Below are 115,343 nucleotides of genomic sequence, written 5' to 3'. Positions count from 1 at the left end.
TAATGGGTACGGATGGATAATCACGATTGGGATCTAAAGGATTTGGTGTATTAGAGAAAATAAATAAAGTGTCCATTTCTGTTCTAAGGGTAACGGTCGCACCTTTTCGGCAATGATTTTCCGTATAGTGCATATTACCTTTTTCATCACAGTAAACTTTAGAAAACAAGTTAAGGACTGGGCCCAAGTCTCGAGATCCTAATCCGTTTCTCACTAATTCCACCAAGAGGTTTTCTTCACCGCTTCTTAGCCAATCATTACGTAGTTTTTGATAGTTCGTTGCCCCATATTTTCCATCTGTCTGCATGCGTGTTGTGTAACCCGAGATGCTATCATGCCAGCCTAAGCTATCCTCAACAATACTTGCTAACACTCTTCCATTGTCACTCATTAGCACATGTCCTTTTGTCAAGTGAGCAGTATGCTGTGCTTTAAGCGTATCAGGCATATTGTAGCGTTCCGATAAGTTTGCTGCATGGTACATTAATGTTGAAAGATTTGCGTTTTCTCCTAAAGCTGTAAATCGAATTAGTTTCCTCTTTCCAATTACTCCCGACCATTTGCCACCTGCTGGAATGGTTTTGTTCCATATGCTATTCATAAAACGATTCCTCCCTATTCTTAGAAATTCGTATGACTCCGCTTCGTAGTTTGAGGCTTAAATGAAATAAATTAAGTTATTCGTCCTGCTTTACAGAAAATAAAAAAGGATAAAAGCCTGGGATTAATCTCCCAGGCTTTTATCCTTCCGTGTATATAGGTAAGAGGGGTCCATTACCTATACGCTCTCTCTCGGACCAGACTTCTTGTATGTGGAAGGAGGGAATTCTCCAACATAAAGAACGGAACCCTAGACAGCTTTTTGTCCTCACATTATGAGAACCTTTATTTAATTTTAAGTCATTCAGTAAATTCATTGTAAGATAATCTCAATTCTGCTGCATCATTCATGTTACATTTTCTAACATTGTTTTTTATGTCATCTATTCTCTATAGCCACTTTTCCATCTTTTAAACCAGAAGCAGACTTTTTAACTAAGGCTGATCGAACCCCTATGTAGATAAACCCCAGAAGAAGCCAGATTGTTCCAATCAAAAGTGTTTGCTTTTCTAACAGGGTTAACAACCAGCCAATAAATCCAGCACCAACCAATGGGAAGACAAGATAAAGCAATGAATATTTTAAAGTCCGCTGCTTATTTCTTATATAGTAATGAGCAATAACAGATAAATTGACAAAGGTAAAAGCCGTAAGAGCTCCGAAACTGACAAACGTTACTGCTGTATCAAGATCAATGACAATTGAACCAAAAGAAATAATCGTAACGAACACGATGTTTAGTACTGGTGTTTTAAATTTCGGATGAACATAACTAAACACTTTTTTCGGAAGAATTGATTCTTTTCCTAATGCATAGATGAACCGAGAAACACTAGTCACTGAGGAAACACCTTGAGTGAAAATGGCAACGATCAACACAGTTGTAAATACTGCACTCAACAAGTTCCCACCAACGATTTGAACAAGTTCGAATGCAGCAGTATCAGAGTTTTCAAAAGCAAAGTCAGGATAAGCAATTTGAGTTAAATAAGAGACGGATATATAGAGAACGGCTGCAATGCAGACGATTAAGAAAATCGCTTTTGGAATGACTTTCTTTGGCTGAACTGTTTCCTCAGCCATCGTTGTCACGGCATCAAAGCCTAAAAAGCAAAAACAGATTAAAGCTGCACCTGAGAAAATCGTCGATATTTCAAACTCAGATGAGAAAAAGGGCTGTATTGAGAATAATGAAGTCCCTCCCCCGCCGTTGACAATATCTTTTATAACGAATAGACAAAAAAAGAAAATAAAAACCACTTGAAGGATAACCGATAATCCGCTAACTCGAGCAGCGGACTTAATTCCAATAATATTAACGAAAGCAAGGACAAGATTTAATACGATAATCCAAATATAAAACGGGATACTTGGGAATTGAGCATTCATAAAAAGTCCAAAGGTTAAACAGGCAATAATGGGCGAAACAATATAATCAAGTAAAAGCGCCCATCCAACTAGAAAGCCCATTTGCGGATTAATCGCCTTTTTGGTATAGGTATAAGCTGACCCTGAGATCGGATATGCTTTAACCATTTGGCTATAGCTGTAGGCAGTAAAGAAAATGGCCAAAAACGCCACTACATATGCTGCTGCTAGCATACCTCCTGCTGCTTCAAAGGCAACACCATAAACCGTAAAAAAGATCATTGGCGTCATCCATGCCAGACCAAGAAAAACAACACTGAAGAGCTTAAGGGATTTCTTTAATTCCGTAGTTTTCGTCATCTCCATTACCTCTTTTCATATAATTTTAAATTTTCAGAAATTATGAAATAAATGAAACTGTCCAATCGTTTTTACGCAATAGGGAAAATACTTTTTGAGGAAAAAAATAAAAGCCTAAGGAGATGTGATCTCCCAGGCTTTTATCCTTCCGTGTATATAGAAGATACAAAAAGTAAATTCTATACGCTCTCTCTTGGACCAGTCTTGACCGATTATTTTACATCTATCAACGGAACCCTAGACAGCTTTTTTATTCTCAATCAAAATGAAGAGAATCTTTATACCATTTTAAGTAGTGTGGATTAATTAAAGTATAGTGTTGGTAAAAAGCAGTAGCAATCAACATGTTAGATTACATGACATTCTTTTTAAAATTTGGCTATTTTGTTACTTTCTAACATCCGTTTTTTACGGCTTAATGCTCATCATTCTATCCTCGAACTTCCAGCAAAACACGAATTTTAAATCACTGCTTGCCCTAATAACAACGATGCTTGAAAACAGCCCTTAGTTTTTTTAAAAAAGAGATGACTCAATTTTTGTAACGGGCTTTCTTGTGGGAGGGAACCCCATATTTTAAGGTCAAATCCCATTAAAATTAACATGTATACTAACAATTTAAACCACAAAAAAGAGCAGAAAATTCCAGCTCTTTTATTTATTGATTAGGCTGAGTTAAATGATAATATTGAAATTTTGAGCATAAAAATAGACCATCTTTTCGATGGTCTTCTTCACATAAAGCAACCCGATAGTTACAGAATAAAATGAAAGTCTTTCCCCAGGAAAACTGTACACAAATTCAATTTAGCTGCGCTGCTAAATTTTAGACCCTTAGCGAGCCCCGGAACCCTCTGGCACCATAATAAGAATCCGCACCGTTGTGATACACGAAGACGTGCCCGAAGCGATAATCGCAAAAAAGGGCACCGCCGAGTTTTCTAATATCAGAGGATGTTTGCACCCAGCTCGACGTTTTCATATCGAAATTTCCAAGCTTCTGCAACTCTCGATATTGTTCTTCTGATAATAGTTCAATGCCCATGGCAGTTGCCATATCAATAGCGTTATTTTCTGGTTTATGTTTTTTTCTTTGCTCCAGGGCTTCGCGATCGTAACAAACACTTCTGCGACCTTTTGGACTTTCCGCTGAACAATCATAAAAAATGTATTCGTCCTTCTTTTTATCATGACCAACAACATCTGGTTCGCCGCCGGTTCTTTCCATTTCATTGAGCGACCACAGTTTTTCAGGATAAGCTTCCAGCTTTGCTTGGACTTTATCCCATTCAAGACTTTTATGGCGGTTCATGTTTTTCTCAAAACGGACTTTCAATGTTTCGAGTAAATCTTCGCGTTGTTCTTGTAACAATTCCTTTTCATTGCCGATTTTATTTCCATTTGTCATATCCGTTTCCCCTTTATTGTTTTTACTCATATTATTTTAAGTATAAATAAATATTGTTTTATATTATATCTTTTTCTGAAACTAATTAGAGAAATTTACCATCCTCATATATATAATGATGCGGGATGAAGTAATTGTTTGCGGTACTTATCAGCAAACTGATTAGGGTTAAGAAGTGGAAAATCCTTCATACTTTAAGATGATTCTGTTGAAAGAATAGGAGATTTAACAGCCAATTTTGATATTCGTTAAAGGGCACTTAATTAGCTCTTCCTGTGTTTCATTATCCAGCACCTTTAACAAACGCATGTTATTGCTTTTCTTTAATGCCCATTCCCATCTTTCTTCAAATTCACTTAGAACATATCAATACTTTCTCCTTCACTGTAATCGCAGTATTCTGAGTAAGCCTTGACTAAAGAAATCGTACTTTCAGAGACTTGCCAATTGTTTTTTTCAGGTTCTTCACCTTCGGTTTGATAAATACCATTGCCAAGTCACTCCTATAATAAACACTTAAGTATTTAACATTTATTATCGCTATAAGAATAGCGCCTTAATCAGCAAGCTCAATAGTTATTGTCCAATGTCATTTTATATGCTATATTCACTCCATTTTTACTGCGATTACAAATAAAAAGCTTGTTTTATCAATAAAAAATGACAGACCATTTCATTGTTAATTGGTCTGCCATTTTTATATTCATTATTATTTTTCACTCCCAAAGAGAGCCTGTTACGATTGTTAAGCCATCCTCTTTTTGTTAGTTACTATTAGATCTCCAAACATCATTTGCAATCGCAACAACATGACGGATCTTAGCCCACTGCTGTTCTTCCGTTAATAGATTCCCTTCCTCTGTAGAAGCAAATCCGCATTGCGGGCTTAAGCAAAGCTGTTCTTTGCTTACATATTTACTTGCTTCTTCAATTCTTGCTTTAATTGATTCTTGGTTCTCCAATTCTCCAAATTTTGAGGTAATTAACCCTAACACAATGTGAAGATCGCTGCGGTTTACATGACGCAGCGGTTCAAATCCGCCTGATCGCTCATCATCAAACTCTAAGAAAAGGCCATCTATCTGCAAGCCGCCAAAAATAACTTCTGATACAGGATCATATCCCCCAGTTGAAGTATACGTCGATTTAAAGTTTCCTCTGCAAATATGCATGGTTATAACCATATCTTTTGGTTTGTTCTTAATCGATTCATTAATAACCCTCGCATAGTTTTCAGCTGCTTTTTTGGGATCTTGGCCATTTTTCTTAAGCTTTTCTCTGTTTTCCTCAGAAAATAAAGATGCCCATGAAGTGTCATCCAATTGCAAGTATCTGCAGCCTGCATCATAGAATGCTTGAATCGCTTTTTGATATGCATTAATTAAATCATTAATTAACTCTTCTTGATCCGGATATACCAGCTCATCAACCTGAGCTCTCGCTAGCAACATATTCGGGCTTGGAATGGTAAATTTCGCGACGTGTTCACCCGCTACCGAATGCAGGAACTTATAATCCTTAATAAATGGATGATCGCCAAAATCAACTTTTCCAGTTACTTTCACACCATGTGCTCTGGTCTCTACTCCATGAAATTGCAGGCCTCGCTCAGTTTCATAGAAATCTACCCCTTGTAATCCGCCAAGGAAATCAAAATGCCACCAAGCTCGTCTAAGTTCACCATCTGTTACGGCCTGTATTCCTGCTTCTTTCTGCTTCTTAACAAGGCGGATGATCTCTTCATCTTCAATTGCCCGCAGCTGTTCAGCTGTTATGTCTCCGTTTTGTTTTTGCAATCTCGCCTGCTTTAAACGCTCAGGTCTTAAAAAACTGCCTACATGATCTGCTCTAAACGGTGCCTTACATTGTGTTTCAATCAATCGTTTCGTCTCCTCTTCTAGATGTAAATATATTAATCCTTTTATCATCAAAATTATCCCATTATTTAGCAGACTAATGCAAATAATGGGATCATAGTTTACGATAGTACTGGAATAATCACGCTATGTAAAATAGAAAGGGTCAGACCCCACTCACACAATAAATAGGAAGTCAAATGCTAGAAATCCCTTTTTATTAGTGTTTGCTTACGGGTCAGACCCTTTTATCAACCTGTATTACGTAAACCAGCAGCAATTCCGCTGATTGTTAATAATACCTCAGTTAACAGCTCTTCATTTGGCTCCTCTTGTTCACGGAGCTCCTTGATCAATTCAACTTGCAGGAAGTTTAATGGATCCACATACGGATTTCTGCGGTGAACCGATTCTTTAATATTTGGTGTATGATCTAATAATTCATCATCACCTGTTATTTTAAGGAGCACTGCTTTTGTAGCTTCATACTCTTCAACTATGTTTCCGAAGATTCGGTCTGCAATTTGCTTGTCTTTTACAAGATCAGTGTATTCCTTAGCGGTTGTAATGTCAGCCTTCATCAATGCCATTTGCAGATTATCAATGGTTGAACGGAAGAACGGCCATTCTTCATACATACGCTGTAATAGTTTTAAGCTTTCCTCTCCTTTTGAGGCAAAGCTTTCTAGTCCGGTACCTGCTGCATACCATCCTGGTAAAAGCTGACGGCTTTGCGTCCATGCGAAAACCCAAGGAATCGCACGTAAGTCTTCAAAGCGATTGCGATTTTTTCGCTTCATAGGACGTGAACCAATGTTTAATTCTGCAAGTTCATTCAACGGGGTTGCTTCTGTAAAATATGTTAAGAAATCAGGATCTTCGAACACAAGTGATTGATACTTTTTAAGCGAAACTGCTGAGATCTCTTCCATTGCTTTTTCCCAAACTGTTTCACGGATATGCTGCTGCTCTGATTCCTTCGAAAGGTTAACAGAAGCCTCTAGCAATGTTGAAGTAGCCTGCTCTAAACTGCGGTAAGCAATATCCTCTAACAAGTAGCGTGAAGATAACACTTCGCCCTGTTCCGTAATTTTCACTCCATCACCAAGTGTTTCTGCTGGCTGGGATAAAATGCTTCTGTTTAATGGGCCGCCTCCGCGTCCTAGTGAACCCCCGCGTCCATGGAAGAATTTCAAACCAATTCCATAGCGCTTCGCCATATCATGGATTTCAAGCTGGGCCTTATAAAGCTTCCAGTTTGCTGTTAACGTACCTCCATCTTTACTTCCGTCAGAATAACCAAGCATGATTTCTTGAGAGTCGCCATGTATGGTTAGATGGTTGCGGTAAACATCCATATTAAACAATTTTTCCATAATTTTTGGACCTGCTGTTAAATCATCAATTGTTTCAAGAAGCGGTGCTACATTTAAGTGACTTTCAACTGTACCGTCTGCATGAAGTCTATAAATGCCTGCCTCTTTAGCAAGGACCAATACCTCAAGCAAGTCACTCGCAGATTGAGTCATACTGATCAGGTAAACAAGAATTGATTTTTTGCCGAACGTATCATGGGCCTTCTTAATCATCGTAAAGACCTTAATCATTTCTTGTGTTTCTTTTGAATAATCTTCATTTAATAAAAGTACAGGACGCGGATCTTTTAGAATCGTCTCCAATGTCGTCATTTTTTCTTCTTCAGAGAGTGCTGCATAATTGTCTGCTACCTTTACTTTACGTAAAATTTCAGTGATAGCTGCTTCATGCTCTCCGCTATGGTTACGAATATCAAGTGTAGCTAAGTGGAATCCAAATAGCTGTACTTGACGAATTAATTTTTTTAGCATTTTCAACTGGCGATTTGCCGGCTGATGCTTGCTGATGCTCCGCTGAATGATATAAAGATCTTCCAATAATTCCTCAGAAGACTGATAACCAATGTCCGATTTTCCCACTTCTTTTAGACGTGTCAAAATAACCGCAATTTTACGGCGATAAACCTCATTTTCTACAGGCCACTGTTTATTGCTGCCCATGTATGCTGCTTCATCCTTTTCAACATTGGCAATGAGCTCTTCGCTTACCTCGGTACGTGTTGAGGAATGACTAAAGCGTTTCATGACTTCAATTAGCGCTTCTTGATATTTTTTCAGCGCTAATTCACGTTGCTTCTCTAATGTTTCCCACGTAACCTCTGGTGTCACATTTGGGTTGCCGTCACGGTCTCCGCCTATCCAAGAACCGAAGCGAAGAAAATTAGGCACTTCCCACTTATGTCCTGGGAATTGTTCGCTAAGACCTTCTTCAAGATCCTGATGAATTTCTGGAAGCACATCAAAAAATGTTTGATCAAAATAATAAAGACCATTACGCACTTCATCCATTACGGTAGGCTTGCGGTGACGCAATTCATCTGTTTGCCAAAGAATGGTTACGTCATTTAACAAGCTTTCCTCTAGTTTCTTACGCTCTTTTTTCGTCAGCATTTTATTATCTAAGCTTTTTAAAATGGTTGCAATTCGCTTTTGAATCTCAATCACTGAACGTTTTGTTGCTTCTGTCGGATGCGCAGTAATAATCAATTCCAGAGATAACGTATTTAATACATTTTGTATAGTATCCACATCAATTTTATTTTCTTTTAATGATAATAGTGCACTTTCAATTGATGCTGGTTGTACTACTTGGTTATCTTGGAGCTGATATTCGCGACGGCGGCGAATGCGGTGATTGGACTCTGCGGCATTGATAAGGTGGAAATAAATCGAAAAGGCGCGAATGACTTGTTTCCGCATTGGAGAGTCCAAATTCACGATTTCTTCTTTTAGTTCTTTATATGTTTCCTCATCAAAGCTAGTTCGAAGAGACTTTGCCATCATCCTTAATTTTTCTACTTTATCAAGTAGCTCCGTTCCCCCATGATGAACAAGAATTTCCCCAAGAATATGACCTAGAGATTTTACATCACGACGTAAAGGGATACTGCTATCATTTGTCTCCATTCTAGTTGTCATAGTGTCACCTTCCCCTAACATTTTGCTATTCTATTAAATAGTAAGATAATTCTATCATATCATTATTCGGGAAGAATTTCATCTCAAATTACTAAAATTGATATCTATTTAAGATCAATCTATCAAATTCAATCTAAAAATTGAATTATTCTACATAATGAACAACTAAAAAATTCCAAAAAATCCACTATTTTAATATAATTCAATTCATCTTTATCAGATTTTGGTTCCCTTTTTAGTTCTAAGTTGATTCTACTTTAGAAGCAGAATATAAAAACTCATCATACATATTGATAAAGCAGCTGGGTCTGAACATATTTGCAGCATGGCCGGCATGTTTAATTTCCCTATAAATGACATGCGGAATCAAGACTTCTAAATCAGTTAATGCCGATTTGTATATCTTATCTTGATCTCCCATTACCCAAAGAATCGGAACACTTATATTTTGTATATCACTACGCAAATCATGGGTAAGACGATGATAAATTGCATTTTTTAATATATTTTCATCAAGTTCAAGACCATATTTATAATAAATTTTTCGGGAAATAATTGAATAAGGATCGATTGCACTATCTTTTGGATATATATCGTGGGAATATTTCTTTAACCATAATGGGTAGTCTTCACTGCGAATCTCCCAATAATGTTTAAATACGTCAAATAGAGAGGAGGACGAATTATAATGACCACCGATAAAACATAGACTTTTTACATTGCTTTTCCACTTATTGGCGAACAGTGTACTAGGATAACAGCCATAGCTAAGTGCGCATAAATGCGCTTCATCGAGTCCTTCCCGTTCAAATAGGTACTCTAATTGTGCTACCAAGTTATCTAATGTAAAATCAACAGCCTTCCCTCGGTCCTCGCCATGACCAAGTAAATCATAAGAGTACGTATTAAACCTACGATCAAAATATGCCTTTTGTTTATTAAAAGCATTTTTTGTTCCTGTTAATCCGTGAATAAAAATAATGTTTTCTTTCATTTTTCCTCCGATTGTTAAGAGTAGATAACCTTTATTTAAATACTAATCTCATAATGTAAAGGTTATAGGATGGATTTAGTTAATTTCTTGTAAAGACAAAAGCACAAGCCCCTGACCAGCCTAGGGCAAATAAGAAGCTCATGAATGCCTAACTAGCCCTAGAGGGGTTAGATTACTTAGGAAATCAACACGATAAGATTTTATCATTTCTTAAGAAAAACAAAAGCCGCCTCAAAGAGATCAAAATCCTTTCTTTTGAGACAGCTTTTATTTTCTACTCCTGCAGTAAAACTAATTCAATCGTAACTTTAAACAGATCACCGTCCACATCGATATCTAGAGAGCCCTCATGCAAATCAATGATCGATTTTGCAATCGCCAACCCTAAGCCTGAACCCTCTGTATGGCGTGATTTATCTCCGCGTTTGAATCGTTCAAATAATTCATTTACATCATCGCTAAGCTCGTATTTTGAAATATTTTTGAAGGTAATGACGGCTTCACCATTTATCGCTTTAATTGTCACATAAGCTCTTGTATGTTCAAGTGAGTATTTAAGGATATTGCCAATTAAGTTTTCAAATACGCGCCAGAGCTTTTGCCCATCAACATAGGCATAAACAGGCTGTTCTGGATTTGCCAAACGAAATTGGATTCCGGAATCTTGTATCGCTTCATTTGATTCAGCTAATGCTTGCTGCAGCAGCTGAACAAGATCAATTCTTTCTTTTACAAGTTCAATATTTCCGCTTGCCATTTTAGAAGCTTCAAACAAATCATCAATTAATACTTTTAAGCGCTTAGATTTACGGTCGATGATTTCGATATATGCTTTGCGTTCGTCCTCAGTTATCTTTTGATTTTTCAAGAGCTCCGAATACGTAATAATCGATGTTAATGGTGTGCGTAAATCATGACTGACATTTGTAATCAACTCGGTTTTTAGCCGTTCGCTTTTCGCTTGTGCCTTTTGTGATGTTTTTACTCCGCGCTTCATTGTATTGATATCTTCTGCAAGCTTGGCAAAGACGGACTTTCCAGCCACTTTTAAATCTGGTTGAAAATCACCCTTTGCTAATGCATGTGCATGGTTAAGAATTTCATTAAAATAACCTGTTCTTTTTACAATGAAGATAAATAATGGGATTCCTATGACAAAAAATGCCGGGATGTAAAAAAGTAAAAATAACTCTTCTACAAAAATCATGATTGTCCCAGCGCCAAAGGAGAATACAAAGAGCAAGATAAGGAATACTTTAGTACCCACTTTTCGATTTAAAAAAGCGTATCGGACTATATTTATTGATCTCATTGTGAGTGATTGATTCCAATCTTCCCGATTAGAAGACAGCGCTTTGACCCTTGGCACTAAGTAAAACCATTGCACAATTGTAAGCCAAAGTAATCCGGTCATGGCGATCAGCTGATAGAAAACATTCTCCAATATTTCGAGTATATCGTTACTATAATATAGATAATTATTTTCTAGAAAAACGAGAAACGTGAAAATCGCTGTTAGACCAAAAATCATGAACGCTACATCGATTGGAAGCTTATCATAAAGCTCCTTCCATTTAGCTGGTGCAAGCTTTCGAAGCATCATTTTATTTTTGCCAATAAAAAGACATAATCCCAGAGATAACAATGCGAAAATCGAATAAATCCAAAATACTATTTTCTGGTTTTCATAGGCATGATAATCGATGATTAAAAAGTTCGAGCTCGGCGTCTTTTTTGAAACGGCGATATATCCTTCGAAAAGAGCATTCGAGCTTTCATTTGCATAAGGAACCACTTCTTCGTAACCAACTACTAAAGACTCTGGATACAGTTCAAGGTATTGATTATTTTTTGTTGGATAATGCTTAATAAAGCGCATTTGTCCTACTTTGAAATAATCATCAACCGATTCGCCTTCTTTAATCGGCATGTTGGTATAGACCTCACCAGTTGCCGTATTTTTCAAGTAATAGTCAAAAGCTTCAAGATAGCGATTATAATCTTCTCGGAATAATTCCAGTTCTTTATAATAGTCATCTAGGCTTTGCTCTTTCTCGGCGATGATTTTATTTTTGATGTACTCATCACTTTCAAAATTCTTTGTGATATCGTCGATTTTTTTATCTCTTTCCTTTTTATAAACATCAGCTATCTTTTGATTGTCATTATCTAAAGCCTCGTTAATTCTGTCTTCATATTGCTGTTCAATGCTTGATATTTGCTCAGTTAAGTCACCATACTGATACCGATGATTTTCAATTTCTTCTTGCGAAACAGTGAGGCTTTCTTTTATTTCATCCTTTTTCTGATAAGAAATTTCAAAAGCATTTATAAAATTTAATAATTGATCGATTTCACTTTCAAATTGTGAAGACTTAAAATAGTTTTGTTTAAAAAAATCTCGATCATCATCGATCGCTGTTAACACTCCGCTTAATCCAAACGTAAATAAAATCAGCCAGCCAATAATGGCCAATTTATTTTTCCATTTTATATCCAATACCCCATACCACCTTTAAATACCTCGGATTTTTAGGGTCGATTTCTATTTTCTCCCGAATTTTACGAATATGTACTGCAACGGTGTTTTCTGCATTATAGCAGGGCTCCTTCCATACCCGTTCGTAAATCTCAGAGATAGAAAAAACTCGACCGGCGTTTACCATCAAAAGTTCCACAATTTTAAATTCAATTGGTGTTAACTTTACCGGCTCGCCATTTACGGCTACTTCCTTTGCTGATTGGTCAATGGTAAGTCCATTTAAATCAATTGTTTTCTTTATCCCTTCAAATGGTCCTAATTTTACATATCTTCTTAGCTGCGACTTAACTCTGGCAATCAGTTCTAACGGATTAAAAGGCTTTGTCACATAATCATCAGCACCGACCTGCAGGCCTAAGATCTTGTCCGTATCTTCACTTTTTGCACTCAAAATAATGATCGGGATGTTTTTGTCCTCACGAATTTTAAACGTTGCGGCAATTCCATCCATTCTAGGCATCATAATATCTAATAAAATCAAGTGGATTTCATGTTCATTTATATATTCGATCGCTTCAATTCCGTCCTTTGCTTTTAGCACGGTCATTCCTTCATTTTTCAAATATATTTCAATCGCATCACGGATTTCTTTATCATCATCAACAACTAATACAACATAATTATTCATCTGCACATTCCTCCTTTCCAAATTATAACATGAGTTTATTTTGAATTAGATGACCTTAGTATAAACAGGAGATCTTAAAATAAAGATAGGGGAAAAATGAAGAATTTCTTAAGTTTTATTAATTAAATTGGAACGAAACAGGAAAAAACCTCCATAACAACTATGGAGGCTTCTCAAGTTTTTCGTTTTTCATATAGGTAAGTATCAGGGGGGATACTGTTATCTATTACATACCCCCTGCCTGAGCAACATAAACCTAAAAATCATACTTTTTTTATTTTTTTAGGGATTGAGCTAAACGCAGCAAAACTTCGGCTTGATCCTTATTAAAATCCTTGCTGCCTTTTGTGCTTACTAGTTTGATATACGCATTAATTTGACTATCCCTTGCCTTAATATTCCCTTTTTCTTCGGATTTCTTTGCTGCTTTTAACTTATTGATATATGAGGTTGCCTTGTCTTCTTTATCAGCTAAAAATTGTTTTGTTAAAATCACTAAGCTTTCATAGTCTACTGTTACGATAAAACGGATTGATTTACTTGCATTATTTCCAGCAAGATCAGTTGCAGCAGCAGTCATAGTATGAGTACTTAAACCAAGCTGATAAGCTGGTGTTGATAGGTCTTTGCAAATAGACGAGGCTATAGTTGAAAGTTCATCCAAAGCTTTACAAGAGATGTTTACTACTTGATCAGCACTATATTCAATGTCATCCTCAGCAGAAAACGTGATCGTTGGTGCTGTTTGATCAAGTTGGATTTCGACAGCTTTCTTTTCTTCTTGGTTACCCGCCTTATCTAGACTCCAGTAATGAATAACATGGCTGCCATCTTTCGAAATGGTGACAGAATTTCCTGTTTGCTCAGAGCCTTCATTTACCATATAATGCGTGGATGCTATTCCTGTTTCAGAATCCTCGGCTAAAAAGTTTACCGTAACAGGCTTGCTGTACCCTTTTCCACACTCTAAATGTCCTATTTCCCCGTGTAATAAGAACGAAAAAAAGCCCCCAATATGGGTGACTTTTTCATCATTCGATCGTTACATATGCTGATAATGGAATGTGCATCTCCTTTAATGCATGAGCCATCAAGTACGCTATTTGATTAGCCCCATACTCCTGGAAATGAGTATCATCTTTAGCTCCATCAGGATAGGCTTTATACACTCCTGGTTCGATATGTAAAAATACAGAAAGTGTACCTTTTGGACCTATCCTGTTATAGTAAGCAATGCTTAAAAGATTTAAATCCACCAGAGGGACATCAAGTTCAGCAGCGACCTCTTTCATTCCTTTGACATACTCAGGAAAACTGCTTTTAAATTTTCCCGTTTCTTTGTGAAAATCTCTCTTGCCTACAGGTGTAACTAAAATAGGTATTGCGCCGCGGGCTCGCGCTCCATTGACATATAGCTTTAAATAATTTTTATAGTCATGTACAGATGTGTATAGATCATCGCGGTTTTTTTTGGCATCATTATGACCAAATTGAATAAGCAAATAATCATTTGGTTTAATTTTCCTTAAAATTTTATCTAATCTGCCTTCATTAATAAAGGACTTTGAGCTTCTCCCCCTGATTGCATAATTATTAAAATGTATCTCTGGACTAAAAAAGTGTGGCAGCATTTGCCCCCAGCCAGCCCTGGGACTCCACTTTTCAGAATATGACTGCACTGTTGAATCCCCAGCTATAAAAACAGTTGGATATTCTCCTGATTTACGGACGGGAAGCTTCTTTGATACAACAGGCATGGAAACCAGTAATAAAAGCAAACTCAAGAATATTGCAATATACCTCTTGTTCTTCCCTTTTTTTAACAAAACACTTCAAATCCTTCCCCTTTTATATCTTTTGCTCGTTTAATCTGTCAGTTAATTTGAACCTCAAGCACTCCAATCAAGCTTGAGCTTTACCATCATTTAATCTTTAAGAACATAAGATCTCTCTCTTTTTATCATAACCTATAACAGGTTGGACATGTAATTCTTTTCTTACAGTTTTGGATTTATTCTAGTCATTCATCGCACATCATTCAATCATTCTAAAAAAAATTAAGGAATTTTTTAGAAACCAATTGACAAATCATAGAATAATAGAGAAAATGTACGCGTGTACATAAATTTGTCTGGAGGTGAATATCTTAGCTAACAGAAAAGAAGTGGCGAAGCTAGCAGGTGTATCTGAAGCCACTGTTTCACGTGTTTTCAATAATATCGGTCCTTTGCGGGAGGAAACAAAACGCAAAGTACTGCAAGCAGCCAAAGAGCTGAACTACCACCCAAATGCCATCGCACAAAGCTTTGCCAGAGGAAAAAGCAATAATATTGGCGTAATTGTTCCTTATTTGCCAAAGGTTAACTTAATGTCAACCCACTACTTTTCTGAACTGCTAAGCGGTATTGGTGCAAGGCTCGGGGAATTAGGCTACGGCCTGCTGCTTTTATTTCAATCACCTGATGAACAAAAAGACTATGTACAGCTGTTTCGCTCTCAAAGGGTCGATGGATGCATTATCCTTGGCTCTAAAAATATTCCCGGTGAAGTTGAAGCGCTTGAAGTGCTTCATAATTTACATCTTCCCTACTGCCTTGTGAACCAAACATTTTCTGGCCATTCCTTTCATTCTATTGATGCTGACCATGAGGACGGCAGCCTCCAAGCAGTGTCCTCATTGCTTAGGAAAGGCTTTGAACAAGTCATCTTTTTAAATGGCCCAATGGAATATTCAAATAGTGCCGAGCGATTACAAGGATATGTTAAAGCGATCAGCCAGGCTGAAGCAGTTTTCAATGAGAAAATCATTTTTGAAGGGAACTACAGCAGAAAAAGCGGTTTTCAAGCTGCTGCTGAAATTGCACCATTGCTGCCTGACTATAAAGCAATCTTTGCAGCAAATGACCGCATGGCAATTGGTCTTATGCAAGGATTAAGTGAACACGGATATACAGCTGGCCGTGATTACGCATTAATTGGATATGATGACTCAGAAATAGCCAAAATGACATCCCCTCCACTTAGCACAGTAAAAGTTCCGCTATTTGAAATGGGGCAAATGGCAGCAGAAAAGGTTTTTAAACTTATTTCCAATGAAAACTTAGAAACGATCGATCATCGGCTGCCAGTTACATTGATCGAACGAGCATCATCGCTCTAGCGCCGCTAGAAAAAGAATGACTTCGCATCGGCGCTGGACTTTCACTATATAAAATACCAAAGAAAAGGGGATTTCCATGGAGAAGATTAGAGTTGGCATGATCGGCTATAAATTTATGGGTAAGGCACATAGTCACGCATATCGTGACCTTCCATTATTTTTCCCAAAAACTCTTCATCCTGAGATGAAGGTGATTTGCGGCCGGAATGCAATAGGAGTAGCCGAAGCTGCTGCACAATTCGGCTGGGAGGAATATACGACTGATTGGCAAAGCCTTTTAGAAAGAGATGATATTGATTTAATTGATATCAATGCACCTAGTGATGTACATAAAGAAATAACGATTGCCGCTGCCCAAGCTGGAAAGCATGTATTTTGCGAAAAACCGTTAGCGCTTACATTGAAAGATTCAAGAGAAATGCTAGAAGTTGTTGAAGCTGCCGGGGTAAAACATATGGTTGGTTTCAATTATCGGTTTGCTCCAGCTGTCATGTTAGCGAAAAAACTGATTGATGAAGGGAAATTAGGAGATATCTATCATTTCCGCGCATGGTTTTTACAGGATTGGTTGGTAGACCCAAACTTTCCGTTAGCATGGAGACTACAAAAAGAGGTTGCAGGCTCAGGTTCTCATGGTGATTTAGGAGCTCACCTCATTGATATGGCCCATTATTTAATCGGTGATATCGATGAAGTTATTGGTATGAGCGATACATTTATAAAAGAACGTCCAATTCCAACAAACATGACTGGCTTAACTGCTACCGGAAATGAAAACGCAGAAAAGGGCGAGGTAACCGTTGATGATGCTACATTGTTCTTAGCTCGATTTGCGAATGGTGCTTTAGGAAGCTTTGAAGCAACCCGTTATGCTGCAGGTCATCGCTGTACAAATTCATTTGAAATTAACGGCAGCAAAGGCAGTGTGATTTTCGACTTCGAACGAATGAATGAGCTTCAGGTTTATTTCACTGATGATAGAGATGATGTTCAAGGCTTCCGTCGCGTACTGGCTACAGACCCTGCTCATGCTTTTGCAGAAAACTGGTGGCCGCCAGGGCATACAATCGGTTATGAACATACCTTTATTCACGAAGTCGTTGAGCTTATGGAAGCATTCCGCGAAAACCGCCAGCCGGTCCCTAACTTCAAAGATGGCGTAAAATGCCAGCAAGTTTTGGAAGCGGTTGATTTATCGATCGAAAAACGTCAATGGATCAGGATTTCAGACGTATAAAACCAAAAGCGGAAGCGCCTTGATCAGCCCCGACAAGCATAAGACGAATTGGAATAGAAGGCGTTTTTTGCCTTCAATTCCAATTCGCCTTATGACCTAGAGGGGCTAGGCGCTGGAGCTGGATGTCGAAGCACTTAGCCACAGTACAAAGAACTTTTTAAAGGAGAATACTAGAATAATCCAAAAAGTTGCAAGATTCCTTTCAAAAGTTGCAAAAAAACATCTAAAAGTTGCAAAATTGCTACCTGAAATCTTATTAATTTTAGAAAAAAGGAGTGTTTTCAAATGAAGAAAAGCGCATTAATCGTTTGGGGCGGCTGGGATGGCCATCAACCAGAGGAAGTTGCAGAGATTTTCAAAGGAATTCTAGAAGAGGAAAACTTCCAAGTAGAGGTTTCAAATTCACTTGATTCTTATGCAGATCCTGAGAAGCTAAAATCACTAGATTTAATTGTTCCCCATTGGACTATGGGGGAAATTGAAAAGAAATATGTATTAAATATTTCTGAAGCTGTAATGAATGGTGTCGGCTTAGCTGGATGTCATGGGGGAATGTGTGATTCCTTCCGTAACAATGTTGACTGGCAATTTATGACTGGCGGAAATTGGGTAGCACATCCAGGTAATGATGGTGTGGAATATATGGTCAATATTAAGCATTCGACTAGTCCGTTATTAGAAGGTTTATCAGATTTTAAAGTGGTAAGTGAACAATACTACCTTCATGTTGACCCTGCTGTAGAAGTTCTTGCCACAACCCGCTTTCCTGTCGTCGATGGACCGCATGCAACAAACAAAGCTGTTGATATGCCTGTCGTATGGACAAAGCACTGGGGAAAAGGAAATGTTTTCTATAATTCATTAGGCCATCAAGCAAATATCGTTGCCATGCCAGAGGTATCCCTCATTATGCGCCGCGGCTTCTTATGGGCTGCCGAAGGAAAGAAACGAGTTCAAGAATTGGCAGCTTCTGGTGCATCCAACATCGAAAACGGAAGAGTTTACACTGGAATGGGCGATAGTCAATAACAAAAACGGAAGTGCTCTGCTCATTAATAGCATATAAGATGCCCAGGAATGAAAATGGCTTTTGTCTTTATTTCTCATAAGCTTGACTGTACAGATCCAACATAACATCTAGATATAAAAAGTTATCCTTTTTTAGCCATGTTAAGGATCGTTGTTGCACATTGTTGATTGGAACGGATACGCGTGTATCCTGGGGGAGCAACGGGACTGGGATACCCCGAAGGCGCTGCTGAGGAGGCACCCCCGTCCCCCCGCTTAGGAGGAGCGCCTGTAGCGGAAATCAACACCAAACTTAACAAATCCTTTATTTTAAAAACGCAAGCCCTTATTCTTCTTTCTATAACAACGATTATAAAGAATTAAAAACATTGGAGGGTTCCACTATGAAAAAGCTAAAAGTCGGTATTATCGGATGCGGAGTTATTAGTTCCATTTATATGGAAAATGCACAAAAGTTCGATCATCTTGAGCTTAATGCCTGTGCTGACTTAGACCTGCAGCGAGCACAAGCCCAAGCAGAAAAATACGGGGTTCCTAAGGCTTGTACTGTTGAAGAACTTCTTTCTGATCCAGACATTCAATTAGTTATTAATTTAACAATACCGAAAGCACACGCAGCTGTTTGTATTCAGGCCCTTGAAGCAGGCAAGCATGTTTATACAGAAAAACCGCTTGCTGTTACACGCGAGGAAGGTCAGCAAATTTTAGAAACCGCTAAAAAGCGTCAGCTTTTAGTTGGCAGTGCACCTGACACCTTTTTAGGAGCTGGAATTCAAACAGCTATTCATCTTATTGAAAAAGGTGAAATTGGGGAGCCAATCGGCGCATCTGCATTTATGATTGGCCGAGGACATGAGCATTGGCATCCAGACCCAGCCTTCTATTATGATATTGGCGGCGGTCCAATGTTTGATATGGGTCCTTATTATTTAACAGCCTTAGTATCATTATTAGGACCTATTAAAAGAATCTCTGGATCTGCCAGAATTAGTTACCCTGAACGTACCATCATCAGCCAACCGAAAGCAGGCACTAAAATTAATGTGGCGACTCCAACACATATATCTGGTGTCATTGATTTTGCTTCCGGTGCAATTGGAACGATTACAACAAGCTTTGATGCCTTTGGCGGCTCATCGTTACCGCCGATTGAAATATACGGTAGCGAAGGCACCCTCCTCGTTCCAGACCCGAATACTTTTGGCGGACCAGTCAAAATAAGAAAACGTGATGAAAAGGAATTTGTCGAGGTTCCTTTATCCTATGGCTATTCCCAAAACAGCCGCGGATTAGGAGTGGCTGATATGGCTAAGGCGATCCTTGATGGAGGCAAATTCCGTGCAAACGGAGATATGGCCTACCATGTATTAGAAGCCATGCATGGTTTCCATGATGCTTCAGATAATGGAACACATTATCATATGGAAAGTACGTGTGAAAGACCTGAATCTTTAGCTGTTGAACAACAGGCTTCAAAATAAGGAAAATGAAGCGTCCAGAGCAGTTGCTTTGGACGTTTCATTTACACTCAGCTGCTTCTTAGTGATTTCCCCACATCTAACCTATCTTTTACATGTTGTAAAAAGCCATAAGCTAGATAAGACAAACTAAACACAATAACTGTATCAACTAGCTTCCAGGCAAAATGCTCGGATAAGGAATTGAGGTGTAAAAAAAGTAACGTCTTATCGACCAAATCAATAAAAAAAACATGAATAGCATAGATTCCCAATGCATTTGCTCCAATTTTTGTTATAAACATATCTTTCCCGAGGTGTTTATTCGTTAAGATATAGGAAAAAAGAAAACATGTTAAAAAAATGGTTGAGATAAAATATTCTCCATATTTTGCCCCAATTAGCTTTTCTAGAATAAATCCTTCGATTACTTGGAGAATACAGAAAAGCGAAATATATGTCAGGGATGTTTTTCTGCTGAAATGATTTACATTCTGTTCAAGTTTTAACGCAAAGAAAAAGCCTAATGTTGTATAAAATAAGCCGATAAATAAAGCATCGCGGGTGTTTAGCGGAAATTCATAAATGATGGAATAGGATTGTCCAAAAAGTCCTATTATGTTCAATACAAGAGCAACTAAGATTAGGATATCTATTTTTTTTATCTTAAAAAATAGGTAATTGATGGTGATACTCCAAATTAGGGCTGTCAAAAACCATAATTGGTATCCGCTTGTCCCTTTTCCATAATACAATACATTGAGCAATGTAAAATTTTTAACATAGTCCATTACCTCACGCTGTAAATCATGACTGCTAAAGACCAGCAGCAGAATATCATATATTGCATAGAAAATTACCCAGCAGACATAAAGTTTTAAGATTTTAAAAACATACCTTTTAAAATACCCAAATGTTTTTTCAGCTCGCTTCATTTTTTTCCCGAATAAGTAGCCTGACGTTACAAAGAAGAAAGGAACAGCAAATCTTGAAAGGTTATCAAGAACAAATAATCCCATGATGCTATCCTTTGGGACAGTATGAATAGCAACTACGGCTAATATCGCGAAAAATTTTATAAAATCAATGGCATAATTTCTGTCCATTTTTCCTCCCACAAACTTTTTGTAAGATGATCATGCCATTTTATTATTTGCCTTTATATAGGAATCATTCGCTTTTTGGGTTCGAATCACGATAAAGAATACTTGTTGACTGGCGAGCTTGAAAGGCGAAGACAAAAAGCGCAGTCGCCAATACCTTTAAATGGTCACTGCTCCGAATTTCCTTCCTCCCTGATAATTTATACTTTTTTAAAGTATAAAAAGACTGAGCGTTGTACAGAAGAAATGATCTTCTATACAAACTCAGACTCTTTATCATCCTGTATGACTATAATCTCTTTTCGCCCGGAGCATAAATTCCTGTTGAAGAAGATTAACCTCAAATAATTTCAATGGATCGTAGAAGATTTCAGGATTTGCTTTCATGTCGCTTAGCCCTTCTTTGCCCTCTTGAATCGTTGTTTCTGTCTCTTGGATGGTGTCTTTCACTTCTTGAATTGGACCAGTAAAGAATGAAGAAACGTCTTGGCTTAATCCCTTTTCAAATAGCTCAAACGGCAAGAAAATTTTTGTGACGATGGATTTTGTAACATCCTCATATGTTTCACTTTCAACATATTTCTTGTATTGGTTCACAAGCATCATTTTATTTTGATTAATAGCTCCAAATAACTTGCCAGCGCTTTTTAAAATCAGCTGAGCCGGTTTGTTCTTGAGCATAATATTTTCTTTTTCATAATGCATTCTACCAGTGATGCGATTAATGTCCCGGCGCCAATCGTCAATAATCGTAAACTCACATTGTAAGAACATCTTTTCTTGCTGATAGATGTCATTAAAGGTTTCGCTCATTTCCGCTAAATAGGATTGACTATCAAGCAACTCCTCATGAGAAGTAATGATCCAATCTTCAAGTCTTTCACATATTGCAGGAAGCATCTGCTGTTCAAAATAGTCCTGAATTTTGGCATTCATGCTTTCGTTGAGGACAAGATGAATTTGTTTTAGATCACTATCTTCTTTAATCAGCTCGCTGCATTCTCTTAACATTTTCGGAATTTTCACCTTTGCTTCTGCTCTGCTTTCATTCAAAAAGTCCTTATACGCTTTTAAAATGGACGCAACTTTTTCTTGCTGAAGGTCAGTAAGTTTATTTGTAAAGCCTTTTAAACGTCCTAAAATATCTTCATTCCACTGGATAGAATCAACTAATCCCTTTTCCATATCAACGCGTTTTTGTAAAAGACTAGCTAAAATTCTCCGGATGAGTGTTAATACTTTTGCTGTCCGTTTCTCTTGCTTTTCTTTTACATCATATGGGAAATGCATATTGATAAATGTTGAAAGCTGGCTTAATTGCTGATGGAAAGGATGCAAGGACGAATATGGTAAAACGTCAGCTTCAGGATAGAGTGAAGCTATTTTTGCCTTAACTTCTTCAGCAATGGCTCTAGCATCTGCATCACTTGCTATTAAATCAACTTTATTTAACAAAAAGTGTACTTTTAAACTTGGTGCAAACTTTTTCATTTGCGATAAAACATCATATTCTCTATCAGTTAATGGAGAAGTTCCATCAAGAACATAGAGCATTCCGTCAGCTAAAAGCAAGGAATCAAAAAGCTCATTTCTCATCTCTGCACTTCCATTAACAGGCGGTGTGTCAATGATTGCACACTGGTTCTCATGTAAGAAAATACACGGACGCTTCACAAGAAAGAGCTCAGGATCATCACTCTGCATAAGTTCAACTAACTCACGTTGATTGTGAACAGGCAGCTTTTCGGCAGCTGAAATATGCTCCATTGAGATTTCATCATCATCATGCAGAACCACGATAGAAGATGTAGACCCCTTAAATGGCTGATCGCCTAATAAAGAATGCACAAACGTCGTTTTTCCGCTGCCAGCTTTTCCAGCTAACAGAAAATGATGTTTTATTTTCGGATTGATCATTTCTTTCATCCACCAGTTGATTTTATGATCTACCCCGACAGCATGAGATTCCGCCCATGCGCTAATCGTATTGTAAAGCTGCAGCGCATTTTCTATGCCGCTTTGCCCATTGTCAGCTTCAAAAATAATGGTTTCTGCTTTATAGACAGCATCTGGAAGTACAGTCCCAGGAAAGATTTCATTCCAAGCCAACACCGTTGCAGAAGGGAACAAACCATTCGCACGGGTTGAAAGCATCAGCCAATTTGCCAATAAATTCGGAACTACATCGTGCAGCTCTCTTAAATAATAAGAACCCTCTGTTAACTCAAGAAATGTCTCTTCAAATAACTCTGTGGTTTGACCCCACGAATAGTCATTTCCTTCAAGGTCAACTGAGAAAAAGAGATCGTTGATTGTTTTTAACCATGTTAAATAAGATCCTCCATTTCTATAGCTCTCCCACAATGCTCCAATAAATTGGGCAAAGGAATTCTTGCTTGCTTCAAATAAGGTTAACATTGCCTCGGCAAAAAAGTCAGGTTCAAACTGTTTCGTATATCCGGCTTTCACATACGAAATTAAAATTTGGAACCATTCTTCCCGTTCCGTCCGGATGGATTCAGTAACCGCAAGCTTTACCGCATGTTCTGTATCATTTTTTTCTTCATAAAAATCTCTGGCGATTCTTGTAACCTGTGGATAATCAGGGTTAATATGTAAGGCCTTTTTAATAATGTCATAAGCATTTTCCACCTTATTTCTTTCTTGATAAAGTGAAAAAAGCTTAAGCGCAACTTCACTGCTTAATGTTTTGTCTTCTGTTTCGATCGACGTGTATTTATCTTCTGCAGCAGAGAGCAGTCCTAGCCGATAATAAGCATCACCAATATTCATTACGGCCCATGGCTCTAGCTCATTTTTTATATTCTCCCACTTAAAAATGGCAGATTCATAATCCTGATCATGATAATAAATTTCTCCTTGGGCATATCGAATATAGGACAAATCAAAGCTTTCATCATGATTTTGTTCCTCAAAATATGCTTCTCCAAGCACTTGAGAAGGCCGTCTTTGGTCATGATCAGTCAAAAACGTCTCATAAAAAGTCTTATGAATTAATTGTTGTTCCGATGTCATGGTATCCTCCTGCAAAAAATGAAAGATTTATCTAAAAACTTGAAAAAATATATGGTTTGGGTCTACCTAAAGCTTCTTGATCCGATAGTCTCACTTTTCCACATCTAAACGGGCAGTAATCCCCAATATCAATGGTAAAAAATAAGATATGTGTGGGAAACTGCCCGTTTAGATGCTACGAGCGTGATAATTTTCGCTTTCCATCAGTAGGAAAAATGGAAGCCTCACTTTATTTTAGCAGAAATATGCCTTTTTAAAATGTCAATTTGATTTCAATTACGATCATTTATACTTTATTACCCTTTAAAAAAGAACAAAAAACCAAAACCTTCATAAAAAGTTCGAAAAAGGCATTGGTTTTATTGGGGTATTAAGAAAAAAAGCGCTCGAGCAAATCAAGTCGCTTTTTTCTATATAGGTATTTTATCATTTTCTAACCAGGAACTAAAATAAAAAGTAATTGAAGTTTTCAGGCAGTTGGTAAAAAAGTTGTCTACATGATCAGGTAGAAAGACAGGTAAAAACCATCATTTTTTCTTCTTCTTAACCAAGTAAATAATCATCCAAATGATGTACCCAACTAGTAAGCCTGGTATAAGCGAAAGGATTGGCAGCCAGATAGGTCCTAATAGGACGCCATTTATTTTAAAAACAGGTGAATACATCAGGCCGACAGTAACGAAATAAGCACCAAAAACAAAGGGAAAAAATGAATAGGCTGACCTTTCTCCTTCAGCATCTTTAAATGCATCCCACATCGCAAACATGTAGACACAGGGATAAAACATGAGCCACTGATAATTAACAATGTGTACGGCTCTGTCGATTTCTCCTAAAAAGCTAGCCATAATGGCTGTGTTAAAATTACTGTTTACATTAATAAGGAATTCTAGAAAGATAAAGACAAAGCCTTTTAACAGTTTTCTATTAAGTATTTGGGCAAAACCCGGTAATGCAATGCTCCAAAATATTGCTTCTGTTTTTGACGTCATATTAAAGCTTCCTATTCTTCATTTTTAAAAAATTTCGTTCTAAGTTAATTGAGGTGGATTTAGCTGTAAAAAATCATTTAAAAAGACACTTGCTAACGTCTAAAACATCTTACTTTCATAAAGAGGAAAGTGGTAATCTCACACAGTCTTTGCTAATTACTATTTACAAAGGCTTCCAATTCTATTCTTAATTTTGTAACGAAATAGTAAAAACTTGACAAATATATGACAAACTCATGGGGCTTCCGTAAAACAAACGCATTTAAAAATTCATCAAGGCTCTTTTCTAAGAGATTGTGTTTTAAATAGTTTTTTTTAAATTGTTTAGGTTACGCGCAAGAAATTCACAGCACTTTCCACGGAAAGCTAACATTTCTCGCTGAAATAAAGCACTTAGTAATAGCTACATAATTTGCGGAACCAGCTTTAATCAAACACCAATCTTTAACAAATTTTATATGCTATCGTAAATTGATTTTTAAAAAGGACAGTGTAAAATGGCTGAAAATGTAAATAAAAAACATGTAGATCTGCTGCCGTCGATTTGGCATGCGCTAAGAAAAATTAAACAAATGCAGGATAAAGCTGAGTATTTTCGATCAACTCATAAATTAATTGAGGCTCCAGCCTATAAAACCATCCCCTTCATCCTGCAAACGCAAAAAGGTGATCCCTTTTTCACATGGGGGAAAGCTGGAACAACCAGCTGTTTTGCAACAATTTTCTTTAAGATCGTAAAATTAGAACATGAAACAGGATGTGCCACATTAGGGTTACTTCGTCCGAATTTGTCTGTATGGGATGACAAATTAGATGGTTTAAGAATAGGTAAAATATACGAGATTGCCTTTATAACGGAAACAGATGAAGTTGTGACAATTGATCCAACCGGATATAGTGCGATTAAGTGCTTTGACCCAGGGTTAGTTGTGGAGGAAAAGAGTGAAGAGAAAGACAAAAATAGCGGATGACTTATACGATGGTCACCCGCTTTCATTCTTGCTGCTTAATAAGTAAGTGATGCAGCAATGATCAAGCCGATGGAAACAGATAAAAATAATAAAAACAGTCCTACTGCTTGATTGTCGTCGTCAATGGCTTTTGTAATATTAAATTTAGGTGTCAGCAGCTCGGCTGCATAAAAAATGATGATCTGAATTACAATGGCGATGCTTCCCCAAACGACCATGTCTAAGATGTTTACAGAGTTCGAAATGGATGAGTACAATACGATTGCTAAGCCTAGGATCCTGCCACCAAATGCATATACCGCTGCCTTATTCCCGTTTTTAATTAATTCAAATTCCTTATTCTTTGTTGTGATCTCAAATAGGGCAATCCCAATGACCAAAAGCACAACAGCTACTCCAATATAGGATAATGTTGATAAAAACAAATCTAAAAATGACATCTTCTCATGTCCCCCTCTTTATCGTTTTAGTCCAACAGGCAAGAAATAGGCATTATTATCGGTAATTTGCTTACCTGCCCTTAACCCGATGCCAGATGGTTTTCCATTGATTAAAAAGCTTCCAATTAACACTTTTCCTTCTCTAATTCCTTCGCTTGTTTTTATTTCTTTTGCGGGCAGATCTATATACTTTTGAAAAACAGGCAATGATTTATCATAGGTTTTTTGAGCATCCTCAAGAATCTTTTCTTTCCCTTTGTAAATAGATACCGTGTCTCCCTCTCGACCGAAACTTGGTTTTTTAACATACTTCACGCCGCTCTTTAAGAATATGTCCTCTTCAAGATATGTAGGTAGAAAATAAGCTGAAATCCATTGCTTTTCCTCTGCTGTAAAATAAGGGTTATCGCGTTCCATCATTCCCCAAATAACTGCTTGAACAGCCTTTGATTGCAAAAGAAATGCTGATATGGGGTTCACCATATGCAGCTTGTTTAACGAGACAAGTTCAATTAGCTGTAACCCGATTTCTTCATTTGTTTTTACATCCGCATCCTCAATCAAATGCTCTAACGGATAGGTTTGCCGATATAGGAGGTCAATTCTATTTCCTTCATCATCAAACAACCCCTCCTGCTTTTTGATTGTCAATTTATGCAATGGTACATATTTAGACGGAACATTTACTGTTTCCTTTAAAAACAAGGTCGTGAATTTGTCTTCCTCATGGTCTTCATGTGAAGTGAACACTATATTTGGTTCATGGTCAATCTCAGAGCGGTGCAGCATTTCAGCCAGCGCTTTCCGCATTTCTTTTCCGAGCTTTTCTGCCAATCCTTTATTCGGATCTTCCACACCAAATTCTTTACACATGACACCATTTACATAAAAAACTTCCTTTTCAAATGTAGGTGTATCGCTATTAAGCTCAAGTACCTTCAGCCCATTTTTTGTCTGAACTAAATCAACTCTGGAAATGACAGAATCAACAGGTAATGCACGATGCCGGATAAAGGGAAGGATACTGCGCGGAAGGTCCAATTGTAATAATGTTTCGTCAGACGAGCTTCTCAGCAAGTTGCCTGTTTTAAAGAAAATGTGGCCGATGCGTTTCGTCGCTAGGCGAATGTCTGCCACTTCCTTCTCCGCCATAAGTGCGATATCATATAGCGCATATTCACTATCATATAAATCATGCCAAAACTGATTGACTTTGCTATATGCATAACGTCGCTTACTCAGATGCTCTTCTAAATAAAAGGAGTGTGACATTACCCGCCAAAACCTCCGCTAGAACCTTTACCAAATCCAGAGGCTCCTCCTTTAAAGGAACTGCTGGATTTATAGGTTTTATAAGCTGAACTTTTTGTTAACCCGCTTTTGGAAGGATAAAATTTTCCGCCATAATAGTAATGGCCATAATGAGATGAACCATCATCATCACATTCCCAAACCCCTTCATCAGCTTCCCATTCCCAGTCATCACAATCTGTACCCTCTGGAACAGGCGGCAATGATTCATCATTACTGCAACCAGCAATCGTCATCATGGTCGCTGAAATGATTCCAGTTAATAATTTATTTGTCTTCTTCAATTGTCTTCCCCCCACTGTAAAATAACAAACTAGTGATCTAAATGAATAAATCCCTTCAAACTACGAACTAAATTTTAATAATTCACAAAGTCCTTACATCATTTTCCACCCTCATATAGTATAGTAGAAATAGCCTAGACTTTGGAGGTAAATATGAAAAAAAACTATAAATTAGAGTATCGTTTAAATGATGAGCAAAAAAATTACCCTGCACTGTATCATTATGAATTTTCTGAGCCAACAGAGATTTTTTGCCGAAGACTATGTGATTATTTTATTAAAGATAAGAAAGTGTATCATATGACATCAGCAAGTCTTGAAAAGGAATATTACGTGATTTATGTAGAAATAGATGAGGAAGAAGCGATTATTGAACATGCCAAAAGCTATACCCATGTTACGCTGGAGGTGCGTGACTTTAAGGAGTATAGTGTGTCGCCGCTAATCTATACATATGATTTATATTCACACGAAGAGGCATTATCCCTTATAGGAAATGATTTTTTATGGTTAGACGAACAAGAATACAGAAAAATATCCGCTGAAATTGATGAGGACCGATCGACCTATGTTCTTTACATGACGAAGGCATAGTAACCTATAAAGGCCTTTTGGAGGATTTTCATGGTTCATATTGAAAAAAGCATGAATCTGTTGCTAGGAATGTTATTTTTAGCGGGGATTTTACTAATTTCCTATTCTTTCTTTTATGGTGTAGCAATTATATTTTTGTTTCTTATGGTTCTTTATTTTTATAATAGAAATAAACATCTCATTATTACAATTTCAGCATGTTTAATTGGGTTTGCTTTTTATCGGTATTTTGCCCTTATGCTCGAAACTGTCAGTGTAAATAAAGAGGTTCAAATCATATTAAATCGATTTAGCCTTCTATTTGTCATAGGAAGTCTGCTTGTTGTTTCACATTTCTATAAGCATCCATTCCGTTACCATCACAAACCGGAATGGAACAATAAGATTTTTTTTCCTTTTATTTGGAGAGGATTCCACTCACTAAAAGTATCTACTTTTCTTCCTGTAGCCATTTTGATTAATACACTCGTTTTCTTGCCGTTTATCATTAGGCAAGGTGGCGCATATATCCTAGAGGTAGCCGCTTTAGCCTTTTTCTTTTCCTTTATTAATGCAAGTTTAGAAGAGCTATTGTGGCGCGGTTATCTATTATCTCATTTTAAAGAACCTGCTGGTGATACATATGCCCTTATATTTACAAGTATTGGTTTTGGCCTACAGCATATTTCGATTGGAATCCCACTGATTCCGTCCATTTTATTTTCCTTTGGCGGAGTTTTTCTTGCAGGTGTTGTTATGCGTTCTAATAGCATTTATCCGGCAATGATCTGGCATATTGTGTTAAATTTAGGCATGGTCTTTAGCGGGTTTATATTAAAATAGGGAATGTTATCACATCACTATATGGATTGCCGGTTCTCACTATTTAAAGTATGCTGGAAGGAGCCTAAACGCTTTCTAACCCTGCAGTGTCTCCCTTGCAGCAATTAACCATAAATTAAACTGGATACATAGAGTACAACCGAATGTAACCAAGCTTAAAACGTTGTTGAATAAAATGGCAGTAATAGTCAAAATGTATTTTGTAAAGACGATGGTCTTCCGATGAATGTCATTATGTATTTTCTCGCCAAAATTCACGGTAACCCCCTTATCGCATTGTGGTTAAAAGTGTAATTGTCCATCTCCCCACCAAGCAGAATTGCTCGCTTTCTTTCATCTAGAACCTAATCTGCCATTAAACTTGGAGTACTTCTATTTGACCGTTTGAAAAACAAAAGGAGCTTACCCCTAATGAGGTACAGCCCCTTTCCGTTTTATTGACGAATTTGTCCGGTTCCATAAACATAAAATTTACTAGAAGTTAGCGCATTTAATCCCATTGGACCCCGAGCATGAAGTTTTTGTGTGCTGATGCCGATTTCAGCACCATAGCCAAATTCAGAGCCATCTGTAAACCGTGTTGAGGCATTATGATAAACCGCTGCTGCATCCACTTTATTTAAGAATTTACTAGCATGTTTTTCATTAGCCGTAATAATCGCCTCAGAATGATTTGTTCCATATTTATTAATGTGAGTGATTGCCTCATCAACACTTTGAATAACCTTCACACTGATTGAAAGGGCTAAATATTCCGTGTACCAATCCTCTTCTGATGCTGGTTTTGCAGGACCAAACACACTTCTTGCAGATTCATCTCCGTAAATTTCTACGCCATGCTCATGAAGCGTAACCAGGAGATCCTTTCCATATTTTTCAAACCATTTTTCGTCGATTAATATCGTTTCAATTGAATTACATACAGATGGTCGCTGTGTTTTTCCATTTATCACGATCGATTCAGCCATTTTATAGTCTGCAGATTCATCAATGAACACATGGCAGTTTCCCGCGCCTGTCTCAAGTACAGGGACTGTTGACTCTCGAATAACAGTATCAATCAAGTTTTTTCCGCCACGAGGAATTAATACATCTAAATATTCTTTTAAGTGGAATAACTCTTTTGCTGTTTCCCTGCTTGTATCCTCAATTAACTGGACAGCATTAACTGGCACATTGCTTTTTTCAAGTGCTGTATGAATTGTTTTTACAAGGGCTTTATTTGAAAAGCTCGCAGATGAGCTTCCTCTTAAAATTACCGCATTTCCAGTTTTTAATGTTAGTGTTGCTGCGTCAACTGTTACATTAGGTCTTGCCTCGTAAATCATCCCGATCACGCCAAGTGGAACACGATTCTTTTTGATCAGAAGACCGTTTTCTTTATGAATCGTCTCTAAAGTCTCACCTACTGGATCCTTTAATTCGATTAATAAGCGAATGGCTTCTGCCATATCCTTGATTCGTTTTTCATTTAGCATGATTCGATCAAGGATGCTATCTGATAAGCCATTTTCTTTTCCTGCCTCAAGATCCTTTTGGTTTTCTTCTAAAATATAAGCCTGATCGACTAATAATTGATCGGCTATTTTGGCCAGTGCCTCATTTTTCTCCTCAGTAGACATATCTACCGTTACAAAACTAGCTTTCTTTGCTGCTATTCCCTTTTCTACGACCTCACTCATGGTTTATTCCCCTCCCTATGCTTTTACCCATTTATTTCGATGGATGACAACTATTGAAGAAAGAACCTTGTCCTCTCTCAATTCTTCACTTCGTTTACCCATGATGTTTTTTAGCTCATCTGAGGAAAAAAGAACCTCTCCCTTGCCCAGCAAGCCATTTGGGCCAACTACCTCAACAACATCACATTTCTCAAACGATCCTTTAATATCGTAGACGCCGGCAGGAAGGAGGCTTTTCCCATTATAAACTAGGGCATCCTCAGCACCTTGATCCACATAGATTGTACCGGATACCTCAGAATGAAATGCGATCCACTGCCTGCTATTATTAATCGAGGCTAAGCCTTCCTTACCGATATAAGTCCCGTTTCCCTCACCTTTAATGATCTCAATCAGCTTTTGATTTCCTTTTCCTAAGCCAATAAACACTTGAACTCCAAGCGATATGGCTGTTTTAGCTGCCATTAATTTTGACTTCATTCCACCTGTGCCTACCTTCGATCCTGCTCCCTCCGCTGCTTTCAGCATGTCATCTGTTACTTCAGGAAGGTAGTCGATTTTCTGCGCAAGAGGGTTAGTCCGTGGATTTGAATCATAAAGCCCATTTATATCAGTCAAAATGATCAGCTGATCGGCATGGACTAGACCGCTAACAAGTGCAGACAGCATATCATTATCCCCAAAGGTAAGCTCCTCCACTGAAACGGTGTCATTTTCATTAATAATCGGCAAAATCCCCCGCTCTAAAAGCTCTGAAATCGTTGCATAGGCATTTTTATAACGCTCCTGCTTCGAAAAGTCATTGCGTGTTAGCAGAATTTGTGCAGGTACGATATCAAATTGACTAAATTGCTCAATATATGATTGTACAAGAAGACTCTGTCCAACTGCAGCCGCTGCCTGCTTTCCCTTTAAGGTAATCGGCCTTGTCGGATACCCAAGCCTCGCAAAGCCAGCTGCCACGGCCCCTGATGATACAAGCAGCACCTCGTGACCTGCTTTGCGAAGAGCAGCCACAGCTTGAACATGATCCAAAAATTTCTCCTGATCAATCTGCCCCTTCACATTTGTTAACGAACTACTACCGATCTTGACAACAATCCGTTTCTTTTCCATGATTATGCTCCTCCACTTGCTTTGTACTCCTGTTAGGTTTTGGTGAATTTGATTAATAGGTTGCTGGTTTATGGGTAAGTGCTGGATTTAAGTTAGTAGCATGCGGTATTTCGCGAGTTTTCTTTTTGTTAGCGTTTTGGCGCACTTTATCGGCGAATTTTAATGGCGAGTTCCCCTGCTTTTTCAGCGAATTCACACTCTTCATCATTGACTTTTACCTACTTTTCAGCGACTTCCCCATTTTATCAGTGGCTTTCAACACTTTTTTAGCGTTCATGCCCATTTTATCAGCGACTTTCTCCACTTTTTCAGCGTCCATGGCTCATTTATCAGCGACACTTCCACTTTTCAGAGCCTTTCCTCCATCAACACTCCTAACCGTCAATGATACTAAAAAAAGCCCTCTTCACCCCTATAAATAAGGACGAAAAGAGCTTGCTTCCGTGGTACCACCTTGATTGAATGTGAGAATTCACATCCCGCTTTACCTCGTAACGTGAGGGGGACGCCTATGTTTGCATAGGACTCGGGAGGTAGGTTCGGCGGCTTTTGCGTTATGAAGTCTCCCAGCTTATAAACTTCACTCTCTGATACGAAAAGTCCCGCTTACTGATCCTCCGTAAACGTTCTCCGATTTTTTTATTATTATGCCGAGTATTTGCCAGACTGTCAAGAGGATCCTTATAATTTTTAGAAAAATTGCAATTAGACTTCATACTTTCTCTAACTGTAGCTTATCCCATTTTCCAAGTTTATAATAACCAAAAGCGATGACACTGCTTATCACGAAGCTTAGCCCCATGCCAACGGCAATTCCATTTTCCCCCAACCATAGCGAGCATAGGTAGGATAACGGGTAGCGAAGAACCCAAAATGAAATCAGATTTAATACCAATACTTGGAACATGGCCCCTGCAGCTCGGACAATCCCATTTAAAATAAAGTTAATTCCTAAAAATGGGTAAAAGAATCCGATAATCTGCATATACCTCATTCCAAAGTGTACAGCATCGTTTTCTTTAATAAATAGTTTAATGGCCATTTCTGCAAAGATCACAACAAAGATGCTGATCAAAATCATAATTACTAAATTAAGCAAGACGCCATGTTTAGCAATTTGATGGACGCGGACCCATTTATTAGCCCCGATATTTTGTCCAGCCATGCTATTTACTGCTGTTCCCAGTGCCATTGCCGGAAGCATGATGATACTATCAAGACGCTGAGCAGCGCCAAAGCCTGCTACAACATCGTCTCCAAACGAGTTAACAACACTCATAATCGCCATTACACCTGCTGAAATTACAGTCATTTGCAGGCCTGATGGAATGCCGAGCTTTAAAATTGTGATAACCTCATTCCTGCTTGGCAGCTTAGGAAAAATAAATGGAATAAGGGAACGCTTCAAGATATCAATCATTCCATATAAAAAAGCAATTCCTTGCGAAACAATCGTAGCATAGGCTGCCCCTGCGATTCCTAATTTAAAGACATAAAGAAAAAGCGGGTCCAATATAGCGTTAAGCACAACCGCAATGGCGACGTATCGGATCGGTGTTTTACTGTCACCTAAAGCTCTTAGAACGGTACTGATGAAATTGTAGCCAAATAGAAATAAGATTCCTATAAAATTGATTTTAAGATAAATGGCAGCATCAGAGATCATCGAAACAGGTGTGCGTAGCAAAATAAGGATTTCCTCAGAAAAAATATATCCGATAATCCCCAACAAGATCGATAATATTGTTAATATCACAACAAACGCATTAATATAATTTTTAAGACCTGACTCATTCCCTTGTCCTTTTTGCTGTGAAAGGATTGTTAAGGTTGCGTTATTTATTCCGATGATGAACGATAGGATCGTGAAAATGACGGTACTAGATACCGCTACCGCCCCTAATGCATTTGCTCCTAGAAGATTTCCAACCCATAAGCTGTCGATAAATTGATAGGAAACTTGTAAAAGATTTGTCAGCATAATCGGCAGTGAAAAAAGCCACATTTGTTTTAAAATCCTGCCTTGGGTAAAATCATGTTGGTTCATATGATTACTTCCTCTCATATCAATCCTTTTTATCTTATCACAGCCTAGGATTGACATGTACCAATTTACATTTTTGGTTGGAGCCATGTAGTCATGAAAATATTTTCTGCAAACAAACATTCATAATAACCTTATTACAAATATCAATAATAATAAAAGACAAAAGCTATTGCTGATTTTCCAGAAGCATATAAGGCAAGTGCAGCAGCTCCATTTATGATCACTTTATACTAGTTGTAAAGTAACTCCTGCTTTAAATGGTGTGCCTGTGAACAGAACATTTCCCAAACGATAGCTGCAGCTAACGATGCACCAATCCCTAATCCTATTTTTAACCAAATTCCTTGCCCTGTTTTTAATCCAAATACCCAAGCGCTGCTAACGCATAAATCTCTAAAAAGAAACGAAGAGCTGAATTAGCTGCTTTTAATATGAACATTTTATCCCCTTATTTTTATCATATATCTTTTGATATAAAACTATCATTAAGATCAGGGAGCCCGGAGCTTTCCTTTTGTTTGAGAGATTAGAATATATTTCAGATTCATTTAATACTTAGATGACGGCATCAACCATTTTTTCTGGCTGCTTGAATCGAAGTATTATTAGAATCAGGTGAATAAGTAAATATACTTTATCTGAGACATCAGAGATCTTATCTCCCTTTTTTAGGTCATTTTTGCCAAGTTCTTTTCAGCTTGTTGTATTGCTTTTTGGATACTGATTTCTGGATATTTGAGCATATCTCCATGCCCTACAGCTAAAAGACTCGGTTTCAATTCCAATATTTTTTTCACACTCTCATTCGATAATTCCTTGCTCCATGTTCCAAACGCCGGAAATGGAAATAAGAGCCGGATTTGTCCGCTTACGGCCATACCTCCTATCGTTTGGATTGCATCGCCAACAATGATGGCTTGATTGCGAGTGTCTAGGAATGATATGGACCCTGGTGTATGGCCAGGTGTTGAAATCACTTCTAAGGAACCAATCCGATCGCCTTCATGAAGCTCGCGGTCTGCTCTTGTCACCAGGGTTTTGGGGACTCCTCCTTTAATTGGAATTTGCGGTTCATGTTGATCAAGTGATAAATCACCGTTTAATATGCGGATTTCCCGAGCTGAGAGCGATACAGGAACATTGGGATTGTTTCGTTTCAATTCGTCCAAGGCACCGATATGATCAACATGTGCATGTGTAAGTAAGATATTTGTAAGCGGCTTTCCAATCGATTCAATTGTTTTTACTATTCCTTTATAACTGCCTGATATCCCTGTATCAATTAGGGTTAGCTCCGTTTCTTCTTCAACAATAAAACAATTCAGCGGAAAAATATTCGGTAAAAATGTTAGTTGATAAATCATGCCTTCTTTTAAAACCTTCATGATTAACATCCCCTTTATATGCCATTTGTTGGAATAGCGGTTACTAGTTTCATAGTAATGAATCCTAATTTTTTCCACAAGGAACTTTTGGGATATTTTACAATAAAATAATAAACTGAATGTACTAGAAAAAACAGGAAGTCTAAAACAAAAAGGGTCAGTCCCCTCGAACACAATATTTTGGTCTAAAAATCCTTAATATTGTTTGTTGGAGGGGTCAGACCCTTGTTTTCTAACTATTATTTAGTGATGAACCCAATAAACACGGGTTTCAAACGGCTTTAGCTCAAGCTCTTTTAAAGATCCATGTTCCTCTGCCGTAACATTCGCTAGCAATAAATCGTCTGACCGAACGCCAAAGTTCAATGGTTCTTCCCATGCGGCAGGAGCGTCAGATAGATTGGCAAAAACAACAACCTTGTCTTTGTCCAGTGTACGGGTATAGGCATAGATTTGAGGATGATCATCAAGAATCAGGTCATATGTCCCGTAAGTAAATACCTCATGATGCTTCTTTAATTGAATCATTTTTTTATAGAAGTGAAGAACAGAAGATTCATCTGCCAATTGGTTTTCAACATTGATCTCCTTGTAGTTTTCGTTCACACCTAACCACGGCTTTCCTGTCGTAAAACCAGCATTTGATTCAGAAGACCATTGCATAGGCGTTCTTGAATTATCACGGCTTGATGCCCAAATGACTTCCATGATGTCTTCATGTGCTGCGCCTTCTTCACGATTGAAATGATAAAGATTTTTTGTCGCCACATCATTATATTGCTCTATATTCGCGAATTTGACATTCGTCATTCCGATTTCTTGACCTTGGTAAATAAATGGTGTACCTTGCATAAAGAAATACATAGCCCCAAGTGCCGTTGCACTTTCATACCAATATTCCTTATCATTCCCCCATGTAGACACTCTTCGCGGCTGATCATGGTTTTCAATAAATAAAGCATTCCAGCCTTTATTTTCAAGGCCTTTTTGCCATTTTGTTAATATTTTTTTCAAATCAATAATATTCAGCTTTTTCTTTTCACTTGCATCCCATAAAGATAAGTGTTCGAATTGAAAAACCATATTGAACTTGCCGTTTTCTTCTCCTACCCATTCATCAAGGTCTGCCTGGTTGTCAGCCTTCACGCCGTTTGCTTCACCAACGGTCATAATGTCATATTTCGAAAATGTTTCTTCTTTAAGTTCCTTCAGGTAATTATGAATTCCCTCTACATTCATATGCTTATCAAAGGAAGGAACATATTTCAAACCTACATCATTCGGCATATCCATTAAGCCAGCTTCTTTATTGATATGACTTATAGCATCAACTCGGAAGCCGTCAATTCCCTTATCAAGCCACCAATTGATCATTTCGTACAGGGAATTGCGCACATCTGGATTTTCCCAGTTTAAGTCAGGCTGTTTTGTTGAAAAAATATGAAGAAAATATTGATTTGTGTTTTCATCATATTTCCATGCAGAACCGCCAAAAATACTTTCCCAGTTATTTGGTTCCTGGCCATTCTTTCCATCACGCCAGATATACCAATCACGCTTAGGGCTATTTTTAGAGGAACGAGATTCAATAAACCATGGATGCTCATCACTCGTATGATTGATGACGAGATCAATAATCAGCTTCATCCCCCGTTTATGTACTTCCTCTAATAATTGATCAAAGTCTGCCATTGTTCCAAAATCATCAAGAATATCTTGATAGTCACTAATATCATAGCCATTATCATCATTTGGCGATTTGTACATTGGACAGATCCAGATAATGTCAATTCCAAGCTCCTTAATATAATCTAATTTTGAAATCATACCTTGAAGATCGCCGATACCGTCACCATTGGAATCCATAAAACTCCTTGGGTAAACTTGATAAGCGACCGCCTCTTTCCACCAATGTTTCATCATGCTGTTACCTCACTTTAATGTATTCATCTTCCTATTTCTCGATTAGCCCTGCTTATGTGCCTTTGCACGACTTCCGTTCAATAAACTTTGTCGGAATCGTGATGCGTTTTGGCAATGTTTCCGGCATTTTTATTTTTTCAAGCAAGCAATTTGTTGCTTCGAAGCCAAGTTGATAAATGCTTATATCAATAGATGTTAATGGAGGTTTTGAATGCTCAGATAACATTAAATTATTAAAGCTGACAATTGACATATCATCAGGGACTTTAATATTCATATCCTCAAGATGACTAATCATTTCATACGCAATCAAATCATCTTGCGTGACAAGCGCAGTTGGAGGATTTTTTAATGACATAAGCGATTCTATCGCTTTTCTCCCGTTTTCCTTAATAAACTCCTCATGGACAAGATAGTCCTTATTAAATGGAATGCCTGCTTCATTCAGTGCCTGCTTATAACCATTTAAGCGATCGATGGTTACGACAAAATCAAGGCTTCCACCAACAAAAGCAATCGATCGGTGACCAAGCTCGATTAAATAATTCGTGATTTGTTTTGTAATAAAAATATTATCATTGTCTACATATGTGATACGTTCTTCATTTTCATAAGGTCTGCCAACTACAGAAAATGGGAAATTTGTTTCCTGTAAAAACTTCATTGCCTTATCATTAATACGTGAGTAAAGGAGAATAACCCCATCAACACGTCTACCTTGTACCATTGACGTTACGTCAGCATAAATTTCATCCTCTGTTGAGCCAGTCGATAAGTAGATCCCATACTTATTGGCATGGGCATTTTTACTGATCCCTCTCAACACTTCAGGGAAAAATGGATTTTGGAAGGCATGATCAGCAGAATTAGGCATAATGACACCAATTGCTTGTGTGCTTTTAGCAGCTAAGCTCCGTGCTTGAAAATTTGGATAATACCCTAATTCCTCCATTACCTCCCGAACACGTTTCTTTGTTTGTTCACTAATACGAGGACTATTAGCAATAACCCTTGATACCGTTGAAGGTGCGACATTTGCTCTTTTTGCTACATCTTTTATTGTTACGATCATAGCTGCCTCCTTAAAAGTGTATACTCTTTTGAGATATATGTTTCCTTCCCTTTTTTCAACACTTTTTCCTGCTTCCATTAGATGATTCTTTTTTATATGATAGAACATATAGAGCGATTCAAGTTGAAAACAACTCAAAGGAAAACGTTTGCACTTGTTCACAAAAAAATTTAGCTTTCACTCTTCTAAATTTATAGTCTATCCTGCTTATTCTTCTTTAAATTCCACTGCGAAATCGTTTGCGCAACTTTATATAAAAATATATCATAGATCCTTCATTTATACAATATTGAATTTTTTATCTCACTCATATTGGCATTAAAAGCCATAGATAGTAGTATTCCCTTTATTTCTCTATATTAAAATAAATTGTCCAAGTAAAAAATAAATCTTTCTATACTAATAAAAACCCGAATAAAGACCGTTTTGATCTTTACTCGGGTTTTTCAAATTAGTGCATAGAGGTCATAACCCAAACAGTACCTACAACAATGACTAAAGCGATAAACGCCGCAGAAATCATTTTACCGACTTGCCAACCGCCAGTTGCTCCTTCAGTTACATGCATAAACATAAATAACTGAATAGCTGCTTGCAGAAATGCAAGAGAGAAAACAATGATAATCACTGTATTTAACGATAAGTCTGTATAAAGCCCCAACCAAACTGCGAGAAACGTTAAAGCAATCGAAAAGAGGAAACCAATGACATGTGACCATGGAAAATGATGTTGTTGATTACTTGTTTTATTTGCCATTATCCCACCAACCCTAATAGGTAAACACCTGTAAAGACGAAGATCCATACAAAGTCTAAAAAGTGCCAGTATAAGCTGGAGATAAATACCTTTTTAGCAGTATCTGGTGTTAACCCTCTTTTAATTACTTGAAGAACAATTAATATAATCCAAAAAGTACCTATAGTTACGTGAAGTCCATGTGTTCCAGTCAACAAATAAAAGCTAGACCAGAATGCATTTGTACCAAGGGTAGCTCCCTCATGTACTAAATGAATGAACTCATTGATTTCCATAAATAAAAAGCCTAATCCGAACAATAACGTAATGACGATCCAAACGATCATTGATTTAACGTTGTTTCTTCTCATTTCATGAATCGCTAATCCACAAGTGAAACTACTTGTTAATAATAGCATTGTCATGATCATCGTGTTTTTTAAATCAAAAAGCTCACTAGGCAGAGGACCTCCGCCTGTGTGGCCATCGAGTGTAAAAAACGTTGCAAAAATTGTTGCAAACAAGGCCATTTCAGCGCCCAAGAAAATCCAAAAGCCAAATATATTCAATCTTCCAATGCTAGACTGATATTCTAAGGGCGTGTCAGGACTAAGTTTAGTATTAACGTCTGCCATTAATCACGCCTCCTTTTTCTGTTCCGTTTGTATGATTTCTTCTACGCTAACATAATAGCCTTCATCTTCTTTATGTGAGCGAAGTGAACGGAATGCCATACATGCTAGAACACCGATACCGCCTAAAATGGCCATCCACCATAATTTAAAGACTAAGCCAAAACCAGCGACAAAGAATAATGCTGACATGACAAATGGTGTACCTGCGTTACTAGGCATATGAATTGGCTTAAATTCCACTTTTTCCTTTTTCTTTTCTTGCTTCATGAGCCAGAATGCATCAAGACCCTTTACTTCAGGAACAACTGCAAAGTTATAGAATGGCGCAACCGATGATGATGTAGCCCATTCTAATGTACGGCCATTGCCCCATGCATCGCCTGTAGTTTCTCTTTTTGAATAACGGAAGCTGTAATATACGTTATATACAAGCAGCATAAAGGCAATACCCATACCTACTCCGCCAATTGTAGATATTACGTTTAATCCAGTCCAGCCGTCTTCAGGTCCGTAAGTGTAGATACGTCTTGGCATACCATCGAACCCTAGTAGGAACTGCGGCAAGAAGCAGACATTGAATCCAATTGTAAAGAGCCAGAATGTCCATTTTCCAAGGCGTTCATTTAATTTATGACCAAACATTTTTGGATACCAGAAAACAAAACCAGCAAAGCAAGCAAATACTGTACCAGCAATTAACGTATAGTGGAAGTGAGCAACAAGGAAATAACTGTTATGGTATTGGAAATCTGCCGCTGCCATACCAAGCATAACACCTGTTACTCCTCCAATTAAGAACGTAGGAATAAATCCAACAGACCAAAGCATTGGTACGGTAAATTCGATTCGTCCTTTATGAAGAGTTAATAACCAGTTAAAGATTTTTATTCCTGTTGGAACGGCAATAGCCATCGTCGTAATTGAGAATACTGAGTTAACGGCCGCACTTCCTCCCATTGTAAAGAAGTGGTGAACCCAAACTAAGAAACTCAATAAAGAAATCGTAACGATCGAGATAACCATTGATTTATAACCAAACAATGTTTTCTTTGCAAACGTTGAGATAATTTCAGAGAAAATACCAAACGCTGGCAAAATAACAATATATACTTCAGGATGTCCCCAAATCCAGAACAAGTTAGCCCATAACATTGGCATACCGCCGTCAGCCATCGTAAAGAAATGTGTACCGAATAAACGGTCAAATGTCATTAAAGCTAATGTTACTGTTAAAACCGGGAAAGCAAAAACAATAATAAAGTTTGTAATCAATGCTGTCCAAGTAAACATAGGCATACGCATTAATGTCATACCTGGTGCACGCATTTTGATGATTGTTACAATAAAGTTAATACCTGTTAATAAAGTACCAATCCCTGAAATCTGTAAACCTAATAAATAATAGTTGATCCCTGGTCCAGGGCTTCCTTCAATTGCTAATGGAGCATAGTTCGTCCAACCTGCATCTGGTGAACCACCAAAGACAAAGGAAATATTAAATAAGACCGCTCCAAAGAAAAATGACCAGAAGCTCAACGCATTTATATATGGATAAGCTACGTCTCTCGCTCCGATTTGCAGTGGAACAACAACGTTCATTAAACCTATGACGAACGGCATCGCCATGAATATGATCATGATTGTACCGTGTGTTGTGAAAATTTCATTATAATGCTGAGATGTTAAAAAATCATTATTAGGCACGGTCAATTGCGCCCTCATTAATAATGCATCAACACCACCGCGGAAAAGCATAACAACAGCTGCAATAATGTACATGATACCAATTTTCTTATGGTCGACAGTTGTTAGCCATTCAGTCCAAAGCCATTTCCACTTTTTAAAGTAGGTTAAAATAAAGACGATCCCAATGGCTGTTAACAAGATGGAAATGTTTGCCGCAATAAGCATTGGATCATTTAAAATTAAATTATCCTTAATAAAATCGAACATATGGTGTTCCTCCTTCCTTAGTGGTGATGGTGTGAGTTTGATTCATTGCTTGTAGAATCAGTCTCTTCTTGAGTTTCTTCTTTTTGTTCGTGAGATTCTTCGTTACCGTGTTTATTGATAACAACTCCATATTTTTCACGAACCTGCATTGCATATTCACCAGAATCCATCCCATGATCAACAATATCCAAATGGGTATTTGAGAAAGTCAACTCATTCACCGTTTCTGGCAACATTAATTTTTCATATGTTTCTTCCGTTAATTCAGGTGCGTTATCTTGTGTATCTTTTACCCAAGTTTGATATTCCTCTTCTGTCAGAGCAACAAAGTTAAACTTTTGATGTGACATTCCCTGACCTGTAAAGTTTGAGTTCATTCCTTCATATTCACCAGGTTCATCGGCCTGAAGATATAAGTCATTCACCATTCCAGGCATACCATATTCCTGGCCGCCTATTTGCGGAACCCAGAAGGAACTCATAGAATCAGCAGAGGTGATTTTAAATAGAACTGGGTGATCCTCTGGAACATTTACGTAATTGACTGTTTCGATATCTTCCTCTGGATAACTAAAAATCCATTTCCAATCCACTGATGTTGCATGGATAACAATCGGCTCTTTATGAGCAGTCTCTTTTGGCGGTTCTTCCAATTGATAAAGAACCTTAACAGTTGGAATTGATAGTGCAATAATGATAACAATCGGAATAAGTGTCCAAATAATTTCCAACTTTGTGCTGCCATGGATGTTAGGCTCGTGATCCTTTGGATTAAAATTCTTGCGATCACGATATTTTACGATAACAAAGGTAAATAAGATGTAAACGACAATCATAATAAAGATCATAAAGTAAATGGAATACATAATAAGATCACGTAGTACTACAGCATTCGGTCCTTTCGGATCAAAAATTGCTAATTCACTACAGCCGCTTAAGATGGTTACGAAAAACAAACCCATCATAACACTTAATAATGGTTTTACCTTTTTGAACATCTATGTTCACCTTCCTTTCTAAAAAGTAAGAGATTCATAATTAATTGGATACTTCACAATAACAAATTGTTTACAATTACACATACTATCAAATTTTCAAAAAAACGAAATAGCTGAATCCGCTTTATTGAACAACATTCGAAATTTAGACTAACATTTTTCACAGATTGTTAACAAAATTGGTAAAGTATTTAAAGATTGGTATATTAAAAGTACCCTTCATGCTCTAGATCATAAACCATTGCATGCGCATTTTTAAAACTTTCAAAAAACTGTTACGAAATTGCAATAGCTTTATGACAATAGTGTGTATTTTTAATTTTTGGGAAGAAATTTCGGTACTTTTAGATCATAATGAAGAAGAAAAGCGCAGGAGTCTTGCATTTGTTCCGGGAAAATCAGAAGCTTTGCCTTCACCTTGAGCAGCTGGACTTGCGGAGCCAAGTGCCATGGCTATAGATAAAAGCGGTACAAAATTTTTACTTTATATAAAGAGGAGAATGGTTGTGAAAAACCCCGAATTGGTAGTAAAGGAATCATTTTCTTTGAAACAGTATTTTTCATGGAAAGTGTTAAAATTAATCATAAAGACTGGAATCATTAAGTCCAATCTGATGGGAATGTTTGCAGGACTTTGTTTCGCTCTTTATGTGTACGACATAAGCTTTGCTGAAAGGATTCCTGACATCATTCTATCCTTAATTGGTTCAGCATTCGTTGTCGGAGGTTCCGGTGCGATAAACAATTATTACGACCGCGATATTGATGCAATCATGAAGAGAACACAAGACCGACCTACTGTTGATGGATCAATCAATCCGAAATTTGCACTTTGGCTGGGCATCTTCCTTGTAGCAATCGGTATTGCTTTGTTATTAGCTGTCTCCTATATAGCCGCGTTTATTGGCTTTTTAGGCTTTGCTTTTTATGTGTTTGCTTACACAATGCTCACAAAGCGGACAACGATCTATAACACGGAAGTAGGATGTCTTTCCGGAGCCATGCCTCCGCTTATCGGTTGGGCAGTCATTTCAACAGATATTCTACACCCTGTTGCATTAGGCCTATTTGCCTTTATGTTCTTATGGCAGCCGCCGCACTTCTATGCAATTGCCATTCGTCGCTTAAATGAATACAAGGCAGCTGGTGTCCCAATGCTCCCTGTAGTTAAAGGCATTTACCGGACAAAAGTCCAATCGATTCTATACTTAGTTTTATTACTGGCAGTTTCTTTTATCTTTTGGCCTTATAGCAAAATCATTGCCATTAGCATGTTTATTCTTACTCTAGCTTGGATGGTGCTAGGTATTTGGGGCTTCAAAAAGCTAAAGAATGAAAAATGGGCTACGCTCATGTTTGTGTTTTCTTTAAATCATTTAACGATTCTTTTTGGCTTAATGATGATTATTTCGTTTATAGGGTAAGGAATATATAAAAAGGTCAGTCCCCACAAATGGGGAGCTGACCTTTTTTGAAATGTAAGAATAACAATTTGTACTTCGCTTTGGTGTCTAACTGAACGCTTCTCTTAATGGGAGTTGTCCATTAGAAGCTTTCTATCATACTTTCCTTCGGTTCTCTAACCGGAGTTTGTCCTTTAGAAGCCTTCTACGGGACTTTTCTGCGCTTCTTTATCCCAAGTTTGTCCTTTAAAAGCCTTCTATGGGACTTTTCTGCGCTTCTTTATCCCAAGTTTGTCCTTTAAAAGCCTTCTACGGGACTTTTCTGCGCTTCTTTATCCCAAGTTTGTCCTTTAAAAGCCTTCTATGGGACTTTTCTGCGCTTCTTTATCCCAAGTTTGTCCTTTAAAAATCTTCTATGGGACTTTTCTGCACTTCTCTAACAGAAGTTAGAAGTGTGTCCTTTAGGCATTTACATTTTCTTCAGGACTTTTCTGTACTTCAGTAGGAAAACCACCTGCTTTTGGAAGTCTCCCTATCTCTCATCCTTTAAAAGGTGAGGCCACTGTACAGCCTCAGGAGATTAAGACGAAATAGAAAGTGTTTTCCACCTGCAATTCCTGATTGGCTAGATTTGCGTGGCTAGGAGCCGAAACCAGAGTGGAAGTACTCCAATTCCTATAGTCGCTTAGAAAGGCGCTTGAGCTTTTCTACTAACAGCACCATACTACTTTTCTTCCTTTTCATCATCGATAAGGTCTTCAAACCATTTAATTTTCTCTCGCAATTCAGCTACCTGGCCCACTAAAACAATGGCAGGGTGTGTAATTTGATTTTTCTTTACTTCTTCAACGATTGTCGCTAACGTTCCAGTAATTGCGACTTGTGAGGGAGTTGTTCCCCATTGGATAACTGACACAAGTGCTTCAGGACTTTTGCCGTGTTCAATGAGCTTTTCGCAAATATAGGGTAAATTTTTAATTCCCATATAAAAGGCGATCGTATCAATTCCTTTTGCTAATGCTTCCCAATTAATCGTATCAGTCTTCTTATCTTCACGGCCATGTCCTGTCACTATTGCAAATGATGAAGCAAAATCCCGATGTGTAACTGGTATTCCTGCATAGGCAGGTGCTGCAATACCAGAGGTAATCCCTGGAACCACTTCATATGGAATGCCGTTATTTCTTAACACCTCTGCCTCTTCAGCACCTCGGCCAAACACAAAAGGATCTCCGCCTTTTAATCGGACTACCTCTTTACCCGCAAATGCCTTTTCTACTAATACCTCATGAATCTGTTCCTGAATAAGCTCATGCTTCCCAGGCAGTTTGCCACAATAAATAAGTTCTGCATCCTTTTTGGCATGCCCTAATAAATCTTTGCTAATCAGACGGTCGTATACTATAACATCCGCCTTTTGGATACATTCTAATCCGTACACAGTAATAAGCTTTGGGTCACCAGGACCAGCTCCCACTAAATAAACTTTCCCAATACTCACAGCTTCAACCTTCTTCCATAACCTTGATGATCAATTTGAATGTAGTTCATTTCTTTACAAGCTATTATAAGTGAAAAAGAATCCAAAGTGGAAAAAATAAAAACAATCAGGCGTTTTTTTTACAATTATCATTATTAAGAAGTTTTATTAAAAGCAAGAAAGGGCATATTACAACTAATCGCTTTATGTTTGGAGGATACAAATGAATACAATACCAAAATACATAAAAACCTCTTGTTTTAGTGAATATGATACCTTAAAAAAAGTTGTTTTATGTTCACCGGAATTTATGACAATTAGAGAACCAATTAATGAAACGCAAAAACAATATGTAAAAGAAAACATTGATACAAAGCTTGCGATAAAACAGCATCAACAATTTGTTGAAACCCTTCAACAAAACGGGATTGAAGTGATGCAGCTGCCCCCTATAGAAAAATTTCCTGAACAGGTATTTACCCGTGATATTGGTTTTACCCTTGGAAATCAAGTTTTTGTTGCAGAAATGGCACATGATGTCCGAAAAGGTGAGGAAAGACCATTTTTAGATTTGCTGGAAAAGGAAGAAATGACTTATACCAATCTAATTGGAGACAAAATCGAAGGCGGAGACGTGATCATTGATCGTAACACCGTATATATCGGCATAAGCAATCGCACCAATGAAACATCTATTAAACATTTGCAAAGCCTGCTGCCTACATTCGAAGTAATCGCAGTCCCTTTTACCGATACCTATTTACACTTAGATTGTGTCTTTAATATTTTATCTCCAAATGAGGCCTTAATTTTCCCAGGAGAAATTGAGCCTGAAAAACAGAAAATCCTGTCAAGCCGTTATGATTTAATTGAAGTTTCTAAAGAGGAACAAGCAACATTAGGCACAAATGTCCTCTCAATTGGTGAGAAACGGGTAATAAGCCTGCCAATAAATAAGCAAGTTAATCAAAAACTTAGAGAGCGCGGATATCAAGTGATCGAGGTCGATATTACTGAAATCATTAAATCAGGCGGAGCCTTCCGCTGCTGTACCCTTCCTTTAATTCGAGAAAACGCATCTTCTTAAGTACTATCAACTTTTCCCCCAAAAAATTCTGCCTAATAAGGGTAAGACGTTTTCTTTTGGAATACAGAACCAATAATAAGCCATATAAAAATAGCAGATTAATTCGCATATGAATTAGCTCTGCTTTTTTATTGAATTGACTAAGCAAAAGAATAATGAAAATAATGTTACTTCATTTACTTTGCGATTTAGTTTTAGTTTATAAGTGTTTTGGTCATGATGAAGTCCATTTGTTCAACATCACCCATATAAAAAGAGTGGGTTCCCGTTTGAACAAACCCCATTTTCTTATAAAAAGCAAGAGCATTTTCATTTTTTTCCCATACGCCTAGCCAGATTTTCTTTTTATTACTTTTTATCGCAGTTTCCATCGCTTTATTTAGCAGATATTTACCAAGCCCCTGTTTTTGAAACTTATTCTTTATATAAATCCTTTCGATTTCAAGTGATTCATCACCCATTTCTTCAGACTGAGCATCATTGGTATTGACCTTTAAATATCCAGCGACTTCATTATTAAAATAAACTAAAAAGAATTGTGAAGAATTATTGGATAACTCTTTTTCTAATTGCTTGATGTTAAATGCCCTTTCCAAATAGGAATTAATATTTTCAGGTGAATTCTGATGCTTAAATGTCTCATTAAAAGTTTCATAACTAATTTCTTGAAGTTTGCGTGAATCTTCAAGGGTACACTTTTTTATATTTATAGTCATTTAAATATGTCTCTCCTTTTGAAAATCAATAAATTCTCTTGTTTCCTTTTTTATTCTCTTCTATATTTTTTCGTACTCTTTGAAGAAGATTGAAAATAGTCTCTACTTCTCTTTCGGAAAATCACTCTATTGAATCAATCTTAGAATTACCTTTTTCTCTTTTTATAAAAGGATAAAGAATTTCCCTTTCTCTGTTGGAAATAGTTTTTTTTCTTTACAATAGAACCATTAATTTCAAGTTTTTTATAGTATAAGCTGCTTTTGTTCGCCAATATTATTATTTCATCTAACTTTTCTTGAATAATTTTTGGTTTTTACATATTTTCCTAATATACAAATACTACCTTTTGTAAGGCCATATTCTTTAAATTCTTTATTACTTTTAGAATCCAATGCCCTTGCTATCATTCCAATTTTACGGAGAATTACTTCATCATTAACTCCTTAGTATATATTTTGTTGCAAATGCAATAAAAATGGCACATATTTAATTTAACTTATTTTCGTTGCATTTACAACAAAAATAACGATAAGGGTCGAGTAAAATATGATATATATTTATTTCACTATACAATTAGAGCTTGGAATATCTTTTTTTGCTGCATTTTTGGTCAGTTGATCTTTAATCGTGATGCATACTGCGAAACTTTGGGTGTATATATATTTTTGACTTTTTACTTAGATAGATAAAAAAATCCTTCACTAATTCGATTAGTAAAGGATTTTTTTATTATGTAAATTATTGATATCTATTAAATAGACTTGATAAGATTGGAATTACGCTATCTCATGAAAAAAAGATTAAGAAGTATGAACAAAATGATCCCTTACCATTTTTCTATAAAAGAATTACCATTCAGGTGAGGTAAATCCGTAACATCCATTCAATTCAAAACTATTTCTATATGAATCTTTTTACGCAAAAAATGCTAAAAAGCAGTGCGATTTCAGGTGTGAAATCCCCTGCTTTTATTCTTGTTTTTATGTTTGCTTTTTCTGCGGTACTTCATAAGAGAACGAGCTTATGAAAAAGTGATGAACCTTTGTTTTGAGACAGCCTCTTATCCAACAAATCTTATACAGTTAAAGGCTCAACATGACGTAAAATCGTCTGTTTAAACTCCTCCAAAGCCTTGTCTGTCTCAATAGTATATCCACATTCAAGACCGACAAACCCATCATAGCCTGTTTCCTTAATCGCATTTAAGATGTTAATATAATTCAGTTCACCTGTTCCCGGCTGTTTACGGCCTGGATTATCTGCAATATGGTAATGGCTGATCCGGTCGATATAGTTTGTGGCATTGCGGATTACATTACCTTCTGTAATCTGTTGGTGGTAAACATCAAATACTAACTTAACATTCGGACTATTTACTTGATCAATAACAGCTGCCGCTTCATCTGAAAATTGAAGAAAATGTCCTTGATGGTCAACTAGTCCGTTTAATGGTTCTACCTCTAAAATAATGCCTGCATCCTCACAAAGAGGAGCACAGTGTTTTAATGTTTCGACCATCGCGTTCCTTTGGATTTCACGTGGAACACTTTCAATTACATTCCCTGTTTGGGTAATAATTGATTTTATCCCAAGTATTTTACAAGCCTCAATTGTTTGCTTTAAACCTGCTAGATACTCCTCACGTTTCGTTTCATCTACTAAGTTAAAAACCTTTGTACATGTAGCAATAATTCCTACACCGATTCGTTCTTGCTCCTTTGCTACCTGCTCTAAATCTAAATCCCACCAGCCGTAATACTCAAGCCCATGAAACCCATGTTCCTTTACTTTTTCAAGATGATAAACCACATCTTTTTCTTTATAAGCTCCTATGCAAAGTGAGTATTTCATATATGTGACAACTCCTTCAAATTAATCGGCTTTCCAATTTCTGCTGATTTATTAGCGGCCAATGTGACTTCATGTGTTATAAGAGCATCTTGATAGTCTGATAAAATCTTCGAGGAATCCCCTGTAAGAATAGCATTTATAAAGACTTCATCCTCTACGAAATATGGGCTGATTCTCTCCTTATACTCATTAATCGAATTTTGCCTGATATCCTTTATTCCACCGCTGCTGATTTCGAGAACACCTTGATCTGTGTAAATATCTAAGCCGACTTTATGCCCTACAGGTGACATGCATGTGTTCGAAATCGTCGCAATACTGCCATTAGCCAATTTCATCGTCACTGTTCCAACATCTGCAACGGTCGTTCCTTCTACTTTTTCATGCATCACTTGATGACCATATGCTGCAAACACTTCAACGATCTCACCACATAAATAACGTAATAAATCAACGATATGGGTTGTTTGTTCAACAAACTGTCCCCCTGATCCGGTTTGCAACCGCCACCATGGGACCATCGGCATGCCGCCCATCCAATATCCTAGAGCCATTCCAAGCTTTCGATCATTTAATAAGTCCATCGCTCTTCTCGTCGCTTCTTGATAGCGCCAATGATAGCCTACAGAGGTAATGAGCTTTTTTTGTTCAATCTTTTTAAGAATGTCTGTTGGAAGTTGATCAATTCCAAGAGGCTTTTCAACCAAGAATGGAATTCCTCTTTCGATGACTGCAATCTCGGCTTCACCATGGGCCATTGGCGGTACACATATGTAGACGGCATCGAGCTTTTGATCATCTAACATTTCATTCACATCTTTGTAAGCCTTCGCATTTTTCCATTCAAGCGCTTCTTTTTGAGCTCTTTCCAAGTTAATATCAAAAAAAGCTGTGACTTCTGCTTCCTTTATTTTCATTAAATTATTTAGATGTGCTTTTGCAATACCACCTGTACCAATAAACCCGATCTTTAGAGTCAAAATGATACTCCTCCCATTCTATATAATAGTGAAACTTCCATCCGTAAGTCCTTTTTACTGATGGTTAGATAAACTTATCACGCTTAAATCGCCACGTCCTGTCCTTCGATCATTACGGGCAGTTTTCCCTTTCTTTATTCTTCCTAGCTTCTCTAACATTTAAAATAGGGAGTTTTACTGCCCATTAAGATTGGCTTAAAAGCTGTTTATAAACCTTTTACCAAAGATAACCATAGAAAGCTATTAATCTTTAATCGCACCTGCTGCAATTCCTGAAATAAACTGTCGGCTGACAAACATAAATAAGATGATTAATGGAAGAGTAGCTAATAAAGTCCCTGCCATGACCATTCCGTAATCTGTATTATAGATCCCATTTAATTGAGATAACGTAACCTGTAACGTATGTTTGGTTGGATCGTTTAAGACCACTAGCGGCCATAGATAATCATTCCACATGCTGATGAATGAGAAAATTCCAAGAAAGGCTAACGCAGGCCTCAATATTGGCAAGGCGATGTTCCAATATAAACGAAAGTTATTGCAGCCATCCAATCTGCCGGCATCAAGCAGGCTATCGTGAATCGCTTCTTCTGAGTATTGCTTGATCCAAAAAATCCCGAATGCATTCGCTAATCCAGGAATAATTAGCGCCTGAAAGGTGTCGACCCAGCCCATCTTTGAAATCATGATGTATGAGGGAACAAACGATAGCTGAGAAGGAATCATCATCGTGATCAAAAGTGAGGTAAAGAGAAACTTTTTCCCAGGAAATTGAAATTTCGCAAATGTAAATCCAGCAAGTGAACAAAAGAATAAAATAGCAAGAGCTTGGGTTGTCGAAACAAAGATTGTGTTTAAAAAGGATTTAAAGAAATCGACATTCTGCAAAACATTATTTATATTTGTAAACAGTTCCGAACCAAATACAAGCTTAGGCGGAAATCTTAAAATATCGCTTGTCTTATTTGTTGACATGACCGCCAGCCAGTAAAACGGAAATATCGAAATAAATACACCTATCAATAAGAAGAAATGTAATATGACTTTTTTAATTGCTTCATTCTTACCATCCATTCAAAATCCTCCTCATGATCGTTACTTCGCTCCAGTTTTCTGAACAATTTTCCAATTTAGCAATGAAAACAGAGCAATAATGACAAAAAGCGCCCAAGATACAACAGCTGCATAGCCATATTGACTGTCACCGAATGCCTGGTTATACATATATAACGTGATCGTCAATCCAGCTCCGCCGACACCGCCGGAATTTCCAAGTAGAACTTGCGGTTCTGTAAATAGCTGCATCGACCCTATTGTTGTCATTAACACAGTAAAGAGAATAATTGGTCTTAAGAGCGGAATCGTAATATGGAAAAACATTTGCATGAGGTTCGCTCCATCCATTTTCGCTGCCTCATATAATGAATTCGGAATTCCTTGTAATCCTGCTAAATAAATGATTGCATTATAGCCAGTCCAGCGCCAAACGACCATTGATGCTATGACAATCTTGATTAAAAACTCTGATGAGAGCCATTCCAACGGCTCTAGACCAATCGTTGTTAAAACATAGTTCAGCAACCCATAATTATCGCCAAATATTGATTTGAAAATAATGGTAACTGCTACTATGGATGTTACATTCGTGACAAAAAACGATGTTCGATAAAACCCTTTGAATTTCAAGAATGGCGTATTTAGCAAAAAGGCAATCACTAATGCGCCGAACAGCATCGGAACAGTTGACAGAAACCAAATCGCAAACGTATTTCCAACAGACTGCCAAAACACTGTATCCGTTAGTAAATATGTAAATTGTTTAAACCCGACAAACTCCATTTCGCCAAGTCCGCCCCATTTATGAAAAGACAAATATAAAGAAAATAAAATCGGGAATAAGCCAAAAATTAAAAATAATAAATAAAATGGGGAGATGAATAGATATAGTGTTCGATTTTTATAGATTTCACGCCACAAGCTTCCCTTTTGAGATGGCGTCATTTGCTGAACGCTTGCAACTTTTTTCGTATTTGCAACATTATTCATAATATCCCTCCTTAAAAACCTGTTTCTTGGTTATAACAAAAAGCACTAGGATGAAACAGGGTATCTATTTTACCTAGTACTTTTTGCTTTTTTCTATTTATTATCGTGAAAGCTCTTTTTCGACCTGTTTCAATACATCTTCCCAAGCCTTGTCAGGGTCAAGATCTTGGTTAGCCACATTTGTTAACTGATCAGTGAACAACGTATTTACCGAACTGTAAGTTGGCCCAAAATAGCGCGGTTTTACATTTTCGGCAGATTGGCTAAAGATTTCCGTAGTGTTTTGATTACCAAAAAACGGTTCTTCGCTGCTCATTTTTGGGTCCTCGAAAACACTAGGAGTTGATGGGAATAAATCCATTGTCGTATACGCCTGCAGCTGATTTTCCGGACTCATCAGCCATTTGATTACTTCATATGCCTCTTCTGGATGTTTAGAGGCTTTAGTAATGCCAATGAACGAACCGCCATTATTTCCATCTCCACCAGGAGCCCGGGCAACACGCCATTTTCCTGACGTATCAGGTGCTGCTTCTTCCAGGATTTTCTTTGTCCATACGGCACCGATAAATGAAGCAATTTCTCCATTATTCATACCGGCATTCCACTCAGTACCGTCTACCAAGTTTGCGGCTAAGCCTTTCTCATGAACGGACATGGCCATATCCCATGCTTTTTTAACATTTCCTCCATCGCCAATAAAATTGTCTTTTTCGTCGAAGTAAACGCTGTCACTTTGACTGATATATTGAGTAAACACACGATTAATACTATCGAACATTTTTACGCCTGTTGCAGCCTCCAGCTTTTCACCGGCCTTGATATATTCCTCCCATGTAGAGAGCTGTGCGGAAACTTCAGCAGGATCTGTCGGCAAGCCCGCTTTTTCAAACAAGTCTGCTCGATAGAATAAAGCAGTTGGGCCTGTATCGATAGGCAGTGCAATTAATGTCTTTTTATCTGGTGTTAATGTATAATTCCATTTCCAATCTAAATATTGGTCTTTTAATTCATCTGCACCATAGTCTAGTAGATTCACAAATTGATCAGAGTAAGGAAGAAATTCATTTGCCCAATCATTTAATGCAACAATATCTGGTGCTCCAGATCCTGCAGCTAGGGTTGTTTGCAGCTTCGTTTTATAGTCTGCTCCATCAATTTTTTGCGCTTTAAGGTCTACATTTGGAAATTCTTCCTCAACCTTTTTGAGCAGCTCATCATCAAGTGAACGGTTCCAGTACCATAGGGTTAGCGAAACTTTCCCATCACTATCAGAACTAGATTGTGAGGAACTGCTACAGCCTGTAATTGTAAAAACTAGTATTGATACTAAAAGAAAGCTGATTATTTTTTTCATCCCATAACACCCCTTGTCTTGTAATAACTACTGTGACCTAAAGATAGCTGCTTTCTGTACTCACCCCCTTGAAAGTACCCGCAACATTATGTATCCGCTTTCATATGGGTCTAAAAAAATATATAATTGTCTCTAACAAACTACTAAACCCAATAGTAAGCTTGTCAACTTTATAATAGTATTAGTCTTATCAAAGCATCAAGGGCTTATTTGAACATAAGGTTGGACAATCTGAACATGAAAGGAAGCTGTCTCATGAACGAATTACCTATCCGTTTTATAACCACTCAGTTAAATAAAGATCTGATCCCATTGCAGCTGTATACGGTGGGTTCCAACATCCAGAATGCCCTTCACAGACCTATGGGCTTTTCTGCAACTCAAGTGCTCATTACACTTAGCGGCAGCGGAAGAATCCGGATCAAGGGGCAGCATGACCGTGTGGCAGCAAAGAAACATGCTTTCATTATTTATGAAGGTATCCCTCATGAATATTTTCCAATATCGGATGAACCATGGCTCGTAGGTTTTATTTCAATCAGAGGTGCTTCTGTCCCTACAATGCTGCAAAATATGGAATTAAAAAACGGTGAGGTTTTACCGATTAATGAGCTGGAGCTGCTTTGGAATTTAGCAGAACATATTTGGGCATTAGCTGAACATAATCAACCAGAGCTGATATGGAAGCTTTCCGAATTACTCTATTCCTTTCTATTAGAGTTTAGAAAACAAACACTCTTTTTTTCCTATCATACGCCAAAAGTTGATCGTTCGAATCCAAGTGAAGCCATTCTGGAGCATGTGACAACGATTTTAAAGGAGCATTATACACAACCTATTTCATTATCAGAGGTATCAAAGGCTTCTGGCTACTCACATCAGCATTTAAATCGATTATTTCGCCAATATTTCGGTGTTACTTTAAACCAGTATTTGCAGAACCTCCGCATTTTGCATGCAGTTGACTTAATTGAACGTAATAAGCATATCACATTGAACGAAATTGCAGATGAACTCGGCCTTGATTCAAGATATTTTACGAGATTGTTTAAAAAGAATATGGGGATGTCGCCAGGGGAATACAAGCGGAAGGTTCATTGTCAATAAGCTTTATCTATTCATTAAATCAAACAGAGGCAAAACCATTAAGACCGCCTCTCCCATTATACTCACTTTTCTATTACAAAGTTTTCTTACTATCTATGTCTTGTAACATTTAATACGAGTCTGTCTCTAAAAAGTCTGACCTAAAAGGTTTGAGACAGACTTCCTCTCTCTTTTAATAGCTGCACCTGCCATCCTATTAATCCTTCTACCGATTTTTATGTTTGTCCTATAGAAAAGCCGCTTCTAAAAGATTTTTTATTTAACCACTGTTAACCTAACCTGTTGACAAAAGCGAGCAGTCTAGGATTCTCCTTAGCGCTAAGGCTCTAACCTCATTTTTTTTTAGAAAAAACACAAATCTTATCATCCGCATATTTGCCCTGCCACATCAAAGTTTGCAAAAAAATTCTTGTATGAAATCGATGAGATTTTTTATTTTTTGTTCCAGAATCATAAGCTAAACCTTTGGAATTTAACAGAAGGAAAAGGAATATCATTATAAGAAAACCATTAAGAAAGTCTATAAAATAGAAGGATCAAAACGTTTGCTTGAAGCTGTTTAACTGGAGAAGGTGTTGAAAGGAGATATTATTATGGATAAATATGCAATAATAATCCCTGTCCTTAATCCAACAGAAAACTTAGTTGAATATGTTCACTCATTATTAGAAGCAGGTGCTGCTCAAATCATTGTTGTCAATGACGGCAGCAAGGAAGAATTAACGTATATTTTTACTCAATTAAAGAAGATGGCAAGCTGCACAGTGTTAACACATGACAAAAATAAAGGAAAAGGAAGAGCTTTAAAAACAGCTTTTTCCTATTTTTTAAATCATTTTCAGGATTTGCATGGAGTGGTTACTGCTGACGCTGATGGCCAGCATTCATTTGAAGATGTGTGCAAAGTAGCAAAAGCACTTGAAAACAAAAAGGGTGAACTCATCCTGGGAGTTCGTGATTTTACCGGCACTGATGTCCCTTTTCGCAGTTTGATAGGCAACAGGTTCACAAGTTTGATCTTTCAGATCTTATATGGGTATAAACTGCGGGATACACAAACTGGATTAAGAGGGATTTCTAAGTCTCATCTCCCCTTTCTCTTGAATATTAAAGGAGAACGGTATGAATATGAAATTAATATGCTTATTCATTCGAAAAAAATGAGTCTGTCATTCTTTGAACTTCCGATTCAAACCATCTATCTTGATCATAACGCCGGATCACATTTTAACTCGTTTGTAGATTCAATTAAGATTTTTATTAAGCTTATTTCTGGGTTTTTACATTACTCATACGCCATTATCCTTTCAGGCATCATTGATATAGGCAGTTTTATTTTACTTGCCAGCTTTCTTCTAAAAGGTTTGCCATTAGAAGCAAGAGTTTTTTATGCGACATTAGTTTCCCGAATGCTCTCTTCGTCTTTTAACTTTTATATGAATCGGAAGTATGTGTTTAAGGCCGGAAATCATTTTATCCTTTCAATGCTCAAATATTATGTTTTATGCTTTTGTATCATCTACGCATCCTATCTTCTCATTACGTCAGCCAATTTAGCTATTGGGATTCCAGTGATCATTGCGAAAATATGTGCAGATATCATCCTCGGTATCGCCAGCTATGAAATTCAACTTCATTGGGTCTTTAAAAATAATCAAAAAAACGTCGCAAAACAGTCTTCAGTAGGAGATCATCATGATGGGTAGGAACTACGGAAAAGTATTTCAATTTTTCCAAGGAATAATTCGGTTGGTCTATCCAACCTATCATGTCCAAATTCCTTTTGAACTGACGCGGCCAGTTGTTTATGTTTCACACCATCAAAATTTATTTGGACCATTTATTATATTGCTGTGGTTCCCTAAACTTCTGCGTGCCTGGATCCTCCATGTCTTCCTTGATCAAGAGACATGCTACAGGCAGTACGTTGACTACACGTTTACAAAAAGATTCGGTATAAACAAATATGCAGCAAAAATGTTCGCATTGCCGCTATCTTTTGCCATTACAACATTCTTAAGATCTGGCAAGGGCATCCCAGTATACCGCGGATCGAGAAAAATCATTCACACTTTCAGGTTAAGTGTTGATGCATTATGCAAAGGTGACAGCATTGTAATTTTCCCTGACATTGATTACACTGACAATTCTTCACAAATAAAAGAGATGTATGATGGCTACCTTTTACTAGACAAATATTATTACCAAGCCACAGGTGAGCATGTATGCTTTATCCCTCTGTATGTAAGTAAAAAGAAAAAATTATTGATTGCGAAAAAAGAAATTCGCTTTAGAGAAGGGGAAGATATAAACATGGAGAGAAAAAGAATATACCAAGAGATCATTGATACACTTAACCAGTTAGCCGAAGAATGTGGAGAATAACCCCCACTAAAATTCCTTTTATTCCATCTTTTTTATATTATGAACTTTTACAATTTCTGAAGGAAACGAAATGAATAAATCCATTACCAGGTAAAAAAGAAAGGCTGATCTCAAAAAGTCGTAATGATACGACCTTTTGAGGCAGCCACTTTATCAAAGGATTCACTCCTTTTTATATGGTGCGTTACTTGAAAAGAAATTGTCCGTTAGGAGTACCCATTGGAATTTAGAACAAATTCCCCATAAAAACCTTCGCTAGTGATCGTCTATCATAAATTAAACCACAAATGCAAGTAAATCTATATAAAGAGGTAGCAAGCACTTGCTTTCACATAACTCTTAAATTCCTAAACGAGTGTACTAGCAGCAACAGGTGGTGTAACCTCTTGCGGAATCCCTGGAACATACGGCTTCCCTGCTGTCAGTTTTGAAAATTCCTGTCTAGCTTGCTTGATAAGTTCCGGACTCATTAGTAAATCATATAGTGAAAGTGCCATTGTTTTAGCTGCTAAATGCATCCCTTTAAAGCCAATTGAGGAACCATAAGAAGCAGTTGCTTGCCAGGAATGCGCTTGTACACCAACTGGTGCACAAGTCGTCATGATCTGCCCGACCGGAGTAATCCAACTTACATCCCCCACATCAGTTGACCCGCCAACCGAAACTCCCTTTAAATGTTTGTGATTATCAAAGCTGATTGGCAAGATCTCTTCAATTAAGCCTCCATACTGTTTCTTTGACATTTCAACAATCTTTTTATCAACTGTACTTACTAACTCTCTGGCGAATTTTAACTCACTTTCATTAAAGTGAGGGGCCCCAGCTACTTTCATATTTTCATACATTAAACCATTCAATACATCATTTGGAAGCGTTTCATATGCGAAGGCCAATATTTCAGAACTAACTTCGGTTTCTGTCATCAAGGCAGCTCCTCTAGCTATCTTCTCTATTCGGACATGCATATCATCCACTTGCTCTTTGGTTGCTGCCCTCAAGTAATACCAAACACTTGCTTGATCTGGCACAATATTCGGTGCCAGCCCTCCATTTGTAATGACATAATGAATTCGGGAGCCATCCAGCAGATGTTCTCTCATATAATTAGCACCAACATTCATTAATTCAACCGCATCCAGTGCACTTCGGCCTGCATGCGGTGCTGCTGCTGCGTGGGCCGTAATTCCTTTAAAGTGGTATTTTACCGACACCATAGATTGCATACTCATATTTACCACAAAGTTTGAGGAACTCGGATGCCATGTTAACGCACAGTCTAAATCATCAAATACCCCTTCTCTTGCCATAAACGTTTTTCCCGAGAGGACTTCTTCTGCCGGACACCCATAATAACGAATCGTACCTGTTATCCCTTCGGCTTCCATCACTTCTTTCACCGAGATGACTGCTTCAACTCCAGCTGTTCCAAGCAAATTGTGCCCGCAGCCGTGACCTGGGCCATTTGGCACCACCTCATTATGAACAGCGCTTACTGTCTGTGACAATCCCGGTAATGCATCATACTCTCCTAAAATACCAATGATTGGTTTACCGGAACCATATTCAGCTACAAAGGCAGTTACAGCACCGCCGATATTTCTCGTTATTCTAAAACCAGCTTGGTTCAAGGTCTGCATTTGTAATTCAGAGGCATACTCCTCTTCATAAGCAATTTGTGGATTTTCCCAAATCTTTTGTGCCATACTCGTAAAAATTCCATCATTTTTATTTAGCCAATCTAAAATAGTATGTTTATTCATTTTCAACAGCTCCTTTTGTTTTAACATTCTCAAATCAAGCTTTTTTGGGATTCTTTCCTTTCTCCAGATAAATACACGCAGCAATGGTAACCGAGATACAGATAATTCCCTTAAAAAATGGCATGATGGGGGCAAAGTTAATGGCGACTCCGGCAATAATGGCAACGACTCCATATATTGGTTTCTTTATTGCAAATTGAGCCAAAATCCCCCCAAAAATAGCTGGAACAATATATTGAAATGCAGTTTGAATTGAAGGTGGAATGATGGAGATGAAAAAAGAGCCACTCGCAATAATGAAAGCAATTATCACAATATTGACCAAGGATGCGGCTGCAATGGCTAATGCTGCTGTTATTTCACCCTTTTTAGTCCCGGGCTCAGCACCGATTGCATTTTGTGCAGCCGCTGCAGCAGGGAGACACATATTTGCGATGTTTCCAGTCAAGAAAGCTAGATAAGTCCCGGACACACCAAGTGTTGGATAATAAGAAACGGGTTCTATCACCCATGCATAACCAACCATCGCAGCATATGCTAAAAATGCTGCAATAATAGGTTGCCAGCCTGGATGGAAGCCCGAAACAAATGATAAATACATAGGTAACATGACACTTAAAATAATAACCATCCACATTGTTATGCGGCCCCAGAAATGTGATTTCTGATGAAATTCTTCTATTTCTAAACTGTTTTTTACAGCTAAATCCTCTAATACCAATGCTTTTTTACTTATTTCCATGATGTTTGCCTCCTCTACGTTTATAATGAAATGAAGTACCCAACGGTCAATGCTGATAGAATGGAAAAACCAAGTGACCATTCTATCAGCCATTTCATATTCAGTTTTTTGGCGATTAATAGAATGATAAACATAGACAATGCTGCAGTGATGACAACAACAGAATTCGCTAACCCCTTCATTAATTCAGCACTGACAAAGTTTCCAAATACCCCTATCATAGCGGCACTTGAGATAATGGCCATCAAGCCTCCTCGACCGCTTCCTTTTTCGTTGGAAAATTTCTCCTGCATCTTGCCTAAAGATTTTGTAAAGAATACGGTAACCAGCAGCCAGCCTATTCCGCCTAAACATAGAGTCCAGACGATCAATGTATAGGCCTGTTCATTAAATCCATCTGCTCCAAGCTCTGTTCCGAAAGCTGTTGCTGCAAGATTTGCACCTGCAGCCTCTGTAGCAGAAGAGCCAATTACTACAGATCTCATAAATGTTAGAGGGTTACCCAGAAAGGTAATCAAAGAAATGGCAATAATCAAGCTGGACATTGCTGGCCCAATTGCATTGATGGCACCTACTTTGAGGGCACTCTTCATTTCTTTACCAGTCATTCCAACACTTTCTCTTGTTCTTTCCGCAAGCCTTATAAAGGTAATCGCTTGAAAAATAACAATGCCTATGACAATTGTGGCAAACACCCAGACCGGATAACTGTTGGCTAATCGCATCGCTTGTTCCAAGATTAATCCCTCCTAACCCATTTTTTTACCCTTTAGAATTCAGGTATGTAAGGATGTAAAAAATGGCAGAAGCCACATTCCCAATTTTTTATCATCCAGCAACCCCCCCTTCTTTTTTTACTTTCATATTTGAAAACCTGGTCATCGCTTCATTCTTCACTTTGGTAATGAATAAAGCTTTCGAAAACTTATTTTTCATTTAATAGCAATTAAGCAAGAATATCTATATGTATGTAAGAAAATTTACCATTGTTTTCAGTGCAACAGGGACAGAATTTTTTCTCCATTTAGGATTATTAACAAGAAAATCTTATATGATCTTGTTCATAACATTATAAAAACACCAAATAGATTGCTTTGAAATAGGCATCTATCACTTTCCTTCATACGGAATGCTAGAGGAAATAGATAAGTAACAATAGTTAAAAAATTCTTGAAAAATCTGTTTCCTACAAACTAACATTATGTAAACTTTCCTTCCAAGTCCAATCCATTAAACGCCAATAATCAATATTCGCTACTAATCAACGTTAAATAATCTAACAAGTATCAAGACAAATGAAAATAATCAATCTATCATAATTTTTGTGAACAAACCAAACTAGATTCGGAGGAATGGTCGATGAAAAAACTTAAACAAACATTATTAGCCGCAACCGTAATAAGTTTTATGGTAGGCGGAGGAGTTTCCGTATTCAATGAAGTTAGCCCTTTAAGCACAGTTACATATGCAGCTGGTGAAAAGAAAGAGTCAAAAACAAAACAAACCATACAACCAAAAGTTAAAGTAATCGGTACAGGCGGTACCATATCGGGCGTTTCTACAGATGAAACTAGTTTTATTGATTATAAGTCAGGGAGTCTTGCAATTGAGGAAATGGTTAACCAATTGCCAAATGTAGACAAGCTTGCAAATGTATCAACCTATCAATTCGGAAACAAGGGTTCATCAGCATACACTTTGCAGGATCTTTATGACCTATCCCTAAAGGTGGATGAATATCTTAAGGATCATGACGGTGTTGTTATTACAACCGGTACGGATACAATGGAAGAGATTGCCTACTTTCTTGACCTGACTGTACAAAGTCCCAAACCCGTGGTTGTAACAGGTTCAATGAGACCTTGGACTGTAATTGGAAGCGATGCACAAGCAAACCTGTTTAACGCAATTAAATTAGCTGCAAGTAAAGAAACATCTTATTTTGGTACTGTTATCATGTTAAATGATACAATTCTCCCGGCTAGAGATGTCACAAAAACGAATAGTTACAGAGTTGATACATTTGAATCTCAAACTGGCACATTAGGTTACATAGATCAGGATCATATTCAAATTTATGAAGCTCCTGCCCGAGCATTAGAATATAAAAATAATAAAGAATGGAGAACTCCATTTAACTTAAAGAAAATTCCCAAAGAAGAATTAGTAAAAGTAGAAATTGTTTATTCTTACCAGGGAGCTGGCGGGGAGGCTATAAAAGCCTTTGCTGATTCAGGTGTAAAAGGAATAGTAACAGCCGGAACCGGAGCTGGCGGGATTTCTTCGTTGCAGAGTGCGGAAAGAATGAAAGCCATTGAAAAAGGAGTAACCTTTATGAGTACAACCCGTACTGGAAGTGGAAGTGTTTATAGTAGTGGTACAGGAATTATCCCAGCAGATAATTTAAATCCTCAACATGCCCGTATTCTATTAATGCTATCATTATCCTTCTCTAATGATTTTAATCAGGTTAAAGAATGGGCAGCAGAATATGGTGTTCGCCAAGTAGAACTTAACTAGATCATTTAAAAATTAAGAAAGCAACTATCACATAAAGTTAACTATATTAAACTTTCAAATGGAAGGGCTTTTCTACTAACGGTTGATTCATATTATTATTGAATCTAAGTACATCATCAGTGAGGCACAAACGATTTTATTCCTGAATATTATAAACATACCGTTCACCTATGACATAAAAAGCCGATCCTGAACAAGAATCGGCTTTTTTATGTTGTATTCTAACAATTTCACCTAATAATAAGGACATGTTCTTCTAGTGCGGATAAAGTGCGTCAAACTCATTACCGCATGGACCTGAATCAGAATTCGTTTCCGGCTCTACCTTGCTGCCGTTTTGTCGATATAGCGGGCTGTAATAATGGCCGATTTTGGTTGTCGATTCTCCTGCATAGTGACAAATAAACGACCTCCGAAACCGGTCCTTTGATTTATTCCGATAAGAGCCGTGAATTAAATTTCCGTTAAAAAACAGAACATCCCCTTCTTCCAAAATCGCAGGTACTGCTTTTAATCCCTTTGGCACCTTAACAAAGTGCTTTGTAAAGGATTCTTTTTCATCGGCTAATTCCGGACAATAAATATCATCGTTGTTTGTCTTTGGCACAACGAGCAATGTGCCATTTTCTTCATCAGCCCTGTCCACGGCTGTCCATGCTGCGATACATGTTCCCGGCTCAACTTTTAAATAGAAATTATCCTGATGCAACGCTTGGCCCCGTGAACGCGGAGGTTTAAAATAAAACATGCTTTGCGCAGCTAATGCTTCCTCACCATATAAATCAGCTAAGATGGCCATTACCTTTGGATGAAGCATGTATTTCATGGCCACATCATTTACACGATGAGGCTGCATCATTCGCGGATAGCGCTTTAGCGGATCATCATTCTCCGATTGTTCATCTATGATCGGTTCAAAGCAACCAGGAATCGGCTTTTTGCTCATTTCCATAAAGGTCTCCTCAATTTCTGCTATTTCCTCTCGGCAAAATACCCCTTTCATGATTAAATACCCTTCTTTTTCAAACTGTTGCTTATGTTCTTCAGAAATGGTTCTTAATCCTTCGATCATCAGATCTCATCTCCCTTTCCCCTTTATCGGGTTGTTACAAATAGTGTATAAATTTACGGGTCATTGTTGAAGTAACAATATAGCTAAAAACTATAACAATCCTGCTATAATGAATGGTAAACAATCAATCTTTCTTTAGGAGGGCTTATGATGCCGAAGCATGATTTCCCAACAGATTACGTCATTTATCCAGAGCCAGGGGTATTAATAGCTGGACATTTTCTTGTAAAAGATTCCTATCAAGCGGTTCGTCCAAATGGTATGGGTGATTGGCTCATTACATTTACGCTCGATGGAGAGGGATACTTTACTGCGGAGAACGAACGGATAACATGCAGAAAAGGCGATATTACATTATTAAAACCAGGGGTTTCTCATCAATATGGGACTAGCAAGGGAAAGGAATGGCATTTTCTATGGGCTCATTTTTCACCTGAACTTATTGAAGCAAAATACCTCTCAGATCATAAACTTATCAATCTAACCTTTGAAAATGAGTATGCTCGAACTCGTATAAAAGATGCCTTTGAACGACTTATTCAAGATTACCGGGAAAGAAATAAATATTGGTATGAACTATGTCAAAATTCATTAAAGGAAATACTTTTACTTATAGCTCAAAGGCAAAATCATTCCCTAGATCCGCGGGTTGAGGAAATCCTTCATATACTATCAAAGCGAATGAACCAAACATTTACTATTGATGATCTTGCCAAAGAAGTTGGGCTATCTCCATCACGACTTTCCCATTTATTTAAGGAAAACACCGGAAAATCGATTATGGAAACATTTATTCAAATGAGACTAAATCAAGCAGCACTTCTGCTAGAGCACACAGACCGAAATGCATCCGAAGCGGCAGCAGAGGTTGGTTTTGAAAATTATAATCATTTTGCTATACAGTTTCGAAAACGGTTCGGTATGTCGCCAAGGGTTTATAAACAGCACAAACAAGAAACTGAATAATCTTCAAATTGCTTATTATTGCTAAATCTAATAATTGGGTAAGGAATAGACCATATTAAAGACAAAATTACATAATTTTTTTACCTGTTCTTTTTATCTAATATAAAATCTTTGACAAACTCACTAAAATGATGTAAATTATCCGATGGACGAACAATAAAACTTGTAAGCAATTTCATTATTCGTATTTAGGGGTGTATAAATTGGAAAATGTATTTGATTATGAAGATATTCAATTAATTCCGGCAAAATGTGTGGTTAATAGCCGATCAGAGTGTGATACATCAGTAACATTTGGAGGACATACGTTTAAGCTTCCAGTTGTTCCTGCAAATATGCAGACCATTATTGATGATAATATTGCGGTTTATTTGGCAGAAAACGGTTATTTCTATATTATGCATCGTTTTGAGCCAGAAAAACGTTTTTCCTTTATTAGAGAAATGAAATCACGTGGCTTAATTGCTTCGATTAGTGTTGGTGTTAAAGAAGAAGAGTATCGATTTGTGGAACAATTAGCTGAACAACAGCTTATTCCAGAATTCGTTACAATTGACATTGCCCATGGTCATTCAAATGCAGTGATTGAGATGATTCAACATCTAAAAAAACATCTGCCAAGCAGCTTTGTGATTGCCGGAAATGTCGGAACTCCAGAGGCAGTTAGAGAATTAGAAAATGCCGGGGCAGATGCAACAAAGGTAGGGATCGGACCAGGTAAGGTTTGTATCACGAAAATCAAAACAGGATTTGGTACAGGCGGTTGGCAATTAGCTGCACTTCGCTGGTGTGCAAAGGCAGCAACGAAACCAATTATTGCTGACGGCGGAATCCGTACACATGGTGATATCGCAAAATCAATTCGATTTGGTGCATCGATGGTCATGATCGGTTCATTATTTGCCGGACATGAGGAATCTCCAGGACAAACCTTTGAGATTGATGGAAAGCTTTATAAAGAATACTTTGGTTCAGCATCTGAATTTCAAAAAGGCGAACGAAAAAATGTCGAAGGAAAGAAAATGCATGTAGAGCATAAGGGATCTTTAAAGGATACATTAATCGAGATGGAACAAGATCTTCAATCCTCTATTTCCTATGCAGGAGGAAAAAATCTTGATGCCATCCGCCATGTCGATTATGTTGTGGTGAAGAATTCAATCTTTAATGGAGATAAAGTTTATTAAAAATTTACTTTAACAAAAGGAGAGTCTTCAAGGCTCTCCTTACTTTTTTCCTTTGCTTTCTTTTTCAAGAAGCCTTCAAATTTTACGAACAAAACCAAAGAAAAACGGAATTGATTGTCAGCAGCTGTGACCATCCTAATTAATGGTACGAACTAAACCAAAAAATCTCCAATTCTCAAAATGGAAATAAAAGCTTTTTAAAGTTTAAGTAGTTCAAAATAAACTGCCTGTCAAAAAGATGTGTTACTTTCAGTTGTTCCTCTCCGTGCAGAAATAAAATTTTCGATATGACGTTTTGCCGGAGCAGCATGAATCGCTCCCTTAACTGAGGCAGTTAGTGCTCCGCTTGCGTTTGCAAAAGTGAGGATCCTCTCATGGTTTTCACTAATCTTTTGACATAAATTTTCAAGTGATATGTCTATAGCTAATAATTCAGACAAAAAGCCGCCGATAAAGGCATCACCCGCACCTGTTGTGTCAGCAACCGTTATCTTAAAGCCCTTGTCTTCATATCTTCTTCCGTTCTTTAAATAAATAACGGCACCCTGACTTCCTCTTGTATACACAACAACTTTTACATTCCCAACAAAAAGAGATTCGATTGCTTTATTCTCTGCTTTAATTCCAGTTATAAAGGTTAATTCTTCATCAGATACTTTTACGATATCAGCAAGTGGCAAGAAATCATTTATTGTTTGACGGCAGCTTTCCGCATCAGACCATAAAGGCAGTCGTACATTTGGATCAAAACTTATGATTCCGCCTTTTTTCCGTACATTTTCTATCACTTTAATATGCGTTTGCTTCATGGGACTTTCAATTAAATCTACTGAACAAAAGTGAAGAAGGTCCCCTTTCTGAAACCATTCTGAATGTACCTCTTCTGGTGAAAGCAATAAATCTGCCGCATTTTTACGATAAAAACTAAAGCTTCTTTCCCCAATTTGATCAACAGATACAAACGCCAACCCTGTCTCACCTTCATCGCTTCGTAAACAATAGGTTGTGTCAACTTCATTTTCTTTAAGAACATCGATGATATGATCGCCAAAATAGTCATTGGCAATTTTGGTTAACATGACAGAACGTCCCCCGTATTTTGCAACGGCAATGGCAACATTCATAGGAGCCCCACCAGCCACACGCTCAAAATTCGTTACTTCTTTTAGTGATTTATCCTTCTGTCCAGGAATAAAATCAATTAGTGTTTCACCAATACAAAAAACCCTTTTCAATGCTTTCCCTCCAAAGCAAAGAACAAGTGAGAAACACTTGCCCTTTGATCTTATTTACTTCCATACATCCTTCAAATTCCAATAAGTACATTCACTTACCTGTCCAGTACCATTTACAGCAAATAATTCAATGCCCAATCTTTCTTCCTTTGGATAAATGCGGCTTGTCATTGTTGTTTGCCCATCATTGGCAAATACCTCAATAGAGGATCGATCAATAAACACCCTTAGAGAAAGCCGCTTGCTTGATTCGATCTTTTTCCGTCTAATACCATCTTTGTCTTTACCATGCTTAGAGCAATCAAGTGTTAACTTTTGATTGTCGATTTGATACATTAAAAGCGTCTCTTCATCATTTAGACCACGAATTTTTAGACCAACAGCTTCAGCAGTTGCAGCCGCTAAGTCAAATTCTACTTTTAATTCAAGCAGGTCCGCGTTTGTTTCTACTAGATAACTTCCAGAAATAGATTTGTTTTCACAGATATGATGTTCAGCTTCACGTAATAATGTTAATTCTTCAACAGGTTTCATCAATAATTTGTTATTTTCCGCTAATGTGAGCTCCCTTGGCAATGTTAAAGCACCGCACCATCCATCTTCCTTAGTTGGCATGTCTGATTCCCACATATCCATCCATCCTATTGCGATGCGGCGACCTTTATCATCAAGGAAGGTTTGCACGGCATAAAAATCATGTCCATGATCCAATTCCTTAAACTCACCATACGAAAATTCGAGTGTTTCATAGCTGAAATCTCCTATAAGATAACCCGTTTGGAAAAGATTTTGATAGTTTTCACCATCTGCTTTTATTCCCTGAGGTGAAAATAATAGGACATATTTTCCGTTTATTTCAAAAAAGTCAGGACACTCCCACATGTAGCCTTCATTTCCATTACTTTCAGCCAAAACGCCAAGGTACTCCCATTGACGCAAATCCTTTGATTTATACAGAACAACCTTTCCAGTATCTTCTTTTCGCGTGCCTAAAACCATATACCAGTGGTCCTCGTGCTTCCACACTTTTGGATCACGGAAATGCCCTGATCCTTCTTCTGGATGCTTGGCAATAACCGGATTGGCAGCTTCCTTGGTAAAATGAATCCCATCTGTACTAGTTGCAATGCATTGTGATTGGTCAAGAATATCTTTTTCACGATCAACAAATAAATTTCCCGTATAAATTAACGTAAGAGTTCCATTATCATCTACGGCACTGCCGGAAAAGCAGCCATCTTTCTCATATGCTTCAGTTGGGGCAAGTGCAATCGGCAGATGTTCCCAATGAACCAAGTCTTTGCTTTTCACATGTCCCCAGTGCATCGGTCCCCAATGTTCATCATAAGGATGATGCTGATAAAAGACATGGTACTCCCCTTTATATTGGATTAAACCGTTCGGATCATTAATCCAATTTGCTGGAGCCATAATATGATAACCTAATCGATATCGCTCATTCATTTTTTCTTTTGCCTTCTTTAGTGCTTCTCCTGCTTGGTGAATTTCAGATTGTTTTAACATATTTTTCCTCCTAGACAACTTTTTGTAACAAGTCGATTTTATTCTTCGACTTTTTATTCTTATTTGAATTTAATAGAGTAAAGATTGAGAGAATGGTAAAGCATAATACAACAAGTCCCATTAAAATATAAGATTGGCGAAATCCTACCATATCGTACATTTTTCCAGCAATTGGCGAAAGTATCGACGCACCTACCTGTGAGGCAAATTGAAAACCGACTAGATATAAAACAGATGACAAGCGTGTATCAAAGTTAGCAGCTAAATATTTAAAAATCGCGATGAGCATAATCGGCAATTCTAAGGCGTGTATTAATTTCATTGATGAAATACCGATCGGTCCGCCAACAAGACCTGAGCCAATAATTCGGAAGGCCATTAGAAAACCTGCCAAAATTAAGCTGTTCTTTGCCCCAAGCTTATTAACCACAAAAGGTGCAAGAAACATCATCCCCGCCTCTAAAAAGACTTGAAATGAGTTTAAGTAGCCAAATACTTGATTTCCGATAGCTTCATTCGGGAATAGCGAAGAATAGTAGATCGGAAATTGTTGATCATAAACACTGTAAATACAGGTTACTCCTACCACATATACCATCAAGAACCAGAAGTCCTTTAATAGAAAGAGCTGACCAACATCTTTTAATGTAACGGAATCGGCTCTCTCCAGCTCATCATTTGTCATTTCAATCTTAACGGATAAGATAATGGCAACTAAAATAACTGCTGAAATAGATGCAAGCCAAAAGTTGATCGTTGGATTGATATTAAATAATTGACCTGCGAAAAACGTAGCTGCCGCCCAGCCCAATGAACCCCACATTCTTGATTTTCCATATTCAAAACCATACTTACGGCCGATTTTTTCTATATAGGACTCGATCGCACCAATCCCAGCTAAAAAGCCAGTTCCAAGATAAAGTCCTCCGACAATTGCCCCCGCAAACACATTATATTGCAATAAAGGACCATAAACATAAATATAAAATGGTCCGACAAATACTAGCAAAAGACTGATAAAAAATAAAATATTTTTCTTTAAACCTATTTTGTCAGAAATATATCCATATAAGGGCTGCATACATAAAGCAAATATAGCGTTTACAGAAAAGATAATCCCTGTATCTGCTCCGCTTAAATGAATCTCTTGATCCAGCCAAATCGAAAAAAGCGAATAACTGGCAGACCAAGTGAAAAAGAAAAAGAAAAAATAGGCGCTTAATTTCCAATAAAGACTTTTTGATTTATTCATTATACCTTCTCCTTCATACTAAATGATAACGAAAGCACTTTCAAAAACATTGTATGTCAACCGCTTTCATATGTCAACGGGTTGACACAAAATAAAAATAGTCTTTCTTTAAAACTATTAACTATTTAGAACAAGGTTATGATCTCATCGCCAATTGTCCCGCCTGAAGTAAATAAGAGGTTAGAGGAAAGATTTAAGGCAAGCAGCAAATCAGCGATTGCCTTTATTTCAACATTCTTTTTATCTTAAAAGCAAGAATACTTTAGAAAAGAGCCTAAAACAAAAAACATTGCCAAAGAGCAATGTTTTTAAGCTGTCGATCCTTTTATTACGCTTATAGGAAGGAGGGTTTCAACCGGAAGCTTTGTGAATTCCCCTTCTATTCCCTTTAGTAAAATATCAATTGCAGCTTGGGCAATTAGGCCGATTGGCTGCTGAATGGTTGTTAACTCAGGTAATAAGGTTTGTACTGTTTCTGTTCCATCATACCCAACAACCTTTATTTGATTCGGCACATCCTTTCCAAGCCTTTTAGCTGCATTGATAAAAGATGCTGCAAACAAGTCGTTTGTTGCAAAAACACCATCAACTTCCGGACATTCCTGAAACAAAGTATGTATGACATCTTCCTGACTCTTACGGTCAAATACTTCTGGGATTTCATAAATGACAGGTTCCATACTATGACTTTGCAAAAGATCTATATATGCTTTCCTTCTTAATCTGGCCGGTGTTTCTAATTCCCCAACCCCATCAATGAGAACAATGTTCTTACAACCTTCTGAAATCAATAATTCCGTTGCCATTTTGCCTCCCTCATAATTATCCGAGCATACAACAGGAATGTTTTCAGAAAGATAACGATCAATAGCGACAACTGCTAAATTTTGTTTGTGATAATCCAAAATGCCCCGGTTATGTGTCCCAACGATAATGCCATCAACTTGATTTCGCAGCAGCATCTCTAAGTACTTTTCTTCTTTATCGATCTGATTTAAACTATTGCAAAGCAATACTTTAAAACCCTGCTCTGCGCAAATCTTCTCAATATGAAACGTTAGTTCTCCAAAAAAAGGATTGGAGGTTGTAGGTAGGATGACTCCAATTAAGTTCGACCTTTTATTAAATAATGATCGTGCCACATCGTTAGGAAAATAGTTAAGTTCATTCATTGCTTGTTGAACTTTTTCTCTTGTTTCATTGCTTATATAACCGCGATTATTTAAAACGCGCGACACTGTTGTTGGCGAAACACCAGCTAATTTTGCTACGTCTTCGATTTTAGGCTTCATTTCTAGTTCCTCCTGCATTCAATACAAACACTATTATAACAAAATAATCACGAAGTCTTAGCAGAGCTCTTTTTTGCAAAGCTGACGTCTCTCATAAAAATGAAGGCAAAAACAATCAACGTAAGAAACATCAAGATAGAACTATATAGAAACACTTCTCTCATCCCAACTGACTCAGCCGTCATACCGCCAAGAATACTTCCCGTTATCCTAGCGATTCCCAAGCTGATTAAGCCATACATCGTTTGACCGGAAGCCTTTAGCTCTCTTGGAACCTCTTCATTAATAAACATCGCCATTGTCACCATTAATACGATAAAGATCGCCCCATGGAACAATTGAATTGGCAATACGAGATAAGGACTTTCCACAAAATAAAAACAGAGCCACCTCACCCCTGCAAAAAAGGCAGTGCTTAATAAAATAAGAGGTACTCCAAACCGCTTAATAATCTTATCGGCAAAAAGCAGAAATGGGATTTCACTTGAGGCTGATACTAACATTGACCATCCGAGCAATGACGTATCTGCCCCCAATTCTTTATAAAAGATCGGGAAAAATGCATAATAATAACCTAATGAAACCTGAACTATAAAACTTAAGAGAAGAAGAAGGACGAGTTTACGATTTTTAAAAACAACCCAGATCTTTACTTTATTGCCGCTCGCCTGATGACCTTTTACTTTAGGCAATTTAAAGCTAATCACCATGGCAAGCAGCATGATCAAACAATATACGATAAAGATCGAATCAATTTGATTCCGGGCATACAGGCCAAAACCAACTGACATGAGCGCAAATCCAATGGTTCCCGCTAAGCGAATCGGCCCAAAATTCCATTTTGTTTCCGATAAATATTCAAGTGTAATTGCATCACCCATTGGGTAAACGGACGTTTGGAAAAAAGTAACTAAGCACATGATGACCAGCAAATAAACGAAATGATTGGATAAAGGAAAAAACAATACTGAGAGAGCACTCCCAAACATTAATAGCTGTAAAACACTGTTCTTTGTTTTAGAACGATCCCCAATACTCCCCCATATCGGCTGTGCCAATATCGCCATAAGCGGCCCAAAACTGAGCAAAGCAGCAATTTCGGTTTTACTTAAATCAATACTATCTAGATAAACAGGCAAAAAGGTTTGAAATACGGCATTCCCCATATAAGCAACCGCATACAAAATGATGAAAAAGAAATAGATAGTTGAAGACTTGCTGTCCACAAGATTCACCTCAGGTATAAGAATAAGATGGTATTTATTGTACACCTAATCGGTAATGTGCCGCTACCTATTTACATTTAGTTTCATAGAAATATAGGCATAAAAATACCCAGGAGATAAACAGATTTTTCATCTGCATATTCCTGGGATTAACAAATATTTATTCGTACCTAACTACTTATTCGCTTGTTATTTCAGTTAATCCCTCAGCTGCTGACTGTAAGGATGTTTTGGCAGCTGCTACCTTCTCTAGTGTGGTCTGTGGATCTTTTAATACTGTTTTTGCTTATGTTAATGCTTTATGATAGGCTCAGCTTTCTTTCTAATTAGATAGATATAGTAATTACTTCTGCATTCGGAATACTGACAATCATTTTTTCATGCGTCATACTTACATTTAGAGCATTGTTCCAACTACTTTCATAACTGTTCCGTATCCTTGTCCCTGCAAATGACCATATGTGTTCCTTTTGAGTCACAGTATCGTTAAGTTCAGGAAGTGGTTCTTCTTCAGTCTGCCAAAATGGACGCCTTCATGTAATGCTAATGGCAAAAACGTTTTTAATGCCCAATAAGGAGATCCAGGAGAATTTGTTTTAATAGTTCGCTTACATCTTCTCTTGTTTTGATCGGATTCATTGCAACTGGTGAATCACAGATAATCATCTGGATCGTTTCACTCCTTTTCGTCACTGAATATTTGCCATTCTTTGTTTCACTTACATTACCAAAATAATTCTCTATGACCTTTTAAAATAGAAAGTCCTTCTACAAAATAGTAGTCACCATAAATTAATGGTACATCCAGGTTTTTTCCTTCTGGATAGTGACTAGTCCCGCTAAGAATCAAGCCATCCTGATTAGGGTTTTCCCAATCACCATAGTTTTCGTATAGTGATTTCAGTATCTTAACACCCGCATTTTCGTAAATGTCAGCTTCTGTTGGGTCTACTTGTTTAGAAAGAAGGAGGAATCCACATGCTGCGATTGCTCCTGCAGAGGAATCACGGTATTTTGTTACTCCTTCTGGAACTCTAAAGTCCCAATGAGGTACATGATCTTCTGGTAAATTCGCAATAAAGAAATGTGAAACACTTTTTGCCGCCTGCAGATATTTTTCCTCTTTTGTATGTTTATATAGAAGCGATAATCCATAAACTGCCCATGATGCACCTCTCGACCATGCGGATTCAGGTGCGAAGCCTTGCCCTCCAATGGCCTCAACCCTTTCACCACTCACTGGGTCAAACCTGATAATATGATGAACAGAGCCATCTTTGCGGATAAAGTTTTCCAAAACTGTCTCTCCATGCTTCTTGGCAACATGACTGAATCTTGGATCACCAGTAACCTCTGTTGCCCAGAATAAGAGCGGTAAATTCATTAAACAATCAATGATTGCCCAGCCTGAATTATCTTCATCTTCATGCCATGGATTCCATGCACGGATATAATTCCCTGAAACATTGAACCTCCCCATAAGTAAATTGGCTACTAATAGAGCACGTCTTTTTGAATCTTCTTCTCCTAGAAGCTTATATCTTGCAACACTTGTTAACGTCCACATGAAACCCATATCATGGTCAAGTCTATAATAATCTGTAATAACGTTATCCAATTTTTTTTCACAGTGTTCTGCTAGTTCTTTTAGTGACTCATCTTTTGAATCACGATAGACTAACCAAAGTAATCCTGGCCAAAATCCGGCTGTCCACCAAGAAGGCGCTTCTAATTGGTACGTACCATTTACACTTGCATGCGGAAAGTTTGCACCGATTTTTTTGCTCGTTCGATCAATCTTCGCGTTAACCTTTAACCATGCTTCTTCAACCCATTCTAAATTAGTAACCATATTCTCACCTTTTTCTCCCTTATTAGCATAAAATAAAGCCCTTACAGTTACATTCAATAAAGAGTACTGTCTTCAAACGTTCGCTTAAAATCACTAAAATCCTTCTCTATTTAAAGGAAATTTACATAAGCAAGTTTTGTCATCCATTCACAGATTCGAAATAATCCTCCTGTCCAACCAGTTGACTCCATTTTATCTACTCCATTTATATGAATGTTTTATTGACTATATTAGATTGAGTAATTCCTTCTGGGTATGAATTTTTTTTATCTATTTGACATTATTTTTACTATATTAGAAGCAGTTGAATGTAGAAAAATATAAAAAGGCGAGCAGCCCAAAAAAATGATTGGAGCTTTCTCGCCACTATTAATTACTATGATAAAGAAGCAATTTTTCTCAAACACGATGTCATTCACTAACACGATATGCATTTAAATTCTATATAAAGAATCTAACAAAATTTGAAATCGCTCTCATTTTTTATACTCATCAAAACTAGGATATCTTAACTAAGAATCTGTATCCTATCCAAAGTACCATTAATCTATCAGGATTTATTCACGTATTTTCTATATATATTTAATAATTCATGATCATCCTTTCTAAGAATTTCTTCTTCATTTATATCATGTAAATAACTAAAAATAATCTCTTCAACCTTCAACCTGTCCTTTTCTTTAAGGAAATAACTCTTATAAGTCAACATCTCTCAATCCCCTTTTCATTTTTTAGTGCCGGCTAGGTAGGTGTTTATTTAAACAAGATAAAATCATAGTAGCATACTGGGATTTTTGCCTTTAGCACTTTTTTTACCACTATTAATCATATTTTTACTAGTAACGAACTAATAAATAGTTAGCTCTTTGCTAGTCTTACTTCTACTTTACCCCCATAATCTGTTTCTAAATCATGAATTGTTCAGTTATTCAACTTTAGAGAAGCTGAAAGACAATTTCTACTTGAACAGATTCAATTGGTTCCTTTACAGAAAAATCCAACATTAATATATCTTCTTTTTGACCAAAATGGTTAAGAAATTCATTTTCTCTTATCGTTAACTCCAATTGATTAGGATTATATTTTACTTTTACTCTTTGAGTCCCATTAAAAATGATGCCTTCATGATCTTCCGTAATTTGAAGGAGAGGAGTAATAAATCGTTCAACAATTGAATTGGGCTGTTCAGAGAATAGGTACGTGTCTCGCAAAATCAGTTCAGGTTTAGTACCCTTTTTCCATGAAAATTTCCTTTGTAACTTTTGTAATGATTTAACAGCATATGCGTTGGCCATTTCGATTTCGAAGATATCTTTATCATCCGTTATTGAGACATCCTTTTCAGTCGCAAAATGAGATGCTCCCTCTGCTTGAAATTGATTATTGATGATTGGGACAGAATGCCCTTGTGAGCCATTACATAAGATTGTATAACGCTCATCACTAAAGTAAGCCGCGCTATACAATCCACTGCCTAAGTCTCTTATAAATGTTTCACCATAAGCTTGCAAGATAAAATGGCCGATATCATTATGATTGTGAGGTTCATCATTATGGCCGCCTTTACAGGCAAAAACAGCATGTGCACTTCTTGAAATAAACCACCCTGATTCTTTAAGATAATACGTATTATTTTGCCATGGCACGCCATCTTCATGTTCATCAAACCAGAGTAAATTTCTCCATGCTGGCGCCCACCTGCTGCAATGATCTTCTGTATAGGAAGCTCGAAGTTCTGCTTCAGGGGCTTCAACGTCCGGAAAGATCTTTTTTAAATAATGGCTAAGACCTAAAAAGATCGTCGAATGTTGAACAGAATCCGAAAAGTTTACAACTTGGTTTTTATAAAGGAAGCATTTTTGCTGGAAAAGAGCGATTTGATGAACTTTTTCTGAATGAAATAAATCTATTTCTCCAGCTGTTTTTTTCTTTAGTAAATCCGCAAAATACACATAATATCCAAAGCCATATTGCCAATAACCATACCCTTCCATACAAGCACCATCATCGTTAAATCCTTTTAAATAATAGTCCATACTGCTCAAAACACGTTCTAAAATAGCTGAAAGCATTTCTTTATCTTCGATTAAATGTAACGCAGCTGAACCAATGGAACCTGCACATACGGAAGCCCAGTTATGTGTTGATGTTTCCCATCCGAATTTAGGCTGATGATAAAATGGCAAGAAAACCCTCCGGTACACCTCCTCCTCAATTCGTTTCTTTAGCAATGGGTCAAGCAGATTCATTGTCAGCTTTAAAATCTCACTAAGTGTAAACGCTGTTTCAGCAGCAAATAGGTCAATCGAATAGTTAGGCTGCTGTAAAGCTTTAAGAAACGATTCATTACGTTCCTCCGCCATCTCAGAACTATTTTTTAAATGAGCAGGTAAACACCAAGTGTATTCATTACATATGGACCAAATCGTATTTTGAAGTTCTTCCCTGTACATTGAGTGCTCTGGCTGTAACAAAGCCATAATCGCAAATGTGTTGAGCCGTCTTCTTTTTGCAAAATAAACCTTTTCATATTCAAGGCGTGATCCCGTATCTCTGAATATAGTAAAATTGGAAAACGTTAATTCTTGAGAAGGCTCATTGAGAAGCCTTTCCGCCTCGTACCTAATTTCTTCAAGCAATGATTGATATGAAGTCCTTTTCTTTATCGATTCAAACCAAATGTCTTGTTCTTCTTGGCTAGAAAACAAAAGTGAATTCTTCCTATTGTCAATAATATTTCTTATTTGTTCACCATTCATATACAAGATGTACACACCTCATTCTTAAATTTTGCATCACTTATACTCTAAATATTGCTACTAGTTACATCAAAGTATTTAAAGCAACAGGGAAATATTTCGATAAAAAAAGCCGAAAGAATAAAGCAGTTTAAGAGATTGACATTCTACTCCTTACATTCCTTCGACGACTCTCGTATGATAAGTTTTGTATCGACCATTTTGCCCTTTTTATTCGTTTTTCCATCCACTATCGTATCAATGCCCTTCATTATTTCATTAACTAACACTTCATAATTATGATTAACAGTTGTTAAACTAGGATAAACAATATCTGAAGGATAAATATCATCGAAGCCTGCAAAAGAAAATCTTTCTATTGGTATTTTCTGATACCTGCACTCTTTAAGTGCACCATAAATCACCAAATCATTTATCCCGATGATAGCCGTGGGGAGTGATTCTTTCTTTAACAATTTTTTCATTGCTTCTCTTCCGGATTCTACTGAAAATTCAGAGAATATTTGCCACTCTGAATGGAATTCCAACTGAAATTCTTTCAGTATTCGTTTGAAACTTAAGAGTTTAGTATCTGCAGAAGATATTCCTTTTTTGCCACCTATTAACGCTATTTTGGAATGTCCTAATGAAACCAAATGGCTCACTATTGATCGAATTCCTTCTTCTTCATTTGTTCTAATATTAAAGGATTTTACCCCCTTCATTTTGCCATTGACCATAATGACTGGTACTCTATTCATAACTTCTTGCATTTCTTTTACTTCATTTGCATCAGGAACGGATTTATTTATTCTTCCTCCCATGAAGACAATGCAAGCTGCTCTTCGTTCGGTAAACTCTCGTAAATGAATTGATTCCATTTCACTATTATTCATCGAGTTTCGGAGTAGAATCGTATACCCCTTTTCCAGTGCTTTTCTTTCAACTTCAATATAAACTTGTGAAAAGAAAGGATTGGTTATCTCTGGTAAAATAAATCCTATAAGAGACTTCTGTGGTTTCATTAACCGTCTTGCAGCCTCATTCGGTGAAAAGTCTAACTCTTTCATTTTTTCGAGAACCTTTTGTCTTGTACTTTCTTTTACTACTGGATTCCCCGTTAAGACTCTTGAAACTGTTGTTGGAGAAACATTTACTTCTTTGGCAATATCATAAATCGTAATATTTTTTTTCACTTTTTTGACATCCCCCTGTGAAACCGGTTGCAACCATACTATATAATGGATAAAAATTCTTGTCAATCAATTGTCAGACTAACGAGTGTCATTCTAATAAACTACCTTTAGAGCTATCAAGGAACATTAGACAGTCGTTCATCTAGTAATGGAAACTCGTCTTTTAGTAGGTGATCCGTAAGCACTTCAGGACCATATGGCTACTTACACCACCCCGATCAACAATAAAAAAAACACTCTGATTCATTAGAATCAAAGTGTAATAATCTATCTTAATAAAAACCGTTTAACTGTCTATTCATTCTCTCATAGTTCTTTATCTTAAAGGTTTTAACGCTCCGCTCCACGCAACTACTTCTTCAAGCATGGCGTTGACATTCGTAAGATGTAATTCTTGCGGCTTAAATTCTGAGCCATTTTCAAAGTCTGTAAATAAGGATAGAGTTGGATGTGTACGAACATCAGCAATTTTTAATTCACCGCAAATACCGCGTAGATGCTCGGCTGCACGTGCTCCGCCTGTTGAACCGTAGCTGACGATACCAGCAGCTTTGTTGTTCCATGCATCACGGGCAAAATCCAAGGCATTTTTTAATGCTCCTGTAATGCTGTGATTGTACTCTTGCACGATGAATACGAATCCATCCAAGTTGGAAAGTTTTTCGTTCCACGCTGCAATTCCTGGTTCTGTTCCATCGGTTGTTCCTAAAAACGGCAAGTTAAAATCGGCAATATCAACGATTTCATAGTTTGCATCCCCACGCTTGTCAGCAATGCTCTTGACCCATTCTCCTACTTGGGGACTTACGCGACCTTGACGTGTGCTTCCTAAAATAATTCCAATTGTTAATTTTTCATTTGCCATTGTTTCTTCCTCCTTGGTTGAATGTCCAAATAGTTTAGTAAAAAAACCCATACCTACACCACCTATCCTATGTTTCAAACCCAACTTACTTTCTTGTCTCTCTACGAACAATTGGAGCTACTTCTGTTGCTAGTAGTTCAATGCCTTCAGCTATTTTCTTAAACGGGATTCCGCCAATATCGATCTGAGCCATAAAACGCTGATGTCCAAACAGTTCATGCTGGCGCAGAATTTTTTCAATAATCTGCTCCGGGCTGCCTACGAACAAAGCCGTATCTGCTTCTGTCAGCTGTTCAAATTCTGCTCGTGACATCAGGCTTGTCATCCCGCGTTGAAGGTTCACGTAGGACCAGTAGTTTGAATAGTACGGATAGAATTCATCTTTAGCTTGCTTGGTTGTTTTTGCAATATACCCATGTCCTGTAACCCCAACTTTGAGGTTTTCAGACGCATGCCCAGCTTCAATACCCGTTTGACGGTATAAATCTACCAATGGCTTAAATCTAGCAGGATCACCGCTAAGAATCGCAACGGCCATTCCGACACCAAGCCTGCCAGCCCGGGCTGCACTTTCCGGGGAGCCGCCGACACCAACCCATATTGGCAGCTGCTTCTGTAAAGGTCTGGGGGCAATTTCGGCATCTTTTAATGGTGAGCGGAAGTGACCATTCCAGGATGACATTCTTTCGTTTTCATTTAACTTTAAAAACAACTCAATATTCTCAGAAAACAGGGCATCGTAGTCATCAGTGCTATAGCCAAAAAGAGGAAAGGATTCAACAAATGCACCACGGCCTGCAATGATTTCCGCACGTCCATCCGAAAGTAAATCTAATGTTGCAAAATCTTCAAAAAGACGAACAGGATCAATTGTGCTTAATACAGTTGTTGCGCTTGTCAATTTTATTCTTTTTGTGTTTTGGGCAATGGCGGCCAAGACGACTGGGGGAGTTGATATGGCATAATCTAATCGATGATGCTCACCTACCCCGAAAATATCCAATCCAGACTCATCAGCAAGTTTTGCTGCTTCGATAATCTCCTTTAACCTTTGCCCAGCACTAATTGTGCTGCCTGTATGAGGATCCGGCCCAATATCACCTAGGGTATAGAGGCCAATTTCAATCCCGGAATTCTGCTCTAGCATAGCTGCAATTACCTCTCTTTTCGAGTACATGATATCTGCTCAATTTGGTCTAATTTGGCCAGTTTTCATATACAGTCGATTGATAATCAGAAGTTAGTTACTTTATGTAAGTAATTATACTTTTATAATTAATTTCCGTCAAGTAACTAATATTTATTTTTAATTATAAAGTTATCCGTTTTTGACTATGTCCAAATAAAAAACTCTAATAACAATATGTTTACTGTATCTAGTGTTTTTTATCCCACATTTCTACTGATAATTGCAGCCCCGTCCATCTCCAATTGTGATTGGTCAACAGAGTTGAAAAAATGAATAAATGCAGCAGAGTTCAGGAAGAAAAAATAAATGGAAGATTAAAAGATAATAGAGTGATTCAAAAAACCTTGATAACGCTATGGTTACCAAGGCTTACATTACTTAATTTCCTCAACAAGTACACCGACAATGTCGAACTTCTCTGTATACTCGCTATAAGACGTAAATTCAAAACCCCATGCTTGTCCCGGCTTTAAGTCAAAAACCGATTCAATTTTACTTTCGACAATTGTGCCGTCCTCATTGTAATATTGTATATCTATCGAAACATAACGATATTCAAGATCTGAATGATTGGTGAGCGTACCTTTAACAATGGCACCGCCGTAATCATCCTTTTCCAATATCATATCCGTAAATACTAATTGATATTTTTCTTCCGCTTCTTCTTTCGTAACCGCATTAACGATTACCTCATCATATACCTCTTCAACATAAAATTTGGGTCCAGCTAAATAACCTGTTAGAACAGCAATACCAATGAATAACAAAAATCGAAGGAACCCAAATCTCTTTGTCTTTGGTTTCCCTGATTTATTGGATGTATGATTGAAGCCTATTTGACTGTTCACCACATCCTTAATATTGTCTGCATCATCTGGAGGAAGTTCAGTGATCTCTATTTTCGTTCCTGAAAAGAATATTTCCATATCTACATAATGATTCAGCTGTTTTACGTGAATATATTCTAATTTTTCATAGGGAACTTCCAATACTTTCAATTGACTTATTTGGTTATAATATACAAACAACACTCGATAAACGGTAGCAACTACTAAGCCTTTGTTGCTTTCAACACAATGAAAAGTACGTTAGAAAGCTTTAAAGGACAACTCTAGTAAAAGAAGTTAAGCTATACACCAAAACTCCTATGAACAAAAGCGCTAGCACCTTGAACACTGATTAAAAATTTTTTATCATTTTCGAAAAAGCAGGAAAAAGCCAGACAATGTTTATAACCAAAAGAAATAGCGGCCTTCCTTTCATTGCAGAAAAGAAGGCCGCCTATTCTTTGCTTTATGATTTTGTTTAAACCTATTTAACAAGATCATGAAACGGACATTTTCCTTTCATCAGCTTTGCGTCATCACCAATAAAGTACTGTTTCCATTCTCGATGTTCAGGATCACCATAATGGCTGATATTTGGATGTTTCGGAAGCTGGTCCCATTTTTCCACACGTTCCCTAACCTTTTCTCTGGACATCGCCCCTCCTTTTGAGGTTCCCTCTAATCCTTCAAAGATACGGCGCGGCTGAAACCCTAATACAAGACTGTTCCCTAGATTTCTAGTCTTCCGTTGTTTATATGCAGGTGCATTTCCAAACACAAAAAACGGCTCATTCGCAAATGAAAATGCCCAGAGATGATGATCAGGATCGTAAGGAATATCCTTTGGCCACGGTTTATCATCATTTTCATGTAAATATTGAAGAATTCTCCAAAAATAGTTTCGATAATAGGGAATTGATTTCTCTTCTTTTTCAGGCTCCACAAAAAGAAACAAACCGTGACGGACAAGCTTTGGTGATTCAAACAGCTTGATAAAACGATTAATAGTAGCAGGCAAATGTGACCAATCATCCTGTGTAATATAAGAATAACGAAGTTCTCCCTTTTTCTCGGCACTCATCCCAAAATAACAAGGAAAGGTAGGGTCTGTCACCGTTTCATTGAATGTTTTATACTCTTTCAGTACCCATTCAGGGACAATTTCTTCGTTTACCATATCTTCCTTTGTTAACAAAACATCCATTTTTGTTTTCATTGCTTACACCTCATTTTAGATTGTCTTTTCATATAGAGAAGAGGCTGACTCTTTCATGAGTCAACCTCTCCCTAAAATAAAATCATTTTTAACAGAAGGGTTATTCATTATCGTTATCCCGTTGCTTGCTGCGGGCTTCTCCACCTTTTTCACCGATTTCTTGAAAAAATTCTTTATCGTGATTTTCGGATGTAGCCTCTCCGCCTTTTCTTCCAATCTCTTGATAGAACTCTTTATCATGATTTTCGGATGTAGCTTCTCCGCCTTTTCTTCCAATCTCTTGATAGAACTCTTTATCATGATTTTCGGAAGTGGCTTCTCCGCCTTTTCTTCCGATCTCTTGATAAAACTCTCTATCATGATTTCTTGAAGTAGCTTCTCCGCCTTTACGTCCTGCTTCTTCTACTGTCATTTTTTTATCATCATTGTTTTTAGCCATTTTAACTTCCTCCTTGTGAAATTTGTGTTGTCCTCTCGGACTTAGAGTAACTATAACCGTCTTGTCCGAATGATAAACCATTAATTTTTTAAAAATAGTAATCTGTTACTTTTGTCTTATACAAACCTATCTCACAATCTATTATTTTACGTTTTAAGTTTTATATGTAATGGGTAATGAACATAAAAGTCAAAAAATGGAGGGAAAAGAAAAATGCTTACAAAAGAAGATCTTAAGTATTTTGAAAATAAATTATTAACAATCAAACAAGGCATAATCGATGAACTCGAAAATAATCAGCAAATGTCGTTGGATCTTTACGGCGAGTTGTCCAGTTATGACAATCACTTTGCAGATACCGCTACTGAACTAGATGAACAAGAAAAACAAATGCTACTGCATGAGTCTTCCCAAAAACTTTTGGAGGATGTCAACGAGGCATTGGAGAGAATCGAAAAAGGAACATATGGAATCTGTATCGATACTGGTGAACCTATTTCTTTTTATCGACTAGATGCCCTGCCTTATGCAAAACGAACAATTGAAGCTCAGAAAAAATATGAAGAAGAATCAAACCTATCGGATGATCAGGAAGAACGTTATATTGAACTTGAAGCAGATAACGACATGCGGATCGATAAAGAATTACAAAAAAATTATGGTAACTCATCTTACTGATTTTTTTAGGTTCTTTTCTAAGTTTTAACGAAAACTGTTTAAGGTTGATTGGAGCTGATTGCGCGACTCCTGCCGAAGCAGCGGGACAGGTGAGACTTATGCAGCGTTTACGCTGATAAGGCTTACCGCCAGTCCCGCGGAAAAGCGATAACTCTCACTGCAATTAACCTCTCCGAACAACTTGCTAAATATCAACTAATTTTGCGAAGACAGCAAAATTATTAATTGAAAGGATGGCTTGATAATGGGAAACAAACCAGATCCCATCAAAAATATTGTAATGGAGAAAAAACCAAAGACAACAAACGAAAATCCTCATGAGGGAACTAGTAAGGATCCAATCTCTGAAATAAGATCTGAAATGCCTGCGAAGGAAGACCAGAATGGACAAGAAATAACCAATCCTTATGAAATTGCTAAACGTTTAATTGAACGGGCAACCGAGTCACTTGAACTTCCAAAAGGTGTTTATGAGATCTTAAAAAAACCAACAAGATTAATGAAGGTTTCCATTCCGATTCGCCGGGATAATGGTGAATATGTAAGCTACACTGGCATCCGCTCACAGCATGTTGATATCCTTGGACCAACCAAAGGGGGTATTCGTTTCCATCCAGGTGTAACGGAGGATGAGGTCATCGCTTTATCCATGTGGATGTCCTTAAAATCGGCCCTTATCGGATTGCCGTTCGGAGGAGGAAAAGGCGGAGTGATTGTTGATCCTCAGGAGCTTTCAGAAAGGGAATTAGAGGAACTTAGCCGTGGATTTATCAGGGAGCTCGAACCGATTATCGGACCGGAAAAAGATATTCCCGCTCCGGATGTTAATACAAACCCGCAAATAATGGGCTGGATGCTTGATGAATTTGACCGGTTATCAGGTCATAGCGTCCCAGGATTTATCACCGGGAAACCAGTGGTTATTGGCGGATCAGTAGGACGTATTGAGGCAACGGGACGCGGAGTCGTCATCTCCATTCTTGAAGCCGCCAATCGATTAAATCTCGAACTTACTAATCTATCAGCTGTCATTCAAGGCTTTGGTAATGTGGGTTCCATCACCGCAAAATTATTGCATCAATACGGAGTAAAAGTCATTGCGATTACGGATGCAAAAGGCGGAGCCTATCAACCAGAAGGCCTGGATATCTTGAAGTTAATTGATTATGTTAATGAACACGGAACGGTAAAAGGGTTTGAAAACAGTAAAGATTTAACCAATGATGAACTATTTGAAATAGACTGTGATATCCTTGTGCCGGCAGCATTAGAAAACCAAATCACAGGAAAAACCGCTCCGATGATTAAGGCAAAAATAGTCGCAGAGGCTGCGAATGGTCCAACTACTCCCGAAGGAAATACGATTATGGAAGAAAAGAATATCTTTGTGATCCCTGACATTTTATGTAACGCTGGCGGGGTAACTGTCTCCTATTTTGAATGGGTGCAAAACTCCATGCATTATTTCTGGACAGAAAATGAAGTGAATCAAAAGCTCCACGAAAAAATGACAAATGCATTCGAAAGTGTCTATCGAATGAAAGAAGAGAAAAATGTGTCGATGCGTGAATCAGCCTATCTAGTAGGTGTCGGGAGATTGGCAGAAGCAATGAAGGCACGCGGCTGGATTAAAAATTGGAAAATGCCGATTGAGTGTTAAAGAGAAGGAAGCAATCCTTTTTGGATTGACTCCTTTTTCTTTATATAAACTATTTTTCTTTTTTGTCTCATTATTTTCCATGCATACTTCCCCCCTATTATAAGTGTTAAATTGCTTTCAATAGTTACTGTTTCTACTTTAAATAAAATTGCTGAATATTGATTTATCAAAGCAGGTGATCACGGACTTTTCCTTTCCTTCCTCGCTAGGTTTAGTCCTTCGACTTAAAATCATTCCTCCTTTATAGGTAAACAACCGATCGTTACAATCATTTCGGCAAGCGTTTTCACCGTTTATACTATTAAAATCATAGAAGTTCATTGCTTAAGATTAAAAGAAAAATGATTATTTTAATATTTCCAATAAAAAAACCCCCACGAGAACTGGGAGCATTAATGAATTTTAGTTTGTTATCAGAGAACCTGCTTGAGCAATACGACCTAAATAACTTGCGCTATCCTTTACTTTACGTTCCTGAGTTGCTCGATCAACCCCGATTAGACCGAATGTCATTGAATAACCAGATTGCCATTCGAAATTATCGAATGTGGACCAGTGAAGATAGCCTCTTACGTCAATTCCTTCTTTTAAGCAAGCTTGCACGCCTTCTAAGCCTTTTCGGATAAATTCTATGCGTCTTTCGTCATTTTCCGTAGCTACACCATGCTCTGTAATAATGATTGGAATCTGTAAATATTTTGCAACCCTGCGAATGACTTGACCAAGTGCTTCAGGATAATATTCATAACCCATTTGCGTAAGTTCGGCTCCTTCAGCTGGCTTCACTTTCCCTTCCGGACCGTAAACTTCACGGGTATAATTTTGGAGTCCAAAAAAGTCGTCTTCCTCTATCGCAGGCAAATATTGCTCAAAATAACTATGCCATTTCGCCTCAGCCAGTTCCTCACCGCCACTGATTGATTGCAAATCGGAAAGAGCCATCGATAATCCTACTTTTGTATTCGGCTGATTTGTTTAATCGCCTTTCGCGCCTTTCGATGAGTTTCCATTAATAGGTTAATCGATTCCTCATCTGAAATCATATGAAACGTGAAGTACCTATTGATTGTAGTTCCGCACAATGTGGCAGCTGACTTTCTCCATTTGGGAGCTGACCAGGCTTCTCTTTCAATACCCACCGGTGGTATAAAGCCAATACTTGAAAAAATCTCTCGCAGCATGACTGGCAAGTTCACTTCGTTCATCGTTAGGGAATAAGGGATTAAATGCCCCAATTCACGGAACACGAATTCACAATATCTTGCAAAGCGATCCGGAATCTCAGGGTTTGCCCATCCGCCAAGTCTCATTAACCATTTTGGAGAAGAGAAATGATGCATGGCAACGATTGGTATGATGCCATATTTACCACAAGTTTCAAGGACATCCCGATAATGCTCGATGGCTGAAGATGAAAATACGCCAGGTTCAGGCTCAATTCTGGACCATTCGATCGAAAATCGGTAAGACTTCAATCCCAAACTAGCCATAAGGGCGATATCTTCTCGATAAAGTCCATAATGATTAATCGCATCTCCTGATTTATCCTTATATGGTGAACCCTCCGCATGCTCTTCTGCCCAAAAATCACTGTTGATATTATTTCCCTCAACTTGATATGCTGCTGTTGCTGAACCCCAAAGAAAATGAGGCGGAAAATTAAATTTCATGTCACTACACTCCCTTGCTATCCTTCTTGTTCACTTTCTCACCATAATTCTAGCAAGCGATTACATAAGTTTTAATATCAAAATCAAAGAAGTATGTTCCTCGATTCAAAGAAAATTGGCATTTTCCTACAAAGTAATAAAACCGCCTGTCAGCGGTTTTAAAAAAGGATAGATATTTCTACCTTTTTTTTGTATTCTCTCTATATTCCTTCGGTGTCTGAAGGAAAATCTCTTTAAATTTTTTATAAAAAAAGGACAAACTTGAGTACCCTACTTCTTCTGCAATTTCAGGGATAGGACGGTCAGAGTTCGTTAAATAAAGAGCTGCTTTATTTAATCTTTGAATTTGCAGAAGGTCTACAAAGGACTTTCCAGTTGCCTTTTTAAGAACAGCAGAAATATAGTTTGGGTGATATTTGTATTTCTCCGCCATTTCCATAAGTGTACATTCTTTATAATAGTCTTCAATATATTTTAAGAATTCAAGAATGTTATCTTCTTTTTTCTTAGGTTCAGGCAATATGGTATTCCTGTTAATGTGTCGAATTAACTCCGTAAACAATATGAAAAAATAAGCATCTATTATTTCTGTTGAAAAGGCGTCCTTCTCAAAAAACTCACACATAATCTTTCCCATAATTCCAACCACTTTAGATTGTTCCTCAAAAGGGAAGTAAAGAAAATGATTGGCTCTCCGACTATCGATGATAGATTCAATCAGAAACTGTGAGATAATACTTTTATTATTAAACCGGTTAATGAAACCAGATGATAAATAATCATGCTTTAGTTTTATTTCTACTATTATATCTGTTTCAGAGGTCTCTTTTACCGTATGAGGGGTATTTTTATCAATCATGATGATTCCACCCTCAGAAATGATGATTTCGTTATTCATCAGTACCACATTGCATTTTCCCTTGAATACATAAATTAGTTCGATATATTCATGAATATGCATGGGAATGTAAACGTAGGGAGGACGAAGGGAGATGAAAACATTATCTTCAACCGGATTTATTTTGGAATCAAGATTGAAGATCATGTTAAATTCATAAACCGGCTCACCATTTATTACATCTATTTGCTTTGGATGATAAGTGTTTTTTATTTCGTTCCAATCCGGCGGTTCAATATTGTTTTTGACTAGCAAAAAGTCTCTCAAATCGTTACTATTCATTTAAGAATCCCCTACATTAAACTTAGAATGAATGTTTTATAAAAATATTGAGTGTGGTACTCCAATATCTTTTCATACGGCATAAAATAATCCAAGTTTTATTTGGCTTATTTATAAAATCACTATAACATTCCACTTAAAGAACTACATGAATAAAGAAAAAGAGCTATAGTGCCTAATCGTCATATAAGTTTAACCTGTTTGACCTTTTTTGTTTAAGAGAAAAGATTCATTATCTCTCTATTAAAATAACATAAAAGACGACCTTCTATTGAAGAATCGCCTTTGAAACTTACCTTTAAGAGGTAACAACTACTTTGTTTTTCTTGAGCTTAAAATCTAACTCATCCAGAACTTCTGAAGCAATTCGCAGGAATGGCATATTTGATAATTCTCTTAAGGATTGATGTCCGATCTTTGCCAACATCTCCTTTGGCAATGCTGTGACTTGTGGGAATGCTTTTTCCAACACTTTTTTTGCCCCTTCATTGCCTAGTAGTTCAATCAATGCTGATTGTGTACTGCAGCGTTTTATATATTCAACTTCTGGTGTGTAGGAAAACTCCCAAGTTCCACTGGATACCTCAACATGTACCAGGTTTTCGATCTGAGTTGAACTCATTTTTGCAGCAGCTAAAGATTGTCCATTCATCATTACTTTTTCAAGCTTTGCATCCGGTAATTCAATTACTGCTGTCGTGTTGAACGGTACAACGAACTTAAATGTTAATTGTTCTTCCTCATTTAATTTCCATTCACTTTCATATAAGCCTGCAGCAGAGTTCAACGATGCCTTAACATACTTCAATCGATAATCCGGTTGGGGAGCCAATCTTGCTTTTCTAAACCCTGGCTTTTCTTCAACAGGGTTAATTCCTGCAACATTTCGATACATCCATTCAACAATCGATCCATATGCATAGTGATTTAAGGAATTCATGTCGGTGCCGCTAATCTTGCCGTCAGGTAATACAGAATTCCAGCGTTCCCAAATGGTGGTAGCTCCCATTGTAACTGCATATAACCAGCTTGGATAATCCTTGTTTAATAGTAATGTATAAGCTAAATCATTGTTTCCATTTTCTGATAAAACTCTGCAAAGATATGGTGTCCCGACAAATCCAGTCTTTAAATGGTTCTTATCCTTTTTCAATCGTTCACGTAAATCTTGTGAAATTCTGGTTTTATAATTTTCAGGAACAAGATCCATAAATAATGCAACAACTAATGCCGTTTGTGTGTTCAATGCCAGCCGGCCTGTGGAAGTAAAGTACTCAGATCTGATTGCAGCCCTTACTTCATTTGACAATTTTTCGTAATCCCTGGCTATTTCCTCCTTTCCTAGTACCTTTGCAGTCTTAGAAACCAGCATAGAGGAATAGCAGTAATAAGCTGAAGATATAAATGCTATTTCTGTTCCTCCTGTAGGAAAACTTGGGTCATCTCCATCTAATGCCAGCCAATCACCAAAGTGGAATCCTGTAGTCCAAAGCCTTTTGGCCCCTGATGCCTCATCAGCTCTTTTGATAAAATCTACCCAACCCTTCATGCTTTCAAATTGCTGTTCCAGAATGGCTTTATCTCCATAATGAAGATACACATTCCATGGTATAACGGTTGCTGCTTCTCCCCATGCACTCGACCCGCCGCCTTGAAGATTTGCAGCTGGGACTACCATTGGAACCATCCCATTTAAAGCAGCTTGTTCCTGCGCCAAGTCATAGCCGTACTTGCTGAAAAAGGCATAGGTATCCATATTAAAGCATGCTGTTCCTGAAAATACCTGGGCATCGCCGGTCCATCCCATACGTTCATCACGCTGTGGGCAATCAGTTGGGACATCAAGGAAATTACCTTTTTGGCCCCATAATGCATTCAGAAATAATCGGTTAACTAATGGATTGTTTGTTTCAATACTTCCCATTTGATCCATATCAGAATATAAAACGCATCCTGTAAAATCGTCCTTATTCATCTCTCCATGCCAGCCAGTCACTTTAACATATCTAAAACCATAATAAGTAAAATGCGGTCTCACGGTTGCTTTTTCGCCATTAGAGATGTAGCGAAACTCGGCTTTAGCAGTACGCAGGTTGTCCTGATAGAAATTACCTCCTTGGAGAAGTTCAGCATATTGTAAAACGATTTCCGTTCCACTTGGAGCACTGGCTGTAAATTGAACCCAACCGACCATATTCTGTCCCATATCCAGTACGGTCTCTCCTGCTGGAGTTATGATTAACTCAATTGGCTTAATCTCTTCTTTAACAAGGACTGGAAGGCTCAATCTTGCTATTAATCTGTCATATCCAAGGTCAATTTCCATAGCATCATAGTAGTTTCTATCAGGTAAAGCCGCATCGTAAATCTCACCATCATAAATACCACTAAATAAAATATGACTCTTTCTTGCTTTCCATGACTCATCGGAGTTTATAACCGTCATGGTTCCATCCGCATGTTTTATGACAATTTCGCATAAAAGCGCAAATTTATCACCATATATTTCATGTTCTCCCCCATCAAAGCCAAAGCGTCCTTTGTATAAGCCATTCCCCAGTGCAACCTCAACAGCGTTTTGTCCCATTCTTATTAATTCAGTAATGTCATAGGTTTGGTATTGAAGCCACTTGTTATAGGCATTAAAATGTGGGGTTAGATATTCATCTCCAGCCTTTTTACCGTTTATCGCTATTTCATATAAGCCTAAGCCACAAACATAGGCACGTGCTGAAACAATTTCCTTAGAAATGTCAAATTCCCTGCACAGCACCGGATGAATATCCTTATCGAAATCAGGGGTAATCCACTTAGCTTGCCACGACTCCTGTAGCTTTGCCGTCTCAAACCAGGCGGCATCACTAGTGGCTTCATCTCCATTATCCGCCCAAACAGTGACACGCCAATAGTAGCGTGTACAAGGCTCTAGTTTTATCGGCAGTTCAAAGGCCAGGCTGTCAATCCGCTCGCTCTTACCGCTGTCAAATACTTTATTCACAAATTCTTCATCAAGAGCCACCTGTATTTGCGCAGCCGTCTGTTTTAATGCTGGCGTTTCACAGGTAATAAAGGATAAACGTGGTTTTCCCAAATCAAATCCCAATGGGTTCATCATACGATTTGTTTTCAAGTTTATTATTTTCATATTCATTTTCCTTTCCATGAGTATATCCCTTTACCGCAATGAAGGTGACTCCTCATTTAGTAATGAATTCGACCGCCAAATTTGATGCTCTACATAATACTGGTAATCTTTCTTCCTCCAATTTTAGCAAACGCTTTCTACTAAATTAATGTCAAAAGTAAAGAGGTTTTTGCTTGATTCAAAGGACATTTCTATTTACTTTGATTCAATGTTAGGAACAGATATTTTTTCGTCCCATTAGATTCTTCTGTCTCAATACACTCAATTAATCATTCAGTTTAAATTTTTGTTTAACACAATATTCAATTTCTTTAATAAAATACCTTCTTCTGCTATAGTTAAAAAATTTTCCTTACAAAAAATTGCTGGCCTCCAGCAATAGAATCCAAAAGAAAAAACCTTCTTTCATTAAATAAATTGTACAAAAATACCTGCTTGAACTAACTTTCCTGCCACGATCGTACAAAATCCACTCCTGCCCCGGTGTTAAGATAAATATCCGGTTTTGTTTGGTAGTCTTATTCTATTATTTGGCCTCAACATGAAAAAGACGCGTTTCTAAATAAACGCGCCAGATTATAGAATAAGAATGATCAGCAAAGGTTGGATATCTTTTTAGATACCCGAGGTTAAAAGATTGATTAAACAGTAAAAGATTATGAGTAGCTATGTTCTAGTTGTTCTTCAGCCGCTCTTTAATCTTTAAAACATTATTTACAGCAGGAAGAAAAATTGACATAGCAAATTTTCTCATCATTTCATTTGTAAATCGACGTTGCCAAAATAATGGTGGTCGTGCTTCTGCAACGGCTTGAGGAGCATACCTAAGCATTGCGTTTTGATACTCCTGCAGTGCAACGGCTGAGTCATTATTTTGTACTAGCTTTTCTGCCAAATATACTGCATCAATAATTGCGGTACTTGCACCTAACCCACTGGTTGGCGGCATTGGATGAACGGCATCTCCTATTAATGTTATCCTGCTATGTTCCCAAGAAGATAGATTTCTTGGAAACCAAAACTGAAAGGATGCTGTCCCTTCTTTAATAGAGCTCTTAACGAGATCAAGAAACCCTTGATCCCACTTTTTTAATAATCGCAGTGCTTCATTTTCTAGTTGATCGGAATTGAATCCTTTTAAGTCTGTACGAAATGTTTCATTCAATGCAGCTACTGACCAGATAATATAGGGATCTTCTATTATATCTAAAGATTTTACAAAATGATTGTCATCTGCTAATTGATGAGGGTCATGCACAGTTAAAAACATTCCTATCCCTCTTGGTCCAACTGCAAATCCGGGCCCTTTAAATAAGTCTTTGTAGAGAGTTGATCTAAATCGATTTGTTAATATAGTTTTCCCTGCAATCCCTGTCACTCCAGCGCTTTTTGCAGTCTCGCTCCCTAATAGCTGTCGTGCTACTGCAGAATGCACCCCATCCGCTCCCACTAAGATATCTACTTTTTCACTTTGTGCGTTCGAAAAATGGATCAATACACCTGAGTCTATTTCTTCATAGTGAGTAAACTGTGTACCCCAACGAATGATGTCTTCCAGCTCAACAGCTAATATTTTTCGTAAGGGTACCCTCCCTATCATGAGAAGGTCTTCTTCGTCTGTTTGACGAAAACGCAACTTTGTTTTTCCTTGATGGTCAAGAATTGAAAATTGCTTAAAAGATTCCGATCCAGTACCGCTTATCCTAAGTGCTTGCTCAATTTTCCTTGGCAAACCTTTGCGAATTGATTTTAATGCTTCTTCACTAAGATGCAGCCTATACCCGCCTGTTTTTGCAGGAAATGGATCACGATCAAATACTGCCACTTCTATATTATGAATACAAAGCGCTTGAGCCAAAGTGAGTCCGCCTATTCCTCCACCAATAATACCAACCCGCACGCATATTCCTCCCTAAATAACTATTCACTGTCCTTTATTATTACTGCTTTACTTTACTAATAATGACGATATTATTTTTCGTATTATTGATGGCGACGTACTCATGTTATGGTCCGCCTAACGGAATAACCCATGCCGGGCACCAAAAAAGGCGTCGTCATTACTGACAACGCCTTTAAAAGCTGTAAAACCACAAGAAACTATTATTTAAAACAAAACTATATATATAAATCTTTTTCTTCAAATACCTTTATTTTATTAATACGAGTTTCATGTCTGCCACCTTGGAAAGGTGTTGTTAGCCATATTGTTGCAATTTCCCGGGCTAATCCCGGTCCTATGACGCGCTCTCCCATTGCTAATATATTTGAATCGTTATGCTCCCTTGTCGCTTTCGCACTGAAACTATCATGTACGAGAGCGCACCGAATTCCCATTACCTTATTTACAGCAATACTCATCCCAATGCCTGTTCCACAAATTAAAATCCCACGATCAACTTCACCGTTTGCAACTTTTTCAGCTACTGGAATCGCATAATCCGGATAGTCAACAGACGTACTGCATTCACATCCAAAATCAACATACTCAATATTCATCTCTTCCATTATAGAGATGATTTCCTTTCGTATCGTTATACCGCCATGATCTGATGCAATTGCTACCTTCATTACTTTCACCCCAAATATAATATAATCGTTTAGTAGTAGAAATCATATTAGGAACTCTCAAAATCGGAAAACCCTTTTTGTTTTCCTATCAGAGAGATTCCTTAACACCAATTAATAACAAATAGAGATACCCTATTTAAGATTCTTTTTTTGAAAAAGTACAAAGTGTTTCTAGCAGACTATTATTCTCTTGCTTGTCTGACATTGTATTGTTTACATTTTCAAGCTCAACTGTCATTATTTTATTTTCTTTTATTCCGACAGCAAGGCCAGAGTATCCCTCCATTAACAGTACTACTGCTTTTACTCCCATCTTACTTGCTAATACCCTGTCAAACGCTGAAGGACGTCCTCCTCTTTGTATAAAACCTAATACAGAAGTTCTTACACTAATCTTTAACTTTTTCTCAATGAACTTCTGCAGTTTTTGAATATCATACATATTCTCCGTAATGATGATTAAGTTATCATGCTTCCCACTGGCTATTCTTAAACTTAATTCTGAGCAAATCGTATCAATATCCAGTCTTCTTTCTGGAGTTGAGATAATTTCTCCTTCACCAGCAAGCGCAGTATTAATAGCTAAATCACCACAATTTCTTCCCATCACTTCGACGATCGTCGTTCTATCATGCGAAAAATTTGTATCTTTAATTTTATCAATTGCATCCAAAATTGTATTTAAAGCCGTATCAAAACCTATTGAATAATCGGTATAAGTAAAATCATTATCGATTGTTCCAGGAATGGCTATCACCTGAATGCCTAAACGATGTAATTTTTCTGCTCCTTTAAATGATCCTTCGCCACCTATAACAACTAAAGAATCGATCCTAAAACGCTTTAATTCTTTTGCAGCTATTTTTCTTCCTTCTTCATGCATAAATTCCAGGCATCGAGAGGTTTTTAAGATTGTTCCGCCTTTATCAGCTATATTCTCAACATCGACTGAAGTTAGCTCACAAATAGTACCATCGATTAATCCCTGGTACCCGCCTTTAATTCCCAGGACTTCGACATTCTTTTGTTGTGCAGCTATCACAACAGCTCTAATAGCCGCATTCATTCCAGGAGCGTCTCCTCCGCTTGTTAAAATCCCAAGTTTATTCATAGTCAACCCCTCTTATCGGTATATTTCAATGTTATATTTCTTACAATTAACTTGTCAGGTTCGTACGACACTATTTTAAAGGCAGGATGATCTTCTCATAGCCCTCTTAGTCAATCAATTGTTGGTGATAACGATTGCATTTATTTGGAGACAATCATATTCAGTTGTCATCTTGTATACTAAGTTGACTTATATACATAGATTACTTATAATGTATCTAGGTGTCAATAGTGATATTAACTTTTTAATTTTTATCCATATTGTTCATCACAGCTTGATAGAGAATGATATTTTACTTGTTACATAATAAAAAGGAGGAATTTAAATGGCAGAAATTACTTTTTTAAACAAACCTGTTACATTATTGGGGAATGAAGTGAAGGTTGGAGATACTGCCCCTGACTTTTCTGTGCTTGATCATGAATTAACTGAAGTAACCCTTTCAAATTCAGCTGGTAAGGTTCGCTTAATATCCGTAATACCATCTATTGATACAGGAGTTTGTGATGCTCAAACCCGCCGTTTTAATGAAGAGGCTTCAAAATTAAGCAATGTTGAAGTTTTAACTGTAAGTGTTGATTTACCGTTTGCTCAAAAAAGATGGTGTGCTTCTAATGGGCTTGAAAATGTAAAAACACTTTCCGATCATCGGAATCTTTCATTTGGTGAAGCATATGGAGTTCATATGAAAGAATTGCGTCTATTAGCACGTGCAGTATTTGTAGTTGATTCGAATGAAAAGGTAACGTATGTTGAATATGTAAGTGAAGGAACAAATCATCCTGACTATGAAAAAGCGATTGCAGCTGCAAAAGCTGCACAATAAGCAGCATAAGAAAAAAATTTAAAAAATTTGAAAAAGAGTCGATAATCTTCCCTCCTCAAAAATATCCACCAGTGCTATCTGGTGGATTCCCTGCTGCAATTGGCCTTTGTAATTAACCAATACTAAAAAGATTCGCCAGCAAATTTTATTGACTAAGACAAAGGCCATTTGCTTTGGATTGGATTAAATATACGAATTAATGCTTACTTGCTCTCAGGCTATTTCATTTAAAATTTTTGTCCATGACCCTGTTTTTTCAGAATGTATTCACTAATCTTTTTGGCTTCTTTAAGCCTTAAATTCAGTAAAGAAACCAGTCGACTGGCAAGCCCGAAATGTGAAGAGTGATGAGTAGTTGCCTAATTCTTTTTACGTTAAATTGACCGCTGCTTCAATTCTCTTCTTTGCTGGCCATTTATCCTTTCTTTAAGTGTAAAAAGGCCGACAGCATACGCAGTCGACCTTAATCTAAAAATAGACACCCTTTGTACGATAAAAATTAAACAAAAACCAGTATTTGTTCCCCTCTCATTTTTTCAAGACCTTTCAAAGTTCTAAGCTTTCCAATATCTATCATATAAATTGTTCATATGCGCAGTCATCAATTCTACAGCTTCTATTTCATTATGATCCTCGATAGCTTTAATTAGCATTTGATGTTCTTTAAAGTTCACATCTCTGTAGTCTGGACGAGTGACGGTTCGGTCTCGTATAAATTGCCACATTTCCTGTTTTTTCATAGCTTGGCTAATAGCGGACATAAAAGTAATAAATAAATCGTTTTGAGAAGCTTTTGCGATCTGTTTGTGAAGTTTTTCATCTGTTTCGGGAACATAAATACCAGCCTTTGTTTCTTCTTCCATCTTCTTTATGGTCTCTTGCAGTCCCTCAATGTCTTCATCAGTCGCTCTCAATGCTGCAAACTTTACAATAAGAGGCTCAATATTCATTCTTGCTTCAACAATATCTTCTGGGGAAACAGCTTCCAAAATGAGAGCTGAATTTTGCTTTTCAGCTGCTGATTGATTACTTTTAACGTAAACCCCTTCTCCTTGGCGTGAATAAATATAACCATTTAACTCTAATGCACTTAAAGCCTGTCTGATCGGAGCACGGCTTACACCAAATTGTTCACAAAGTTCCCTTTCAGCCGGGAGTTTATCTCCTACTTTGAACGCACCTGATTCAATTTCTGAAAGAATTTGGTTATAAATTTGGATATATAATTTACTGTTTGAAACTGGATTAAACTTAATATAAACCACTTCTTTCAATATTTTTTTCTTACCTTTTCACTAGATAAAATTACTGCATGAAAAATCTCCAACTTGTCTACTTAGTTTATATATTAATTATACATCCTTCAATTATAGTAATCCACTACGTGCTGAGCTTTCTTGGATACTCGTTTAATTCAACAGGATGAATATAAGATCAACTTAGAGGGAGAATAAGCCCTGCTTATTCCTTATACTTTGTAAAGGTGAGGAGTGGGTTTAAAAACAATCAGAGGTCATACAGTGAATGAATGTAAGATTAAATAAATAGATCTAAGACCATAATTAATCCTAACCCAACTACTGAAGTAATAGTTGAAATGACACTGTATGTAGCAAAAGTTTCTTTCATGCTCATTCCCATATATTCTTTAACCATCCAAAAAGCTGCATCATTAACATGTGATGCCATACAACTGCCTGCACCAGTAGCAAGTGTGACAAGAACTAAGTTAACATCAGGTGTTTGACTAAGAATAGGAATAACTAACCCGGCTGTTGATAAAGTTGCAACAGTACCAGATCCTAAGGCAATACGTAACAATGCTGCAACGGTCCATGCAAGCAGAATTGGTGAAATAGAAGTATCTTCAAACAGCTTAGCAATATAATCACCTACACCGCCATCAATAAGAATCTGTTTTAAGGCTCCGCCTCCACCTATAATGAGGAGTAACATTCCTAATGCATTGATAGCTGTCGAACATGAATTCATAACTGTTTTTATAGGAATTTTCTTTGCGATCCCCATCGTATAAACAGCAAATACTAATGAAATTACTATCGATGTTGAAGCGTTTCCAATCAAACGCATAAGGATAATAAAACCATTATCTGAAAATCCCACTGTCTTTTGAATTAAATCAACTAAAGATCCTAGGGTTATTAAAATGACTGGAAATATTGCTGTAAAGATACTAATGCCAAATCCTGGTGTATCCTCTAATTCAAAATGCTTCTGTTCACCTATTGATTCAATTTTTCTATCTGTACTGAATATACCAGGCATAAATCTTTCAACAAGCCTTGGATACAAAACACCAGCTACAATAACTGTTGGGATGGCGATAAGAATACCAACAATTAAAACCATACCAATATCCGCACCATATTCTGAAGCAACAGCTGTTGCCCCTGGGTGTGGCGGAAGAAAAGAATGTGTGGCTAGTAAAGTTGCGCTCATAGGAAGACCTAATTTGATGATCGAAATGTTTAATTCTTTTGCAATTGTAAATATTATTGGAATTAACAGGACAAATGCTACTTCGTAAAATAAGGTAATACCTACGATAAATGAAGCAATCACAATGGCCCACTGTATTTTCTTTTCCCCAAATTGATTTATTAAGGTCATGGCAATACGATGGGCTCCCCCGGCATCTGCTATTAATTTACCAAGCATGGCGCCAAGTCCAAAAATTAGACCTATATGACCAAGAGTACCCCCTATACCGCTTTCAATTGAAGCAACAATATCTTCTGCTGGAATCCCTAATAACAAAGCTACTACAAATGAGACAATAATTAATGAAAAAAATGTATTTAATTTAAATCCCATTATTAAAATAAGTAGTAAGATAACCCCGATAGCTGTATATAATAATGGCATAATAATCCTCCAAATCATTAAAAAAATCCTATATTATTCACATAAACAGGCATACCAACCAATATGATATGCCTGCCCAATAAAGTGAGTCTTCCATCAGTGGGAGGTTTCTTCATCCCCACTGATGGTTAGCGAAACTTATCACGCATAAAACGCCACGTCCTTATGTCTTGCCTGACTTGGACTTCCTGTCCTTCGTCCGGGATCTTTACGGACAGTTAGATTAATCCATGTGTGAACCACCGTTAATATCAATTTCTTCACCAGTAATATAAGATGCTTCTTCTGAAGCCAAGAAAGCAATGGTTGATGCAATTTCTTCTGTTTCACCTGGTCTGCCCATTGGTATTCCTGCAATCACATTATCAGCATCTTCTTTTGGCAGTGATTTCCATATTTCAGTGTTTACAAGGCCTGGTGCAACACAGTTTACTGTAATTCCGTCTGCTGCCACTTCACGAGCCAAGTTTTTAGAGAAACCTAAAACAGCAGCTTTAGATGCGGAATAGTGTGCTCCACCAAATACCCCGCCTCCTCTTTTAGCAGAGACAGAGGAAAGGCTTACAATTCTCCCAAATTTTTGTTTTTTCATTGTGTCTAATACAGCTTGAGTACATAAGAATAAACCAAACATATTTACATTAAATACTTTTGTGATATCTTCAATGGTCATATCTTCTACAGTAACTTTTTGTGAAATTCCCGCATTATTAACAAGAATGTCAATACGGCCATATTCAGCAAGAACTTTTTCAACCATAGCATCAACTGATTCTTTGTTTGTTACATTAAGTTCTACCCCTAATGCTTTCCCGCCGGATTCTTGGATCGCTTGAACAGTATCTTGAATTCCATCTGCATTTAAATCCGCTACGACAATAGCTGCACCCTGCTTTGCAAGTGTTAATGCAATTGTACGTCCAATACCTTTTTTTGAACCGCTTCCTGTAACGATTGCTACTCTATCATTTAATTCAAACATGTTTTTATTCTCTCCTCAAGTTAATTATTTTTTAATTTTCTATTAAAGCAATTCTTTTGCAGTACGAATAATATTTTCAACAGTTATTCCATTTAGTTCTAATAGTTTTTCATATGGAGCAGATTGTCCAAACTGATCTTGAACACCAATTCTTCTAACCTTTCCTTTGCCTTCTTCAGCAGCTACTTCACATACAGCGCTTCCTAATCCGTTTAAAATATTATGATCTTCAACAGTGATGATTCGGCCTAATTCGAGGCACTCTACTACAGCTTCCCGATCGATTGGTTTAATCGTATGCATATCTAGTAATTTGACAGAAATCCCCTGTTTTTCTAATTCCTTTGTGGCTTCTAAAGCAAGTCGAACCGTATCACCATTTGCAATAATTGCAATATCATTTCCATCTTTTAATTGTTTCGCTTTACCAATTGTAAATTCTTCTGTTTCGTCATAAATCATTGGTACTGTATCTCTGGTAAAACGTAAATATACAGGTCCATATATATTTGCTGCTTGCTCTACTAGTTTTCTAGTAGAATAGTAATCAGCACCCATAATGACAGTCATATTCGGGAAACTTCTTAATACTCCCATATCTTCAATTGCTTGGTGGCTTCCTCCATCATTAGCAGGTGTTAGTCCCCCATGAGAACAAGCAATTTTAACATTTAAATTTGGATAACAAATTTCTTGTCTAATTTGCTCAGCCATTCTAAGAGAACCAAATACAGCGTAAGTGCTTACAAACGGGATCTTACCTGTCGTTGCAAGCCCAGCAGCTAATCCGGCAGCATTTTGCTCAGCAATTCCGACATTAATATGCTGATCAGGTAATTGTTTAATGAAGTTACTTGTCTTACATGATTTTGCAATATCAACATCGATGACATAAATATCTTTATTTTCTTTACCTAATTTTACGATTTCATCACCAAAGGCTTCTCTTGTAGCTTTTTTTGTTGTGAGAGTCTTCTCCATAATACTCATTATTTTAAACCTCCTGCTATTTCTTCAATTGCCTGTTTGTACTCTTCATCATTAGGTGCAATACCGTGCCAATCGGCAACATCTTCCATATAAGAAACTCCCTTGCCTTTTACCGTGTCAAGGACGATACACTTTGGCTTGCCATTTTTCAGCTTTCTGATTTCATCTAATGTTTCCACAATTTCTTCCATGGAATGACCGTCAATTCGTTTTGTTTCAAAGCCGAACACTTCAAATTTTTTCTCTAAATCCAAAACTGGCATTACCTCTTCTGTGAAGCCATCGATTTGTAGTCTGTTATTATCAACAAAGACAATTAAATTATCTAATTGATATTTAACTGCCGTTTGGGCAGCCTCCCAAATTTGGCCTTCCTGACATTCACCATCTCCTAGTAAAGAAAACACCCGGTAATCTTTCTTATCTCTTTTTCCTGCGATTGCCATACCTACACCACAAGAAAGTCCTTGCCCCAGAGAACCTGTTGAAATATCGATACCTGGGCATTTTTTCATATCAGGATGTCCTTGGAATGGGGATCCAAATTCTCTTAACGTATAGATCGTTTCATATGGAACATATCCTAGTAGAGCTAATGCAGAATATTGAATTGGGCAAACATGACCTTTTGAAAGGACAAATCTGTCACGATCTTCCCAATTAGGATTATTTGGATCAATGTTCATTTCTTTAAAGTATAGCGCTGTCATTAGATCCGCAGCAGATAGCGAACCGCCTGGATGACCAGATTGTGCATTGTGGATCATTGTTACAGCTGTTTTTCTCATTTCAATCGCTTTTTCTTTCAATTCTTCAATACTTATGTTTTTCATCACTATCACCTCGATTAAGACTTTAAAAAAAAACTAAACTTGTGACCTTGTTAACTTGTCTACTAAGTTATCTTGTATGTGTAGTATACACCCCTTCCCCAAACTTGTCTACTAAGTATATAAAATTTTATTCTTTCATTCTTTTCATACTGAATAAACATGGCGTAGTTCTTAGGCATAACGGTTTTATCATATGTCTAATACAAACAAATTGAATGACCATAGCTAACGTACAAGTATTAAGGTTTCTTAGATATTCTCAATTTAAATAGTAAAAAACACCATATCGAACGGTACATGGGTCGATGTGGTGTTTTTACTTGTTTAAAATATTTACTTTACGTTTTGATACTAAGAACCAAGGGTAGACATTGGGTCATCATAGTGCAAGAGCTGTGGAAGAGAAAAATCTTATCCTATAATTTTAAAAAAGGAATGGAAACATTCCAATGCATTCCTCAACTTTTATTTAATTTTCAACAGTTTTTTATTTTCAGTACCGTCCCGGTCAATGACAATCATTTCCCAGTATTCTAGGCTAGGAAGAGTGATCACTAATTCATCTTTTTCCCATCTGTATTTAATCTCACTTAATTGCCCTTCATTTCGATCCGGACTTGCAGTATAAACCTTTAAGTTTGGTAATTTTTTACTATTATCCATTTGGTACCTTACTGTTAAATCCTTATATACATCCGGTTTTGCTGCTGCATTTCTCCAATTGGCATCATTATTTAATAGATTAACAAGATGGACAACATCGTAGTCTTCAAAGCCATTATTATTCTTATTTTCACGAACGATAGTCCAGATTGTATTTTTTTCCCCATCTCTGCTAACCATAAGCGGCTGTCCCTTGTTTTCTACTTTAATCAAAGAATCCGTTTCTTTACTATCAAATAAAAGATTTTCATAAGCAGCAAAGAATTTATAATAATTTTTCATCGATTCCTTAATAGATCTGCTCATTTTTTTGCTTCGATTCGGGTAATATTCATGAGCCAACATGTTTGGTCCTTCTTCATATTTTTCTGCTGTACCGATTTCAATATGTGTTGCTCCCATTGCGGCTAAACCAGCATCCATTAAACGAACGGAAGGCTCGTCGAAAAGTCCAACGGTCATACGACGCAAATTAATTGAGCCCTTCTGTTCTTTTTCCTGTTTCAATGTCAAATTATGTTTTCCTGCTGTTAAATGGGGTAATACCACGTAGCCATCCTCACTGTATGACTCAATATTTCCCGTACTTTTAAATGCAACAGTGTAAGGGTTGCCTTTATCATCTAGGACAGGTTTTCCATCTACATAAATTGTTCTTGCTGTTTCTGCTCCTGCATTCGCATAAGTGAAAATAAAACTAGTTTCTCCTTCTTCTTTTAAATCAACATCAAATGTTGCTTCATCTCCAACATGACCAAAGTTTACTAATGTATCTTTATAGATATGCATTGGTGGAAGTATGCTCGCAGATTCTGCATGATACTTTTTCCCTTCAAATTGGAGATAATCAAGTTTTACACCATCATCATCAACATTCTCTATTTTCATCGTGAGAGTGTTTTCACCTTCTTTTATTGGGACATCCTTTATCATTAGATCTTGCCAGCTATTACTAGATGGAAAGCTAACATTTTCTATTTTTTCTCCATTTACATATAATGATCGATTTACACCACGTTTAGAAGATCCATCATTGTTATATCTCCATGTTAAATCATACTTTCCTTCTTTCGGTGCATGAATTTCAAAGGTTAAGAAATCCCCTTCATCCTTGAAATCGTAAATATGACCTATCGTTGTTGAAATTCCATGACCAGCCGGAGCAAAGGCTGCTTCTTCAACTTGGTATTCCTCATCTCCGACAAATAAGCTGTCTAAATTAATGTACTCACCATTTGATGCTATTTCAAAGATAACCTCATGCTCACCTGCTGGTACAGTTGCATGAATTGACTTTTCGGCCATAGCCCCGTCCCAACCACCTGGAGTACTAGGGAATATGTTTTCAGAAATCGTTTGGCCATCAACATAGGAGTTATTTGAAGGAATCAATTTCCCATCCACATAAATGATTACTTTTGGATTATTTGCTGTTCTGTATTTAAAACGAAGCGTGTTTGTCTCTTTTTCATTCTTTACGTTAAATATAACTCGCTGACCTTTATTTCCGAGGTTGTTCGTAAATCCAGGAGCTACGGAAACCTCACTGTTTTTTGCTATGACAGGACTCCAACCGATTTCAGCTTGTTCAGCTTCAAAAGTCGTATGATTTAATAGCAATCTATCTACTTCAATCCCTTGTTCAGTTGATGGATCTTCCATTTTGAATTGAATCTCATTTGATCCTTTGTAGAGAAAAATGATAGCTTTTGCCTCACCCCAGTTATCACCATCTGTCTGCGGTAATGTCACGACTCCTGCTTTTTTTCCATTAATGAATAAGCTGCGTTTGGTTTCTTGCTCATTATTTTTATAGAAAATAGAAATAGGTACCTCTTTTGCTTCTTCTGAATCCATTTTAAACGTGAGATAATCTCCCTGTTGTTTGAAGTTACTAACATGATTTGTTCCCTTCTCCATTATAGGCTGCTGTGTTGGTTCCCACCCAATTTGTGATTTTTCTGCATGGTATTTTACAATCCCTACTGTCATATAATCAATCTTGGCACCTGTATCGTTAACATCTTCTACTTTTAGAACAACCTTGTTTTTACCAGCATTTAACGGTACCAGTACCTCTTCAGATTTTCGGTATGATTCCCAGCCTCCTGTTGGCTCTAATTTAATAGAATCATTTACAGGCTCATCATTGACAATCAACTGACGATTGACTGCCACTCTTTCCACACCATAATAAAAGCTGATCGGATAAGTTCCCGCTTCTTTTACATGAACGGTAAACTCAATAAAGTCACCATCTGTTTCAAAGTTATATACATGCCCATATTTATCTACTTTACAGCTAATTAGCTCAGCATCTTCCGCTTCATATTCCTTTTCAAAGGAATCCTTTTTAACAATGATGCTATCTACGTTTAGCCAAAGATTATTTGAATTTAGTTGAAGTTTGATTTCATTTGTCCCTTTTTCTAAATCTAAAGTTAGACTTTTCAACGCAACTGGATTACCCCAGCCTGTTTTTTCATCAAAACCGATGGAACTCTCGACTATTTGACCATTTAGTGATACTTTCCCTTCTGGGTTTCCATTGCCATTATCATGTCCATATAATAGATCCACATGATATGTTCCTGCTTCCGGTACATCGATTTTCCAAATGATTTGATCTTCATCTTGCTTTCCGAAATCTCCAACCCATCCAGGTACTTTTTGAATTCGGGAGAAAAATTGCTCTGATTTAGGAACTCCTTTAACATCTGCTGCTTCATAGTGATTCCCCGTTGCTTGCTTATAATTCATATAGCCAGCTATGACCACAGCTTTTTCTCCATTCGTTTTCCTGGTTTCTTCCACAACTTTTACTAAATCTCGGTAGTTATCTTTATCCTGCCAAATTTCACTATAATCAAAATCTGTTTTTGTTGATTCGACTGGAACATCCCGATAGCCTTCATTACCTCCAACCATATTGAAAGTAACAAAATTTTTCTGACCATCATTTTCTGATAAAGAATCTTTAACAGAATTAATAAGAGAATCATAGTCTTGGGAAAAATGACGTTGATTGCCTTTATAATCATATAAATAATCGTTGTCGTGAAAGCCCCACTGATCTAAATGCATTCCATCAAAACCAAATTCATTAACACTTCTTATAAACTGTTTATTAATATAGGTTTGCCACTCTTTATTTCCAGGGTCTTGTAAAAATAAACTTGTTGGAGGATTGACCCAGTCAAAGTAAAATCCTTCCTGATCGGTCTGTGATGGATTTGGAAATTGTGCATTTTTCTTATAAAGCCCCCATTCCCTTTTCACACCAAATGCTTCGTAGCTTTCCCTCGCCGCATAGTTCATTTGATAAGCCATTGCTGCTGCATTGTATTTTTGTGCCGCTTTAATTTGCTGCTTTACTGTTAATGGATATAGTTTACGGCCTAACAAGTCATTGTAAGCGGTATCCTTGTTGATCTCTTCTGTCATAAAATTCCCATTATCATCAAGTATTGGATTGCCTTTGATATCTGTCTTTGAATAGACAGATACATCATGGCGCCACATCCAATCATAAAATTGAAACCCATTCAAATAATATTCCTGTGTAAGCTGCTTCATTTTCTTTTCGCTTTCAGCGGCTGTTTCTTGAGGAAATTCTGTTGTATAGCCATACCGGGGAAACCGTGTCCAATTGCTTGAAACATCAATAGCTGCTGTTAGAACTTGATGAGAATCCTCAATCGAAGCCTTTAAAAGGTAGCCGCGAAAATTTTCTTTAGGCGGTGTCCACTCAATCTCCAACCCTTTTACATTCTTTTTTACTTGAATATTTTTCGTTCCTTCTGCCACTTTTTCATTCAAATGAAAGACTTGCACATGTAATTTTCCGTGCCATTCCTTCGATGTATCAAATAAAAAGGACATTTTTACTTTTTCACCTGGATTATACCTTGCCTTATCTACTAACAATGCTTTTATAGGTTTACCAGGGAGCTGTCTTTCACTTGCTTGAGTATGTTGTAAAGTTGTTGGCGGGGCTGCTGTTTGTGCATTTGTTACATGCGTTAAACTCATTGATGTCAAGGACAGATTTAGAGCTACTAAACTAGCAAATAGCAGCTTTCGTATACGTTTAGATGATTTCATGCCTTTCCTCCTCCATTTTCACTAGAAAGCGTTTTCGGAATAGGTGTTATTCACGTTTATTAAAACATCAAAACATAGAAACACTAACTCTCCTTTCTTTTGATAGGTACCTTTTCATTTTCTAATATCCAACTATGCTTACTCTCACAAAACCTCTGTTAAACTATTCATCGACGATGACTGTTCTTCTGATTTCCGAAGACTGAATAATCCGCTCAAGCACTTTTTGATTTTGATATCCATCATAGAAAGTTGGCGTTTCCTTCTGCACATTGTTTGTTACAAGGTCAGCAAAATCTTCGAGTTGCAATCTCTTATAATCTCCTGGAACTTTTTTGGTTTTGAATACAGGGCGATGATTTGCTCCGTCATTGATGCAAATGTCAATCTCATCCGGACGTTCACAATTGACGTGTATTGTACCAATATCACCATATATTGTTACTTCGTGCTGGTTCTCTGACCCAACTGCGTTTCTTGTTGTTAAAAAAAAGCCTATCACTTTATTTTCAAGTATCGCCTGAAAACTAGCGTAGTCATCCACCTCCACTTGTATCATGTCACCGCTGACTGGATCCATTCGTTCGTGCACAAATGTTTCCATCAGTCCTGATACAGACTGGAATTCTCCAATAAGGAATCTAGCACTATCAATCATATGAGCGCCTAAATCCCCAAGCGCACCCGTCCCTGTAAGCGCTTTATTAAATCGCCATGCATAAGGTACTTCAAATGATGGTGCACCGAAGGATTGCAGATAACGGACAGAAATATGCCGTATTGTTCCAATCTCATTATCTTTTAATAGCTTTTTAGCATAGCGAAAAGATGGAACATAACGGTAAGAAAACCCTACCATACATGGAATTGGCTGTTTTTCATATAAAACCATTAACTTTTCCGCTTCAGCAAAATTTAAAGTAAAAGGCTTCTCTGTCATAATCGGCTTTTGATAGTGCATGCACATCTCCAATACCTTTGCGTGCAAATGATTTGGCACGATTGAAATCACAGCATCAACATCCGGATCAGCAATCAAAGCTTCCATTTCATTAAAACACTTTTCCTCACTAACCCCTTCTTCTGCCGCAATCTTCATTAATAGATCTTCATTCACATCACATAGAGCCCCCAATTTTAATTGATCCACTTCTGAGATCATCCTGCGATGTGCATTAGCCATTCCGCCAAGTCCAATTAACCCAATTATTACAACATCATTCTTAATCAAGTCCAATCCTCCTTTATAAGTAAAGCCAACTCATCTTAGCTATACTATTTATTGTAAAATGATCGGCAAAAGAGGAGAATACCAATATCGAAAACGCTTAACTAAAGACACCAATTCAGGAATATAACACACTAATTTAGAATAAATGCTATCTGCATCAATTCAACTAAACATCACTTATCTTTCTTCATTCATCTCGATTTTATTTTTGAAATAAAAGGGTCCTTGAAATAAATAAAATTTCAAGAACCCTTTTAATCCATGAGTATATTCAAAAAAGGAAATAGTTGAACGATTATAAATTATGTTCCCCGTTTTTAACATTCTTTTTAGCATTTAGCAATCGATCAATTTCTATTGCTGCTTTTTTTAATCCCTCTTCTACACTGATATTTTGAGTAAAGATAAGCCTAATATAGTGATAGTAAACTTCATCAATTTCATCCCATTCAGCTACAGGAGGACGCAGGAATGTTTGATCAATACTGTCTATATAACTTTTATAATAGGGGAACTGTTGAATAATTGTTGATACCTCAACATGTTTATTTGTCGGTAATAAACCGGCATGCAATAAAGATTTTTGCGGGGTCGCAGTGGTCATCCATTTAATAAAGGTCCATGCTGCTTCAGGATGTTTCGAACCTTTTGTAATGACAATATTTTCACCACCTAAGATGGATGATGGACCTCCATTACTAGGAAAAGGAGCAGAAACAGCTTGTTCATTTAATAAAGCAATCTCCTCCAATGAATGCACACTATAAAACCATGGTCCATCATCAATCATAAAATAGTTTCCGCTTCTAATGCTTTGCCATGTTTCTGGGTAGCCACTAATGATTTGCGGAGGAAGATTCGAACTTTGATATAATTCAACCAATTTCTTGATGGCTGCAATACTTTCCTTGCTATCAAGGAAACCAGAGGCTTTAGTATAGGAAGGATCCGTTAACTTGCCTCCGAGCCCGTAAAAATAGGATAAGCTTCCCCATGAAGAAATATGTGTCATCCCAATCTTAAGATTGTGTTCCTTAACAACTCGAATTAACTCATCCATCGTTTTAGGCGGAGTTAATAAACCAACCTCTTTCAGCAATTCTTTATTATAAATCGCAGCCTTAGTATTTGTATTTAAAGGAAGACCGTAATATTTTTGGTCATATAAGTTTGATGCTAGAGGAGCTTCATAAAAACGCTCCTTCACTTTTTTAAAATCTGCAAATTGACTAACAGGATATAAAAGTTGAAGTTCAGCAAATTTAGGGACCCATGTAATATCCATTCTTATGATATCTGGTTTCCTATTTACTGAAGCTCTTGAAATAAGCGCTGACTTTAATTGTTCATTGTATGGTTGACGTACAGGCTTTACATCGATTTCCGGATATTCTTTCTCAAATAAAGGAATCAATTCGTTTTCAAAGATTCTTGTTTCTTCCTCACTATACGTATGCCAAATCTCGATCTGAACAGGTGCTTTTTCTTCAATTGTCATTGTAGGGTGACGATCATCAATGATTGTTTGATTTCCGCAACCTGACATTAGGGATAATAGGAACAATAATATAATCATTAGGAGTTGGAGCATTTTGCATTTCCCTTCCGCTTGCTTACTTCTGTTGATGAATTCTAAAATCTCCAGGGGATAGGCCGGTTACTTTTTTAAATAACTTGCTAAAATATTTCACATCATTGAAGCCTGATTTTCCAGCCACTTCATACACCTTTAATGTAGTGTGAAGTAATAGCTCCTTTGCCCTTTTGATTCTAAGATCAATGACATAATCAATGAAATTTTGCTCAAGATATCGTTTAAATAGGATACTAAAATAATTTCTGCTTATATGGATATGATCGGCAACATTCTGGAGAGTCAAATCTTGTGTATAATGTTCATGAATATAGTGAAGCGCTTTGTCCAAAAGCTCGTTTTCCGAATAAGGCTTACTTTTCTGACCTGATAATAGCTGGTGACATTCATCGATTTTATTCATTAAATGTTGCCGAAGATCATTAAGAGACTCGCATACCTCTATTTCAGAACATTTCTCCATTAATAATGCATGATCTAATGATAAAAAAAGTGTTGTTAAAATATCACATGCTTCACTTTTAATTGCGTCAGGTGTCATATTTTCACTAGCCCATAGCTGATATCGTTCCTGTAGAAAGGATTTAATCTTAGTTTCTTCATACGGCAAAAGCCCCGTTATTTGCCCTTTTCGAATGGGCTCAAAGGAATTTTGCTCTGGTGCTTGATATAAAAAAACATGTTCATTTTCATGAAAAAAGTGTCGTTGTGATGCAAAAAGACTGCGCCTATAACTGTCAAATATGCCGGACCATTCAGTCATAACATCATATCCAAACGAAAAAGGTATCTTTGTCTGCTTTTCAATGTTAGCTATTAATTGTTGGGTAACAGCTAGAGGATCGCTTGTTTTTTTTATAAAAAACAAAAGCTCATTTTCCCCTATCGGAAAACAAACCCCATCTTCTTCCATATAAAAGCCTTCTTGGATTTCTTCAAAGATCAGACTTTTATATAAAAAACCATACTTCTCTTCAACCAATTCACTTTGTTTCATTCTCATGCAAACGACAAGGAAAGGAGGATGACATCTCACTGTAATACTGTTATCATTCTCCGTCTGTTTTTTAAAAAGAATTCTTTTCATCTCAAGTTCAAATTTTTTTCTTTCCTGAATTTGCTCCGTACGTTCAACTATATCTAATTTTTGTTTAATCGTTTGCTCTTCATCTATCTTTTGTACACATTTTTGAATGGTCATTAAAAAGGATTCCGGTTCCAAAGTTGGTTTTAAGAGGTAGTCTACTGCACCATGTGTCAGACCTTCCCTCACATACTCAAATTCATTATAGCTGCTAACCAACACAACCTTTAACTTTGGGTTTAATCTCAATGCCTTTTTCATTAAGGTTAATCCATCCATAACAGGCATTTTAATATCAGTAATAAGGATATCAACACGATTGGTATTTTCCATCGCCTGTAATGCTTGCTGACCATTTGAAAAGTCACCTAGTAACTGGAGATTCTCCCTTTCCCAATTAATAGAGGATTTTAACCCAAATCTAATAATAGGCTCATCATCAACAATTATGACGTTATACATGTTATTCACCTCTACTTTTTAAGGATCAATATTAGTTTCACAATCGTACCTTCTTTGCTGCTTTGGAGTTCCACCTTTGAGTCTTGATGAAAGTAGAGCTTTATCGAATCATACACATGCCTCAAACCGATTCCTACAAATGAATTTGTCTCATTAGGAGATTGTTTTAGCTGTTTTAGTAACTCATGATCAAACCCTATGCCATTATCCCGAATTTCGATTTCAACACCATTATTGATTTCCCTTCCAGAAATAGCAATTGTCCCTTCTTGACCCGTAGGAACAATTCCATGGAAAATGGCGTTTTCAACTATTGGCTGTAAAACCATTCGTGGAATTAAAAATTCTTCTAAACCTTTATCAAATTGAGTATGCAAAAAAAAGGTTTGCTCATAACGAATTTGTAAAATAACCATGAACTTTTTAATCATTTCAAGCTCTTCTTTGATCGTTATAAACGTACCTGTCTTGCCCATATTTGCTTCTAACAAAAGAGATAAAGCCGATAGTGCATGATTTGCCCGCTCTGTTTGTTTGAATTGTACTAACCAGCGGATTGTACTCAATGTATTAAATAAAAAATGGGGGTTGATCCGATGTTTAATCGCTCGCAGCTCCGCTTCCTGCTTTTGAAACTGCTCCTCTTTCACCTTGTCCAGTAAATGCTCAACCTGGTTGATCATCTTATTAAACTGAATACTCATCATTCCGATTTCATCGGTTGAATTCACGCTCGTTCGAACATTAAAATTCCCTTTACCAACAAGCTTCATTTGATTTGTAAGGACTTTGACTGGCTCAGTCACTCTTTTAGCTAGTATAACCCCAATAAATATAGCGACAATTCCAAACAATGCAGAAGCTAAGATGATGATCCTTTGGATCGTTGAAATTTCACCTGTAATTTCGCTTACTGGTACAACCCCTATAATTGACCAGCCATTCCCAATTTGCTGTTTAACACCATAATAATTAATTTTATTTTCTTTATATTGAAACTCTTGCTTATTATTTAAGATGTGCTTACGTAAATCTTTATTTTCAACAGGAGAATTAATCGTTTGTATATCAGAATCTATCATTATAGTACCCTCTTCATCTACAACGAAAAAATGACCTGTTTTTCCTAACTTTAATTGATTAATTTTTTCTAAGATGGCATTCCCGTCCAAACAAACTTGGATATAGGCAATATTATGAAGGTTATCGAAATCCTTCATGACCCGGCTTATAGGCAGAACAAGATCCGTATTTTCACCTGCACCGCTGAAATGGTCGTATTGAAGTCCTTCCCAGACTAATTCACCATCTTTTTCAATTGATTTCTTTACCCAATCCAGCTCAGGGAGGTCTACCTTCGATAATTTAAACGGCGAAAACGAGCCGCTCCCCCAGCTTGTACCGTTATCCTTTAATACATAGATAATTCTTACAAAAGAACTGGAATAAATAGTTGAGTTTAAATAAGATGTAATATATTCTTGGCTGGATTCAAATTCTGCGGGTGAAAGACTTTCCTGTAAATCTTTTTTTACAATTTCTTGAATCCGTTCATTACTATAAATTAGGTCTGCCATATCACTGCCATTAGAAAAAATATAGGAAAGAGAATCAGCTGCTTGCCGGGCAATCTGAAGAGATGATTCTCTAACATTTTCTTTTACAATATCTGATGCAGAATGATAGAAAAAGAAACTACTAAATATCGTTGGGATTAAACATACAATAAGAATCGCAACGATCACTTTCGCAGCAAATCGTTTTTTTAAAAGTTCATTTATCATTGTTTAATCCCTCTTTGTGCAAATATTCTTGTTTTTATCATATATTCCGATTTCATATCAAGCAAGCAGTGATTAAGTTTTTGAGCTTTATCCTTTTATTGCTCCTTCAGATTGACCGCCATGGACAAATTTCCTTTGGAAGATGATATATACAATGATGACTGGCAAAATGGCAATGATTGAAGCAGCAAAAATCCATGCCCAGTTACTTGCATACTTCCCTTGAAACATCATTAATGCAATAGGTAATGTCCTCATCGCTTCATCCTTGATGATGGTTAAGGCAACAAAATACTCATCCCACGTACCGGAAAAAGAGAAGATGGCCATTGTTCCTAGAGCCGGCTTCGAAAGCGGTAAATAGATTCTTTTAAAGATGGTCCAGTTTCCGCCTCCGTCCATTAAAATGGATTCTTCCAGTTCTTTCGGAACGGTCTCGAAGAATCCGCGTAAAAAGAACGTTGAGCCAACAACCCCGCCGCCGACATAGATAAGCCAAAGACCCCAATATGAATTCACTAGACCTAATGATTTAATGACTGTAAATTGAGGCACGATGGCTAATACAAGAGGAATCATCATTGTAAACAGGAATATTCTAAATAAAACGTCCTTTCCAGGAAAGGTAAACCGTACGAATGAATAGGCAGTCATCGCTCCTAAAAAGACACTTCCAATCGTCGCTACCCCAGCAACTAGTAAGCTGTTTAAAAAATAACGGAAAAAACTATTTTTATTCCAAACAATTTCATAGTTATCAAGATTAGGAACTGCTGAAAAAACTTCATGCGGGCGCGGTAAAGAATAGGCTTCATTAATAAATGTTGTTAAGACCATGTACACAAATGGCGTTATAAAAATCACAACTCCAAGGATAAGAACCGAATAAACAATTATTTTTGTTAATATATTTGCTTTCATTTTCATCCCTCCCCAAACGCCTACATGAAACGTTGATTTCCAAGTTTTTTCTGCTGGGTAAACGTAATGAAGAAAATTGTTAGCCCCATCATCACTCCTAAGGCTGAAGAATAACCAAAGTTAAAATTGCTGAACGCTTCTTTATAGATCATGCTTTGCAATACCTCAGTCTGCCCCATGGGTCCTCCGTTCGTAATAAAATATACCTGCGGGAAGAAGTTAAATGCACCCATTATTAAGTTAATGAACACAAATGCAGTGATTGGACCTAACATTGGAATCGTAATGTGTCTAAAAGATTTAATGCCGTTGGCACCATCAATTGCAGCGGCTTCGTATAAATTTTTTGGTATTCCTTGCAATGCTGCTAAATAAATCACAACTGTCCAGCCTACCGTCTTCCAAATATGAAATAACCAGATGACAACCATTGCTGTCCATTGGTTTTGCAGCCAACTGATCGGCTCATCTATCATTCCTAAATGTACGAGTCCATAATTTATTAAGCCATTCACACCATCAGCGAATAAATAGCGAAAAAGAAACGCAACAACAATCCAGGACGTGATAATCGGCAAATAGTACAGTGTCCTGAAAGTAATCTTGTATTTTACAAATTGCAAGTTAATCAGACATGCAAAAAAGAGACCTAAAAACCAATTGATTGGAACTGTGACAACTGTATTTAAAAATGTATTTCGAACAGCATATAGAAACGCTGGTTCTGAAAAAGCCTTTTGATAGTTTTCAAAACCGACAAAAGGGCTCTCTGCCCCAGGCATAATTTTGTAATCCTGAAAGCTCATCACAATCCCTTTCATTAACGGGTAGATGACAAAAACACCTGCTCCTGCTAACCCTATTAAAAGGAAAGGCAGTACCTCTATCCATTGCTTAAGACCTGTTTTAAACCGTTTTGAAAAAGGCTTTTTGGGAATGGCCATCGAAATAGTATGGTCAACATTGTTTTTAACATGATTAGGCAGCATAAAGCTCCCTCCTTCCATTTCTTTTCATGAAAGAAGATACTCACACCGGCTTATGAAAGAACCTGGTGAAGTACCTTCTTTTATCAAACTACTTCTGAAGCAGGGCATCTGCCTTCTTTGCTGCATCGTCCATCGCTTCTTTAGCACTCATTTTTCCTCTTATTACTTTTTCAAAATTCAAGTTAATAACTTTTTCAGCCTCTGACCATTGAGGAATAGGCGTCCGCGGCATTGCTGTTTCCAGTTGCTTCACATAATTTGCAATATAAGGATTTTCTAAGACAGCAGGGTCATTCGCAGCTTTCATATTAGTTGGAATTAAACCAGATTCGGCCATCAATTTTTGCGGTTCTTCTGTTAACATCCACTTAGCAAATGTCCACGATTCTTCTGGATGCTCAGATCCTGCGAACATAACCAAATTTTCCCCACCGATAACTGAACGGCTTCCACCTGGACCTTCCGGAATTAACCCGCTCAGTGTTTTCTCAATAGGATTGAATTTACTTCCTTTTTCATTTCCTAAAACACTATAAAACCATGGACCATCGTCAATCATTAAATACTCATTGTTCTTCATGCCATCCCATGCTCCTGGTTCACCGCCAAGAATAGTAGCAGCAACAAGGCCATCCTGATGCCATTGTGCAATTTCTTCAACGGCCGCAATGCTTTCCGGACTATTTAAATATCCATTAAATTTTGTATAATTCTCATTTGTTAACGTACCGCCTAAGCTCCAAAAATAGGGCAGGAACCCCCAAGAATAGCTGCCCCCAATTCCAATACCGCCTTTTGCACCTGATACGACAGCCTTTCTAGCAACCTCTTTTAATTCCTCCATCGTTTTTGGCGCTTCGGAAAATCCGGCTTTTTCTAATAACTCTTTATTATAAATAGCAATTTTCGTATTCGTATTCACAGGTACACCATAATATTTTTCGTCATATAAGTTAGTAGTCATAGCTGATTCAAACACACTGTTTTTTACTTCTTCAAATCCTTCAAACGAACTTACATCCTGCAAGGCGCCCATTTTAGCAAATTCAGATACCCAGACAATATCCATTCGCATTAAATCCGGTGCTTCACCGCCTGATACACCGGCGATTACTTGTTGTTTTAAGCCCTCATATGGCATGCGAGTCAGCTTTAATTCAATTCCAGGGTGTTCTTCTTCAAACAACGGCTTAATTTTTTCTTTCAAGATGGCTTCTTCTTGATCACTATATGTGTGCCAGTATTCAAGCACAACGTTCTCTTTATTCCCCCCATCACTACTACTTGATCCTGTTTCACTTGACCCGCCGCTGCATGCACCAGCAAAGAGCAGGATTGAAATGGATAATCCAGCAACTAATGATTTTAATCGTTCCATTCCTTGAGCCCCTTTCTTGTATTTGTGTTCATTATCTATGAAAATACCGCTTATAGTAACCGCTTACATTATCGAGATAGTGTCTTATATTTTGCTTTTTGATTATAAATAATAGACAAATAACAAAAAAGGTGTCGTTCATCTCTTGTGAAGGAAATTTACAACACCTTTTTCAACTAAAATTTTAACTAAAATGGAGGTCCCTTATAATCGAGTAGGAGGGGGTGACTAACCCCCGACCTCTCACACCACCGTACGTACCGTTCGGTATACGGCGGTTCAATTAAGTTTGACGTAGAAATTCATATCTTTGATATAAACTTTTAAGCCCAC

90 protein-coding genes, 3 pseudogenes and 2 riboswitches (1 of these 95 running past the window's edge) are annotated in these 115,343 nt (G+C 37.3%); of the genes and pseudogenes, 18 read left to right on the top strand and 75 right to left on the bottom strand.

Translation table 11 applies throughout. The features are described 5' to 3' along the window. The 10 genes from WQ54_RS26195 to WQ54_RS26150 form a co-directional block, all read right to left on the bottom strand. Positions 1-601, bottom strand: partial view of an urea amidolyase associated protein UAAP1 gene (locus tag WQ54_RS26195; protein ID WP_046588871.1) — the 5' portion only. 143 nt of this gene lie to the left of the window's left edge; 601 of the gene's 744 nt are visible here — the first part of the coding sequence; it begins with the start codon at positions 599-601; its stop codon lies beyond the left edge, outside the window. 126 nt (positions 602-727) lie between these two features. After that, positions 728-865: riboswitch (guanidine-I (ykkC/yxkD leader) on the bottom strand. A gap of 114 nt (positions 866-979) precedes the next feature. After that, positions 980-2,329 carry an APC family permease gene (locus WQ54_RS26190; protein WP_046588869.1) on the bottom strand — a complete coding sequence of 450 codons (1,350 nt, stop codon included), beginning with the start codon at positions 2,327-2,329 and terminating at the stop codon, positions 980-982. A gap of 127 nt (positions 2,330-2,456) precedes the next feature. Next, a riboswitch (guanidine-I (ykkC/yxkD leader) is annotated at positions 2,457-2,581 on the bottom strand. A gap of 574 nt (positions 2,582-3,155) precedes the next feature. Further along, positions 3,156-3,737 (bottom strand): DUF4256 domain-containing protein, encoded by a 582-nt coding sequence (locus tag WQ54_RS26185; RefSeq protein ID WP_046588868.1) that lies wholly within the window; start codon positions 3,735-3,737, stop codon positions 3,156-3,158. 764 nt (positions 3,738-4,501) lie between these two features. Further along, positions 4,502-5,617, bottom strand: a complete 1,116-nt coding sequence (locus tag WQ54_RS26180; protein WP_046588866.1) for a 5-methyltetrahydropteroyltriglutamate--homocysteine S-methyltransferase — start codon at positions 5,615-5,617, stop codon at positions 4,502-4,504. Between the two features lie 227 nt (positions 5,618-5,844). Then, positions 5,845-8,607: a phosphoenolpyruvate carboxylase gene (gene ppc / locus WQ54_RS26175; RefSeq protein WP_046588864.1), complete on the bottom strand. Its 2,763-nt coding sequence runs from the start codon at positions 8,605-8,607 to the stop codon at positions 5,845-5,847. A gap of 241 nt (positions 8,608-8,848) precedes the next feature. Next, positions 8,849-9,601 (bottom strand): alpha/beta fold hydrolase, encoded by a 753-nt coding sequence (locus WQ54_RS26170; protein WP_046588862.1) that lies wholly within the window; start codon positions 9,599-9,601, stop codon positions 8,849-8,851. Positions 9,602-9,875: 274 nt separating this feature from the next. Continuing rightward, positions 9,876-12,101: a HAMP domain-containing sensor histidine kinase gene (locus WQ54_RS26165; RefSeq protein ID WP_052737981.1), complete on the bottom strand. Its 2,226-nt coding sequence runs from the start codon at positions 12,099-12,101 to the stop codon at positions 9,876-9,878. Continuing rightward, on the bottom strand, positions 12,079-12,771 hold the full coding sequence (locus WQ54_RS26160; RefSeq protein WP_046588861.1) for a response regulator transcription factor: 693 nt from the start codon (positions 12,769-12,771) through the stop codon (positions 12,079-12,081). The genes WQ54_RS26165 and WQ54_RS26160 overlap by 23 nt, the downstream gene beginning before the upstream one ends. 274 nt (positions 12,772-13,045) lie before the next feature. Further along, positions 13,046-13,654, bottom strand: a complete 609-nt coding sequence (locus WQ54_RS26155; RefSeq protein WP_046588859.1) for a hypothetical protein — start codon at positions 13,652-13,654, stop codon at positions 13,046-13,048. A 148-nt stretch (positions 13,655-13,802) separates the two neighbouring features. After that, complete coding sequence (locus WQ54_RS26150; RefSeq protein ID WP_052737980.1) at positions 13,803-14,597, bottom strand: rhamnogalacturonan acetylesterase; 795 nt, start codon at positions 14,595-14,597, stop codon at positions 13,803-13,805. A gap of 338 nt (positions 14,598-14,935) precedes the next feature. Between WQ54_RS26150 and WQ54_RS26145 the strand changes: the two genes are divergently transcribed. From WQ54_RS26145 to WQ54_RS26125, 4 genes are all read left to right on the top strand, one after another. After that, positions 14,936-15,931: a LacI family DNA-binding transcriptional regulator gene (locus WQ54_RS26145; protein WP_084822332.1), complete on the top strand. Its 996-nt coding sequence runs from the start codon at positions 14,936-14,938 to the stop codon at positions 15,929-15,931. Positions 15,932-16,007: 76 nt separating this feature from the next. Beyond that, positions 16,008-17,168 (top strand): Gfo/Idh/MocA family protein, encoded by a 1,161-nt coding sequence (locus tag WQ54_RS26140; RefSeq protein ID WP_046588857.1) that lies wholly within the window; start codon positions 16,008-16,010, stop codon positions 17,166-17,168. Positions 17,169-17,453: 285 nt separating this feature from the next. Continuing rightward, a complete protein-coding gene (locus WQ54_RS26135) occupies positions 17,454-18,197 on the top strand; it encodes a ThuA domain-containing protein (protein ID WP_046588856.1) in 744 nt (247 codons plus the stop codon). 383 nt (positions 18,198-18,580) lie between these two features. Further along, positions 18,581-19,678 carry a Gfo/Idh/MocA family protein gene (locus WQ54_RS26125; protein ID WP_046588854.1) on the top strand — a complete coding sequence of 366 codons (1,098 nt, stop codon included), beginning with the start codon at positions 18,581-18,583 and terminating at the stop codon, positions 19,676-19,678. 47 nt (positions 19,679-19,725) lie between these two features. On the opposite strand, the gene WQ54_RS26120 is transcribed toward WQ54_RS26125, so the two are convergent. The 3 genes from WQ54_RS26120 to WQ54_RS26110 form a co-directional block, all read right to left on the bottom strand. Then, on the bottom strand, positions 19,726-20,760 hold the full coding sequence (locus WQ54_RS26120) for an acyltransferase (RefSeq protein ID WP_046588853.1): 1,035 nt from the start codon (positions 20,758-20,760) through the stop codon (positions 19,726-19,728). Between the two features lie 273 nt (positions 20,761-21,033). Continuing rightward, positions 21,034-23,793 (bottom strand): GTPase domain-containing protein, encoded by a 2,760-nt coding sequence (locus WQ54_RS26115; RefSeq protein WP_046588852.1) that lies wholly within the window; start codon positions 23,791-23,793, stop codon positions 21,034-21,036. A 527-nt stretch (positions 23,794-24,320) separates the two neighbouring features. Beyond that, positions 24,321-24,785 (bottom strand): hypothetical protein, encoded by a 465-nt coding sequence (locus WQ54_RS26110; protein ID WP_046588851.1) that lies wholly within the window; start codon positions 24,783-24,785, stop codon positions 24,321-24,323. 497 nt (positions 24,786-25,282) lie between these two features. Here WQ54_RS26110 and WQ54_RS26105 point away from each other — a divergent pair, with 497 nt between their 5' ends. Further along, a complete protein-coding gene (locus WQ54_RS26105) occupies positions 25,283-25,756 on the top strand; it encodes a CotY/CotZ family spore coat protein (RefSeq protein ID WP_046588850.1) in 474 nt (157 codons plus the stop codon). A 35-nt stretch (positions 25,757-25,791) separates the two neighbouring features. On the opposite strand, the gene WQ54_RS26100 is transcribed toward WQ54_RS26105, so the two are convergent. From WQ54_RS26100 to WQ54_RS26090, 3 genes are read right to left on the bottom strand one after another with little or no spacing between them, the layout of a single operon-like run. Beyond that, positions 25,792-26,196 carry a DUF350 domain-containing protein gene (locus WQ54_RS26100; protein ID WP_046588849.1) on the bottom strand — a complete coding sequence of 135 codons (405 nt, stop codon included), beginning with the start codon at positions 26,194-26,196 and terminating at the stop codon, positions 25,792-25,794. Between the two features lie 18 nt (positions 26,197-26,214). Next, entirely contained in the window at positions 26,215-27,468 is a 1,254-nt protein-coding gene (locus tag WQ54_RS26095; protein ID WP_046588847.1) for a glutathionylspermidine synthase family protein, read from the bottom strand. Continuing rightward, positions 27,468-27,791, bottom strand: a complete 324-nt coding sequence (locus WQ54_RS26090; RefSeq protein WP_046588846.1) for a hypothetical protein — start codon at positions 27,789-27,791, stop codon at positions 27,468-27,470. Before WQ54_RS26090 ends, WQ54_RS26095 begins: the two co-directional genes overlap by 1 nt. Positions 27,792-27,944: 153 nt before the next feature. Here WQ54_RS26090 and WQ54_RS26085 point away from each other — a divergent pair, with 153 nt between their 5' ends. Then, the gene (locus tag WQ54_RS26085) at positions 27,945-28,385 is read left to right on the top strand and encodes a hypothetical protein (RefSeq protein ID WP_046588844.1); all 441 of its coding nucleotides are present in this window, start codon (positions 27,945-27,947) and stop codon (positions 28,383-28,385) included. Positions 28,386-28,415: 30 nt separating this feature from the next. Further along, the gene (locus WQ54_RS26080; RefSeq protein WP_052737979.1) at positions 28,416-29,207 is read left to right on the top strand and encodes a CPBP family intramembrane glutamic endopeptidase; all 792 of its coding nucleotides are present in this window, start codon (positions 28,416-28,418) and stop codon (positions 29,205-29,207) included. Positions 29,208-29,282: 75 nt separating this feature from the next. Here the strand turns inward: WQ54_RS26080 and WQ54_RS26075 are convergent, their stop codons facing one another. From WQ54_RS26075 to qoxA, 12 genes and pseudogenes are all read right to left on the bottom strand, one after another. Next, on the bottom strand, positions 29,283-29,465 hold the full coding sequence (locus WQ54_RS26075) for a hypothetical protein (protein ID WP_046588842.1): 183 nt from the start codon (positions 29,463-29,465) through the stop codon (positions 29,283-29,285). Between the two features lie 176 nt (positions 29,466-29,641). Beyond that, the gene (locus WQ54_RS26070) at positions 29,642-30,889 is read right to left on the bottom strand and encodes a glutamate-5-semialdehyde dehydrogenase (RefSeq protein ID WP_046588840.1); all 1,248 of its coding nucleotides are present in this window, start codon (positions 30,887-30,889) and stop codon (positions 29,642-29,644) included. A gap of 15 nt (positions 30,890-30,904) precedes the next feature. Beyond that, positions 30,905-32,005 carry a glutamate 5-kinase gene (gene proB, locus WQ54_RS26065; protein ID WP_046588838.1) on the bottom strand — a complete coding sequence of 367 codons (1,101 nt, stop codon included), beginning with the start codon at positions 32,003-32,005 and terminating at the stop codon, positions 30,905-30,907. A gap of 712 nt (positions 32,006-32,717) precedes the next feature. Further along, entirely contained in the window at positions 32,718-34,070 is a 1,353-nt protein-coding gene (locus tag WQ54_RS26060; RefSeq protein ID WP_156178154.1) for an MATE family efflux transporter, read from the bottom strand. 212 nt (positions 34,071-34,282) lie between these two features. After that, positions 34,283-34,417 (bottom strand): annotated as a pseudogene (locus tag WQ54_RS35745) (DUF2568 domain-containing protein); the annotation flags it as partial. 303 nt (positions 34,418-34,720) lie between these two features. Then, complete coding sequence (locus WQ54_RS26055) at positions 34,721-35,437, bottom strand: MBL fold metallo-hydrolase (RefSeq protein WP_046588834.1); 717 nt, start codon at positions 35,435-35,437, stop codon at positions 34,721-34,723. A gap of 243 nt (positions 35,438-35,680) precedes the next feature. Then, the gene (locus WQ54_RS26050) at positions 35,681-37,360 is read right to left on the bottom strand and encodes an alpha-glucosidase (RefSeq protein ID WP_046588831.1); all 1,680 of its coding nucleotides are present in this window, start codon (positions 37,358-37,360) and stop codon (positions 35,681-35,683) included. Positions 37,361-37,412: 52 nt separating this feature from the next. Continuing rightward, the gene (locus WQ54_RS26045; protein WP_046589082.1) at positions 37,413-38,432 is read right to left on the bottom strand and encodes a LacI family DNA-binding transcriptional regulator; all 1,020 of its coding nucleotides are present in this window, start codon (positions 38,430-38,432) and stop codon (positions 37,413-37,415) included. 451 nt (positions 38,433-38,883) lie between these two features. Further along, positions 38,884-39,189: a cytochrome aa3 quinol oxidase subunit IV gene (qoxD, locus tag WQ54_RS26040; RefSeq protein ID WP_046588829.1), complete on the bottom strand. Its 306-nt coding sequence runs from the start codon at positions 39,187-39,189 to the stop codon at positions 38,884-38,886. Further along, entirely contained in the window at positions 39,189-39,803 is a 615-nt protein-coding gene (qoxC, locus tag WQ54_RS26035; RefSeq protein WP_046588828.1) for a cytochrome aa3 quinol oxidase subunit III, read from the bottom strand. The genes qoxD and qoxC overlap by 1 nt, the downstream gene beginning before the upstream one ends. Before the next feature lie 3 nt (positions 39,804-39,806). Further along, the gene (gene qoxB / locus WQ54_RS26030) at positions 39,807-41,756 is read right to left on the bottom strand and encodes a cytochrome aa3 quinol oxidase subunit I (protein ID WP_046588826.1); all 1,950 of its coding nucleotides are present in this window, start codon (positions 41,754-41,756) and stop codon (positions 39,807-39,809) included. Between the two features lie 17 nt (positions 41,757-41,773). Then, a complete protein-coding gene (qoxA, locus tag WQ54_RS26025) occupies positions 41,774-42,754 on the bottom strand; it encodes a cytochrome aa3 quinol oxidase subunit II (protein ID WP_046588824.1) in 981 nt (326 codons plus the stop codon). Positions 42,755-43,260: 506 nt separating this feature from the next. Here qoxA and cyoE point away from each other — a divergent pair. After that, positions 43,261-44,178 (top strand): heme o synthase, encoded by a 918-nt coding sequence (cyoE, locus tag WQ54_RS26020; protein ID WP_046588823.1) that lies wholly within the window; start codon positions 43,261-43,263, stop codon positions 44,176-44,178. 703 nt (positions 44,179-44,881) lie between these two features. Here the strand turns inward: cyoE and cobA are convergent. Then, complete coding sequence (gene cobA / locus WQ54_RS26015) at positions 44,882-45,658, bottom strand: uroporphyrinogen-III C-methyltransferase (RefSeq protein WP_046588821.1); 777 nt, start codon at positions 45,656-45,658, stop codon at positions 44,882-44,884. A gap of 202 nt (positions 45,659-45,860) precedes the next feature. Between cobA and WQ54_RS26010 the strand changes: the two genes are divergently transcribed. After that, positions 45,861-46,724: a dimethylarginine dimethylaminohydrolase family protein gene (locus WQ54_RS26010; RefSeq protein ID WP_046588818.1), complete on the top strand. Its 864-nt coding sequence runs from the start codon at positions 45,861-45,863 to the stop codon at positions 46,722-46,724. A gap of 194 nt (positions 46,725-46,918) precedes the next feature. Here WQ54_RS26010 and WQ54_RS26005 read toward each other — a convergent pair whose 3' ends face one another. The 7 genes and pseudogenes from WQ54_RS26005 to WQ54_RS25980 all read right to left on the bottom strand — a co-directional run bounded on the left by WQ54_RS26005 (position 46,919) and on the right by WQ54_RS25980 (position 53,678). Next, on the bottom strand, positions 46,919-47,440 hold the full coding sequence (locus WQ54_RS26005) for a GNAT family N-acetyltransferase (protein ID WP_046588817.1): 522 nt from the start codon (positions 47,438-47,440) through the stop codon (positions 46,919-46,921). Positions 47,441-47,465: 25 nt separating this feature from the next. Next, positions 47,466-47,848 (bottom strand): annotated as a pseudogene (locus tag WQ54_RS34955) (MarR family transcriptional regulator). Between the two features lie 667 nt (positions 47,849-48,515). Then, positions 48,516-49,292: a hydroxypyruvate isomerase family protein gene (locus WQ54_RS26000; RefSeq protein ID WP_046588811.1), complete on the bottom strand. Its 777-nt coding sequence runs from the start codon at positions 49,290-49,292 to the stop codon at positions 48,516-48,518. After that, entirely contained in the window at positions 49,289-50,272 is a 984-nt protein-coding gene (locus tag WQ54_RS25995) for a Gfo/Idh/MocA family protein (protein ID WP_046588809.1), read from the bottom strand. Before WQ54_RS25995 ends, WQ54_RS26000 begins: the two co-directional genes overlap by 4 nt. Positions 50,273-50,515: 243 nt before the next feature. After that, the gene (locus WQ54_RS25990) at positions 50,516-51,349 is read right to left on the bottom strand and encodes a carbohydrate ABC transporter permease (protein WP_046588807.1); all 834 of its coding nucleotides are present in this window, start codon (positions 51,347-51,349) and stop codon (positions 50,516-50,518) included. A 21-nt stretch (positions 51,350-51,370) separates the two neighbouring features. After that, the gene (locus tag WQ54_RS25985) at positions 51,371-52,276 is read right to left on the bottom strand and encodes a carbohydrate ABC transporter permease (RefSeq protein ID WP_197089677.1); all 906 of its coding nucleotides are present in this window, start codon (positions 52,274-52,276) and stop codon (positions 51,371-51,373) included. 145 nt (positions 52,277-52,421) lie between these two features. Continuing rightward, entirely contained in the window at positions 52,422-53,678 is a 1,257-nt protein-coding gene (locus WQ54_RS25980; RefSeq protein ID WP_046588806.1) for an ABC transporter substrate-binding protein, read from the bottom strand. Between the two features lie 255 nt (positions 53,679-53,933). On the opposite strand from WQ54_RS25980, the gene WQ54_RS25975 reads away from it, so the two are divergent. From WQ54_RS25975 to WQ54_RS25965, 3 genes are all read left to right on the top strand, one after another. After that, a complete protein-coding gene (locus WQ54_RS25975; RefSeq protein WP_046588803.1) occupies positions 53,934-54,785 on the top strand; it encodes an AraC family transcriptional regulator in 852 nt (283 codons plus the stop codon). A gap of 593 nt (positions 54,786-55,378) precedes the next feature. Beyond that, positions 55,379-56,491 (top strand): glycosyltransferase, encoded by a 1,113-nt coding sequence (locus tag WQ54_RS25970; RefSeq protein WP_046588801.1) that lies wholly within the window; start codon positions 55,379-55,381, stop codon positions 56,489-56,491. After that, a complete protein-coding gene (locus WQ54_RS25965) occupies positions 56,481-57,170 on the top strand; it encodes a glycerol acyltransferase (protein ID WP_231597655.1) in 690 nt (229 codons plus the stop codon). Before WQ54_RS25970 ends, WQ54_RS25965 begins: the two co-directional genes overlap by 11 nt. Positions 57,171-57,517: 347 nt before the next feature. Here WQ54_RS25965 and WQ54_RS25960 read toward each other — a convergent pair whose 3' ends face one another. From WQ54_RS25960 to WQ54_RS25950, 3 genes are read right to left on the bottom strand one after another with little or no spacing between them, the layout of a single operon-like run. Further along, positions 57,518-58,930: an amidohydrolase gene (locus WQ54_RS25960; protein WP_046588798.1), complete on the bottom strand. Its 1,413-nt coding sequence runs from the start codon at positions 58,928-58,930 to the stop codon at positions 57,518-57,520. 34 nt (positions 58,931-58,964) lie between these two features. After that, positions 58,965-59,672, bottom strand: a complete 708-nt coding sequence (locus tag WQ54_RS25955) for a hypothetical protein (protein WP_046588797.1) — start codon at positions 59,670-59,672, stop codon at positions 58,965-58,967. 20 nt (positions 59,673-59,692) lie between these two features. Then, complete coding sequence (locus tag WQ54_RS25950) at positions 59,693-60,409, bottom strand: DUF5058 family protein (RefSeq protein ID WP_052737978.1); 717 nt, start codon at positions 60,407-60,409, stop codon at positions 59,693-59,695. Positions 60,410-61,031: 622 nt separating this feature from the next. Between WQ54_RS25950 and WQ54_RS25945 the strand changes: the two genes are divergently transcribed. Next, positions 61,032-62,192 (top strand): asparaginase, encoded by a 1,161-nt coding sequence (locus WQ54_RS25945; protein ID WP_046588796.1) that lies wholly within the window; start codon positions 61,032-61,034, stop codon positions 62,190-62,192. Positions 62,193-62,448: 256 nt separating this feature from the next. Here WQ54_RS25945 and WQ54_RS25940 read toward each other — a convergent pair whose 3' ends face one another. Beyond that, positions 62,449-63,264: a phytanoyl-CoA dioxygenase family protein gene (locus WQ54_RS25940; protein WP_046588795.1), complete on the bottom strand. Its 816-nt coding sequence runs from the start codon at positions 63,262-63,264 to the stop codon at positions 62,449-62,451. 147 nt (positions 63,265-63,411) lie between these two features. Between WQ54_RS25940 and WQ54_RS25935 the strand changes: the two genes are divergently transcribed. Next, positions 63,412-64,230, top strand: a complete 819-nt coding sequence (locus WQ54_RS25935) for a helix-turn-helix domain-containing protein (RefSeq protein WP_231597654.1) — start codon at positions 63,412-63,414, stop codon at positions 64,228-64,230. A gap of 203 nt (positions 64,231-64,433) precedes the next feature. Beyond that, positions 64,434-65,417 (top strand): GMP reductase, encoded by a 984-nt coding sequence (guaC, locus tag WQ54_RS25930; RefSeq protein WP_046588791.1) that lies wholly within the window; start codon positions 64,434-64,436, stop codon positions 65,415-65,417. 230 nt (positions 65,418-65,647) lie between these two features. Here the strand turns inward: guaC and WQ54_RS25925 are convergent, their stop codons facing one another. From WQ54_RS25925 to WQ54_RS25865, 15 genes and pseudogenes are all read right to left on the bottom strand, one after another. Continuing rightward, on the bottom strand, positions 65,648-66,652 hold the full coding sequence (locus WQ54_RS25925) for a carbohydrate kinase (RefSeq protein ID WP_046588788.1): 1,005 nt from the start codon (positions 66,650-66,652) through the stop codon (positions 65,648-65,650). Between the two features lie 54 nt (positions 66,653-66,706). Continuing rightward, complete coding sequence (locus tag WQ54_RS25920; RefSeq protein ID WP_046588786.1) at positions 66,707-68,176, bottom strand: glycoside hydrolase family 32 protein; 1,470 nt, start codon at positions 68,174-68,176, stop codon at positions 66,707-66,709. A gap of 10 nt (positions 68,177-68,186) precedes the next feature. Further along, positions 68,187-69,428: an MFS transporter gene (locus WQ54_RS25915; RefSeq protein ID WP_046588784.1), complete on the bottom strand. Its 1,242-nt coding sequence runs from the start codon at positions 69,426-69,428 to the stop codon at positions 68,187-68,189. A 308-nt stretch (positions 69,429-69,736) separates the two neighbouring features. Continuing rightward, positions 69,737-70,720 (bottom strand): LacI family DNA-binding transcriptional regulator, encoded by a 984-nt coding sequence (locus tag WQ54_RS25910; RefSeq protein ID WP_046588783.1) that lies wholly within the window; start codon positions 70,718-70,720, stop codon positions 69,737-69,739. A gap of 47 nt (positions 70,721-70,767) precedes the next feature. Continuing rightward, the gene (locus tag WQ54_RS25905; RefSeq protein WP_084822329.1) at positions 70,768-71,946 is read right to left on the bottom strand and encodes an MFS transporter; all 1,179 of its coding nucleotides are present in this window, start codon (positions 71,944-71,946) and stop codon (positions 70,768-70,770) included. Between the two features lie 724 nt (positions 71,947-72,670). Next, a complete protein-coding gene (locus tag WQ54_RS25900) occupies positions 72,671-73,798 on the bottom strand; it encodes a glycoside hydrolase family 88 protein (RefSeq protein ID WP_046588779.1) in 1,128 nt (375 codons plus the stop codon). A gap of 550 nt (positions 73,799-74,348) precedes the next feature. After that, the gene (locus WQ54_RS33960) at positions 74,349-74,507 is read right to left on the bottom strand and encodes a hypothetical protein (protein WP_156178152.1); all 159 of its coding nucleotides are present in this window, start codon (positions 74,505-74,507) and stop codon (positions 74,349-74,351) included. Between the two features lie 226 nt (positions 74,508-74,733). Next, entirely contained in the window at positions 74,734-76,557 is a 1,824-nt protein-coding gene (locus WQ54_RS25895; protein WP_046589077.1) for a heparinase II/III family protein, read from the bottom strand. A gap of 146 nt (positions 76,558-76,703) precedes the next feature. After that, positions 76,704-77,732 carry a LacI family DNA-binding transcriptional regulator gene (locus WQ54_RS25890; RefSeq protein ID WP_046588777.1) on the bottom strand — a complete coding sequence of 343 codons (1,029 nt, stop codon included), beginning with the start codon at positions 77,730-77,732 and terminating at the stop codon, positions 76,704-76,706. A 316-nt stretch (positions 77,733-78,048) separates the two neighbouring features. Beyond that, positions 78,049-78,648 (bottom strand): NADPH-dependent FMN reductase, encoded by a 600-nt coding sequence (locus WQ54_RS25885; protein ID WP_046588775.1) that lies wholly within the window; start codon positions 78,646-78,648, stop codon positions 78,049-78,051. A gap of 34 nt (positions 78,649-78,682) precedes the next feature. Next, positions 78,683-79,774 (bottom strand): LLM class flavin-dependent oxidoreductase, encoded by a 1,092-nt coding sequence (locus WQ54_RS25880; protein ID WP_046588773.1) that lies wholly within the window; start codon positions 79,772-79,774, stop codon positions 78,683-78,685. Positions 79,775-80,160: 386 nt separating this feature from the next. Beyond that, on the bottom strand, positions 80,161-80,412 hold the full coding sequence (locus WQ54_RS35350; RefSeq protein ID WP_269431594.1) for an FxLYD domain-containing protein: 252 nt from the start codon (positions 80,410-80,412) through the stop codon (positions 80,161-80,163). A gap of 228 nt (positions 80,413-80,640) precedes the next feature. Continuing rightward, positions 80,641-80,841, bottom strand: a pseudogene (locus tag WQ54_RS35345) (PH domain-containing protein); the annotation flags it as partial. A 256-nt stretch (positions 80,842-81,097) separates the two neighbouring features. Further along, positions 81,098-81,829: a YqcI/YcgG family protein gene (locus WQ54_RS25870; RefSeq protein WP_046588769.1), complete on the bottom strand. Its 732-nt coding sequence runs from the start codon at positions 81,827-81,829 to the stop codon at positions 81,098-81,100. A 100-nt stretch (positions 81,830-81,929) separates the two neighbouring features. Continuing rightward, positions 81,930-82,268, bottom strand: a complete 339-nt coding sequence (locus WQ54_RS25865; protein WP_046588768.1) for a KGG domain-containing protein — start codon at positions 82,266-82,268, stop codon at positions 81,930-81,932. 213 nt (positions 82,269-82,481) lie between these two features. Here WQ54_RS25865 and WQ54_RS25860 point away from each other — a divergent pair, with 213 nt between their 5' ends. Further along, positions 82,482-82,946 (top strand): TraR/DksA C4-type zinc finger protein, encoded by a 465-nt coding sequence (locus WQ54_RS25860; protein ID WP_052737976.1) that lies wholly within the window; start codon positions 82,482-82,484, stop codon positions 82,944-82,946. Positions 82,947-83,190: 244 nt separating this feature from the next. Continuing rightward, complete coding sequence (locus WQ54_RS25855) at positions 83,191-84,606, top strand: Glu/Leu/Phe/Val dehydrogenase (protein WP_156178150.1); 1,416 nt, start codon at positions 83,191-83,193, stop codon at positions 84,604-84,606. 402 nt (positions 84,607-85,008) lie between these two features. Here WQ54_RS25855 and WQ54_RS34950 read toward each other — a convergent pair whose 3' ends face one another. From WQ54_RS34950 to pfkA, 7 genes are all read right to left on the bottom strand, one after another. Further along, on the bottom strand, positions 85,009-85,548 hold the full coding sequence (locus WQ54_RS34950; protein ID WP_231597653.1) for a family 1 glycosylhydrolase: 540 nt from the start codon (positions 85,546-85,548) through the stop codon (positions 85,009-85,011). 8 nt (positions 85,549-85,556) lie between these two features. Then, positions 85,557-86,276: a family 1 glycosylhydrolase gene (locus WQ54_RS34945; protein ID WP_231597652.1), complete on the bottom strand. Its 720-nt coding sequence runs from the start codon at positions 86,274-86,276 to the stop codon at positions 85,557-85,559. 178 nt (positions 86,277-86,454) lie between these two features. Beyond that, positions 86,455-87,456 carry an AraC family transcriptional regulator gene (locus tag WQ54_RS25845; protein WP_046588766.1) on the bottom strand — a complete coding sequence of 334 codons (1,002 nt, stop codon included), beginning with the start codon at positions 87,454-87,456 and terminating at the stop codon, positions 86,455-86,457. A gap of 298 nt (positions 87,457-87,754) precedes the next feature. After that, the gene (locus WQ54_RS25840) at positions 87,755-90,601 is read right to left on the bottom strand and encodes an alpha-L-rhamnosidase (RefSeq protein WP_046589071.1); all 2,847 of its coding nucleotides are present in this window, start codon (positions 90,599-90,601) and stop codon (positions 87,755-87,757) included. Between the two features lie 673 nt (positions 90,602-91,274). Then, positions 91,275-92,501, bottom strand: coding sequence for an NAD(P)/FAD-dependent oxidoreductase (locus WQ54_RS25835; protein ID WP_046588764.1), 1,227 nt, complete (start codon positions 92,499-92,501; stop codon positions 91,275-91,277). 218 nt (positions 92,502-92,719) lie between these two features. Then, positions 92,720-93,172, bottom strand: a complete 453-nt coding sequence (gene rpiB, locus WQ54_RS25830; RefSeq protein ID WP_046588759.1) for a ribose 5-phosphate isomerase B — start codon at positions 93,170-93,172, stop codon at positions 92,720-92,722. Positions 93,173-93,308: 136 nt separating this feature from the next. Then, entirely contained in the window at positions 93,309-94,283 is a 975-nt protein-coding gene (gene pfkA, locus WQ54_RS25825; RefSeq protein WP_046588757.1) for a 6-phosphofructokinase, read from the bottom strand. A gap of 325 nt (positions 94,284-94,608) precedes the next feature. Here pfkA and tpx point away from each other — a divergent pair, with 325 nt between their 5' ends. Then, positions 94,609-95,109 (top strand): thiol peroxidase, encoded by a 501-nt coding sequence (gene tpx / locus WQ54_RS25820; RefSeq protein ID WP_046588755.1) that lies wholly within the window; start codon positions 94,609-94,611, stop codon positions 95,107-95,109. Between the two features lie 554 nt (positions 95,110-95,663). On the opposite strand, the gene WQ54_RS25815 is transcribed toward tpx, so the two are convergent. The 13 genes from WQ54_RS25815 to WQ54_RS25755 all read right to left on the bottom strand — a co-directional run bounded on the left by WQ54_RS25815 (position 95,664) and on the right by WQ54_RS25755 (position 115,010). Next, positions 95,664-96,374 carry a FadR/GntR family transcriptional regulator gene (locus tag WQ54_RS25815; protein WP_084822342.1) on the bottom strand — a complete coding sequence of 237 codons (711 nt, stop codon included), beginning with the start codon at positions 96,372-96,374 and terminating at the stop codon, positions 95,664-95,666. A 271-nt stretch (positions 96,375-96,645) separates the two neighbouring features. Further along, entirely contained in the window at positions 96,646-98,013 is a 1,368-nt protein-coding gene (locus WQ54_RS25810) for a gluconate:H+ symporter (protein ID WP_331435239.1), read from the bottom strand. A 205-nt stretch (positions 98,014-98,218) separates the two neighbouring features. Beyond that, positions 98,219-98,977 (bottom strand): SDR family NAD(P)-dependent oxidoreductase, encoded by a 759-nt coding sequence (locus tag WQ54_RS25805; protein ID WP_046588750.1) that lies wholly within the window; start codon positions 98,975-98,977, stop codon positions 98,219-98,221. A 42-nt stretch (positions 98,978-99,019) separates the two neighbouring features. Beyond that, positions 99,020-99,967 (bottom strand): transketolase family protein, encoded by a 948-nt coding sequence (locus tag WQ54_RS25800; protein ID WP_046588748.1) that lies wholly within the window; start codon positions 99,965-99,967, stop codon positions 99,020-99,022. After that, positions 99,967-100,800, bottom strand: a complete 834-nt coding sequence (locus WQ54_RS25795; RefSeq protein WP_084822326.1) for a transketolase — start codon at positions 100,798-100,800, stop codon at positions 99,967-99,969. Before WQ54_RS25795 ends, WQ54_RS25800 begins: the two co-directional genes overlap by 1 nt. 465 nt (positions 100,801-101,265) lie before the next feature. Continuing rightward, positions 101,266-105,567: a glycoside hydrolase family 66 protein gene (locus WQ54_RS25790; protein ID WP_052737975.1), complete on the bottom strand. Its 4,302-nt coding sequence runs from the start codon at positions 105,565-105,567 to the stop codon at positions 101,266-101,268. A gap of 163 nt (positions 105,568-105,730) precedes the next feature. Then, on the bottom strand, positions 105,731-106,798 hold the full coding sequence (locus tag WQ54_RS25785) for a Gfo/Idh/MocA family protein (protein WP_052737974.1): 1,068 nt from the start codon (positions 106,796-106,798) through the stop codon (positions 105,731-105,733). A 295-nt stretch (positions 106,799-107,093) separates the two neighbouring features. Next, positions 107,094-108,389 (bottom strand): extracellular solute-binding protein, encoded by a 1,296-nt coding sequence (locus WQ54_RS25780; protein ID WP_046588744.1) that lies wholly within the window; start codon positions 108,387-108,389, stop codon positions 107,094-107,096. 22 nt (positions 108,390-108,411) lie between these two features. Next, positions 108,412-109,938 carry a response regulator gene (locus WQ54_RS25775; protein ID WP_046588742.1) on the bottom strand — a complete coding sequence of 509 codons (1,527 nt, stop codon included), beginning with the start codon at positions 109,936-109,938 and terminating at the stop codon, positions 108,412-108,414. A gap of 11 nt (positions 109,939-109,949) precedes the next feature. Next, positions 109,950-111,722, bottom strand: a complete 1,773-nt coding sequence (locus tag WQ54_RS25770) for a sensor histidine kinase (RefSeq protein WP_046588741.1) — start codon at positions 111,720-111,722, stop codon at positions 109,950-109,952. Between the two features lie 87 nt (positions 111,723-111,809). Next, a complete protein-coding gene (locus tag WQ54_RS25765) occupies positions 111,810-112,643 on the bottom strand; it encodes a carbohydrate ABC transporter permease (protein WP_046588739.1) in 834 nt (277 codons plus the stop codon). A gap of 20 nt (positions 112,644-112,663) precedes the next feature. Further along, complete coding sequence (locus WQ54_RS25760) at positions 112,664-113,632, bottom strand: carbohydrate ABC transporter permease (protein WP_231597651.1); 969 nt, start codon at positions 113,630-113,632, stop codon at positions 112,664-112,666. Between the two features lie 88 nt (positions 113,633-113,720). Further along, positions 113,721-115,010: an extracellular solute-binding protein gene (locus tag WQ54_RS25755; RefSeq protein ID WP_046588737.1), complete on the bottom strand. Its 1,290-nt coding sequence runs from the start codon at positions 115,008-115,010 to the stop codon at positions 113,721-113,723. Positions 115,011-115,343 lie beyond the last annotated feature (333 nt).

This window comes from Bacillus sp. SA1-12, from assembly GCF_000981385.1.
Taxonomy (GTDB): domain Bacteria; phylum Bacillota; class Bacilli; order Bacillales; family Bacillaceae; genus Metabacillus.
This window is presented reverse-complemented; position numbering and strand designations above follow the sequence as displayed.

What these genes read in the sequence shown, in the direction of transcription:
- WQ54_RS25870 (WP_046588769.1), bottom strand. Translation starts at nt 81,829, where the DNA reads ATGAAAACAAAAATGGATGTTTTGTTAACAAAGGAAGATATGGTAAAC.
- WQ54_RS25915 (WP_046588784.1), bottom strand. Translation starts at nt 69,428, where the DNA reads ATGAATAAATCAAAAAGTCTTTATTGGAAATTAAGCGCCTATTTTTTC.
- WQ54_RS25865 (WP_046588768.1), bottom strand. Translation starts at nt 82,268, where the DNA reads ATGGCTAAAAACAATGATGATAAAAAAATGACAGTAGAAGAAGCAGGA.
- WQ54_RS25975 (WP_046588803.1), top strand. Translation starts at nt 53,934, where the DNA reads ATGAACGAATTACCTATCCGTTTTATAACCACTCAGTTAAATAAAGAT.
- WQ54_RS25985 (WP_197089677.1), bottom strand. Translation starts at nt 52,276, where the DNA reads ATGACGCCATCTCAAAAGGGAAGCTTGTGGCGTGAAATCTATAAAAAT.
- tpx (WP_046588755.1), top strand. Translation starts at nt 94,609, where the DNA reads ATGGCAGAAATTACTTTTTTAAACAAACCTGTTACATTATTGGGGAAT.
- ppc (WP_046588864.1), bottom strand. Translation starts at nt 8,607, where the DNA reads ATGACAACTAGAATGGAGACAAATGATAGCAGTATCCCTTTACGTCGT.
- WQ54_RS33960 (WP_156178152.1), bottom strand. Translation starts at nt 74,507, where the DNA reads ATGTTGACTTATAAGAGTTATTTCCTTAAAGAAAAGGACAGGTTGAAG.
- WQ54_RS26070 (WP_046588840.1), bottom strand. Translation starts at nt 30,889, where the DNA reads ATGAGTGAGGTCGTAGAAAAGGGAATAGCAGCAAAGAAAGCTAGTTTT.
- WQ54_RS25810 (WP_331435239.1), bottom strand. Translation starts at nt 98,013, where the DNA reads ATGATTTGGAGGATTATTATGCCATTATTATATACAGCTATCGGGGTT.
- WQ54_RS26125 (WP_046588854.1), top strand. Translation starts at nt 18,581, where the DNA reads ATGAAAAAGCTAAAAGTCGGTATTATCGGATGCGGAGTTATTAGTTCC.
- WQ54_RS25885 (WP_046588775.1), bottom strand. Translation starts at nt 78,648, where the DNA reads ATGGGTTTTTTTACTAAACTATTTGGACATTCAACCAAGGAGGAAGAA.
- WQ54_RS25775 (WP_046588742.1), bottom strand. Translation starts at nt 109,938, where the DNA reads ATGTATAACGTCATAATTGTTGATGATGAGCCTATTATTAGATTTGGG.
- WQ54_RS25945 (WP_046588796.1), top strand. Translation starts at nt 61,032, where the DNA reads ATGAAAAAACTTAAACAAACATTATTAGCCGCAACCGTAATAAGTTTT.
- WQ54_RS26115 (WP_046588852.1), bottom strand. Translation starts at nt 23,793, where the DNA reads ATGACATCGGAACAACAATTAATTCATAAGACTTTTTATGAGACGTTT.
- WQ54_RS26085 (WP_046588844.1), top strand. Translation starts at nt 27,945, where the DNA reads ATGAAAAAAAACTATAAATTAGAGTATCGTTTAAATGATGAGCAAAAA.
- WQ54_RS26105 (WP_046588850.1), top strand. Translation starts at nt 25,283, where the DNA reads ATGGCTGAAAATGTAAATAAAAAACATGTAGATCTGCTGCCGTCGATT.
- qoxB (WP_046588826.1), bottom strand. Translation starts at nt 41,756, where the DNA reads ATGTTCGATTTTATTAAGGATAATTTAATTTTAAATGATCCAATGCTT.
- WQ54_RS26060 (WP_156178154.1), bottom strand. Translation starts at nt 34,070, where the DNA reads ATGAGAGGAAGTAATCATATGAACCAACATGATTTTACCCAAGGCAGG.
- qoxD (WP_046588829.1), bottom strand. Translation starts at nt 39,189, where the DNA reads ATGGCAAATAAAACAAGTAATCAACAACATCATTTTCCATGGTCACAT.
- WQ54_RS25845 (WP_046588766.1), bottom strand. Translation starts at nt 87,456, where the DNA reads ATGAATAGTAACGATTTGAGAGACTTTTTGCTAGTCAAAAACAATATT.
- WQ54_RS26120 (WP_046588853.1), bottom strand. Translation starts at nt 20,760, where the DNA reads ATGGACAGAAATTATGCCATTGATTTTATAAAATTTTTCGCGATATTA.
- WQ54_RS25900 (WP_046588779.1), bottom strand. Translation starts at nt 73,798, where the DNA reads ATGGTTACTAATTTAGAATGGGTTGAAGAAGCATGGTTAAAGGTTAAC.
- WQ54_RS26140 (WP_046588857.1), top strand. Translation starts at nt 16,008, where the DNA reads ATGGAGAAGATTAGAGTTGGCATGATCGGCTATAAATTTATGGGTAAG.
- WQ54_RS25955 (WP_046588797.1), bottom strand. Translation starts at nt 59,672, where the DNA reads ATGGAAATAAGTAAAAAAGCATTGGTATTAGAGGATTTAGCTGTAAAA.
- WQ54_RS26055 (WP_046588834.1), bottom strand. Translation starts at nt 35,437, where the DNA reads ATGAAGGTTTTAAAAGAAGGCATGATTTATCAACTAACATTTTTACCG.
- WQ54_RS26185 (WP_046588868.1), bottom strand. Translation starts at nt 3,737, where the DNA reads ATGACAAATGGAAATAAAATCGGCAATGAAAAGGAATTGTTACAAGAA.
- WQ54_RS26170 (WP_046588862.1), bottom strand. Translation starts at nt 9,601, where the DNA reads ATGAAAGAAAACATTATTTTTATTCACGGATTAACAGGAACAAAAAAT.
- WQ54_RS25965 (WP_231597655.1), top strand. Translation starts at nt 56,481, where the DNA reads ATGATGGGTAGGAACTACGGAAAAGTATTTCAATTTTTCCAAGGAATA.
- WQ54_RS26155 (WP_046588859.1), bottom strand. Translation starts at nt 13,654, where the DNA reads ATGGTAAATGAAGGCTCTGAGCAAACAGGAAATTCTGTCACCATTTCG.
- WQ54_RS25800 (WP_046588748.1), bottom strand. Translation starts at nt 99,967, where the DNA reads ATGAGTATTATGGAGAAGACTCTCACAACAAAAAAAGCTACAAGAGAA.
- WQ54_RS26045 (WP_046589082.1), bottom strand. Translation starts at nt 38,432, where the DNA reads ATGATCGTAACAATAAAAGATGTAGCAAAAAGAGCAAATGTCGCACCT.
- WQ54_RS25960 (WP_046588798.1), bottom strand. Translation starts at nt 58,930, where the DNA reads ATGAATAAACATACTATTTTAGATTGGCTAAATAAAAATGATGGAATT.
- WQ54_RS26100 (WP_046588849.1), bottom strand. Translation starts at nt 26,196, where the DNA reads ATGTCATTTTTAGATTTGTTTTTATCAACATTATCCTATATTGGAGTA.
- WQ54_RS25765 (WP_046588739.1), bottom strand. Translation starts at nt 112,643, where the DNA reads ATGAAAGCAAATATATTAACAAAAATAATTGTTTATTCGGTTCTTATC.
- WQ54_RS25760 (WP_231597651.1), bottom strand. Translation starts at nt 113,632, where the DNA reads ATGCTGCCTAATCATGTTAAAAACAATGTTGACCATACTATTTCGATG.
- WQ54_RS25805 (WP_046588750.1), bottom strand. Translation starts at nt 98,977, where the DNA reads ATGTTTGAATTAAATGATAGAGTAGCAATCGTTACAGGAAGCGGTTCA.
- qoxC (WP_046588828.1), bottom strand. Translation starts at nt 39,803, where the DNA reads ATGGCAGACGTTAATACTAAACTTAGTCCTGACACGCCCTTAGAATAT.
- WQ54_RS26080 (WP_052737979.1), top strand. Translation starts at nt 28,416, where the DNA reads ATGGTTCATATTGAAAAAAGCATGAATCTGTTGCTAGGAATGTTATTT.
- WQ54_RS26190 (WP_046588869.1), bottom strand. Translation starts at nt 2,329, where the DNA reads ATGACGAAAACTACGGAATTAAAGAAATCCCTTAAGCTCTTCAGTGTT.
- WQ54_RS26005 (WP_046588817.1), bottom strand. Translation starts at nt 47,440, where the DNA reads ATGACTATAAATATAAAAAAGTGTACCCTTGAAGATTCACGCAAACTT.
- WQ54_RS35350 (WP_269431594.1), bottom strand. Translation starts at nt 80,412, where the DNA reads ATGATATTGGAAAAGGATGATTACGGCGGTGCCATTGTTAAAGGTACG.
- proB (WP_046588838.1), bottom strand. Translation starts at nt 32,005, where the DNA reads ATGGAAAAGAAACGGATTGTTGTCAAGATCGGTAGTAGTTCGTTAACA.
- WQ54_RS25755 (WP_046588737.1), bottom strand. Translation starts at nt 115,010, where the DNA reads ATGGAACGATTAAAATCATTAGTTGCTGGATTATCCATTTCAATCCTG.
- WQ54_RS25855 (WP_156178150.1), top strand. Translation starts at nt 83,191, where the DNA reads ATGGGAAACAAACCAGATCCCATCAAAAATATTGTAATGGAGAAAAAA.
- WQ54_RS25990 (WP_046588807.1), bottom strand. Translation starts at nt 51,349, where the DNA reads ATGGATGGTAAGAATGAAGCAATTAAAAAAGTCATATTACATTTCTTC.
- WQ54_RS26095 (WP_046588847.1), bottom strand. Translation starts at nt 27,468, where the DNA reads ATGTCACACTCCTTTTATTTAGAAGAGCATCTGAGTAAGCGACGTTAT.
- WQ54_RS26160 (WP_046588861.1), bottom strand. Translation starts at nt 12,771, where the DNA reads ATGAATAATTATGTTGTATTAGTTGTTGATGATGATAAAGAAATCCGT.
- WQ54_RS25980 (WP_046588806.1), bottom strand. Translation starts at nt 53,678, where the DNA reads ATGAAAAAAATAATCAGCTTTCTTTTAGTATCAATACTAGTTTTTACA.
- WQ54_RS25920 (WP_046588786.1), bottom strand. Translation starts at nt 68,176, where the DNA reads ATGTTAAAACAATCTGAAATTCACCAAGCAGGAGAAGCACTAAAGAAG.
- WQ54_RS25935 (WP_231597654.1), top strand. Translation starts at nt 63,412, where the DNA reads ATGATGCCGAAGCATGATTTCCCAACAGATTACGTCATTTATCCAGAG.
- WQ54_RS34950 (WP_231597653.1), bottom strand. Translation starts at nt 85,548, where the DNA reads ATGGCTCTTTCCGATTTGCAATCAATCAGTGGCGGTGAGGAACTGGCT.
- pfkA (WP_046588757.1), bottom strand. Translation starts at nt 94,283, where the DNA reads ATGAATAAACTTGGGATTTTAACAAGCGGAGGAGACGCTCCTGGAATG.
- WQ54_RS25910 (WP_046588783.1), bottom strand. Translation starts at nt 70,720, where the DNA reads ATGAAGCCTAAAATCGAAGACGTAGCAAAATTAGCTGGTGTTTCGCCA.
- qoxA (WP_046588824.1), bottom strand. Translation starts at nt 42,754, where the DNA reads ATGTTCAAAAAGGTAAAACCATTATTAAGTGTTATGATGGGTTTGTTT.
- WQ54_RS26050 (WP_046588831.1), bottom strand. Translation starts at nt 37,360, where the DNA reads ATGATGAAACATTGGTGGAAAGAGGCGGTCGCTTATCAAGTTTACCCA.
- WQ54_RS26135 (WP_046588856.1), top strand. Translation starts at nt 17,454, where the DNA reads ATGAAGAAAAGCGCATTAATCGTTTGGGGCGGCTGGGATGGCCATCAA.
- WQ54_RS25940 (WP_046588795.1), bottom strand. Translation starts at nt 63,264, where the DNA reads ATGATCGAAGGATTAAGAACCATTTCTGAAGAACATAAGCAACAGTTT.
- WQ54_RS25880 (WP_046588773.1), bottom strand. Translation starts at nt 79,774, where the DNA reads ATGTACTCGAAAAGAGAGGTAATTGCAGCTATGCTAGAGCAGAATTCC.
- WQ54_RS25780 (WP_046588744.1), bottom strand. Translation starts at nt 108,389, where the DNA reads ATGCTCCAACTCCTAATGATTATATTATTGTTCCTATTATCCCTAATG.
- WQ54_RS25790 (WP_052737975.1), bottom strand. Translation starts at nt 105,567, where the DNA reads ATGAAATCATCTAAACGTATACGAAAGCTGCTATTTGCTAGTTTAGTA.
- WQ54_RS34945 (WP_231597652.1), bottom strand. Translation starts at nt 86,276, where the DNA reads ATGAAATTTAATTTTCCGCCTCATTTTCTTTGGGGTTCAGCAACAGCA.
- WQ54_RS25840 (WP_046589071.1), bottom strand. Translation starts at nt 90,601, where the DNA reads ATGAAAATAATAAACTTGAAAACAAATCGTATGATGAACCCATTGGGA.
- WQ54_RS26000 (WP_046588811.1), bottom strand. Translation starts at nt 49,292, where the DNA reads ATGAAATACTCACTTTGCATAGGAGCTTATAAAGAAAAAGATGTGGTT.
- WQ54_RS25970 (WP_046588801.1), top strand. Translation starts at nt 55,379, where the DNA reads ATGGATAAATATGCAATAATAATCCCTGTCCTTAATCCAACAGAAAAC.
- WQ54_RS26010 (WP_046588818.1), top strand. Translation starts at nt 45,861, where the DNA reads ATGAATACAATACCAAAATACATAAAAACCTCTTGTTTTAGTGAATAT.
- WQ54_RS25795 (WP_084822326.1), bottom strand. Translation starts at nt 100,800, where the DNA reads ATGAAAAACATAAGTATTGAAGAATTGAAAGAAAAAGCGATTGAAATG.
- WQ54_RS26110 (WP_046588851.1), bottom strand. Translation starts at nt 24,785, where the DNA reads ATGACGTCAAAAACAGAAGCAATATTTTGGAGCATTGCATTACCGGGT.
- rpiB (WP_046588759.1), bottom strand. Translation starts at nt 93,172, where the DNA reads ATGAAGGTAGCAATTGCATCAGATCATGGCGGTATAACGATACGAAAG.
- WQ54_RS25895 (WP_046589077.1), bottom strand. Translation starts at nt 76,557, where the DNA reads ATGAATGGTGAACAAATAAGAAATATTATTGACAATAGGAAGAATTCA.
- WQ54_RS25860 (WP_052737976.1), top strand. Translation starts at nt 82,482, where the DNA reads ATGCTTACAAAAGAAGATCTTAAGTATTTTGAAAATAAATTATTAACA.
- WQ54_RS25770 (WP_046588741.1), bottom strand. Translation starts at nt 111,722, where the DNA reads ATGATAAATGAACTTTTAAAAAAACGATTTGCTGCGAAAGTGATCGTT.